The 115,343-nt window shown below is 67.7% G+C and carries 105 protein-coding genes and 2 pseudogenes (1 of these 107 only partly in view); 46 read left to right on the top strand and 61 right to left on the bottom strand.

What is annotated here, in order from left to right:
• The 3 genes in view from BN976_RS16325 to BN976_RS16315 are tightly spaced (at most 32 nt apart) and all read left to right on the top strand, a layout consistent with a single transcriptional unit that may run on beyond the window.
• Nucleotides 1-338: the 3' portion of a hypothetical protein gene (locus tag BN976_RS16325; RefSeq protein WP_011781074.1), read on the top strand. The gene continues 319 nt to the left of window position 1, outside the view; the window shows 338 of its 657 coding nt (coding positions 320-657); its start codon lies off the left edge, out of view; its stop codon occupies nt 336-338.
• On the top strand, nt 338-1,483 hold the full coding sequence (locus BN976_RS16320) for an acyl-CoA dehydrogenase family protein (RefSeq protein WP_011781075.1): 1,146 nt from the start codon (nt 338-340) through the stop codon (nt 1,481-1,483). The genes BN976_RS16325 and BN976_RS16320 overlap by 1 nt, the downstream gene beginning before the upstream one ends.
• 32 nt (nt 1,484-1,515) lie before the next feature.
• Complete coding sequence (locus tag BN976_RS16315) at nt 1,516-2,472, top strand: acyl-CoA dehydrogenase family protein (protein ID WP_049778246.1); 957 nt, start codon at nt 1,516-1,518, stop codon at nt 2,470-2,472.
• 4 nt (nt 2,473-2,476) lie between these two features.
• On the opposite strand, the gene BN976_RS16310 is transcribed toward BN976_RS16315, so the two are convergent.
• Entirely contained in the window at nt 2,477-3,283 is an 807-nt protein-coding gene (locus BN976_RS16310) for an SDR family NAD(P)-dependent oxidoreductase (protein WP_036371975.1), read from the bottom strand.
• Nucleotides 3,284-3,314: 31 nt separating this feature from the next.
• On the opposite strand from BN976_RS16310, the gene BN976_RS16305 reads away from it, so the two are divergent.
• Nucleotides 3,315-4,370: an NAD(P)H-dependent amine dehydrogenase family protein gene (locus BN976_RS16305; RefSeq protein WP_036371972.1), complete on the top strand. Its 1,056-nt coding sequence runs from the start codon at nt 3,315-3,317 to the stop codon at nt 4,368-4,370.
• A gap of 73 nt (nt 4,371-4,443) precedes the next feature.
• Here BN976_RS16305 and BN976_RS16300 read toward each other — a convergent pair whose 3' ends face one another.
• Genes BN976_RS16300 through BN976_RS16275 form a run of 6 tightly spaced genes read right to left on the bottom strand, consistent with a single transcriptional unit; the run spans nt 4,444 to nt 8,489 of the window.
• Complete coding sequence (locus BN976_RS16300; RefSeq protein ID WP_011781079.1) at nt 4,444-5,277, bottom strand: DegV family protein; 834 nt, start codon at nt 5,275-5,277, stop codon at nt 4,444-4,446.
• A 9-nt stretch (nt 5,278-5,286) separates the two neighbouring features.
• Nucleotides 5,287-6,036 (bottom strand): diglucosylglycerate octanoyltransferase, encoded by a 750-nt coding sequence (gene octT, locus BN976_RS16295; RefSeq protein ID WP_011781080.1) that lies wholly within the window; start codon nt 6,034-6,036, stop codon nt 5,287-5,289.
• Nucleotides 6,026-6,703 (bottom strand): glucosyl-3-phosphoglycerate phosphatase, encoded by a 678-nt coding sequence (gpgP, locus tag BN976_RS16290; RefSeq protein ID WP_011781081.1) that lies wholly within the window; start codon nt 6,701-6,703, stop codon nt 6,026-6,028. The genes octT and gpgP overlap by 11 nt, the downstream gene beginning before the upstream one ends.
• Nucleotides 6,700-7,092, bottom strand: coding sequence for a ribosome silencing factor (gene rsfS, locus BN976_RS16285; RefSeq protein WP_036371967.1), 393 nt, complete (start codon nt 7,090-7,092; stop codon nt 6,700-6,702). Before rsfS ends, gpgP begins: the two co-directional genes overlap by 4 nt.
• On the bottom strand, nt 7,089-7,703 hold the full coding sequence (gene nadD, locus BN976_RS16280) for a nicotinate-nucleotide adenylyltransferase (protein WP_268748851.1): 615 nt from the start codon (nt 7,701-7,703) through the stop codon (nt 7,089-7,091). Before nadD ends, rsfS begins: the two co-directional genes overlap by 4 nt.
• Before the next feature lie 57 nt (nt 7,704-7,760).
• Entirely contained in the window at nt 7,761-8,489 is a 729-nt protein-coding gene (locus BN976_RS16275) for a GntR family transcriptional regulator (RefSeq protein ID WP_051558441.1), read from the bottom strand.
• A gap of 144 nt (nt 8,490-8,633) precedes the next feature.
• On the opposite strand from BN976_RS16275, the gene BN976_RS16270 reads away from it, so the two are divergent.
• The 4 genes from BN976_RS16270 to BN976_RS16255 are packed head-to-tail and all read left to right on the top strand — an operon-like array spanning nt 8,634 to nt 14,195.
• Nucleotides 8,634-10,112, top strand: coding sequence for an amino acid permease (locus BN976_RS16270; RefSeq protein ID WP_011781085.1), 1,479 nt, complete (start codon nt 8,634-8,636; stop codon nt 10,110-10,112).
• A gap of 11 nt (nt 10,113-10,123) precedes the next feature.
• Complete coding sequence (locus BN976_RS16265) at nt 10,124-11,572, top strand: FGGY family carbohydrate kinase (protein ID WP_011781086.1); 1,449 nt, start codon at nt 10,124-10,126, stop codon at nt 11,570-11,572.
• Complete coding sequence (locus BN976_RS16260) at nt 11,569-12,954, top strand: NAD(P)/FAD-dependent oxidoreductase (protein ID WP_011781087.1); 1,386 nt, start codon at nt 11,569-11,571, stop codon at nt 12,952-12,954. The genes BN976_RS16265 and BN976_RS16260 overlap by 4 nt, the downstream gene beginning before the upstream one ends.
• A complete protein-coding gene (locus BN976_RS16255) occupies nt 12,951-14,195 on the top strand; it encodes an NAD(P)/FAD-dependent oxidoreductase (RefSeq protein ID WP_011781088.1) in 1,245 nt (414 codons plus the stop codon). The genes BN976_RS16260 and BN976_RS16255 overlap by 4 nt, the downstream gene beginning before the upstream one ends.
• Before the next feature lie 74 nt (nt 14,196-14,269).
• Here BN976_RS16255 and BN976_RS16250 read toward each other — a convergent pair whose 3' ends face one another.
• Genes BN976_RS16250 through BN976_RS16240 form a run of 3 tightly spaced genes read right to left on the bottom strand, consistent with a single transcriptional unit; the run spans nt 14,270 to nt 17,856 of the window.
• Nucleotides 14,270-15,706, bottom strand: coding sequence for a vWA domain-containing protein (locus BN976_RS16250; RefSeq protein ID WP_011781089.1), 1,437 nt, complete (start codon nt 15,704-15,706; stop codon nt 14,270-14,272).
• On the bottom strand, nt 15,706-16,590 hold the full coding sequence (locus BN976_RS16245; protein ID WP_011781090.1) for an AAA family ATPase: 885 nt from the start codon (nt 16,588-16,590) through the stop codon (nt 15,706-15,708). The genes BN976_RS16250 and BN976_RS16245 overlap by 1 nt, the downstream gene beginning before the upstream one ends.
• An 18-nt stretch (nt 16,591-16,608) precedes the next feature.
• A complete protein-coding gene (locus BN976_RS16240) occupies nt 16,609-17,856 on the bottom strand; it encodes a glutamate-5-semialdehyde dehydrogenase (RefSeq protein ID WP_011781091.1) in 1,248 nt (415 codons plus the stop codon).
• Nucleotides 17,857-17,940: 84 nt separating this feature from the next.
• On the opposite strand from BN976_RS16240, the gene BN976_RS16235 reads away from it, so the two are divergent.
• The 5 genes from BN976_RS16235 to BN976_RS16215 are packed head-to-tail and all read left to right on the top strand — an operon-like array spanning nt 17,941 to nt 21,249.
• On the top strand, nt 17,941-18,801 hold the full coding sequence (locus tag BN976_RS16235) for a PfkB family carbohydrate kinase (protein ID WP_011781092.1): 861 nt from the start codon (nt 17,941-17,943) through the stop codon (nt 18,799-18,801).
• A 22-nt stretch (nt 18,802-18,823) separates the two neighbouring features.
• Nucleotides 18,824-19,639, top strand: coding sequence for an enoyl-CoA hydratase/isomerase family protein (locus BN976_RS16230; protein ID WP_011781093.1), 816 nt, complete (start codon nt 18,824-18,826; stop codon nt 19,637-19,639).
• A gap of 47 nt (nt 19,640-19,686) precedes the next feature.
• The gene (locus tag BN976_RS16225) at nt 19,687-20,016 is read left to right on the top strand and encodes an ArsR/SmtB family transcription factor (RefSeq protein ID WP_036371956.1); all 330 of its coding nucleotides are present in this window, start codon (nt 19,687-19,689) and stop codon (nt 20,014-20,016) included.
• Entirely contained in the window at nt 20,016-20,624 is a 609-nt protein-coding gene (locus tag BN976_RS16220; RefSeq protein WP_011781095.1) for a cation efflux transmembrane domain-containing protein, read from the top strand. Before BN976_RS16225 ends, BN976_RS16220 begins: the two co-directional genes overlap by 1 nt.
• Before the next feature lie 22 nt (nt 20,625-20,646).
• Nucleotides 20,647-21,249: a methyltransferase family protein gene (locus BN976_RS16215; protein WP_011781096.1), complete on the top strand. Its 603-nt coding sequence runs from the start codon at nt 20,647-20,649 to the stop codon at nt 21,247-21,249.
• Here the strand turns inward: BN976_RS16215 and BN976_RS16210 are convergent.
• Nucleotides 21,239-23,281, bottom strand: coding sequence for an NAD(+) synthase (locus tag BN976_RS16210; protein ID WP_011781097.1), 2,043 nt, complete (start codon nt 23,279-23,281; stop codon nt 21,239-21,241). The genes BN976_RS16215 and BN976_RS16210 overlap by 11 nt on opposite strands.
• 221 nt (nt 23,282-23,502) lie before the next feature.
• Here BN976_RS16210 and BN976_RS16205 point away from each other — a divergent pair, with 221 nt between their 5' ends.
• The gene (locus tag BN976_RS16205) at nt 23,503-24,063 is read left to right on the top strand and encodes an Hsp20/alpha crystallin family protein (protein WP_011781098.1); all 561 of its coding nucleotides are present in this window, start codon (nt 23,503-23,505) and stop codon (nt 24,061-24,063) included.
• A gap of 18 nt (nt 24,064-24,081) precedes the next feature.
• Nucleotides 24,082-24,960, top strand: coding sequence for an NAD-dependent protein deacetylase (locus BN976_RS16200; protein WP_036371953.1), 879 nt, complete (start codon nt 24,082-24,084; stop codon nt 24,958-24,960).
• Here the strand turns inward: BN976_RS16200 and proB are convergent.
• From proB to BN976_RS16140, 12 genes are all read right to left on the bottom strand, one after another.
• On the bottom strand, nt 24,904-26,004 hold the full coding sequence (proB, locus tag BN976_RS16195; protein WP_011781100.1) for a glutamate 5-kinase: 1,101 nt from the start codon (nt 26,002-26,004) through the stop codon (nt 24,904-24,906). The two genes, BN976_RS16200 and proB, sit on opposite strands and share 57 nt — an antisense overlap.
• The gene (gene obgE / locus BN976_RS16190; protein ID WP_036371951.1) at nt 26,001-27,443 is read right to left on the bottom strand and encodes a GTPase ObgE; all 1,443 of its coding nucleotides are present in this window, start codon (nt 27,441-27,443) and stop codon (nt 26,001-26,003) included. The genes proB and obgE overlap by 4 nt, the downstream gene beginning before the upstream one ends.
• A gap of 89 nt (nt 27,444-27,532) precedes the next feature.
• Complete coding sequence (gene rpmA, locus BN976_RS16185; protein ID WP_011781102.1) at nt 27,533-27,799, bottom strand: 50S ribosomal protein L27; 267 nt, start codon at nt 27,797-27,799, stop codon at nt 27,533-27,535.
• Between the two features lie 18 nt (nt 27,800-27,817).
• On the bottom strand, nt 27,818-28,141 hold the full coding sequence (gene rplU / locus BN976_RS16180; protein ID WP_011781103.1) for a 50S ribosomal protein L21: 324 nt from the start codon (nt 28,139-28,141) through the stop codon (nt 27,818-27,820).
• A gap of 156 nt (nt 28,142-28,297) precedes the next feature.
• Nucleotides 28,298-31,183, bottom strand: a complete 2,886-nt coding sequence (locus tag BN976_RS16175; RefSeq protein ID WP_036371948.1) for a ribonuclease E — start codon at nt 31,181-31,183, stop codon at nt 28,298-28,300.
• A 310-nt stretch (nt 31,184-31,493) separates the two neighbouring features.
• Nucleotides 31,494-31,904, bottom strand: a complete 411-nt coding sequence (gene ndk / locus BN976_RS16170; protein ID WP_011781105.1) for a nucleoside-diphosphate kinase — start codon at nt 31,902-31,904, stop codon at nt 31,494-31,496.
• A gap of 10 nt (nt 31,905-31,914) precedes the next feature.
• Nucleotides 31,915-32,253, bottom strand: a complete 339-nt coding sequence (locus BN976_RS16165) for a DUF4233 domain-containing protein (RefSeq protein ID WP_083767363.1) — start codon at nt 32,251-32,253, stop codon at nt 31,915-31,917.
• 44 nt (nt 32,254-32,297) lie between these two features.
• On the bottom strand, nt 32,298-33,713 hold the full coding sequence (gene folC, locus BN976_RS16160; protein ID WP_036371946.1) for a bifunctional tetrahydrofolate synthase/dihydrofolate synthase: 1,416 nt from the start codon (nt 33,711-33,713) through the stop codon (nt 32,298-32,300).
• Nucleotides 33,714-33,728: 15 nt separating this feature from the next.
• The gene (locus BN976_RS16155; RefSeq protein ID WP_036371943.1) at nt 33,729-36,422 is read right to left on the bottom strand and encodes a valine--tRNA ligase; all 2,694 of its coding nucleotides are present in this window, start codon (nt 36,420-36,422) and stop codon (nt 33,729-33,731) included.
• A gap of 54 nt (nt 36,423-36,476) precedes the next feature.
• Nucleotides 36,477-37,064, bottom strand: coding sequence for a DUF937 domain-containing protein (locus tag BN976_RS16150; protein ID WP_011781109.1), 588 nt, complete (start codon nt 37,062-37,064; stop codon nt 36,477-36,479).
• Nucleotides 37,065-37,108: 44 nt separating this feature from the next.
• Entirely contained in the window at nt 37,109-38,374 is a 1,266-nt protein-coding gene (locus BN976_RS16145) for a saccharopine dehydrogenase family protein (RefSeq protein WP_036371940.1), read from the bottom strand.
• 11 nt (nt 38,375-38,385) lie between these two features.
• Entirely contained in the window at nt 38,386-40,524 is a 2,139-nt protein-coding gene (locus BN976_RS16140; protein ID WP_036372334.1) for a S9 family peptidase, read from the bottom strand.
• Nucleotides 40,525-40,699: 175 nt separating this feature from the next.
• On the opposite strand from BN976_RS16140, the gene BN976_RS16135 reads away from it, so the two are divergent.
• Together BN976_RS16135 and BN976_RS16130 are read left to right on the top strand one after the other, a co-directional pair.
• Nucleotides 40,700-42,031 (top strand): ammonium transporter, encoded by a 1,332-nt coding sequence (locus BN976_RS16135; RefSeq protein ID WP_011781112.1) that lies wholly within the window; start codon nt 40,700-40,702, stop codon nt 42,029-42,031.
• Complete coding sequence (locus BN976_RS16130) at nt 42,032-42,250, top strand: hypothetical protein (protein ID WP_011781113.1); 219 nt, start codon at nt 42,032-42,034, stop codon at nt 42,248-42,250.
• Nucleotides 42,251-42,340: 90 nt separating this feature from the next.
• Here BN976_RS16130 and BN976_RS16125 read toward each other — a convergent pair whose 3' ends face one another.
• From BN976_RS16125 to BN976_RS16115, 3 genes are read right to left on the bottom strand one after another with little or no spacing between them, the layout of a single operon-like run.
• Nucleotides 42,341-43,318, bottom strand: coding sequence for a heme-dependent oxidative N-demethylase family protein (locus BN976_RS16125; protein WP_011781114.1), 978 nt, complete (start codon nt 43,316-43,318; stop codon nt 42,341-42,343).
• A complete protein-coding gene (locus BN976_RS16120) occupies nt 43,315-44,268 on the bottom strand; it encodes a PDR/VanB family oxidoreductase (protein ID WP_011781115.1) in 954 nt (317 codons plus the stop codon). Before BN976_RS16120 ends, BN976_RS16125 begins: the two co-directional genes overlap by 4 nt.
• Nucleotides 44,265-44,810, bottom strand: coding sequence for a dimethylamine monooxygenase subunit DmmA family protein (locus tag BN976_RS16115; RefSeq protein ID WP_011781116.1), 546 nt, complete (start codon nt 44,808-44,810; stop codon nt 44,265-44,267). Before BN976_RS16115 ends, BN976_RS16120 begins: the two co-directional genes overlap by 4 nt.
• Nucleotides 44,811-44,927: 117 nt before the next feature.
• On the opposite strand from BN976_RS16115, the gene BN976_RS16110 reads away from it, so the two are divergent.
• On the top strand, nt 44,928-46,094 hold the full coding sequence (locus tag BN976_RS16110; protein ID WP_011781117.1) for an FAD-dependent oxidoreductase: 1,167 nt from the start codon (nt 44,928-44,930) through the stop codon (nt 46,092-46,094).
• A 61-nt stretch (nt 46,095-46,155) separates the two neighbouring features.
• Here the strand turns inward: BN976_RS16110 and BN976_RS16105 are convergent, their stop codons facing one another.
• The 6 genes from BN976_RS16105 to BN976_RS16080 all read right to left on the bottom strand — a co-directional run bounded on the left by BN976_RS16105 (nt 46,156) and on the right by BN976_RS16080 (nt 53,317).
• A complete protein-coding gene (locus tag BN976_RS16105) occupies nt 46,156-46,668 on the bottom strand; it encodes a transglycosylase family protein (RefSeq protein WP_011781118.1) in 513 nt (170 codons plus the stop codon).
• Between the two features lie 230 nt (nt 46,669-46,898).
• Nucleotides 46,899-47,234, bottom strand: a complete 336-nt coding sequence (locus BN976_RS16100; RefSeq protein WP_011781119.1) for a transglycosylase family protein — start codon at nt 47,232-47,234, stop codon at nt 46,899-46,901.
• 970 nt (nt 47,235-48,204) lie between these two features.
• Nucleotides 48,205-48,858 (bottom strand): molybdenum cofactor guanylyltransferase, encoded by a 654-nt coding sequence (mobA, locus tag BN976_RS16095; protein ID WP_011781120.1) that lies wholly within the window; start codon nt 48,856-48,858, stop codon nt 48,205-48,207.
• Nucleotides 48,859-48,890: 32 nt separating this feature from the next.
• The gene (locus tag BN976_RS16090) at nt 48,891-49,973 is read right to left on the bottom strand and encodes a 2-oxoacid:ferredoxin oxidoreductase subunit beta (protein ID WP_011781121.1); all 1,083 of its coding nucleotides are present in this window, start codon (nt 49,971-49,973) and stop codon (nt 48,891-48,893) included.
• Between the two features lie 28 nt (nt 49,974-50,001).
• Nucleotides 50,002-51,966 (bottom strand): 2-oxoacid:acceptor oxidoreductase subunit alpha, encoded by a 1,965-nt coding sequence (locus BN976_RS16085; protein ID WP_036371937.1) that lies wholly within the window; start codon nt 51,964-51,966, stop codon nt 50,002-50,004.
• A 340-nt stretch (nt 51,967-52,306) separates the two neighbouring features.
• Nucleotides 52,307-53,317, bottom strand: a complete 1,011-nt coding sequence (locus BN976_RS16080; RefSeq protein ID WP_011781123.1) for a LacI family DNA-binding transcriptional regulator — start codon at nt 53,315-53,317, stop codon at nt 52,307-52,309.
• A 91-nt stretch (nt 53,318-53,408) separates the two neighbouring features.
• Here BN976_RS16080 and BN976_RS16075 point away from each other — a divergent pair, with 91 nt between their 5' ends.
• The 4 genes from BN976_RS16075 to BN976_RS16060 are packed head-to-tail and all read left to right on the top strand — an operon-like array spanning nt 53,409 to nt 57,428.
• Nucleotides 53,409-54,575 carry a phytanoyl-CoA dioxygenase family protein gene (locus BN976_RS16075; protein ID WP_199558958.1) on the top strand — a complete coding sequence of 389 codons (1,167 nt, stop codon included), beginning with the start codon at nt 53,409-53,411 and terminating at the stop codon, nt 54,573-54,575.
• Entirely contained in the window at nt 54,572-55,600 is a 1,029-nt protein-coding gene (locus BN976_RS16070; protein ID WP_011781125.1) for a Gfo/Idh/MocA family protein, read from the top strand. Before BN976_RS16075 ends, BN976_RS16070 begins: the two co-directional genes overlap by 4 nt.
• Entirely contained in the window at nt 55,597-56,469 is an 873-nt protein-coding gene (locus tag BN976_RS16065) for a sugar phosphate isomerase/epimerase family protein (RefSeq protein ID WP_011781126.1), read from the top strand. Before BN976_RS16070 ends, BN976_RS16065 begins: the two co-directional genes overlap by 4 nt.
• Nucleotides 56,466-57,428 carry a Gfo/Idh/MocA family protein gene (locus BN976_RS16060; RefSeq protein WP_036371935.1) on the top strand — a complete coding sequence of 321 codons (963 nt, stop codon included), beginning with the start codon at nt 56,466-56,468 and terminating at the stop codon, nt 57,426-57,428. Before BN976_RS16065 ends, BN976_RS16060 begins: the two co-directional genes overlap by 4 nt.
• 53 nt (nt 57,429-57,481) lie before the next feature.
• Here the strand turns inward: BN976_RS16060 and BN976_RS16055 are convergent, their stop codons facing one another.
• Nucleotides 57,482-58,747, bottom strand: coding sequence for a hypothetical protein (locus tag BN976_RS16055; protein ID WP_036371933.1), 1,266 nt, complete (start codon nt 58,745-58,747; stop codon nt 57,482-57,484).
• Between the two features lie 534 nt (nt 58,748-59,281).
• Nucleotides 59,282-60,481 carry a LuxR C-terminal-related transcriptional regulator gene (locus BN976_RS16050; protein WP_011781130.1) on the bottom strand — a complete coding sequence of 400 codons (1,200 nt, stop codon included), beginning with the start codon at nt 60,479-60,481 and terminating at the stop codon, nt 59,282-59,284.
• A 135-nt stretch (nt 60,482-60,616) separates the two neighbouring features.
• Here BN976_RS16050 and BN976_RS16045 point away from each other — a divergent pair, with 135 nt between their 5' ends.
• From BN976_RS16045 to BN976_RS16035, 3 genes are read left to right on the top strand one after another with little or no spacing between them, the layout of a single operon-like run.
• Nucleotides 60,617-61,852, top strand: coding sequence for a cytochrome P450 (locus tag BN976_RS16045; RefSeq protein ID WP_036372331.1), 1,236 nt, complete (start codon nt 60,617-60,619; stop codon nt 61,850-61,852).
• Entirely contained in the window at nt 61,849-62,262 is a 414-nt protein-coding gene (locus BN976_RS16040; protein WP_011781132.1) for a nuclear transport factor 2 family protein, read from the top strand. The genes BN976_RS16045 and BN976_RS16040 overlap by 4 nt, the downstream gene beginning before the upstream one ends.
• Nucleotides 62,259-62,453 carry a ferredoxin gene (locus BN976_RS16035; protein ID WP_011781133.1) on the top strand — a complete coding sequence of 65 codons (195 nt, stop codon included), beginning with the start codon at nt 62,259-62,261 and terminating at the stop codon, nt 62,451-62,453. The genes BN976_RS16040 and BN976_RS16035 overlap by 4 nt, the downstream gene beginning before the upstream one ends.
• A 10-nt stretch (nt 62,454-62,463) precedes the next feature.
• Here BN976_RS16035 and BN976_RS16030 read toward each other — a convergent pair whose 3' ends face one another.
• From BN976_RS16030 to BN976_RS15990, 9 genes are all read right to left on the bottom strand, one after another.
• Nucleotides 62,464-63,903 (bottom strand): MCE family protein, encoded by a 1,440-nt coding sequence (locus BN976_RS16030; RefSeq protein ID WP_036371929.1) that lies wholly within the window; start codon nt 63,901-63,903, stop codon nt 62,464-62,466.
• Nucleotides 63,904-65,046, bottom strand: coding sequence for an MCE family protein (locus tag BN976_RS16025; protein ID WP_036371927.1), 1,143 nt, complete (start codon nt 65,044-65,046; stop codon nt 63,904-63,906).
• A complete protein-coding gene (locus BN976_RS16020; protein ID WP_036371924.1) occupies nt 65,043-66,308 on the bottom strand; it encodes an MCE family protein in 1,266 nt (421 codons plus the stop codon). The genes BN976_RS16025 and BN976_RS16020 overlap by 4 nt, the downstream gene beginning before the upstream one ends.
• Complete coding sequence (locus BN976_RS16015) at nt 66,305-67,537, bottom strand: MCE family protein (RefSeq protein WP_011781137.1); 1,233 nt, start codon at nt 67,535-67,537, stop codon at nt 66,305-66,307. Before BN976_RS16015 ends, BN976_RS16020 begins: the two co-directional genes overlap by 4 nt.
• Nucleotides 67,534-68,562 carry an MCE family protein gene (locus BN976_RS16010; RefSeq protein WP_011781138.1) on the bottom strand — a complete coding sequence of 343 codons (1,029 nt, stop codon included), beginning with the start codon at nt 68,560-68,562 and terminating at the stop codon, nt 67,534-67,536. The genes BN976_RS16015 and BN976_RS16010 overlap by 4 nt, the downstream gene beginning before the upstream one ends.
• A 31-nt stretch (nt 68,563-68,593) precedes the next feature.
• Nucleotides 68,594-69,988, bottom strand: a complete 1,395-nt coding sequence (locus BN976_RS16005; RefSeq protein ID WP_036371922.1) for an MCE family protein — start codon at nt 69,986-69,988, stop codon at nt 68,594-68,596.
• Between the two features lie 2 nt (nt 69,989-69,990).
• Nucleotides 69,991-70,845, bottom strand: coding sequence for an ABC transporter permease (locus BN976_RS16000; RefSeq protein WP_011781140.1), 855 nt, complete (start codon nt 70,843-70,845; stop codon nt 69,991-69,993).
• Nucleotides 70,846-70,854: 9 nt separating this feature from the next.
• On the bottom strand, nt 70,855-71,628 hold the full coding sequence (locus BN976_RS15995) for an MlaE family ABC transporter permease (protein ID WP_011781141.1): 774 nt from the start codon (nt 71,626-71,628) through the stop codon (nt 70,855-70,857).
• 477 nt (nt 71,629-72,105) lie between these two features.
• Nucleotides 72,106-73,299 carry a TetR/AcrR family transcriptional regulator gene (locus BN976_RS15990; protein ID WP_051558440.1) on the bottom strand — a complete coding sequence of 398 codons (1,194 nt, stop codon included), beginning with the start codon at nt 73,297-73,299 and terminating at the stop codon, nt 72,106-72,108.
• A gap of 138 nt (nt 73,300-73,437) precedes the next feature.
• On the opposite strand from BN976_RS15990, the gene BN976_RS15985 reads away from it, so the two are divergent.
• The 4 genes from BN976_RS15985 to BN976_RS15970 are packed head-to-tail and all read left to right on the top strand — an operon-like array spanning nt 73,438 to nt 76,339.
• Nucleotides 73,438-74,622, top strand: coding sequence for a lipid-transfer protein (locus BN976_RS15985; RefSeq protein WP_036371921.1), 1,185 nt, complete (start codon nt 73,438-73,440; stop codon nt 74,620-74,622).
• Between the two features lie 2 nt (nt 74,623-74,624).
• Entirely contained in the window at nt 74,625-75,083 is a 459-nt protein-coding gene (locus BN976_RS15980) for a MaoC family dehydratase N-terminal domain-containing protein (protein ID WP_036371918.1), read from the top strand.
• Nucleotides 75,080-75,490 (top strand): MaoC family dehydratase, encoded by a 411-nt coding sequence (locus BN976_RS15975; protein WP_036371916.1) that lies wholly within the window; start codon nt 75,080-75,082, stop codon nt 75,488-75,490. The genes BN976_RS15980 and BN976_RS15975 overlap by 4 nt, the downstream gene beginning before the upstream one ends.
• A gap of 18 nt (nt 75,491-75,508) precedes the next feature.
• The gene (locus tag BN976_RS15970; RefSeq protein WP_036371914.1) at nt 75,509-76,339 is read left to right on the top strand and encodes an SDR family NAD(P)-dependent oxidoreductase; all 831 of its coding nucleotides are present in this window, start codon (nt 75,509-75,511) and stop codon (nt 76,337-76,339) included.
• Here BN976_RS15970 and BN976_RS15965 read toward each other — a convergent pair.
• On the bottom strand, nt 76,336-77,139 hold the full coding sequence (locus tag BN976_RS15965; protein WP_051558439.1) for an enoyl-CoA hydratase/isomerase family protein: 804 nt from the start codon (nt 77,137-77,139) through the stop codon (nt 76,336-76,338). The two genes, BN976_RS15970 and BN976_RS15965, sit on opposite strands and share 4 nt — an antisense overlap.
• 182 nt (nt 77,140-77,321) lie before the next feature.
• Here BN976_RS15965 and BN976_RS15960 point away from each other — a divergent pair, with 182 nt between their 5' ends.
• The 4 genes from BN976_RS15960 (at nt 77,322) to BN976_RS15945 (ending at nt 82,531) form a co-directional block, all read left to right on the top strand.
• On the top strand, nt 77,322-78,227 hold the full coding sequence (locus tag BN976_RS15960; RefSeq protein WP_036371911.1) for a LuxR C-terminal-related transcriptional regulator: 906 nt from the start codon (nt 77,322-77,324) through the stop codon (nt 78,225-78,227).
• 87 nt (nt 78,228-78,314) lie between these two features.
• Nucleotides 78,315-79,604 (top strand): cytochrome P450, encoded by a 1,290-nt coding sequence (locus BN976_RS15955; RefSeq protein ID WP_036371909.1) that lies wholly within the window; start codon nt 78,315-78,317, stop codon nt 79,602-79,604.
• A complete protein-coding gene (locus BN976_RS15950; protein WP_011781150.1) occupies nt 79,601-81,175 on the top strand; it encodes an acyl-CoA synthetase in 1,575 nt (524 codons plus the stop codon). The genes BN976_RS15955 and BN976_RS15950 overlap by 4 nt, the downstream gene beginning before the upstream one ends.
• A gap of 180 nt (nt 81,176-81,355) precedes the next feature.
• Nucleotides 81,356-82,531, top strand: coding sequence for a TetR/AcrR family transcriptional regulator (locus tag BN976_RS15945; RefSeq protein WP_036371905.1), 1,176 nt, complete (start codon nt 81,356-81,358; stop codon nt 82,529-82,531).
• Nucleotides 82,532-82,555: 24 nt separating this feature from the next.
• Here the strand turns inward: BN976_RS15945 and BN976_RS15940 are convergent, their stop codons facing one another.
• Nucleotides 82,556-83,938 (bottom strand): NAD(P)/FAD-dependent oxidoreductase, encoded by a 1,383-nt coding sequence (locus BN976_RS15940; RefSeq protein ID WP_036372320.1) that lies wholly within the window; start codon nt 83,936-83,938, stop codon nt 82,556-82,558.
• Nucleotides 83,939-84,039: 101 nt separating this feature from the next.
• The gene (locus BN976_RS15935; protein WP_049778136.1) at nt 84,040-84,933 is read right to left on the bottom strand and encodes a helix-turn-helix domain-containing protein; all 894 of its coding nucleotides are present in this window, start codon (nt 84,931-84,933) and stop codon (nt 84,040-84,042) included.
• A gap of 179 nt (nt 84,934-85,112) precedes the next feature.
• Here BN976_RS15935 and BN976_RS15930 point away from each other — a divergent pair, with 179 nt between their 5' ends.
• Together BN976_RS15930 and BN976_RS15925 are read left to right on the top strand one after the other, a co-directional pair.
• The gene (locus tag BN976_RS15930; protein WP_036371904.1) at nt 85,113-85,874 is read left to right on the top strand and encodes an SDR family NAD(P)-dependent oxidoreductase; all 762 of its coding nucleotides are present in this window, start codon (nt 85,113-85,115) and stop codon (nt 85,872-85,874) included.
• Between the two features lie 106 nt (nt 85,875-85,980).
• The gene (locus BN976_RS15925) at nt 85,981-87,015 is read left to right on the top strand and encodes an alpha/beta fold hydrolase (protein WP_036371901.1); all 1,035 of its coding nucleotides are present in this window, start codon (nt 85,981-85,983) and stop codon (nt 87,013-87,015) included.
• Nucleotides 87,016-87,039: 24 nt separating this feature from the next.
• On the opposite strand, the gene BN976_RS15920 is transcribed toward BN976_RS15925, so the two are convergent.
• Genes BN976_RS15920 through BN976_RS15895 form a run of 6 tightly spaced genes read right to left on the bottom strand, consistent with a single transcriptional unit; the run spans nt 87,040 to nt 94,192 of the window.
• Entirely contained in the window at nt 87,040-87,810 is a 771-nt protein-coding gene (locus BN976_RS15920) for an SDR family oxidoreductase (RefSeq protein WP_036371899.1), read from the bottom strand.
• Nucleotides 87,811-87,847: 37 nt separating this feature from the next.
• On the bottom strand, nt 87,848-88,927 hold the full coding sequence (locus tag BN976_RS15915) for a 3,4-dihydroxy-2-butanone-4-phosphate synthase (protein WP_036371897.1): 1,080 nt from the start codon (nt 88,925-88,927) through the stop codon (nt 87,848-87,850).
• On the bottom strand, nt 88,914-89,432 hold the full coding sequence (locus BN976_RS15910) for a flavin reductase family protein (RefSeq protein ID WP_036372316.1): 519 nt from the start codon (nt 89,430-89,432) through the stop codon (nt 88,914-88,916). The genes BN976_RS15915 and BN976_RS15910 overlap by 14 nt, the downstream gene beginning before the upstream one ends.
• Nucleotides 89,433-89,448: 16 nt before the next feature.
• Nucleotides 89,449-90,504 carry an alpha/beta fold hydrolase gene (locus BN976_RS15905; RefSeq protein ID WP_036371895.1) on the bottom strand — a complete coding sequence of 352 codons (1,056 nt, stop codon included), beginning with the start codon at nt 90,502-90,504 and terminating at the stop codon, nt 89,449-89,451.
• 13 nt (nt 90,505-90,517) lie between these two features.
• Nucleotides 90,518-93,052: an FAD-binding oxidoreductase gene (locus tag BN976_RS15900; RefSeq protein WP_011781160.1), complete on the bottom strand. Its 2,535-nt coding sequence runs from the start codon at nt 93,050-93,052 to the stop codon at nt 90,518-90,520.
• A gap of 30 nt (nt 93,053-93,082) precedes the next feature.
• Nucleotides 93,083-94,192 (bottom strand): LLM class flavin-dependent oxidoreductase, encoded by a 1,110-nt coding sequence (locus BN976_RS15895; protein WP_011781161.1) that lies wholly within the window; start codon nt 94,190-94,192, stop codon nt 93,083-93,085.
• A gap of 288 nt (nt 94,193-94,480) precedes the next feature.
• Between BN976_RS15895 and BN976_RS15890 the strand changes: the two genes are divergently transcribed.
• The 5 genes and pseudogenes from BN976_RS15890 to BN976_RS34775 all read left to right on the top strand — a co-directional run bounded on the left by BN976_RS15890 (nt 94,481) and on the right by BN976_RS34775 (nt 100,955).
• The gene (locus BN976_RS15890; RefSeq protein ID WP_086008439.1) at nt 94,481-95,422 is read left to right on the top strand and encodes an enoyl-CoA hydratase; all 942 of its coding nucleotides are present in this window, start codon (nt 94,481-94,483) and stop codon (nt 95,420-95,422) included.
• Nucleotides 95,423-95,441: 19 nt separating this feature from the next.
• Complete coding sequence (locus BN976_RS15885) at nt 95,442-96,701, top strand: acyl-CoA dehydrogenase (RefSeq protein ID WP_036371892.1); 1,260 nt, start codon at nt 95,442-95,444, stop codon at nt 96,699-96,701.
• A gap of 1 nt (nt 96,702) precedes the next feature.
• Nucleotides 96,703-97,800 carry an acyl-CoA dehydrogenase family protein gene (locus BN976_RS15880; protein WP_036371890.1) on the top strand — a complete coding sequence of 366 codons (1,098 nt, stop codon included), beginning with the start codon at nt 96,703-96,705 and terminating at the stop codon, nt 97,798-97,800.
• Nucleotides 97,692-99,326 (top strand): annotated as a pseudogene (locus BN976_RS34780) (long-chain-fatty-acid--CoA ligase); the annotation flags it as partial. The gene BN976_RS15880 and the pseudogene BN976_RS34780, both read left to right, overlap by 109 nt.
• 15 nt (nt 99,327-99,341) lie before the next feature.
• On the top strand, nt 99,342-100,955 hold the full coding sequence (locus BN976_RS34775) for an AMP-binding protein (protein WP_036372314.1): 1,614 nt from the start codon (nt 99,342-99,344) through the stop codon (nt 100,953-100,955).
• A 24-nt stretch (nt 100,956-100,979) separates the two neighbouring features.
• Here the strand turns inward: BN976_RS34775 and BN976_RS33800 are convergent, their stop codons facing one another.
• From BN976_RS33800 to BN976_RS15860, 4 genes are all read right to left on the bottom strand, one after another.
• Nucleotides 100,980-101,123: a hypothetical protein gene (locus BN976_RS33800; RefSeq protein ID WP_158013709.1), complete on the bottom strand. Its 144-nt coding sequence runs from the start codon at nt 101,121-101,123 to the stop codon at nt 100,980-100,982.
• Nucleotides 101,124-101,227: 104 nt separating this feature from the next.
• Entirely contained in the window at nt 101,228-102,052 is an 825-nt protein-coding gene (locus BN976_RS15870) for an ATP-binding cassette domain-containing protein (RefSeq protein WP_011781166.1), read from the bottom strand.
• Between the two features lie 4 nt (nt 102,053-102,056).
• Entirely contained in the window at nt 102,057-103,115 is a 1,059-nt protein-coding gene (locus BN976_RS15865; RefSeq protein WP_011781167.1) for an ABC transporter permease, read from the bottom strand.
• Nucleotides 103,115-104,101, bottom strand: a complete 987-nt coding sequence (locus tag BN976_RS15860) for a substrate-binding domain-containing protein (protein ID WP_036371888.1) — start codon at nt 104,099-104,101, stop codon at nt 103,115-103,117. The genes BN976_RS15865 and BN976_RS15860 overlap by 1 nt, the downstream gene beginning before the upstream one ends.
• 327 nt (nt 104,102-104,428) lie before the next feature.
• Here BN976_RS15860 and BN976_RS15855 point away from each other — a divergent pair, with 327 nt between their 5' ends.
• Entirely contained in the window at nt 104,429-105,211 is a 783-nt protein-coding gene (locus BN976_RS15855) for a TIM barrel protein (RefSeq protein ID WP_011781169.1), read from the top strand.
• Between the two features lie 77 nt (nt 105,212-105,288).
• On the opposite strand, the gene BN976_RS15850 is transcribed toward BN976_RS15855, so the two are convergent.
• From BN976_RS15850 to BN976_RS15840, 3 genes are all read right to left on the bottom strand, one after another.
• Nucleotides 105,289-106,044 (bottom strand): dihydrofolate reductase family protein, encoded by a 756-nt coding sequence (locus BN976_RS15850; RefSeq protein ID WP_011781170.1) that lies wholly within the window; start codon nt 106,042-106,044, stop codon nt 105,289-105,291.
• Nucleotides 106,041-107,555 (bottom strand): DHA2 family efflux MFS transporter permease subunit, encoded by a 1,515-nt coding sequence (locus BN976_RS15845; protein ID WP_011781171.1) that lies wholly within the window; start codon nt 107,553-107,555, stop codon nt 106,041-106,043. The genes BN976_RS15850 and BN976_RS15845 overlap by 4 nt, the downstream gene beginning before the upstream one ends.
• A 149-nt stretch (nt 107,556-107,704) precedes the next feature.
• On the bottom strand, nt 107,705-108,436 hold the full coding sequence (locus BN976_RS15840; protein ID WP_036371885.1) for a GntR family transcriptional regulator: 732 nt from the start codon (nt 108,434-108,436) through the stop codon (nt 107,705-107,707).
• 160 nt (nt 108,437-108,596) lie between these two features.
• Between BN976_RS15840 and iolC the strand changes: the two genes are divergently transcribed.
• Genes iolC through BN976_RS15815 form a run of 5 tightly spaced genes read left to right on the top strand, consistent with a single transcriptional unit; the run spans nt 108,597 to nt 114,306 of the window.
• Nucleotides 108,597-109,565: a 5-dehydro-2-deoxygluconokinase gene (gene iolC, locus BN976_RS15835; protein WP_036371882.1), complete on the top strand. Its 969-nt coding sequence runs from the start codon at nt 108,597-108,599 to the stop codon at nt 109,563-109,565.
• Nucleotides 109,558-110,442, top strand: coding sequence for a Cgl0159 family (beta/alpha)8-fold protein (locus tag BN976_RS15830; RefSeq protein WP_036371880.1), 885 nt, complete (start codon nt 109,558-109,560; stop codon nt 110,440-110,442). Before iolC ends, BN976_RS15830 begins: the two co-directional genes overlap by 8 nt.
• Nucleotides 110,439-111,317, top strand: coding sequence for a 5-deoxy-glucuronate isomerase (gene iolB, locus BN976_RS15825; RefSeq protein ID WP_011781175.1), 879 nt, complete (start codon nt 110,439-110,441; stop codon nt 111,315-111,317). Before BN976_RS15830 ends, iolB begins: the two co-directional genes overlap by 4 nt.
• Nucleotides 111,318-111,319: 2 nt before the next feature.
• Nucleotides 111,320-113,269, top strand: coding sequence for a 3D-(3,5/4)-trihydroxycyclohexane-1,2-dione acylhydrolase (decyclizing) (iolD, locus tag BN976_RS15820; protein ID WP_036372308.1), 1,950 nt, complete (start codon nt 111,320-111,322; stop codon nt 113,267-113,269).
• An 8-nt stretch (nt 113,270-113,277) separates the two neighbouring features.
• Nucleotides 113,278-114,306: a Gfo/Idh/MocA family protein gene (locus BN976_RS15815; RefSeq protein ID WP_011781177.1), complete on the top strand. Its 1,029-nt coding sequence runs from the start codon at nt 113,278-113,280 to the stop codon at nt 114,304-114,306.
• A 57-nt stretch (nt 114,307-114,363) separates the two neighbouring features.
• Here the strand turns inward: BN976_RS15815 and trxA are convergent, their stop codons facing one another.
• The gene (gene trxA, locus BN976_RS15810) at nt 114,364-114,741 is read right to left on the bottom strand and encodes a thioredoxin (RefSeq protein WP_036371877.1); all 378 of its coding nucleotides are present in this window, start codon (nt 114,739-114,741) and stop codon (nt 114,364-114,366) included.
• Between the two features lie 34 nt (nt 114,742-114,775).
• Nucleotides 114,776-115,343, bottom strand: a pseudogene (locus BN976_RS15805) (pyridine nucleotide-disulfide oxidoreductase); the annotation flags it as partial.

The following is a 115,343-nucleotide window of genomic DNA, read 5'->3' as shown; positions in this document are numbered from 1 at the left end:
TCGCCGCGATGTGGCTGCCGGTCGCCACGGTCGCCAACATCCTGGTGGCCGTCCCGATCCTGTTGACCGCCAACGAGGATCGCCTGCCTCGATGGCTGGGCACCGCAGCCGCGGTGTTCACGGTGGAGCAGCTGATCGAGACGATCACGATCATCGGCCCGCCCGGCAGCTTCATCTCCCCCGGCGGGCCGATGAACCACTACCTCGGAGGAACCCTGACCGCCGCCTTCTTCCTCGCGCTCGGCATCGCGCTGGTGCTGCCCGAGAACCCCCCGCTGCCCTCCGACGAGGCGCCCGCCGCGGGCGGCCCCGCCGTCGAAGAAAGCCCGGTGGACTGATGGCCGCGGCCCGCCTGGTGCCGCCGTGCACGGCAGAGACCTCCGAGGCGCACGAGCTGCGTGCAGAGGTCCGCAGATTCCTCGCCGAACAGCTCGCCGCGGGCGCGTTCACCCCGACGGCCGACGCCTGGCTGTGCGGGTGGGACGAGGACTTCACCGCCGCGCTGGCCGAGCGGGGCTGGCTCGGCATGACGGTGCCGGTCGCCTACGGCGGGCACGGGCGCTCCTTCCTCGAGCGGTTCGTCGTCACCGAGGAGTTGCTGGCCGCGGGTGCACCCGTGGCGGCGCACTGGATCGCCGACCGGCAGATCGTCCCGTCGCTGCTCAAGTACGGCACCGAGTTCCAGAAGACCGAGTTCCTGCCGAAGATCGCCGGCGGCACGTGCTTCTTCGGCATCGGGATGAGCGAACCGGATTCGGGATCCGACCTCGCCAGCGTCCGAACCCGCGCCGAACGCGTCGACGGCGGCTGGAGGTTGACCGGCACCAAGGTCTGGACCTCCGGCGCGCACCTCGCGCACGCGTTCATCGCTCTGGCCCGCACCGCGCCGGTCGACCCCGCGCACCGACACGCCGGGCTCAGCCAGTTCATCGTCGACCTGCGCGGGCCGGGGGTGGAGATCCGGCCGATCGTGTCGATGAACGGGGCCCACCATTTCAACGAGGTGCTGCTGGACGGAGCCTTCGTGCCCGACGAGATGGTGTTCGGCAGCATCGGCGCCGGCTGGGAGCAGGTCACGTCGGAACTGGCCTTCGAGCGCAGCGGACCCGAGCGGTTCCTTTCCACGTTTGTATTGCTCGACGCCTGCGCGGAAACCATTGCATCGCAGCGTGTTCCCCGCAGCGACGACCTCGGCCGGCTGGTGGCGCGGGTCGCCGGGCTGCATCAGATGTCGTCCGCGGTGGCGGGTGCGTTGCAGCGCCACGAGCCGGCGGATGTGCCTGCCGCCGTGGTCAAGGTGCTGGGCACCACGACGGAGGGCGACATCGCCGAGTACGCCCACCTGATGATGGACGACGATGCAGGACAGCAGTTTTCCGATATGGCGAACGCGGCGGTGGATCAGCGGCCCGGCTTCACGCTGCGCGGCGGCACCAACGAGGTGCTTCGCGGGGTCATCGCACGCGGGCTGGGGATCCGGTGACCGCGCCGCAGGTCGACCCGGCGCTGGCCGAGATGATGGACGCGGTGTTCGCCGAACACGGGCGCGACGGCGACCTGTGGAGCCGCCTCGACGGGCTGGGCCTGGTGCGCCTCACCGGCGCCGAGGAGTCCGGCGGAAGCGGGGCGGGCTGGCACGAGGCGGCCGAGCTGCTGTCCGCGGCGGTGCGCCACGGGGTGCGAATGCCGTTGGCCGAAAACGACTTACTGGCTTCCTGGGTTCTCGACGCGGCCGGCATCGGATATGACGCCGCACTGCGCACCGTCTGCCTGCTCGACGAGCGAGGCAACGCGGACGCGGTGCCGTGGGCCTCGCACGCCGACCGGATCGTCGTGGTGTGGCCGCGCGGCGGCGGGTATCTGGCAGCCGACGTCGTCGCCGACTCGGTGACGATCGCGCCCGGTGTGAACATGATCGGTGAGCCGAGGGACGACGTCACGGCCGACGTCGGTGCTCTGCGGGGTATCGACATCGGGACCGAGCTCGTCGCGCAGCTGGCGCTGAAATCCGCACTCACCCGGGCCATCCAGGTGTGTGCGGCGCTGGACAGGGCACTGGAACTGTCGATCGAGCACACGACGTCGCGGGAACAGTTCGGGCGGCCACTGGCGAAGTTCCAGGCCGTGCAACATCTGATCTCCGACATCGCGGCCGAAGCAGCGCTGGCCCGCTCGGCCACCGAGGCGGCACTGGCGGCGGCGGTGGCGAGCGACTGGTCGTCACCTCAGCTGGAATTCCTGGTGGCGGCGGCCCGCTCGTGCGCCGGTCACGCGGCGTCGGTCGTCGTGCGCAACGCACACCAGGTGCACGGCGCCATCGGGACCACCAGCGAGCACCGCCTGCACGAGTACACCCGCGCCGCGCTGGCGTGGCGCTCGGAGTTCGGGTCGGTGCGGCACTGGGACGCCCGGCTCACCGACATGGCGATGCAGGCGGGACCGCACCGGTTGTGGGAGCTGATCTGTCCGTGACGCTTCAGCGGATGATCACCGGGCTCGGTTCCCGCGGCGCCCCCAGCATCTGCCGGTGTGACGGCGGAGTGCGTCCACCCTCGTCGGTGACGCCGTAGCGGGTCGCCAGTTCCGCCGCGATCAGGGTGTGTCCGCTGACGTCGTCGAGTTCGGGATCGCGGAACAGCGCATCGATCACGTGGCCGGTGAACTCCGGCGTCTCGGCCTGCTCGGTGAAGGCCGCGAGCGCTTCGGGACTGCCGTCGAACGCCGACCGCAACTTGTCGGTCAGCAGGATGCCCATCCAGATCGACACCGCGCTCACCCCGGTCCCGCGGAAGTCGACCGCCATGTCGGCGGCCATCTTGTCGACACCGGCCTTCTGGGCGCCGTAGGCGGGGCCGTGCATGTAACAGACCGACCCGGGCGAGGACGTGAAGACGACGAGCCCGCGCTGCTGCGCGGTCAGCAGCGGTGCGGCGTGCCATGACGCGATGTAGGCCGAACGCAGGCCGACGTCGAGGACGTCGGCCAGAGCGCGCGGTTTCTCCCAGAAGGGCTTCGGGCTCACCAGATCGTCGGAGATCACCGCGGCGTTGTTGACCAGCAGGTCGAGACGGCCGGCCTCGGCCCCGACGCGCTCGAACAGTGCGCCGACGGCGTCGTCGTCGCGGTGGTCCACCCGCACCCCGGTCCCCCACGCCGGCGCGTCGGCCACGGTGCGCCCCGTGCCGTACACCCGCCACCCACGGCCGGCCAGTGCGGTCGCGATGCCCTGTCCGGCGCCGCGGCTGGCGCCCGTCACCACGGCCACCGGTGCGATGTCACCCATGCCGTCACCTTAGAGGCAGTAACTTGAGGCCATGGCCACCCCCAACGAGCGACCTCTTCGCGTGATCCAGTGGACCACCGGCAACATCGGGCGACGATCGCTGCACGCCATCATCGGCCGCGACGACATGGAACTCGTCGGGGTCTTCGCGCACGGCCCCGACAAGGTCGGTGTCGACGCCGCCGAACTCGCCGGCTGGCCGGAGCCCACCGGGGTGACGGCCACCGATGACATCGAGGAGCTGGTGGCACTCAAGCCGGACGCCTGCTGCTACAACCCGCTGTGGCCCAGCGTCGACGAACTGGTGCGGCTGCTGGAATCCGGTGTCAACGTGTGCTCGAGTGCCGCGTGGATCACCGGGGCCAAGCAGTCACCCGAGGATCTCGACCGCATCCGGAAAGCCTGCGCGACAGGCAATTCGACGATCTTCGGCAGCGGCGCGCACCCCGGCATGAGCAACCTCGTCGGAATGGTCCTCTCAGGCGCCTGCGAGCGCGTCGACGAGATCCGCATCACCGAGTCGGTGGACTGCTCCACCTACGAATCCGCGGGCACCCAGACCGCGATGGGGTTCTCCCAGGACCCCGACACCCCGGGCCTGGCCGAGAATGTCCGCCGGGAGAGCGAGGTGTTCGCCGAATCCGCGGCGATGATGGCCGACGCGATCGGCGCGCGCCTGGACCGGATCACCTTCGACGTCACGTTCACCGCCGCGACCGGTGACAGCGACCTCGGCTTCATGCAGATCCCTGCGGGCACGGTCGCCGGTGTGCACGGCTATCACCGCGGCTGGGTCGGCGACCACAACATCGTCAGCGTCGGATTCAACTGGACCATGGGTGAGCACGTCACACCGCCCAAGCCGCTCGAACACGGCCATGTGGTGCAGGTGTTCGGGCTCCCGAATATGCGCACCGTGCTGCACTGTCTGCCGCCGAAGGACTGGACCGAGCCGGGTTTCATGGGCCTTGGCATGATCTACACCGCGATGCCGGTGACCAACGCGGTGCCCGCGGTGGTGGCCGCCCCACCCGGAATCGTCACGTTGGCCGACCTTCCCCCGATCACCGGCCGGTCCGCGGTCTGACCTCGCCGAAATTGCATTCCAGCAGGACTTCACTCGAAAATCCGCTGCTGGAATGCAATTTCGACGGAAGAGGTCAATGCACCTGCACGGCCACGCCCACCGCTCCGCCGCCGACGTGGATCGACAGCAGCGGCCCCATGTCGGCGACGGTCAGTGACGAGATCTGAGGCAGCCGCCGGGTCAGCGCCGCACCGAGCTCGTCGGCGGCGTCATGGTTGTCCACGTGGTGGACCACGACGTCGGCGCCCCGGTCGCCCACCACCTGGGCGACGCGTTCCACCATCGCGGCATGGGCCTTGCCGACCGTGCGGATGCGCTGGTCGAGCACCAGCCGGCCGTCGACGTCCAGGCGCAGCAGCGGCTTGAGCGCCAGCGCGGTACCCAGCCACGATGCGGCCGTGCGGATCCGTCCGCTGCGGCGCAGGTTGTCCAGCCGATGCACGACGAGGAACACGTGCGAGCGGGTCAGCGCGGACCGGGCCGCCGCCTCGACGGCGTCGATGTCCCCTCCCGAGCGTGCGCAGTCCGCCGCGGCCAGCGCGATGAAACCGACGCCCATCGCCGCGGACCGCGAGTTCACCACCCGCACCGACGGGCCGAACTCGCGGGCCGCCATCGTGGCCGCGCTGTAGGTGCTCGACAGTGCGGCCGACAGGTGCACCGCGACCACACCGGCACCGTCGCTGTCGGCGAGGGCCTGACGGTAGGTCTCGACGAGTTCGGCGGGTGTCGCTCCCGCCGTCGTCACCTTGGGCCGGTCGTGGATGTCGTAGGGAATGTCGTCGATGCCGTCGCGCAGGTCGACACCGTCGACGAGGACGTGCAGCGGCACTTCGCGGATGTCCCACTGCGCACGCACCTCGGGCTGCAGGCGCGACGACGAGTCGCTCACCACCACGACCGGCATGGTCGGCCGCTAGCCGTCCGAGGCGGGTACCTCGACGCCCGCCTCGGACAGTCCTTTGATCATCAGCTCGGCGACCGCCCGGTGGGCCTCGAAGTTCCAGTGGATGCCGTCGGGATTGCCGCGGCCGCTCATCACTTCCTCGCCCACCGCGGCTTTGAGGTCGACCAGCGGCACCTCGCGTTCGGCGGCCCATTCGGTGATGGCCGCGACGGTGCCCGCCCTGCCGTGGTGGGCCATGCCGTAGGTCGGGGCGATGTGCACCGACGGCAGGGCCGCCACCACCGGAATCCCGGGACGGTTGAAGTCGATTGCCGCCCTGGTCATTTCGAGATATTCGGCGGTCAGCTGCGGCGGCAACGCCGACCGTGATACCGGCGACAGCTTCGGCTGCACCCACCCGTAGCCGTCGCGCACCCAGCGTCGCACCCGCGGAGGACGCACGTAACGGATCAACTCACGCAACGCGGTCGGCAGCGGGGAGGGCAGCGAATCCATGCCCGACGTCGCGAAGATCACCGCACCCGCCCGCGGCAGCGCGGCCCACGACCGCGGATCCTGGGTGGCCGCCCACCACACGTCCCGACTCGTCCAACCGATCCGGCCGATCAGCTCGACGTCCCAACCTAGTTCGGCGGCAACGATGTTCGGCCAGATTCGGGGATCGTCGGACGGCAGCCCGCCGGTCGGCCCGTAGTAGGACAGCGAGTCGCAGAAGACCAGCAGGGTGCGGGCGCCGCCCCTGGCCGCCTCAGAGGACATCGTTGGCAACCTGCGCCGAGGCGTTCCACACGTCGAGGCGCCACCGGATGTCGGCGAACGCGCCCGGGTCACCGTCGGCCCGGGTGTGTCCGGCCAGCTGCACCCAGCTGGCGTTGCCCATGCCGCCGAGCACCGGCCAGTTGTCGACCGGCAGTCCGAGCAGCGCCGCGGTCAGCGCAGCGATCAGGCCGCCGTGGGCCACCAGCACCACCGGGCGATCCGAACCGGCTGCGCCCCAATCGGTCTGCTGGGTCACCAGTTCATGCACCAGTGGCAGGCTGCGATCGGCGACATCGACCCGACTCTCGCCGCCGTGCGGGGCCCAGCGGGCGTCGTCGCGCCAGGCCAGCCGGGCGCCCGGCGCCGCCGCGTCGACCTCGAGGTGGGTCATGCCCTGCCAGTCACCGAGGTGTGTCTCACGTAGCCGGGTGTCGATGCTGACCGGTTGGCCGCTGCGGTCACCGAGGGCGACGGCGGTGTCCAGCGCCCGGCGCAGATCCGATGAGACGATCAGCAGCGGTTGACGTTTGGCGAGCACTTCGGCGGCGGCCACGGCCTGTTCGCGGCCCAGGTCACTCAGATCGGTGTCCAGCTGGCCCTGCATCCGGCTGCCCGCGTTGTACTCGGTCTGCCCGTGGCGCAGCATGACGAGGCGACGCACCCTCATTCGGCGTCTCCCGGCACGTCCTCCGGTCGTGCGTCGAGGTCCACTGGCACTGTGGGGCAGTCCCGCCAGAGCCGGTCCAGCGCATAGAAGTTGCGCTCGTCCTTGTGCTGGATGTGCACCACGATGTCGACGTAGTCGAGCAGCGTCCAGCGGCCTTCGCGGGTGCCCTCCCGGCGTGCCGGCTTGTAGCCGGCCAGTCGCATCTTCTCCTCGACCTCGTCGACGATCGCGTTGACCTGTCGCTCGTTGGAACCGGAGGCGATGACGAAGCAGTCGGTGATGACGAGTTGGCCGGACACGTCGATGACGACGACGTCCTCGGCGAGTTTGGCCGCCGCCGCCCTGGCGGCGACGGTGGCCATGGCGATGGCTTCGGCTGAGGCGGTCAGGGACGGACTCCTTCACCTTCACGGCGGTAGAGGTTCCGTTTGGCGACGTACTGCACGACGCCGTCGGGGACCAGATACCAGATGGGTCGCGACTGCTCGGCGCGCATCCGGCAGTCGGTGGACGAGATGGCCAGCGCGGGGACCTCGATCAGATGCAACGCGTCGTCGGGCAGTTCGGCCATGGCGGCCGAGATGTGCTTGCCGTCGAGCTCGTATCCCGGTCTGCTGACGCCGATGAACCGGGCGATCGAGAACATCTCCTCCCAGTTCTGCCACGACAGGATCGAGGCCAGCGCGTCGGCACCGGTGATGAAGAACAGATCCGCGTCGGGGTTCTGCGCGCGCAGATCCCGCAGGGTGTCCTTGGTGTAGGTGGCACCGCCGCGGTCGATGTCCACCCGACTGACCGTGAACCTCGGGTTGGATGCCGTCGCGATCACCGTCATCAGGTAGCGGTCCTCCGCCGCGGTGACGGCGCGGGCCCGCTTCTGCCATGGCTGGCCCGTCGGGACGAACACCACCTCGTCGAGATCGAATCGGTCGGCGACCTCGCTGGCCGCGACGAGGTGGCCGTTGTGGATGGGATCGAACGTCCCACCCATCACGCCCAGCCTTCTCTGCCGTCGGCCGCCTGCTTGCACGAATAGCGAGCTTACGGGAGCGCCGACTCAGACAGCCGACAGGCGAGGGGTCCTGAGCTCCTCGGACACCTCGAACGAGGCGCGGTCGGCTCGGTAGACGTCCCTGGCGTACTCCACGCAGCGCCCCGCGGTGTCCTCGGTGGTGCGGGTCAGCAGGGTGCCCGCCGATCCGGCCCGCACACCCAACTGCATGCTCGAGGCGTCGTCGAGCACGATCGATTCCAGCACCGCGGTCGAGCGTGCCAGCTCGACCCCGTACCGCGACCGCAGCACGGCCCACAACGAACCCTCATCGGTGATCTCGAGGATGCCGGGGGTCAGGTCGGCGGGCAGGTACGTCGTCTCCAGCGCGAACGGCACGTCGTCGACACTGCGCAACCGGTGGAACACATGGACCGCGGCACCCTCGGCAAGGCCGAGCGCGCGCCGCACCGCGGGGCTGGCGAGCTGGTGTTCGGCCCACAGCTGCCGCGCGGCCGGACGCCGGCCCATCCGCGCCACCTCCTCGGAGAAACTGCCGACGTGGAATCGGACCCGGGGCTCGGCGACGAACGTGCCGCGGGGCGGCTTCCGGTAGACCATACCCTCGCTCTCCAGCAGGGACAGCGCCTGACGGGCGGTCATGCGGCTGACGCCGTGCTGCTCGGCGAGCTCGCGCTCGGACGGCAGCAGGGTGTGGGGCCCGAGCTGCTCGGTGGCGATGCGGTCGCGGACGTCGGCGGCGATCGTCATGTACAGGGGCGTGCCAGCGGGCATCCCTGCAGCGTAGCGACGTAAGTCGACTTCGGTCGCCACACCTGCCGGGTAAACAAGCTGTTACATCGTTGACCGGAAGGCCCCTCCATCCGTTACTTTGGTTCAACCACATGGTCTATACCACCAACTCGAACGGAGTAAGCGGTGTCAGAACTCGATCGGAGCGACTCCGAAGATCTCGCCCAGTTCGGCTACAAGCAGTCGCTGGAGCGGCGGACCGGCAAGTTCGCGTCCTTCGCCGTCGCGTTCGCGTTCGTCTCGATCGCCACCGGCATCTTCACGACCTATGGATCGGTGCTCAACAGCTCGGGACCCGTCGGCATCTGGACCTGGCCGATCGCGGTGATCGGACAGCTCGCGGTCGCCTTCGTTCTCGGCGCGCTGGCCTCCCGGATTCCGGTGACCGGCTACCACTACCAGTGGATGTCGCGGCTGGCGAACCCGATCCTGGGCTGGATCATCGGCTGGATCTCGTTCACCTTCCTGGCCGTCGTCGTCTGCGCGGTCGACTACACGATCGCCTCGACGATCCTGCCGGTGCTGCTGAACTACGAGAGCACGGCGACCATCGCGTGGGTGATGACGGCCGCGGTGCTGCTGCTCCAGGCCCTGCTGGTGGCGTTCTCGACACCGTGGGCCGAGCGGGTCAACAACGGCCTGGTCACCCTCGAACTGATCGGCATGGTCGCGTTGACCGTGCTGCTGCTGGTCGTCGCGGCGGTTCGGGGTGACATGGACTTCGCCAACCTGTTCAGCAAGGGCGCCGTGCCGGCCGACGGGTTCTGGAGCTTCGGTGACTGGACGTCGGCAGGCCCGTGGATGCTGGGGTTCCTGCTGGGCGCGTTCACGATCGTCGGCTTCGAGTCCGCGGCCAACCTGGCCGAGGAGACCCACGACCCCGAACGCGTGGTGCCGCGGGCGATGTGGCAGGCCGTGCTGGCCTCCGGCGTGCTCGGGTTCGTGTTCCTGATCGCGGTCACGCTGGCCGCGGGTGACCCGGTGGCGCTGGCCGAATCCGGCACGCCGATCGCCGACGTCATCGACAAGACGCTCGGATCCGCCGTCGCCACCCTGCTGCTGCTGATGGTCGTGCTGGCCATCTTCGCGTGCGGTCTGGTCATCATGATCACCGGAGTGCGCCTGACCTGGGCGATGTCACGCGACGAGCGCTTCCCGGGCTGGCAGCAGTGGCACCAGATCTCCCCGCGGTTCCACACTCCGCTCAAGGCCACGCTGCTCTACTTCTGCCTGGCGCAGCTGATCCTGGCGATCTTCGCGCGCAGCGAGACAGCGTTGTTCACTCTCTTCGGTGCCGCAACCCTGCTGCCTGCAGTCATGTACGCCTCCACCGTGGTGCTCTACCTGGTGAAGCGCAAATCCCTGCCGAGTAACGGCAAATTCGACCTCGGCCGGTGGGAAGCGCCCATCCTGGTGGTGGCGGTGGTATGGCTGGCGTTCGAGCTGGCGCTGTTCCGCGACGCGTCTTTCAAGGAGGCGTGGTCCTACGTCATTGTGATGGTGGCGGTCGGCGCGGCCTACCTGGCATACCTGCTGATCCGTCACGGCAAGGAGAGCCTGTCGATGCCCGACATGCATTCGATCGACGCTGAACTGCGGGAGTGACGGACGAACCGATGCACCACATCCTGGCCATCGACCAAGGCACCTCGGGTACCAAGGCTGTCGTCGTCGACGGGGCGGGTCGGGTTCTTGCCACCGCCGAGGTGTCGCTGCGCCCGGCCTACCTCGCCGGCGGAGGCGTCGAACAGGACCCCGAGGCGCTGTTCGACTCCGTCGTCACCGCAGGCCGCCGCGCGCTGGCACAGGCGGACGTCCCGGTCGCCGCGGTCGCGCTGGCGAACCAGGGCGAGACGGTGCTCGCCTGGGACCGCGCCACCGGCCGAGCGCTCACCCCGGCGGTGGTGTGGCAGGACCGGCGCGCCGAATCCCTGTGCGCCGCGGTGGCCGACCGCGCCGAGGAGGTGGCTCGCCGCACCGGTCTGGTGCTCGATCCGTACTTCTCGGCACCGAAGATGGCGTGGATCCGCTCCCACCTGACCCGGGCCGGCGTCGTGACGACGACCGATACCTGGCTGGTGCACCGGTTGTGCGGCGCGTTCGTCACCGACGCGTCCACCGCCAGCCGGTCACTGCTCATCTCGCTGGACAGCGCGCAGTGGGACCAGGACCTGCTGACCCTGTTCGGACTCGACGACGAGGCGATGCCCGAGATCGTCGGCAGCGACGAGATCGTGGGTACCACCGACGTCTTCGGGCCCACACTGCCGGTGGCAGGCCTGATCGTCGACCAGCAGGCCGCGCTGCTGGCCGAGAGCTGCCTGGAGGCGGGCTCGGCGAAATGCACCTACGGCACCGGCGCGTTCCTGCTGGCACAGCTGGGGTCCGAACCCGTGCGGTCGACCTCGGGGCTGACGACGTCGGTGGCGTGGCGGTTGCGCGGCGCGACGTCGTATTGCATCGACGGCCAGGTCTACACCGCGGCGTCGGCGGTCAGGTGGGCCGTCGAGCTGGGGCTCGTGCCAGCCGCCGATCAAATCGATTCCGCGGCAGCCGAATCCAGCGACGGCGTGTTGTGCGTGCCTGCGCTGGCCGGACTGGCGGCGCCGTGGTGGGATTCGGCCGCGACCGCCTCGTTCTCGGGCATGACGCTGTCCAGCGGCCGCGGGCAGCTGGTGCGCGCACTGGTGGAAGGTATCGCCGCCCAGGTGACGGCGCTGACCGACCTGGTGTCCGCCGACCTGGGCCGGCCGCTCACGCGGCTGCGGGTGGACGGCGGCCTGACGCGGTCCACGGCGTTGATGCAGGCCCAGGCCGATCTGGCCCGGATGCCGGTCGACGTGTACCCGTCGCTGCACGCCACCGCACTGGGTGCCGCCGCCTGCGCGCGGCTCGCGCTCGAACCCGGGACCTCCGCCGCAGATGCGGTGGGGACATGGTTCCCGCACCACACCTACGAACCGCGCTGGTCGGCCGACCGCGCCGCAGACTTTCTGGACCGTTGGCGTCGTGCCGCCGAAATGACGCTGGCTCAACATGATTCACACAAGGAGAGCACATCATGAGTCGGCAGGACATCTCGGACGTCGTCGTGATCGGCGCCGGGATCGTGGGTTGTGCGATCGCCCGTGCCCTGTCGGGCACCGGGCTGTCGGTGACGCTGCTGGAGGCGCGCGGCGACGTCGGCGACGGCACCAGCAAGGCCAACACCGCGCTGTTGCACACCGGATTCGACGCCACCCCCGGCACGCTGGAGTCACGCCTGGTCGCCCGCGGTTACCAGCTGCTCGGTGAGTACGCCGGGCAGACCGGCATCCCGGTGGAACGCACCGGGGCCATGCTGGTCGCCTGGACCGAGGAAGAGGCGGGCGCGCTTCCCGGGCTGATGGTCAAGGCCGAACGCAACGGCTATCGCGCGTGCGGCATCGTGGGGGCCGACGAGGTGTACCGGCGGGTGCCCGACCTGGGCCCGGGCGCGCTGGCAGGACTCGACGTCCCCGGCGAGGCGATCATCTGCACGTGGACCACGAACCTGGCGCTGGCCACCGATGCGGTGGCCCGCGGCGCACGGCTGCTGCGTGGGGCGCGCGTCACCGCGGTGGAAACCGGTCCCGAGCACACCACGTTGCGCACCACCTCCGGTGAGGTGCGTGCGCGCTGGGTCATCAACGCCGCCGGACTGGGCGCCGACCACCTCGACGCCGAATTCGGCTACCGCCGTTTCACCGTGACTCCGCGCCGGGGCGAGCTTCTGGTGTTCGACAAGCTGACCCGGCCGATGGTGCCGCTGATCGTGCTGGCCGTGCCGTCGTCGCGAGGCAAGGGTGTGCTGGTCAGCCCGACCATCTACGGCAATGTAATGGTCGGCCCGACGTCGGAGAACCTCGAAGACCGCACTGCCACGGGCACCTCCGAGAAGGGCTTCGAGTTCCTGGTGTCGAAGGGCCGCGCTCTGATGCCGTCGCTGTTCGACGAGGAGATCACCGCCGGCTACGCGGGCCTGCGCGCCGCGACCGACCATGACGACTACCTCATCGACGTCGACGTCCAGCAGCGTTACCTCCTCGTCGGCGGAATCCGCTCCACCGGACTGACTTCGGGGATGGCGATCGCCGAGTACGTGAGCGGGTTGCTGGGCGAGGCCGGTGTCGACGTCACCGAGCGCGACGACCTGCCACCGCCGCCGCGGATGCCCAACCTCGGGGAGGCCGGCGTGCGCCCGTACCAGGACACCGGACGCGTGGCCGCCGACCCCGAGTACGGCCGCATCGTCTGCTTCTGCGAGCGGGTCAGCGCCGGTGAGATCCGCGATGCGTTCGACTCCCCCATTCCGCCCGCCGACCTCGACGGGCTGCGCCGACGCACCCGGGTGATGAACGGGCGCTGCCAGGGGTTCTACTGTGGCGCGCACACCCAGGCGCTGCTCCGGGCGGGAGCGGACCGATGAACCATGTCGCAGTGGCCGTCATCGGCGGCGGCCCCTCGGGACTGACCGCGGCCGCGACGCTGGCACCGCTGGTGGACGGCGAGGTCCTGGTGATGGAGCGTGAGGCCCAGACCGGTGGGATACCGCGGCACAGCGACCACCCCGGATACGGCATACGGGATCTGCACCGCTTCATCTCGGGCCCCGAATACGCCCGGCGACTGTCGGCGATGGCAGCGGACGCGGGCGCCGTGCTGGAGACCGAGGCGATGGTCACCGGCTGGGCTGGCGAGCGCACCCTGCAGGTCACCTCCCCCCGAGGGGTGCGGACCGTCACCGCCGACGCGGTGATCCTCGCGACCGGCGCCCGTGAGCGCCCCCGCCCCGCGCGGCTGGTGCCCGGTGACCGGCCCGACGGCGTGTACACCACCGGTCAGCTGCAGAACCTGGTCCACCTGCATCATGCCCGCGTCGGCAGCCGCGCGGTGATCGTCGGCGCAGAACTGGTCAGTTGGTCGGCCGCGCTGACGCTTCGCGAATCAGGTTGCACCACTGCGGCGATGGTCAGCGCGTACCCGCGCGCCGAGGCGTACGCGGCGTTCCGGTCCGCGGGGCGGCTGCTGCTGGACGGACCGGTGCTGACCGGCAGCGCAGTGGTCGGCATCCATGGCAAGGACCGCGTCCGCTCGGTCACCGTCGAGCACACCGCCACCGGAGACCGCCGCGAGATCGCCTGTGACACCGTGGTGTTCACCGGCGACTGGATACCGGACCACGAGCTCGCCCGCACCGCCGGGCTGCAGATGGATCCGGCCACCCGCGGCCCCGTCGTCGACCCCGCGTTGCGGACCAGCCGGCCCGGCGTGTTCGCGGTCGGCAATCTGCTGCATCCGGTGGACACCGCCGACGGCGCCGCGCTCGACGGCCGTCATGTCGCGTCGGCGGTGCGGGCCTGGCTTACCAGTCGCGACGAGGCCGCCCCGACGCCCGCGGTCGCGCCGATCCGGGTCGAGACGCCGTTGCGGTGGGTTGCCCCGCAACTCGTCTCGGCGGACGGCGGAATTCCGGCCCGGGGTGATCTGCTGCTGTGGACCGACGAGTACCGACGGCTGCCGAAGCTGCGTGCGGTGCAGGACGGCCGGGTGCTGGCGACCAAACGCACGCCGTGGCCCGCCGCACCGGGCCGGATCTACCGGGCGCCGTGGTCGCTGGTGGCCGACGCCGACCCCAAGGGCGGCGCCGTCACGCTGTCGCTGACCTGACCCACCCCGCCGTACCTGCATTCCACGCGGTCTGCCGACGAAAAGCACCGCGTGGAATGCAATTTCGGCGGGAATCAGACGGGCAGCAGGGCGTCGATGACCGAGGCGAGCTGCTTGGCCGAACGGCACTCGTGCATCGTGATGACGTCCTGGTAGCGCGGCACGGCGGAGTCGCCACTGCCCCACAGGTGCCTGGGCTCGGGGTTGAGCCAGTGCGCGTGCCTGCTGGCGTTGACCATGTGCGCGAGCAGATGGGCCTCGGGATTGCGGTAGTTGTTTCGGCCGTCGCCGAGGACCAGCAGCGAACTGCGCGGCGAGAGCACATTCGGGAACTTGTCGAGGAACGACACGAACGCGTGCCCGTAGTCGGAGTGCCCGTCGCGGGTGTAGACGGCCGCCTCGCGGGTGATCCGCTGCACCGCCACGGCCAGATCCGCATCAGGACCGAACAACTCGGTGACCTCGTCGGTGGTGTCTATAAAGGCAAAGACGCGAACTCTACTGAACTGCTGACGCAGCGCGTGCACCAGAAGCAGCGTGAAGTGGCTGAAGCCGGCGACCGAGCCGGAGACGTCACACAGCACCACCAGCTCGGGTCGGGCCGGGTGCGGCTTCTTGAGCACCAAGTCGATCGGGACACCGCCGGTGGACATCGACTTGCGCAGGGTTTTGCGCAGATCGATCTCCCCCGCGCGGGAGCGGCGCCGCCGCGCCGCCAGCCGGGTGGCCAGTGTGCGCGCCAACGGGCCGACCACGCGCCGCATCTGGCGCAGCTGCTCCCCCGACGCCCGTAGGAACTCGACGTTCTCGGCGAGCTGCGGGACGCCGTACATCTGCACGTGATCGCGGCCGAGTTGCTCGGCGGTGCGCCGCTTGGTCTCGGATTCCACCATCTTGCGCAGCGCAGCGATGCGTTGCGCGGCAACGGCTTTGGCGATCTGCTCCTGAGTGGGCGTGGGCTCGTCGCCGTACGGTGCGAGCAGACCGGCCAGCAGCCGGCCCTCCAGGTCGTCCAGGCTCATCGCCTTGAGCGCCTGGTACGACGAGTACGACGGACCGCGGCTGGAGTTGTACCGGCCGTAGGCCTCCACGATCTGGGCGATCATCGCCGCCAGTCGCTCGTCGAGGTTGGCCAGCTCCTCGTTGTCGGTCAGCATGTCGAGCAGGGCCTGACGCATCGCCTCGATGTCCTCCGGCGGCAGACCGGACTCGCCGTCGGACTCGTCGTCGAGCACCGTCCTGGAGCCCAGCGCCGCGGGGAAGTACAGGTCGAACAGCGCGTCGTAGGTCTCCCTGTGATCGGAGCGGCGCAGCACCGCACACGCCAGACCCTCCCGCAGCACGTCCCGATCGGCCAGGCCCAGGGTGGCCATCACCTGGCCGGCATCCACCGTCTCCGACGGACCCACCGAAATACCCTGCCCCCGAAGGGCTTCCACGAACTCGACGAGGTGTCCGGGAATTCCGTGGGGAGCCAGGGGCTGCGGAGGGCGGGTGCGTCGCGGAGGCATCAGTTGAGCCTCAGCTCCCCGGAGGCCTTGATCTGGTCGGACTGGTGCTTGAGCACGACACCGAGCGTCGCGGCGATGACCTCGTCGTCGACGGTGTCCATGCCCAGCGCCAGCAGGGTCCGGCCCCAGTCGATGGTCTCGGCGACCGAGGGCAGCTTCTTGAGCGCCATTCCGCGCAGCACACCGATGATGCGCACCAGTTCCTCGGCGAGCCGTTCGGGCAGTTCCGGCACCCGGGACAGCAGGATGCGCCGCTCCAGATCAGGGTCGGGAAAATCGATGTGCAGGAACAGGCAGCGACGCTTGAGCGCCTCGGACAGCTCGCGGGTCGCGTTCGACGTCAGCACCACCAGCGGCCGGCGCTCAGCGGTGATGGTGCCGAGTTCGGGGACCGTCACCGCGAAGTCGCTGAGCACCTCCAGCAGCAGGCCTTCGATCTCGATGTCGGCCTTGTCGGTCTCGTCGATCAGCAGCACCGTCGGTTCGGTGCGCCGGATCGCGGTCAGCAGCGGCCGGGTCAGCAGGAACTCTTCGGAGAACACGTCGTCCTTGGTGCGGTCCCAGTCAGCGCCCTCTCCCTGCCCGGCCTGGATGCGCAGGATCTGCTTGGCGTGGTTCCACTCGTAGAGCGCGCGGGACTCGTCGACGCCCTCGTAGCACTGCAGGCGCACCAGTTCGGAGCCGGTGGACTGGGCGATGGCGCGGGCCAGTTCGGTCTTGCCGACACCGGCGGGCCCTTCCACCAGCAGCGGCTTGCCGAGCCGGTCGGCGAGGAACACCGCGGTGGCCGTCGCGGTGTCGGGCAGGTATCCGGTTTCGGCGAGCCGCCTCGCGACATCGTCGATGTCGGCGAACAGCGGCACGGTCTGTGCGGGAACGCTCACGGGTTTCTCTCCTCGGGCTCAGGCCGGACGGGTGTGGCCGTCACCCCACACGATCCATTTGGTCGACGTCAGTTCGGGCAGACCCATGGGCCCCCGGGCATGCAGCTTCTGGGTGGAGATTCCGATCTCGGCGCCGAAACCGAACTGCTCGCCGTCGGTGAACGCGGTCGATGCGTTCACCATCACCGCCGCCGCGTCCACCCGCTCGCTGAACCGTTGCGCGGCAGCGAGATCGGTGGTCACGATGGCTTCGGTGTGGCCGGTGCCGTACTCGTTGATGTGACTGATGGCCCCGTCCACTCCATCCACGATGGCCAAAGCGATGTCCATCGACAGGAATTCGGCGCGCAGTTCGTCCTCGGACGGGTCGGCGTGCACCGTGACGCCGGCCGCCGTCAGCGCCCCGGTCAGCCGGGGCACCGCGACATCGGCGATGGCCGCGTCGATCAGCAGCGACTCGGCGGCGTTGCAGACGCTGGGCCGGCGCGTCTTGGCGTTCAGGACGATCTCCTCCGCCATGTCCAGGTCGGCTGATTCATGAACGAAGACATGGCAATTGCCGACGCCGGTCTCGATCGTGGGAACCTGCGCATCGCGCACGACCGCGTCGATCAGGCCGGCCCCGCCGCGCGGAATCACCACGTCGACGAGCCCGCGGGCCTGGATCAGATGCGTGACGCTGGCGCGGTCCTCGCTGGGCAGCAGTTGCACGGCGTCGGTGTCGAGTCCCTCAGTGGCCAGCGCCGCCCGCAGCGCGTTCACCAGCGCGGCGTTGGACCGTGCCGCCGACGAACTTCCGCGCAGCAGAACGGCATTGCCGGACTTCAAGGTCAGGCCGAATGCGTCGACGGTGACGTTGGGGCGGCCCTCGTAGACGATTCCGACCACACCGAGGGGCACTCGCTGCTGACGTAGTTGCAGACCGTTGGGCAGCGTGCGGCCGCGGATCACCTCGCCGATCGGGTCGGGCAGGCCCGCCACCTGGCGCAGGCCGTCGGCGATGCCTTCGACGCGCGCCGGGTTCAACGCCAGCCGGTCGAGCATCGCCTCCGGGGTGCCCGCGGCCCGTGCCGCGTCGAGGTCGGCCGTGTTGGCGTCCAGGATCGTGCGGGTGTTCATCAGCACGTGGTCGGCGGCGGTGCACAGCGCGCGGTTCTTCGTCTCGGTGCTCAGCGAGGCCAGCGCTCTGGCCGCCCCGCGGGCCCGCCGGGCAGCGTCGTGAACCTGCTGCCGCAAGTCAGGGACAGAGGGGGCCTGCACGCTCATCAGGCCAGCGTATCGAACGCCACATCGGCGTTCGAGTCGGCATTCGACACGCGTCGAGCACGTCAGCGGCTACCTTGGACCGTTATGGCGACGCGGCTCAGCGTGGTGGGCAGTGCCAACGTCGACCTCACGTTCAGCGTGACCGCCCTGCCACGGCCCGGCGAGACTGTGCTGGCCTCCGCCCTGTCGTCGACGCCGGGCGGTAAAGGCGGAAACCAGGCGGTCGCGGCGGCGCGCGCCGGGGCGCAGGTCCAGCTCGTCGCGGCACTGGGCACCGACGCCGCCGCCGAGCAACTCAAGGCGCATCTGAAGGCCAACGCCGTCGGCCTGGACGGGGTCACCGCCGTGCCGGGCCCCAGCGGTTCCGCGGCGATCCTGGTCGACGCCGCGGGCGAGAACTGCATCGTGGTCGCGCCGGGGGCCAACGGCCATCTGAGTCTGAGCTCGCCTGCCGTCCGGGAGGTGGTCGCCGACAGCGACGTGGTGCTGCTGTCGTTGGAGATCCCGATCGACACCGCCGTCACGGCGGCCAGGATCGGGCGATCCGCCGGTGCGACGGTGGTGCTCAACGCCTCCCCCGCGTCGGCACAGGCGTCGGCACTGGCCGACCTCGCCGACGTGGTCGTCGTCAACGAGACCGAGTCCGACGGATGGCTCGACGGGGACCGGCCGCGGGTGCCGCACCTGGTCATCACCCGGGGCGCCCGCGGCGCCACATACGTCGGCGAAACCCGTTTGGAGTTCCCGGCTCCGGCCGTCGAGGCGGTGGACACCACGGGCGCGGGTGACGTGTTCGCCGGCGTGCTCGCCGCGAACTGGCCCCGAGGCGCCGACTACGCGTTGGCCAGGGCGTGCGCCGCCGGGGCATTGTCGACGCTGGTGCACGGTGCGGGTGACTGTGCCCCTTACAGTGAGGCGGTCGAGGACGTCCTGGAAGCGTCCTGACCGACGAAAGGACTTGCCCGGGATGACCACGGAACCCCGCCCACCTGAAGGCGACTGGCTCGGTACCCCGTACCTGCACTTCACCCGGGAAGGGCCGTTCGGGGTCTGCAGGCTCGACCGGCCGGAGGCGCGCAACGCGATGACCCCGGCGATGTACTTCGGGATCAAGTACGCGGTCAAGCATGTCGAGAGCGATCCCGACCTCGCCGGGTTGTTGATCACCGGTACCGGTGACCTCTTCGCGCCCGGCGGCGACATGGGGGGCGGCGGAGCCGACAACTGGATGACATTCGGGCCCGCGCTCGGGATGGACGCGTTGCCGTTCGACACCCTGCGTCAGTCCGCCAAGCCCGTGGTGGCCGCGGTCAACGGCCTGTGCCAGGGCGGCGGCCTGCAGATCGCGCTGTGCGCCGACATGGCGGTGGTCAGCGAGCGGGCCACGTTCCGCGTTCCCGAGTTGTACCGCGGCATCGCCGACACCTACTACAGCCACATGCTGGCCCGGCTGATCGGGCCGGTCCGCACCCGCGACCTGATGTTCACCGGACGGACGTTGTCGGCCCAGGAGGCGCACGACTGGGGCATGGTGGCCCGGGTGGTGCCGCACGACGACCTCGCCGATGCGGCCAGGGAGGTGCTGGCGCAGTGCTGCCGGACGGCGCCCGCGGCCAGGACGCTGGTCAAGTCCAGCCTGGACAACTACATCGGCCTCTACGACCGCATCGGCATGCAGGCCAGCCTCGGCGCACCCGAATCCATCGAGGGGTTCATGGCGTTCAAGGAGCGCCGGTCGCCGTCCTGGGTGCATCCCGACCTGCGCATCGACGGCAGGCTCTGAATAGTTCAGCCTTTCCTGAATTCAGGGACTGATGTACCGTCGGCGATATGCGGACGGTGTTCGACAGTGACGCGCTCTCCCGGTTCGGCTGCGCCCTTTCCGATCCGACCCGCGCCGAGATCCTGCTGATCCTCCGGGAGGGGCCCGGCTATCCGTCCGAGCTCGCCGACCGGATCGGCGTGACGCGCCAGGTCCTGTCCAACCACCTGGCCTGCCTGCGGGGCTGCGGGCTGGTCAGCGTCAGCCCCGAGGGTCGTCGCAGCCGCTACCGGCTCGCCGACCCGAGGATCGCCCACGCACTGACCGATCTCGTCGGCCTGGTGCTCGACGTGGATCCGGCGTGTTGTCCGGCCGCCGATGAGCAGGCCTGCTGCTGATGGCCCTGACCGCGGAGCGCCGCAGCGTTCTGACCCGGCGCATCCGGTTCCTGGTGGCGGCGACGATCACCTACAACGTCATCGAAGCGGTGGTCGCACTCGCCGAAGGCAGCCGGGTGTCGTCGGCGGCGCTGGTCGGGTTCGGGCTCGACTCCGTGGTCGAGGTGTCCTCCGCGGCGGCGGTGGCATGGCAGTTCTCCGCCGTGGATCCCGAGACCCGCGAGAAGGCCGCCCTGCGGTTCATCGCATTCTCGTTCTTCGCGTTGGCCTGCTATGTCGCCGTCGACGCCGCGCTCTCGCTGGTGGGGGTTCGCGAGCCGCGACCCACACCGATCGGCATCGTCCTCGCAGGACTGAGCCTGGCCGTGATGCCGACGCTGTCTCTGGCCCAGCGTCGGGCCGGCCGCGAGTTGGGATCGCGGTCGGCGGTGGCGGATTCGAAGCAGACGCTGCTGTGCGCCTATCTGTCCGCGGTGCTGCTCGTCGGCCTTGTGCTGCACGCGCTACTGGGTTGGACCTGGGCCGACCCCGTTGCGGCGCTGGGCATTGCGGCGCTGGCGGTGCGCGAAGGCCTCGAGGCCTGGCGCGGCGACCCGTGTTGCCGCTAGCGGTCCACAGAAGGGAGCCGTCATGTCCGTCGTCGCTCTGGCGTTGTTCGGTGTCTTCGCCGCCGTGGGATTCGGTTGGCGCAGTTGGGTTCAGCGGCGCCGCACCGGGTCCACCGGGTTCAAGGGCGTCAGCGGGCGGCCCGGCTCGCTCGATTGGTTCGCCGGGGTCGGGTTCCTCGTCGCCATCGCTGTGGCCGTGGCGGCGCCCGCTTTGCAGTGGGCCGGCCTGGTCGCGCCGCTGCTGACGGCCACCGGAATCCACGTGGCCGGCATCGTCATCGCCACTGCGGGCATTGCCGCAACCGTCTACGCCCAACTCGACATGGGTGACGCCTGGCGCATCGGCGTCGACGCGTCGGAGCGGACGCCGCTGGTCCGCACCGGGGTGTTCGCCCGGGTACGCAACCCGATCTTCTCCGCCATGATCGTGTTCGCGTTCGGCATCATGCTGGTCACGCCGAACGTGGTGGCCGTCGCGGGCTTCGCAATCCTGGTGTTCACGATCGAACTGCAGGTGCGGGCGGTCGAGGAGCCCTATCTGCGCGCGGTGCACGGCGCCGACTACCGCGACTATCTGGCCGGCGTCGGGCGCTTCGTTCCCGGGGTCGGTACCGCTACTCGCTAGGGATGGACCGCTCGATCTCGTCGAGCCAGGTGCGGGCCGACATGTCCGAAGGGGCGCGCCAATCCCCGCGCGGCGACAACGACCCCCCGGCGGACACCTTGGGACCGTTCGGCAGCGCCGAGCGTTTGAACTGCGAGAACGAATAGAACCGCTGCGCGAAGACCTGCAGCCAGTGCCGAATCTCCTTGAGCGGGTACGCCGGCCGCTTGCCCTCGGGGAAGCCCGGCGGCCAGTCGCCGTGTGACGCGTCGCTCCAGGCGTGGAACGCCAGGAAGGCCACCTTGGACGGCCGGAATCCGTAGCGCAGCACCTGGAACAGCGAGAAGTCCTGCAGCACATAGGGTCCGATCTTGTCCTGGGTGCTCTGGATCTCCTCGTCCTCTCCTGCGGGTACGAGTTCGGGGCTGATCTCGGTGTCGAGGACCGACTGGAGCACCTCGTTGACCGCCTTGTCGAACTGGTCCGACGAGATCACCCACCGGATCAGATGCTGAATCAGCGTCTTGGGCACCCCGGAATTGACGTTGTAATGCGACATCTGATCGCCGACGCCGTAGGTGGACCAGCCCAACGCCAGCTCGGACAGGTCGCCGGTGCCCAGCACGATGCCGCCGCGCTGGTTGGCCAGCCGGAACAGATAGTCGGTGCGCAACCCCGCCTGCACGTTCTCGAACGTGACGTCGTAGACCTTCTCACCGCGGGCGAACGGGTGCTCGATCTCGGTCAGCATCAACTCCGCCGTCTTGCGGATGTCGATCTCCGAGAACGTCACCCCCAGCGTCTCACCGAGACGGACCGCATTGCCCTTGGTCCGGTCGCCGGTCGCGAAACCGGGCAGTGTGAACGCCAGGATGTCGCTGCGCGGCCGGCCCAGCCGGTCCATCGCGCGGGCCGCGACGATGAGCGCATGCGTGGAGTCCAGACCGCCGGACACCCCGATGACCACTTTCGGCGAGCCGATGGCCCGCAACCGCTGTTCCAGCCCGGACACCTGGATGTTGTAGGCCTCGTAGCAGTCTTGTTGCAGCCGTGAGGGATCCGACGGGACGAACGGGAACCGCTCGACCTCCCGGCGCAACCCGATGTCACCGGGTGGCGGGTCGAGCCGGAACTCGACGCGGCGGTACCCGTCGGCGGTGATCCCGTGGTGCACGCGGTTGTCGTCGAAGGTGCCCATCCGCAGGCGTTCGGCGCGCAGCAGTTCGAGGTCGACGTCGGCGACCGAGCGCCGCACCCCTTCCGGGAAGCGTTCGGATTCGGCCAGGCAGACACCGTTCTCCCAGATCATCGTCTGACCGTCCCAGGCGAGGTCGGTGGTCGACTCCCCCTCCCCCGCCGCGGCGTACACGTAGGCCGCCAGGCAACGCGAGGACGCCGACCGGGCCAACAGCTTGCGGTCGTCGGCGCGCCCGATCGTGATCGGGCTGCCGGACAGGTTGGCCAGCACCGTCGCCCCGGCCAGCGCGGCCTCGGCACTCGGCGGGATCGGCACGAACATGTCCTCACAGATCTCGACATGCAGGACGAACCCGGGCACGTCGGTGGCGGTGAACAACAGATCGGGGCCGAACGGGGCGTCGACGTCACCGATGCGCACGGTGCCGCAGACGTCGTCACCGGCGGCCAGCTGGCGCCGCTCGTAGAACTCCCGGTAGGTCGGGAGGTAGGACTTCGGCACGACGCCCAGCACCCTGCCGCGGTGGATGACGACCGCGGTGTTGTAGATCCGGTGACCGAACCGCAGCGGCGCCCCGACCACCAGCACCGTCATCATGCCGGCGGAACCGGCCGCGACCTCCAGCACGGCTTCGTGCACCGCGTCCAGCAGCGCGTCCTGTAGCAGGATGTCCTCGATGGAATACCCCGACAGCGTCAGCTCCGGGAACACGGCCAGCGCCACGCTGTCCGCGTCGCACTCGCGCGCCACCTCGAGGACGGATTTCGCGTTCGCGGCCGGGTCCGCGATGGCCACGTGTTGGGTGCAGGCCGCGACGCGGACGAACCCCTGCCGGTACGCCGAATAGAAATCCATGCCTCATTGTTGCCCGCCACCGCCGCGGTCATGCATGACCCCACGGCGACACGGCGGTTTCGTCAGGAACTCGTCGAGCTCACCCAGCGCTGCCAACCGCAGTCGCCGCGGCGATGCGCCGGCCGTGGTCACCCGGCGACAACGTGCGTGTTGGTCTGTCGTTTCCCCGCGCGAACCGTGCCCGATCCCGGAATTTTGCATGCGGCGCGCATGGTGAAGCCATGAACAAGGTTGCCACCCAACGCCAATCGCGCCCGCTGCTGTCTGACCTCGCCGACCTGCTCGACAACCTTCCCGCTTTCGCCGCGCTGCGCCCGTTCTTCGAGACCCGCACGATCCGGGTGGAGGACGAACTGCACGACGACATGTACGAGATCCGCGCCGAACTGCCCGGTGTGGATCCCGAGGAGGACATCGAGGTGACGGTGCGCGACGGCCGCGTCACCATCACCGCGCAGCGGTCCCGCGCCGGCGACAACTGCGTCCGCTCGGAATTCGCCTACGGGTCGTTCAGCCGCAGCCTTCCGCTGCCCGACGGCGCCGACGAGGACGATGTCAACGCGGTCTACGACCGTGGCATCCTGACGGTGTCGGTGCCGCTGGCCGACGAGCACCGCGTCGAGAAGCACATCGAGGTGGTGGAGATCGTCAATTTCGAACACGACGACCTCGACGAAGACGACGAGGACGACGACGACGTTCACGAGGAGCAGGACGATCTCGACGGCGCCGACACCACCCACGACGGCGCTGACCAGCAGGAACACGTCCATCAGGGCTGATCGCCTACATTCGTCTTCGTGGAGGCACCCGAACTCGTCGCGCTGCTGCAGGGCAGACGTGTCGCGGTGCTCACCGGGGCGGGGATGTCGACGGACTCGGGGATCCCGGACTACCGGGGACCCGATTCCCCGCCGAGCAATCCGATGACGATCCGCCAGTTCACCTCCGACCCGGTGTTCCGGCAGCGCTACTGGGCACGCAACCACCTCGGGTGGCGGCACATGGACCAGACGCAGCCCAACGCCGGGCACCGGGCGCTGGCGGCACTCGAACACGCCGGGGTGGTCTCCGGGGTGATCACCCAGAACGTCGACCTGCTGCATTCGAAGGCCGGCAGCAAGGTGGTCATCGACCTGCACGGCACCTACGCGCGGGTGATCTGTCTGGAATGCGGGCACACCATGGCGAGGGCGACCCTGGCCGAGCTGCTCGAGCAGGCGAACCCCGGTTTCGCCGACGGCGCCACCCAGCTCGGTGGGATCGCGGTGGCCCCGGACGCCGACGCCGTGGTGGCCGACACCGCGTCATTCCAGGTCGTCGACTGTCCGCGGTGCGGCGGCATGCTGAAGCCGGACATCGTGTATTTCGGTGAGAACGTGCCGAAAGAGCGCGTGGCACAGGCCTTCTCACTTGTCGACGGTGCCGATGCGCTGCTGGTGGCGGGATCGTCGCTGACCGTCTACTCCGGTTACCGGTTCGTCCGCCACGCCGCCGCAACAGGGAAACCGGTCGCGATCATCAACCGGGGCCGCACCCGCGGCGACGACCTCGCCGACGTGAAGATCGACAACGGATGCTCGCCGATGCTGGCACTGCTCGCCGACGAACTGCCTGGACTCTCAGACCGCGACCAGATCGTCGGCGTGTACCGCAGGTCTGCGCATCTCAGCCGGTAGATCGGACGTGGACCGGCCCAGCATCGTCGCGAGTTCGGCGGCGTCGTAGGCAACCACACCGCGGGCGACCATGGTGGCATCCTGGTTGCGCAGCTCGACGACGTCACCACCGTAGAACCGCCCCGACAGCGCCGTGATACCGGCGGGAAGAAGCGAACGCCGCTGACGCACAACGGCTTTGACGGCTCCATCATCCAGCGTCAGCGCCCCGGAGGCCTCTGCGGCGTAGCGCACCCAGAACCGGCGCGCCGACATCCGTTCCTTTCGCGGCGCGAACACCGTGCCGACCGATGCGCCGTCGAGCGCCGCCGCCGCGTCCGACGCCGCCGCCAGCAGCACCGGCACCCCGGCATCGGCGGCCAGCAGCGCCGAGGACAGCTTGGAGACCATTCCGCCGGTGCCCAGATGGCTGCCCCGGCCCGCGGTCACCCCTTCGAGATCGTCCGGGCCGTCGACCTCGGGAATGAAGCGCGCGTTCCCCTTGCGTGGATCGCTGTCGTAGAGCCCGTCGACGTCGGACAGCAGAATCAGCGCATCGGCCCCGACCAGGTGCGCCACCAGCGCGGACAGCCGGTCGTTGTCCCCGAACCTGATCTCGTTGGTGGCGACGGTGTCGTTCTCGTTGACGATGGCCACCGCATGCAGGGCACGCAACCGGTCCAGCGTGCGCTGGGCGTTGGTGTGCTGCACCCGCATCGAGATGTCGTGCGCGGTGAGCAGCACCTGCCCGACGGTGCGGTGGTAACGGCCGAACGCCGAACTCCACGTATTGACCAGGGCGACCTGCCCGACGCTGGCCGCTGCCTGCTTGGTGGCCAGATCGGTCGGCCGCTTGGTGAGCCCGAGCGGTTCGATGCCCGCCGCGATCGCGCCCGAGGACACGATCACCACGTCCGAACCGGCCTTCATCCGTGCCTCGATGGCATCGGCCAGGTCCTGCAGCCGGCTGGTGTCGAACACGCCGGTGGGAGTGGTCAGCGCGGTGGTGCCGATCTTGACCACGACCGACCGCGCGGTGCGGATCGCGTCCCGGTGGGCGCTCATTCGTCGCCGCTCTGCCTGCGCGCCTTCCGTGCGGCCTTGCGCTCGTCGGCTCCGACCCGGTCGGTCTGTTCGAGACGGACGTCGGTGCCGCGTCCGGTCAGCGGTACGTCCACGCCCGCCGGGGTCTGCGGCTCCCAGTCGAATGTCATGTCACCGATGGTGACCGCGCAGCCGGGCCGCGCACCGAGCTTTAGCAGTGCGTCCTCGACACCGAGGCGCGCCAGGCGGTCGCCGAGATAGCCGACGGCCTCGTCGTTGTCGAAGTTGGTCTGCGCCACCCACCGTTGTGGCCGGGTGCCCTTGACGACGAACCCGCCCTGGCCGTCAGGTACGACGCTGAACGCCGTCTCATCCACCGGGATCGGCCGGATCACCGGGCGCCGCGACACCGCGGCGGGCTGGGCGGCCCGGTAGGCGGCCACCATGTCCCACAGTGCGAACGTCAACTGCCGCAGGCCCTCCCGGGCGACCGTCGAGATCTCGAACACCGGCCAGCCGAACTTGGCCTCGATCTCCTCGCGGACGAAGTCGGCCAGTTCACGGGCCTCGGGAACGTCGATCTTGTTGAGCACCACCGCCCGCGGGCGTTCCGCGAGATCACCGAGCGTCGAGTCACCCTGCAAGGTCGGCGTGTACGCCGCGAGTTCGGCTTCCAGCGCCTCGATGTCGGAAATCGGGTCGCGGCCCGGTTCCAGCGTCGCGCAGTCGATGACGTGCACCAGCACCGCGCAGCGCTCGATGTGACGCAGGAAGTCCAACCCGAGCCCGCGGCCCTGTGAGGCACCCGGGATCAGCCCGGGGACATCGGCGACGGTGTAGGTGTGCTCCCCGGCCGAGACGACGCCGAGGTTGGGCGCGAGCGTGGTGAACGGGTAGTCGGCGATCTTGGGCTTGGCGGCCGAGATCGTCGACACCAGCGACGATTTACCGGCGGACGGGAAGCCGACCAGACCGACATCGGCGACCGTCTTGAGCTCAAGGGTGAGATCGCGGGACTCGCCTTTCTCCCCGAGCAGTGCGAAGCCGGGCGCCTTTCGGGCCCGTGACGCGAGCGCGGCGTTGCCCAGTCCGCCCCGGCCTCCGGCGGCGGCTTCGAAGCGGGTGCCCTCGCCGACGAGGTCGGCCAGGATCTGGCCGTGTTCGTCGAGCACGACGGTCCCGTCGGGGACCTTGACCTCAAGGTCGGTGCCCGCGGCACCGTCACGGTTGCTGCCTGCACCCTGCTTGCCGGACGGCGCGACCACATGCGGATGGAAGTGGAAATCCAGCAGCGTGTGCACCTGGGGGTCGACGACGAAGACGACGCTTCCGCCGCGGCCACCGTTGCCGCCGTCGGGGCCACCGAGCGGCTTGAACTTCTCGCGGTGCACCGACGCGCAGCCGTTGCCGCCGTTACCCGCCCGCGCGTGAATGACAACGCGGTCGATGAAGCGGGTCATCGGACGTCCTTTCCATGACGAAATCTACGTTCTGCCGACGAAGCGCGGGGCCCTCCGGCAGAACGTCGATGTCGACGCTGGGAAGGGAATCAGGCTTCGGCGCGCGTGACGCGGACGATGTTGACGTACTTGCGGCCGCGCTTGGTGCCGAACTCGACGGCGCCGGGTGCGGTGGCGAACAGGGTGTCGTCACCGCCGCGGCCGACGTTGACGCCGGGGTGGAAGTGGGTTCCGCGCTGCCGGACCAGGATCTCGCCGGCCTTGACGACCTGTCCGCCGAATCGCTTGACGCCCAGCCGCTGGGCGGCGGAATCGCGACCGTTGCGCGAGCTGGAAGCGCCCTTCTTGTGTGCCATGTTCTGTCGCTCCCGTCGTTACTTGATGCCGGTGACCTTGAGCACCGTCAGCTGCTGACGGTGGCCCTGGCGCTTGTGATAGCCGGTCTTGTTCTTGAACTTGTGGATGCGGATCTTGGGGCCCTTGGTGTGCTCGAGGACCTCGCCGGTGACCGCGACCTTCTCCAAAGCCTTGGCGTCGGTGGTCACCTTCGCACCATCGACGACCAGCGCCACCGGCAGGGAGACCGAGGCGCCGGGCTCCACGTCGAGCTTCTCCACCTTGACGATGTCGCCGGCCGCGACCTTGTACTGCTTGCCACCGGTCTTGACGATCGCGTACGTGGCTGTTTTGGCTGCCATCGCTAGGTCTTCCTCTGCTCTGCGTGCGGGCGCGCATCACCGGGGTGAGCGTGCGGGTCTGGGTTCGGGATCTCGTCCCGTCTCCGGCCGGCTGTGGGCAGGCCCTGGAGACAACTGGTCAAGGGTACGTGACCAGCGGGTAGAGGGTCAAACCGCTCAGTCCTGACTGGGCGGACCAGCGGGTCGCGCTGCTGCGCGCCTGCGTTGCCGACCTGGCCGGACAGCTACGGCGACGGGTTCCTCCTCCTCGTCGGAGTCCTCCCCGTCGGTGTCCTCGTCATCGGAGTCCTCGTCGGTCTCCTCGTCATCGGAGTCCTCGTCATCGAGTTCTTCGATGTCGTCGTCGGCCTCGTCGTCATCGTCGTCGAGGTCGATCTCGTCCTCGTCGTCGGTGTCCTCGTCGTCGGCGTCCTCGTCATCGAAGTCGTCGTCGAGTTCGTCGTCGTCGCTGTCGGTCACCGCCCGGGTGGCATCGGCGTCGAGTTCGGCGACCTCTTCAGGCGGCACCGCGGTGCCGTCGTCCTCGTGTTCCGAATCGTCGTCCTCATGCTTGCCGTTGGCAGCGGCCATCGCCTTGAACATCGGGTGCTCACCCGGTGAGTGCGACGGCACCTTGACGACCGGCACCTCCTGCTCGGCCCGGGCACCACGTTTACCGCGCTTGCTGCGCCGCCCGGTCCCCGGCTCGGACTTGCGGCCGTTTGCGGGCGCCATCGAGTCGACGGGGTCCCCGTGCAACATGATTCCGCGGCCAGCGCAGTGGCTGCACGTGGTCGAGAACGCCTCGATCAGGCCGGTGCCGAGCTTCTTGCGAGTCAACTGCACCAGGCCGAGCGAGGTCACCTCCGACACCTGGTGACGGGTGCGGTCGCGGGCCAGGGCCTCGGTCAGTCGGCGCAGCACCAGATCGCGATTGGATTCCAGCACCATGTCGATGAAGTCGATGACCACGATGCCGCCGATGTCACGCAACCGGAGCTGACGCACGATCTCCTCGGCGGCCTCCAGGTTGTTGCGGGTCACCGTCTGTTCGAGGTTGCCGCCCGACCCGGTGAACTTGCCGGTGTTGACGTCCACCACCGTCATCGCCTCGGTGCGGTCGATGACCAGCGTGCCGCCCGACGGCAGCCACACCTTGCGGTCCATCGCCTTGGCGAGTTGTTCGTCGATGCGGTGCACGGCGAACACGTCGGGCGCGTCGGGCGACGCGGGCTCGTACTGGGTCATCCGCGGCAGCAGTTCGGGAGCCACCGCGGTCACGTAGTCGTTGATCGTCTTCCACGCGTGATCACCCGACACGGTCAGGCCGGTGAAGTCCTCGTTGAACAGGTCGCGGATCACCTTGACCAGCACGTCGGGCTCTTCGTACAGCGCGACCGCGGCCCCGGCCTTCTTCTCGGTGATCTCGGCGGCCTTGGCCTCGATCTCGGTCCACCGCTTCTGCAGGCGCTCCACGTCGGAGCGGATGTCCTCTTCCTTCACGCCCTCTGAGGCGGTCCGGATGATCACACCGGCGTCGGACGGGACGACCTCACGCAGGATCTCCTTGAGCCGCTGCCGCTCGGTGTCGGGCAGCTTGCGGCTGATCCCGGTCGACGACGCACCGGGCACGTACACCAGGTAGCGGCCGGCCAGCGACACCTGGGTGGTCAGCCGGGCGCCCTTGTGCCCGACCGGATCCTTGCTGACCTGGACGACGACGTAATCGCCCGGCTTGAGGGCCTGCTCGATCTTGCGTTGTGCGCCCCCGAGCCCGGCGGCCTCCCAGTTGACCTCTCCGGCGTACAGCACACCGTTGCGGCCGCGGCCGATGTCGACGAACGCCGCCTCCATCGAGGGCAGAACGTTCTGCACGATGCCGAGGTAGATGTTGCCCACCAAAGAAGCTGACGCCGCAGACGTCACGAAGTGTTCCACCACCACGCCGTCTTCGAGCACCGCGATCTGGGTGTAGCGGGCGCCTTCGTGCGGCGGCTCGGTGCGGACCTTGTCGCGGATCACCATCATCCGCTCGACGGCTTCGCGGCGGGCCAGGAACTCCGCCTCGCTGAGGATCGGGGGCCTGCGCCGGCCGGCGTCGCGGCCGTCCCTGCGGCGCTGCCTCTTGGCCTCCAGCCGGGTGGAGCCGCTGATCCCCTGGATCTCCGAATCCGACGACGTCTTGTCGCCGCGGTTCGCGGACTTCCGGGGTTCGCGTTCGTGGACGACGGTGTTGGGCGGATCGTCGGGTGAACCGTTTTCGCCGTCGTCATCCGATCCCGACTTGCGGCGACGGCGACGGCGACGCCTGCGGGTGGCGCCGTCGGCACCGGTGCCGTCGTCTTCACCGCTGTCGTCGTCGGAGTCGTCGGCGGACTCGCCGGACTGGGCCTTCTCGGTGTCGACGTCACCCTCGTCGGAGTCGGCGGAGGATTCGTCACCGTTCTGCTCGCCGCGCCCGCGCCCGCGTCCGCGCCTGCCGCGCCTGCGGCGCTTGGCGGCGGGGCGGCCCGGCTGGTCTTCGTCGGAGTCCGACTCGGAGTCCACGTCGTCGCCGTCGTCGTCCACGTCGTCGCCGTCATCGTCGTCGTGGTCGTGTTCGTCGAACCGCACGGGCTGCGGCGCGACGAACAGCGGCAGATAGTCGGCGGGCTCGCTGACCGGCGCGACGGGGGTCTCCAGGATCAACCGGGACTCCGGCTCGTCCTCGGTGACTGTTTCGGCGTCGGCATCGGGGGCCTGTAACTCCGGGGCGGCCGGCTCCGGGGTCGACGCCTCGGGATCCGGCTCGGGCGTGGCGACCTCGGGCTCGGCGAGCACCTCACGCACCCGGTCGGCTTCTTCCCGACCCACGGTCGAGTGCGCGCTGCGGGTGCGACCGTCGAGCTCGACCAGCGCATCGATGATCCGCCTGCTGGTGGTGCCGAGCACCCGGGCCAGGGAGTGAACCCTCAACCGTTCAGGCGCCGGTGCATCCTTCGCCGACCCGGACGAGTCAGCGGCAAGCTGTGGCTCATCCGTGAGGTCGTGGGTTGCTGCTTCAAAGTTCTCATTGTCGGCCACGTATTCTCCTCAAGCCCCCGGGCGCGTCATGTGCTGACGCGGCCACGCGAGGGCTTCCGATTGTGTCCCGGGCTACCTACTCCCGGATGTCTTATGGTCTCGCTCCGAGTGATCCCGAAGGAACGGTCTCGGTGCCGGTCTGAATGATGGCTGGACGGATCGCGCCGCACCGCGGGTAACGGTGGTCGCGCTCGTCTAAGTCTTCATTCGGATGGCCGACCCGGGTTGTAAGGCCGGACACCCTTCGACCATTATCCCACATCGCACGGAGTGGCCCGTGGAGGCCGGGTTAGCTCGGGCGAGGCGGCCTCTACCGGCCGGGGAACCAGAGCTCGATTTCCCGGGCCGCCGAGTCGGGCGAGTCCGAGCCGTGGACGAGGTTGAACTGGGTCTCCAACCCGAGGTCACCCCTGATGGTGCCGGGTGTGGCCTTCTCGACAGGGTCGGTTCCGCCCGCCAGCTGCCGGAACGCGGCGATGGCCCGCGGACCCTCCAGAATCGCCGCGACCACCGGTCCGGACGTGATGAACTCCAGCAGCGAGGCGAAGAACGGTTTGCCTTCGTGCTCGGCGTAGTGAGCGCGGGCGAGGGCGTCGTCGACGTTCTTGAGCTCCAACGCGGCGACGGTCAGGCCCTTGGCTTCAATCCGGCTGATGATCTCTCCGATGAGGCGGCGCTGCACACCGTCGGGCTTGATCAGTACGAGAGTTCGCTCAGTCACGGGACACAGACTAGTCGTCGGTGGGCTGCTGCCCCGGAAGGAGCCCACGCTTCTGCCTGCGCAGCACCTCGGCACGCAGATAGGCGATCAGCAGCCAGACCACGACGAACAGCAGGCCGATGAAACCGACGCCCGGATAGATGAACCAGCCGGCGACGAGCAGGAGCTGTACACCGAGGTTCGCCCAGATGGCCCAGGGCCGGCCCTGGACACCCGACATCAGCACCAGCAGCACGGCAACGCCGATGACGTAGCCGGTGGACCCGGCGGTGAGGCCGGGACCGACGGCACCGACCACCGGCAGGGCGAGCAGCACGACGATGGCTTCCAGGATCAGCGTCCCGGCCATCACCCCGCGGAAGCTCTTCCACGGATCCGGCGGCGGTTGCCCGTTCACGCGGGGTCCTTTCCGAACAGGGTCCGCGCCGCGCCCGCGGTCACCACCGAGCCGGTGATCACGATGCCAGCCCCACCCATGCCCGCCGCGTCGCCGGCGCTGCCGGACTCCTCGACCAGGGCGGTGGCCGTTTCGATCGCGTCGGGCAGCGTCGAGGCGGTGACCACGCGCTCGGGACCGAAAATCTCCTCGGCCTTGACGGCCAGCGCCGCCACCTCCAGCGCCCGCGGGGATCCGTTGTGGGTGACCACGATCTGGTCGAACGCCGTTTCGAGGGCGGCCAGGATGCCGTCGACGTCCTTGTCTCCCATCACCGAGACGACGCCGACGAGGTAGCGGAAGTCGAACTCGTCGCGCAACGCCTCCACCAACGCCGCCGCCCCGGCCGGGTTGTGCGCCGCGTCGATGAAAACCGTTGGCGCACTTCGTAACCGCTCCAACCGTCCCGGCGATGTGACGGCCGCGAAACCGGCCCGCACCGCGTCCACGTCGAGCTGGCGTTGCGCACCTGCGCCGAAGAACGCCTCGACCGCGGCCAGCGCGAGCACCGCGTTGTGCGCCTGGTGCTCGCCGTGCAGGGGCAGGAAGATGTCCGGGTAGACGCCGCCGAGGCCCTGCAGTTCCAGCAGCTGGCCCCCGATGGCGACCTGCCGGCCCAGCACCGTGAACTCGGAGTCCTCCCGGGCCACGGCAGCGTCGCAGCGCACCGCCTGCGCGAGCAGTACCTCCATCGCCTCGGGCACCTGACGCGCCAGCACGGCCACGGTGTCGGTCGGGACGAGATCGTCGTCCTGGCGGGTGATGATGCCGGCCTTCTCGCCGGCGATCTCGGCGATCGTGTCGCCGAGATAGTCCGCGTGGTCGATACCGATCGGGGTGACCACCGCGACGGGCGCGTTGATGACGTTGGTGGCGTCCCACCGGCCGCCGAGACCCACCTCGACGACCGCGACGTCGACGGGTGCATCGGCGAACGCGGCGAACGCCATCGCGGTGACGACTTCGAACTTGCTCATCCGGGGACCGCCGGCAGCCTGGGACTGCTGGTCGACGAGCTCGACGAACGGCTCGATCTCCCGGTAGGTGTCCACGTACGCGGCCGGGCTGATCGGCCTGCCGTCGATCGAGATGCGCTCCACCGCCGACTGCAGGTGCGGACTGATGGTGCGCCCGGTGCGCCGGTGCAGCGCGGTCAGCAGCGAATCGACCATCCTGGCCACCGACGTCTTGCCGTTGGTCCCGCCGATGTGGATCGACGGGTAGCCGAGCTGCGGCGACCCGAGCAGTTCCATCAGCGCCGAGATCCGCGCGGTGCTCGGCTCGATCTTCGTCTCCGGCCAGCGCTGGTCGAGCAGGTGCTCGACCTGCAGCAGCGCCGCGATCTCGTCGGGCTTCGGCTCGAATGATGACATCCGCGATCCGCTTCGCTACTCGCTCGCCGAGAGCGCGGCCAGGCGCGCCTGGATGCGCTCCACTTCCTCATTGGCCACCTGCTGACGGGCACGGATCTTGTCGACGACGTCGGCGGGCGCCTTGGCGAGGAACGCCTCGTTGCCGAGCTTGCCCGAGGTGCCCGACAGTTCCTTCTGCGCGGCGGCCAGATCCTTCTCCAGACGGCGGCGTTCGGCCGCCACGTCCACGGTGCCCGAGGTGTCGACCTCGACGACCACCGTCGCGGTGGACAACCGCACCTCCACCGCGGCCGACGGGGTGAACTCGTCCGCGGGCGGGGTCAGCCAGGCCAGCGCGGTGACGGCGGGGACGTGCTCCTCCAGGCCGGCGGCGGCGACGTCCGACAGCCGGGCGGGCACCTTCTGCCGGTCGGCCAGGCCCTGGTCGCTGCGGAACCGACGCACCTCGGTGATCAGCTTCTGCATGTCGGCGACCCGCTGCGTCGCCCCCTGATCCACGGCGTACCCGGTCGCGGTCGGCCAGTCCGCGATCACCAGCGACTCTCCGCCGGTCAACGCCTTCCACAACACCTCGGTGACGAACGGCATCACCGGGTGCAGCAACTTGAGCAGTACGTCGAGCGCGAAGGCCAGCACCGCAGTAGTGCGAGCCGTGTGCGCCTCTTCTTGTCCCAGTTGGACTTTGGCCAACTCGAGGTACCAGTCGCAGAACTCGTCCCACGCGAAGTGGTACAGCGATTCGCATGCGCGGCTGAATTCGTAGTTGTCCAACGCCGCATCGACCTCGATGCGGACCTCTTCGAGCCTGCCCAGGATCCAGCGGTCGGCGTCAGTGAGTTGGTCCGACGGCGGCAGCGGTGCCGGGCTGGCGCCGTTGAGCAGCGCGAAGCGGGTGGCGTTGAACAGCTTGGTCGCGAAGTTGCGGGACGCACGGGCGTGGTCCTCACCGATGGCCAGGTCACCGCCGGGACTGGCACCGCGGGCCAGCGTGAACCGCAGCGCGTCGGCGCCGAACATCTCCACCCAGTCCAGCGGATCGATGCCGTTGCCCCGGGACTTGCTCATCTTGCGGCCGTGCTCGTCGCGGATCAGGCCGTGCAGGAACACGTTTTCAAAGGGAACCTGCGGGCCCCTGGCGCCGCCTCCGGTGATGGCGGGGTCGTCGCCGACGAAGGTGCCGAACATCATCATCCGGGCCACCCAGAAGAACAGGATGTCGTAGCCGGTGACCAGCACGGTGGTCGGGTAGAACTTCGCCAGTTCGGCGGTGTGGTCCGGCCAACCCATCGTGGAGAACGGCCACAGCGCGGAGCTGAACCACGTGTCCAGCACGTCGGGGTCCTGCTCCCAGCCTTCCGGCGGTGTCTCGTCCGGCCCGACACACACGGTTTCGCCGTTGGGGCCGTGCCAGATCGGGATGCGATGCCCCCACCACAGCTGACGGGATATGCACCAGTCGTGCATGTTGTCGACCCAGCCGAACCACCGCGGTTCCAGGCTGGCCGGGTGAATCACGGTGCGGCCGTTGCGGACCGCGTCTCCGGCGGCCTTGGCCAGCGATTCCACCTTGACCCACCACTGCAGACTCAGCCGCGGTTCGATCGGCTCACCGCTGCGCTCGGAATGACCGACGCTGTGCAGATAGGGCCGCTTCTCCTCGACGATGCGGCCCTCGTCGGCCAGCGCCTGCCGGACGGCGAATCGCGCCTCGAAGCGGTCCAGGCCGTCGAACTGGGTGCGGGTGTCCGCGATCCGGCCCTTGGTGTCCATGATCGACGGCATCGGCAGCTGGTGCCGCAGCCCGATCTCGAAGTCGTTGGGATCGTGGGCGGGGGTCACTTTGACTGCGCCCGTGCCGAATTCGGGGTCGACATGATGGTCGGCAACAATGACGATCTGGCGGTCGATAAACGGGTGCGGCAACGTGGTGCCGACGAGATGCCGGTAGCGGTCGTCGTCGGGGTGCACGGCGATCGCGGTGTCGCCGAGCATGGTCTCCAGCCGGGTGGTGGCGACCACGATGTGCGGTTCGGAGTCGTCCATCGAGCCGTACCGGAAAGACACCAGTTCGCCCTCGACGTCCTCGTACTTGACCTCGAGGTCGGAGATGGCGGTCTCCAGCACCGGTGACCAGTTCACCAGCCGCTCGGCCTGGTAGATCAATCCGGCGTCGAAGAGCCGCTTGAAGATCGTGCGCACGGCGCGGGACAGGCCCTCGTCCATCGTGAACCGGTCACGGCTCCAGTCGACCCCGTCGCCGAGCCGGCGCATCTGGCCGCCGATGGTGCCGCCGGACTCGCGCTTCCAGTCCCACACCTTGTCGATGAACAGCTCGCGGCCGAAGTCCTCTTTGGTCTTGCCGTCGGCCGACAGCTGCTTTTCGACCACGGTCTGGGTGGCGATGCCCGCGTGGTCCATGCCCGGCAACCACAGCACCTCGTAACCCTGCATGCGCTTGCGCCGGGTGAGAGCGTCCATCAGCGTGTGATCGAGGGCGTGGCCCATGTGCAGGCTGCCGGTCACGTTGGGCGGTGGCAGCACGATCGAGTACGCGGGCTTGGCGCTGGTCGGGTCCGCGGTGAAGTAGCCGGCCTTCACCCAGCCGTCGTACAGGTCGCTCTCGACCGCTCCCGGGTCCCAGGACTTGGGCAGGGCGTCGAGCTCTGGGGCGCGCGGGGCGTCACCGTTGGCGGTGGGCTGGGAGGTCACCGCGCCATTCTAGGAAGAGCCGACGGACCACTTCTTCCCGCCCGACGGGCCGGCTTATTTCTTCCCACCCAGCAACCCGCCCAGGATGTCACCGAGCGGACCACCCTTGTCGCCGCCGAGCACGCTGCCCAGGATGCTGCCGAGCGGGTTGTCTGCACCGGCGCCGCGCTGACCGCCGCCGCCCAGGATCCCGCCGAGGATGTCGCCGAGGCCGCCGCCGCTCTGGCCCTGCGGCTGCGCCTGTCCGCCGGACAGTTTCCGGCCGATGTAGGCGAGCACGATCGGCGCGAGAATCGGCAGCAGCCTGTTGATCAGATCGCTGTTGCCTGCCCCACCGCCGGACAGTGCCGAGGCCACCTGGCCGGTGTCGTTGCCGCCGAAGATCTTCGCGACCGCCTTGGAGCCGTCGACCTCGTCGACCTGGTCGACGTCCACCCCGCCGTCCAGCAGGCCGGCGTGGCTGTTGGCCGCGGACGCGATGGTCGAGGCGGTTCCGGGGTCCAGCGCGTTCTGCTGCAGGCCGCCGACAAGCACGGGCAGCAGGGTCTTGACCGCGCTGCTCACCTCCGCCTCGTCGGCGCCCAACCGCGCCGCGATCTGCCGGGTGGGGATCTCACCGTAGAGTTCGTCGAGGTCAGCCATGACTGGACAGTAGTCCCAGGTGAACAGGCCGCGGACGGGTTCGGTCAGTTCAGCCTGGACACGTCCAGCGACACCCCCGCGGCCGGGAACCGGGCCAGCAGCGCATCCCCCATGGCGGCGGCCGGGGTCAGGATCCCGCGCAGGTCGGACAGCTTGTCGCGGTCCAGCGCAAGGGCCAGGCCGCTCTCGCCGAGCAGCACCGACGTGGCCTTGTAGCCGGGGTCGCCCTGCTGGGACATCCGGGCGAGGTAGCGGGCGCCGGTCGACGTCGTGGTGTAGGTCTCGACGGTGTAGTGCCCGCGTTCACGGGTCTGTTCGCTGGGCCCGGTACCGACCTTGGGGAGGATGCGCTCGAGCGCGCCCCGCGGCACCCGGTCCAGGAAGCGACTGCTGAGCTCCATCGTCGCGACGTTGCCCGCCGTGGCCATGGCGGCCACCAGCGGCGCGCCCACGGAACGGCCGGTGCTCATCTGTTCGGCGTATTCGAACCGCCTGCCGTACGCGTAGCCCAGAAGCGCGTTGCTGCGCCGGACGACGCGGGTGTTGGGCAGCGCCATCGCGAACGCGCCGACCCAGTAGCCGTCCAGTTCCGGGGCGATCTCGCGGCCCCGCCGCCACCGCGCGTCGGGCTGGGCTCCGAGTTCGGGCTCGGCCGCACGGTCGGGGGTGAGCGTGTACGGGTCGTTGAGCAGGCGCCGGGCCTCGGGGTCCTGCGATGCCTGGCGAGCCAGCTCGGTCATCGACGCCACCGTGCCGCCGGATACCCCGCCGGCGAAGGAGCGGACGACGAAATTCGTGTCGCCGAGCTCACCGGTGCGGTCGCGTTCGGCGGCCCGGTACAGCGCGAACACGGTCATATCCGACGGGATGGAGTCGAACCCGCACGCGTGCACGATGCGCGCTCCCGTGTCGGCGGCCTGCTTGTGGTGCAGGTCGATGCACTCGCGCACGAACAGCGTCTCCCCGGTGAGATCCGCGTAGTCGGTGCCCGCGGCCGCGCACGCCGCGACAAGCGGCAGTCCGTAGCGCAGGTAGGGACCGACCGTGGTGATCACCACGCGGGTGCTGGCCGCCATCGCATTGAGCGTCGAGGGCTGCGACGCGTCCGCGACGAGCAGCGGCCAGTCCTGCGCGGCCTCCCCCAGCGATTCCCGCACCGCCAGCAGGCGATCGGTGGAGCGGCCCGCCAGCGCGATACGGGCGCCGGCTCCCGCGGCGGCGAGATACTGCGCCGTCAGCTTCCCGACGAACCCGGTGGCGCCGTAGACAACGATGTCGTGCTCCCGGTCGTGTGCTTCGTTTGCGCTCATGCCAGCCGACGCTACCCGAGCATTTCCGGCAGCTCGGAGTCTTGACCGAGGACGTGATGGGCCAGAAATGCGAGAACCACCTGGTACCAGATCTTGGCGTGTTGCGGGCTGAGCACCCAGTGGTTCTCCGACGGAAAGTAGAGGAACCGGTGCTCGGTGCTGCCGTCGTCGGCGGCAGGCAGCGCCGAGCTGCTGAGCAGTTCGTACCAGAGCCGCAACGCCTCCCCGATCGGTACCCGATAGTCCTTGTCGCCGTGGATGACGAGCATCGGCGTGGCGATCTGGGAGACGAACAGGTGCGGGGAGTTCGCGGCGGCCATCTCGGGCGTCATCTCTCTTGCCCACCAGTAGCCACCGTCGGTGGTCGCCCCGAACTGGTCGAGCGCCCACAGGCTGGCGTGGGTGACGATCGCGGCGAAGCGGTCGGTGTGCCCGGCGATCCAGTTCGCCATGTAGCCGCCGAACGAGCCCCCCATCGCCGCGGTGCGTGTCTCGTCGACCCGGGGATGCGCACACGCCGCGTCGGTGGCCGCCATCAGATCCGTGTACGGCGCGAAACCCCATGAGCCCCAGCCTCGTTGGATGAACTCCTGGCCATACCCGGTGGACAGGGCCGGGTCCGGGAGCAGCACGGCGTAGCCGCGGGCGGCCATCACCCACGGATTCCAGCGCCAGTGCCAGGCGTTCCAGCTTGCCAGCGGCCCGCCGTGAATCCACAGCAGCAGCGGGGCCGACGAGCGCTCGCGCGAGGAGCATGACGCCGACGAGCGCTCGCGCGAGGAGCATGACGCCGACGAGCGCTCGCGCGAGGAGCATGACGCCGACGAGCGCTCGCGCGAGGAGTATGACCCCGCGGCCTCGCCGTGCGGCAGGACCATCCACGACCGGACGGTGCGCCCGTCCGCGGTGGTCGCCGTCACCTCGGTCAACGTTCCAGGAAGGTCGGGCAGCGCAACGCAATCCAGCACCGTGACCGTCCCGTCGGCGTCGATGCGAACCGGGTGTTGAGGTGCGGCGTAGGAGCTGCGCAGCGCGAACAACACCCCACCGGGTGCCGGTCGCACGTCGGAGTAGGTGAAGTCGTCGGCGACGAGGGTGCGCACCGCGCCGGTGTCCGGGTCGACCGCGAAGATCGGCCCACGGCCGTGGTCGTCAGCGGTGACGATCACCGAGGAACCGTCCGCCGACCACGTGACCGACGTCGGCCACCGGTCCCACCCGGTGGTCAGCTCGACCGGTTCTTCCCCGAAACGCAGGATGCACAGCGTGATCCGCGGCGCCTTCCGGGGAGTCGAGATGGTTTCGCGGGTGTAGGCCACCGACTGACCATCGGGTGAGACGGCTGGGTTGCCCAGGTCGGCGTCCCGGTCGTCCACGATCGTGGTCCGCCGACCGGTGGCCACGTCGACGTGCACCAGGGTGGTGCGCAACGCCGCCCCCGGCGCGGGCCCCTGCCACGTCGTCACGAGGAAGGCACCGTCGCGGCTCAGGTCGAAGTGCGCCTCCCGCAGGGCTTGTCCGGGCGTCGGGGTCAGATCGCGCGGCCGTTCCTCGGTGATGTCGAACAGGTGCGGCTGCTCCGGCCCGAGGTCGTGGTCCCAGTAGCGCACGGGGTAGCCAGCGTGCAGCACGGCCGAGACCTTGTTGTCCTTGCGTGCCGCCCGCAACCGCTTGTCGTCGTCGACATCGGTGGCCGACGCCAGCATCGCCGACGTGATGAGCGTGGTCGCGGCCTCTCGTGCAGACGTCACCCGGTCGACTCCGCCGGGCAGGGTCGCCACCTCGTGCGCCTCGCCGCCTGCCGCGGGTAGTCGCCACAGCGCTTTCCGGGTCGGTTCGTCGTCGTCACCGGTCGGCCGGGCGGCGAGGAAAAGGAGATCACCGTCGGCGGTGAACTCCGGCGCGGACTCGCCCTTGGCGCCGAAGGTCAGCCGCCGCGCGGGCTGCTGCCCGGACGGATCCAGTTCCCACAGGGCGCTGACGAATTCGGTGCGCTTGTCGTCGAGTCGCGACACCGTGGTCACCACCCTGGTGCCGTCGGGTGAGACCGCGAGACCCGCCACCCGGGGCAGCGCCAGAAACTCGTCGAGGTCGTGAAAGGCCGTCGTGCCGGGCGTGGCCGGGGTCGGTTGCTCAGGAGCGGAAGACATGCGGAATTCGTAACACATTGCCGGACACGACTTCACGCGGAATTAACACGCCTTGACAAGTGGGACACATGCCCACCGTTAGCGTCATGCCTCGTACACCATCAGTACCTCGAGAACACTACGGATAAACCCGTGTTCTCGGGAAGCCACCCCAACAGACCCGGCGGAGGTCCCTTTGACACCCGAAGTCGAGGACGCGATTGCGTCCATGACCGCAGTCAACAACGAGTTCTTCTATTGGATGTCCATCGCGCTGATGATGCTCATCCACGCGGGCTTCCTGGCGTACGAGATCGGCGCGTCCCGGTCCAAGAACGTGCTCGCCACCGCGATGAAGAACCTGCTGGCGTTCGCCACCATCGTGGCGTCGTTCTTCTTCGTCGGCTGGTTCCTCTACAACGCGATGCCCACCGGCTTCATCGAGTTCAGCGATGCGGCCAAGGCAGCATTGCCGTGGAGCGACAACATGGGCCCCAACACCGCCGATGCGGCCAGCGGCATCTTCTGGGGCGCGTTCGCGCTGTTTGCCGCCACCACCGGCTCCATCATGTCGGGTGCGGTGCTCGAGCGGATCCGCACCAGCGGCTTCCTGATCCTGACCGTGTTCGTCGGGTCTGTGCTCTGGATCATCGGCGCGTCCTGGGGCTGGCACGGTGCCGGCTGGATGCTGACCAAGCTCGGCTTCCACGACGTCGGCGCCGCCGGTTGCGTGCACATGATCGCCGGGTTCGCGACACTGGGCATCCTGATCAACCTCGGCCCGCGGATCGGGCGGTTCCTGCCCGACGGCACCGCCGTGACGATCCGTCCGCACAACCTGCCGCTGACCATGCTCGGCCTGTTCCTGATCTTCACCGGCTTCTTCGGCTTCCTGATGGGTTGTGTCATCTACGGCGCCACCGGCTACTCCACCATCTACGGCAGCCCGACGACGCTGTCGGCGTTCGCCTTCAACACCTTGATGGGCATGGTCGGCGGAATCATCGGCGCGTACGTGATGTCCCGCGGTGAGCCATTCTGGACCATCTCCGGCGGCCTGGCCGGCGTCATCGCCATCGCAGCCGGCATGGATCTCTACCACCCCGCCTTGACGTTCGTCATCGCGCTCGTCGGCGGCGGGTTGATCCCCTTCATCGGCAAGTTGCTCGACAAGATGAAGATCGACGACGTGGTGGGCGCGGTTGCCGTGCACGGCGGTATGGGCTTGTACTCGGTGATCGTGGCCGGCATCTTCCTGGCCGGCTACCCGAACATCGGTGGCAATCCGTCGATCTCGTTCTGGGGTCAACTGATCGGCGCGGTGGTGTTCGCAGCACTGGGCTTCATCCCGGCCTACCTGCTGTCGCTGTTGCTCAAGAAGGTGGGGCTGCTGAGGATTCCCGCCGAGGTCGAGGAGCAGGGACTGGACCTCTCCGAGGTTCCGGCGACACCGTACCCGGAGGGCATCCCAGTCACCGCGATGAAACTCAACGGCTCCGTCCTGGTCGTCACCGAGGAGGTCAACTAAATGTTCAGTCCGATCACCAGCTACGACGAACCCGGTGTGGTGTTCACGTTCGGCGGCAACAGCTTTGGCACGTGGCTGTTCTTCATCCTGGCAGTGGTCCTGTTCGTGGGGTTCTTCGTCCGGATGATCCAGCACGAGAATCACGCGTACAAGGCCATCATCGATCACGCCCCGGTCGAGAAAGGACCGGCGGCCGAAGGAGAACCAACCCCCTACTGAGTACCGCGAGCAGTCACGAAATCGCCCGAATCCGAGAGGATTCGGGCGATTTTGTGTCCCCCCGCAAGCGGGTGGTACCCAACTCGCGGTTCAGCCCGCGTTGCGCAGCCACGCCACCGCACGGTCGCGGTAGGCGATGATGCCTTTGTAGTCGGCCATGTCGTCGGGCAGCTCGGCCAGCACCGCCGCCGCACGCTGCCGCCACGGTTCGAAGGCGGCCAGATCGGCGAACGGCAGCATGTAGGTGCGGATCAGAAAACAGATCGAGCCCGACTCCGGCAGCCGGATCAGGTGCTGCACCTCGACCCGCAGATGTACGAGACGCCCGAACTCCTCGTCGGAGACCGTCTGGATGGCCGTCCGGTCAGGGCCCCATTCGTGGTACAGCTCGGTCGAAACATCAAGGCGGCGACCGATCGTCAGCGACCAGTTGGTGCGCCGGTACGTCTCTCCCGGCTGCAGCCGCATCAGGAACTCGCGGGCACGGGTGATGACACCCGTCTCCCGCAGCCGCGGCACCGGACCGTGGATCTCCAGGAATGTCATCCCGACGTCGAACCCGAACGACCAGTCGGCGGCGAACGTGACCACGCCGGCATCCCCGAACAGGTCGCCGTCGCGCTGGTCGAGCAGCACGATGTCCTCCTGCACCTGCCCGGCGATGTAGGCCAGCGGCTCGGCGGGCAGGCTCGCCTCGTCACCGATGACGAAGTCCTGGGCGAGACCCAGCCGGTCGTTGCGCCAGCGCCACCCCGTTCCGTGGCGCTGCAGGGACATGGTGTCGGGGTAGGCCGACGCCATCGCCCGCATCAGCGTCAGCATCGCGTCCCAGCATGCCGGTCGCATGTGCGGCAACACCGCGTACCGGGTCGGGTCGGCGGCGAGAATCGCTGCGCGCTCGGCGAGTTCGGTCTCGTACTCGCTGTCGAGGTCGACGACCCGTTCCCCCCAGCGGCCCGCGGGAGTCGGCACCGCCGCGCCGGCCGGCTCCACGTTGGTGCTGTAGCGGTACTCGTCGGCGGCGAACGGGAATGGGAACGTCTCGATCAGATCGGGTGCCGAGATCACAGCTTCAACTCCAGACTTTGGCTCGCGGCCCGGGACACACAGGCCATCATCGAATTGCCCGCACGCTTCTCGTCGTCGGACAGATAGAGGTCGCGGTGTGTGATGGCACCGCCTGACACGGGGACCCGGCATTCGCCGCACACCCCCCGGCGACACAGGTTGGGGATGGCGAAGCCGCGGCTCTCGAGCGCTTCCAACAGCGACACCCCGGCCTCGACGGTGAACTCGTCGGCGGTGGACGGCACTCGCACGGTGAAGGGCTCGCCCGGGTCGAGCGCCCCGGCTCCGAAGTGTTCGAAGTGGATCCGGCTGGCCGGCCATCCAAGTTCCGTTGCGGTCGCCGCGACGAAGTCGATGAACGAGGCAGGGCCGCAGACGTAGAGGTGAGTCCCCAACGGCTGATCGGCCAGGGCGGTCGACAGCTCGGCGACGAATTCCTCGCGAAGGGTGTGGATCGAGGCGTGGTCGGTGAGAGACCGCACCGTGTCGACGTAGGCGCCGCGTCCCGGCCGGTGGATGTAGAGCAGCCGCGCGTCGCGTCCCCACAGCCGGGCGCTGCGCAGATGCGAGACCATCGGCGTGATCCCGATACCCGCTGCCACCAACAGATGTCGGCGCGCACGCAGGATCGGGGCGAACGCGCTGCGCGGTGGGCGGGCGAGCACCGTGTCTCCGACCGCCAGCTCGTCGTGGATCCAGCGGGATCCGCTTGGCGCCTCCCCCGAGGTGCCGGCGCGCAGCACCGAGATCACGTATGCCGCGGGTGCGATTCCGTCACCGGTCAACGAGTACGCGTTGGCGGGCCCATTGCGCGCCCCACACTCGACCACGAGGTGACTACCGGGCGTGAAGGACGGCAGCGGTGCCTCGTCGACGTGGGTGAGCGTCAGCGTCCGGATTCCGGCGATGGTGTCGTCGATCGCAGCCACGGTCAGCTTCAGTGTGGTCATGACCGCACCTGCGCCTCGGCGTCCACCATGAAACCGAGGTGATCTCCCTGCCGTCGTGAAACATGGTAGTAGACAAGAAGATTGCGGGAGCACCCGCCGCACACCACAGTATCCTCGAGCTCGACGGCCGCGGTCGTGACGGCGCGGCAGTGCGCACACCGCACCGAGCGCATGCCTACGTCGGTGGTCGCCACCGCCATCTCGTCGTCGGCGACACCCGCCGCCGTGGCCTCGGCGCGGAGTTTCAGGCACCAGGCCGCCGGGCCGGCGATCATCAGCCGCCACCCGACCCGGGCGTCGGCCAGAGCCGTGCGCAACGCCGCAGACGCCGGGTCGACGGCATCGTCGTCGGGCACCGTATGCACACGCAGTCTGGATTCGCCTCCGGTGGCGGCGATCTCGGCAGTCCACAGGCGCGCCACCTGCGCGCCTGCGTCGCCGACGGCGATGACGGTCCAGAACCGTCCCGACAGGTCGGCGGCGGGCCGGGTCACGGTGGTCGCCCAGATGGGCACACTCGTCAGCTCGAGGGCAGGTCTCATGTCACCTTCCGGTACACCTACGGTTGACAGGGTTGCCCTTCAGGAAACCAGCGGTGCGTTTCGTGGATGTGACCTCGCTGTCTCGTCCACTTGACGGCGCCCCGATAGGGTCGCTGCATGCCGGCCCACACCATCGTGATCGGAGCCGGCATCGCCGGCCTCGCGACCGCCGTCGCGCTGCGGCGGGTCGGCCACGACGTGACCGTGATCGAACAACGCACCGACCTCACCTCGGGTGCGGGCATCAGCATCTGGCCGAACGCGCTGGCGGCGCTCGACCAGATCGGCTTGGGCGACAACGTCAGGCAGGCGGGCGGCCGGGTCACCGCCGGGGCGATCCGCTGGCGGGACGGCACGTGGCTGCGCCGACCCTCCGCCCAGCGCATCGTGCACGCCCTCGGCGAACCCCTGGTCGTCGTGCGCCGCTCGGCGTTGACGGAGATCCTGCTCGACGCGCTGCCGCCGGACACCGTGCAGACAGGGTTGTCGGCGACCGCGCTGTCGATCGCCGCCGCCACGGCCCGCGTCACACTGTCGGACGGCCGGACCCGCGAGGCCGACGCGGTGGTCGGCGCCGACGGCGTGAACTCGATGGTGGCGCGCGCCCTCAACGGGCCACTGCCGAGCCGTTACGTCGGATACACCGCGTGGCGCGGGGTGGCGGCCTACCGCTTGGATCCGGCGTTGGCCGGCGAGACGATGTCGGCAGGCACCGAGGTCGGCCACGTCCCGCTCGGGCCCGATCACACCTACTGGTTCGCCACCGAGCGCACCCGCGAAGGCAGCAGGTCCGCCGGCGGCGAGCACGCCTATCTGACGGCCAAGCTGGCCGGATGGGCCGACCCGATCCCGGCGCTGCTGGCGTCGACCGACCCGGCCGACGTGTTGCGCAACGACCTGTACGACCGCGCGCAACCCCGGGACTGGTCGCGCGGTCCCGCGGTGATCGTCGGGGACGCCGCGCACCCGATGCGTCCCCATCTGGGACAGGGCGGATGTCAGGGGCTTGAGGACGCGGCAATCCTCGCCCGGTTCGTCGGCCTGTCCCCCGACCTTCCGGCGGCATTCGACAGGTTCGGGGCGTTCCGGAGACGGCGGGTGCGTCCGCTGGTCCGGGAATCGGCGGCGATCGGCCGGATCGTCAACCTTCGGCCCGCCTTCCTCAGCGGCGTGGCCAGCCGCGCCAGCGCATTGATCCCGGAGTGGGCGGTGGCGTCACATCTGGCGTCGATCGCGGCCGGTTCGGCGTTCATCCTGCCCACGGCCGGAGACGTCGGCGGTTGACGCGGTGAACCGGCCTGCGAGGACGGTCAGCGCGCCGAGGTGAACCGGCCTGGCAGGACGGTCAGCGCGCCGAGCGCGGCGTGAAGAGGGCGGTGCACATCTTGCGCAGGTCCAGGACGCCACCGAAGACCGAGGTGGGCATCGTGGCGCAGCCGTTGGCCCGCCCCGGGGTCGCCGCAGGAACCGTGGCAGGCACCGGCGCGGTCGGTGCGGTGTTGCCCCACACCTGGGCAGCCATGCCCTTGGCGCCGCACTTCGGCCAGGCCTTCAGACCCTGGGTGCGCAGCACGTTCTCGGCGACGCGGATCTGCTCGTGACGCGGGGCGGCCGCAGGATTGCCGACACCGCCGTTGGCCGACCAGGTGGCCTGCTTGAACTGCAGTCCGCCGAAGTGGCCGTTGCCGGTGTTGATCGCCCAGTTGCCGCCGGACTCGCACTGCGCGATCGCGTCCCAGTTGACGGAATCGGCGTGGGCGGTGGCGGTGGTGCCGTCCATCGCCATCGGCACGACGGCGAGAGCACCGGAGATCGCGGCGGCCATGAGGCCCTTGCTGACAACCTTACGAACGTTCATCTCTGCGGTCCTTCCCCGACCGTTGTGACCCAAGGCCCGCAAGTGAAGTGGTGGAGCGTTCTCACGCTGCGGATATCAGGACTGTCGAGTGATGGACGTCACCTGTTACCGAAGTGGTGAAAGTTTTAGCAGTTACTTATCTGACGTAAGAGGCCTCTGAGAGGCTGGGCCTCAATGGGCAAGAGGCGGCGCCGACCAGGTCGGCACCGCCTCTTGTCAGGTATGGATTGTCAGCCGCGCGCGCCGCAGGACGGCCACGCGCCGATGCCCTGCGTCTGCAGGACGTTGTTGGCCACGCGGATCTGCTCCTCGCGGCTGGCGTGGTGCGGCGAGCCCGAGCCACCGTTGGACTGCCAGGTGCCCATGGTGAACTGCAGGCCGCCGTAGTAGCCGTTTCCGGTGTTGATCGACCAGTTACCGCCCGATTCGCAGGCGGCCACAGCATCCCAGTTGACGCTGTCCGCATTCGCGGTGCCGGCGGCCACGCCGGTGACAACAGCCATGGGCGCCACTGCGAGCGCTCCGGCGATGGTGGCCAGCCCGAACGTTTTGCGGATGTTTTTCAACTTCTGTCCTTTCGCCGAGCGCGCGCCGACCGCACCCGCAGCGACACGTCGGTGTCACGCGGGCGCGATGCCTGACATCAGGCGATGGATGGGTCGTGCCGTCTCGGTCGGGCACAACAGGGGAGGTCACCTCGTACCTCGCCGGGCTCGGAACCCGGCGGCCCGGCGGCTGAATCAGCCACCCTGGCCCCACTCACACGCTGGTTCGTGGTTTTTGAGTTATTTGCTCCGTTAGAAGCCGATTGGGACCGTACAAACCGAATCGCCGAAAGTCATGTCGGTCGAGATCGTGTCGCGAACAGATAACGGAATGATCACAGCGCCGGACAGTCACTGTCGTTGCAGGTCAACCGTTTGTTTGACGGAATCGACGATCCGCCGTCGGCCACGCGCAGACGTGAGCCATATCACCGTGATTTTGTGATCCAGACCACCGGCTCGAGGGAGTTTATCCGCGGCAGCGCCGCGTGAAAACCGCGTTCTGGAGCCACAACCCGCTCAGCAGGGCGGACAGTGCGTGCCACCGATTCGCTGTCGGCTCCGAGCGTCAACCACCTCCACCATCGTCAAAGACGTTGACATGAAGGAGTTTTGGTTTCAGCCCGAGAGGGCACCGGGGCGTCGAAGCACCCGCCCGGCCCGTGGTTACGACGTCTGAATCATCGAAACCACCTGCAATGAGCCGCCTTTCACCCATCGCTTGCCGGCCCCTACCCTCGAAGGCGCCTCCGACGGCAATCTCGCACGACTGCGGGAAAGATGCACGACGCAAGCCGGCCGTGCGCATTTCGGGTGGACGCCAGACCGGCCAACGGCGAAAGACTGGCCAATTGACCACAATGGACCGGCGCCACCCTGGAAAGAACTGGGGCACAGCATGGTTGACTCACGCGATCAGAATTGAGCACGTCCACATCACCCGGAACGGCCGTCATGTATCACGGTCGAACGCCGCCCGATTCGGTGACGTTCAATTCGGTATCGAATTACCGGTACCGGACGCGCCCGTCACAGCAGTTTGCTGGCCCAATCGCGGAGGGAGGATGGCGGCCAGATCGGCGGCCGTGTTCACGTTCGCGAGCGCGGGCTGCTCGGGCAGCACGATCCGCTGTGTGTCCACGGCGTCGACCAGCGCGCGCATACTGCGCTCCCCCGCGTCCAGAAGCGCGGCGACCACGGTGTGCAGCGCCGTGCGGTAGATGCCCGCCAGATAATGGTCACGACCGTCCCACGGCAGCACCACGTCGGCGTTCAGCCGCTCGGCAGGCCCGGCGAGCACGTCGATGATCTCAGGGGTCAGAGCCGGCATGTCCACCGCGCTCACGAAGGCGTGTGAGCGCCCGGCCTCGGCCGCGGCACGCAGCCCTCGGCCGGTCGCCAGCAGCGGGCCGAGGCCACGCACCTCGTCACGAAGCACGACGGCATCCAGCTCCGGCAGCGCCTGGCCGGGCGCGGCGATCACGAACACCGGCTCGCAGCGAGCGCTCACCACCGAGAGGACGCGTTCGACCATCGTGGTGGTCCCGGAGGGACCGTCGAACGGCAGGGTGGCCTTGTCCCGGCCCATCCGCCGCGATGCTCCACCGGCGAGTACGACAGCAGCCAACGGCAGCGATGACGTCACACGGTGACGTTAGCGCAGCTATCGACGCTCAGTCAGTCAACAGTCCAGGTGTCTTTGCCGCGCAACAGCGACTGCAGCGCAGCCGTGTCGTGGGCCTTGGCCTCACGAGCGGTGGCCAGCTGCTGGCGAGCGGCGTCGTCGTACGTGGGCTTGCTGACCTGACGGAAGATCCCCATCACCATGTGGTCGAGGTTCTGCTCGGACAGCCGGGACAGGGCGAACGCGTACGCCGGGTCCTGCAGGGTGGCGTCGTGGACCACGATCTCGTCGGCCGGCACGTCGGCGGTCTTGGCGACCTCCAGCCCGTAGCCGGACTTGACGACGCAGTACTCACCGTCGGCGCCGAAGGTGATCGGCTCGCCGTGCGTGACGTTGATCAGCCGCTCCTCGGCGCCTTCTTTGCGCAGCGCGTCGAACGAGCCGTCGTTGAAGATCGGGCAGTCCTGCATGATCTCCACCAGCGCGGCACCGCGGTGCTGCGCGGCGCCGCGAAGCACCTCGGACAGCCCTTTGCGGTCGGAGTCCAGCGCGCGGCCGACGAAGGTCGCCTCGGCGCCCAGCGCCAGCGAAACCGGGTTGAACGGGTAGTCCAGCGAGCCCATGGGCGTCGACTTGGTGACCTTGCCGGTCTCCGACGTCGGCGAGTACTGGCCCTTGGTCAGACCGTAGATCCGGTTGTTGAACAGCAGGATGGTGACGTTGATGTTGCGTCGCAGCGCGTGGATCAGGTGGTTGCCACCGATGGACAGCGCGTCGCCGTCACCGGTGACCACCCAGACCGACAGGTCCGGGCGTGCCAGCGCCAGGCCGGTCGCGATGGTCGGCGCACGGCCGTGGATCGAGTGGAAGCCGTAGGTCTCCAGGTAGTACGGGAACCGGCTGGAGCACCCGATGCCACTGACGAACGCGATGTTCTCGCGGCGCAACCCCAGCTCGGGCAGGAAGTTGCGGATCGTGTTGAGGATGACGTAGTCACCGCACCCGGGGCACCAACGAACCTCCTGGTCGGTGGTGAAATCCTTGGCCTTCTGCGGCTCGTCGGTCGTCGGGACCAGGCTGGTCTTCGTCAGTCCTGCCGGAGTCAGTCCCAGGTCGCTGCCGATCAGGTCAGTCATTTCGGCTCCTCACCCAAGCGCTCGTCGGTCATGCGTTCGCTCCCACACCAGTCGCCTCGCTCGCCGGGGCCTCGATGGTGGCCGCGGCCAGCCGGGCGAACTTGGCCTTCTCGATTTCCTTTTCGCCGAGCGTGCCCTCCAGCGCGGCGTCGATGATGCCCTCCACCTCGTCGGCGAGGAACGCCATGCCTTCCACCTTGGTCACCGACTGCACGTCGATGAGGTATTTACCACGCAGCAGCAGGGCGAGTTGTCCCAGGTTCATCTCCGGGACCACCACCTTGCGGTACCTGGCGAGCACTTCGCCGAGGTTGGCCGGGAACGGGTTGAGGTGACGCAGCTGTGCGTGCGCGACCTTGATGCCGTTGCGGCGCGCGCGCCTGCAGGCCTCACCGATCGGGCCGTAGCTGCTGCCCCATCCGAGCATCAGCAGCTCAGCCTCACCGCTGGGATCGTCGACCTCAAGATCGGGGACCGTGATCCCGGCGATCTTCTCGTTGCGCAGCCGCACCATCAGGTCATGGTTCTTGGGCTCGTAGGAGATGTTGCCCGAACCGTTGGCCGACTCCAGACCGCCGATCCGGTGCGCGAGGCCCGGGGTGCCCGGCACCGCGAACTGGCGGGCCAGCGTCTCCGGGTCGCGGGCGTAGGGCTGGAACGGCTCGCCTTCCTTGGCGAAGGTGTGCTCGATGGGTGCGTAGCCGCTCACGTCCGGGATCCGCCACGGCTCCGAGCCGTTGGCGATCGCGCCGTCGGACAGGATCATCACCGGCGTGTGGTAGTTGATCGCGATCCGGGCGGCCTCGACGGCGATGTCGAAGCAGTCCGACGGCGACCGCGGCGCCAGCACGGCCAGCGGGGACTCACCGTTGCGGCCGAACATCGCCTGCAGCAGGTCGGCCTGTTCGGTCTTGGTGGGCAGGCCCGTCGACGGCCCGCCGCGCTGGACGTCGATGACGATCAGCGGCAGCTCGGTCATCACCGCCAGGCCGATCGCCTCGGACTTGAGCGAGACACCGGGGCCGGACGTGCTCGTCACGCCCAGCGCACCGCCGTAGGACGCGCCGATGGCGGCGCCGATGCCGGCGATCTCGTCCTCGGCCTGGAAGGTCAGCACGTTGAAGTTCTTGTGTTTGGACAGCTCGTGCAGGATGTCCGACGCCGGGGTGATCGGGTAGGTGCCGAGCACCACCTGCAGGTCGGCGAGCTGACCGGCGGTGACGATGCCGTAGGCCAGCGCCGTGTTCCCCGAGATTTGGCGGTATTCGCCGGTCTGGAGCTTCGCCGGCGACACCTCGTACGTGGTGCCGAACGCCTCGGTGGTCTCGCCGTAGTTCCAGCCGGCCTTGAGCGCCAGCACGTTGGCCTCGGCGACGTCGGGCTTCCGGGCGAACTTCTCCCGGATGAAGGACTCGCTGTGCTCGAGCTCGCGCCCGTACATCCAGGACAGCAGGCCCAGCGCGAACATGTTCTTGGCGCGCTGACCGTCCTTCTTCGTCGCGCCGATGGACTCGACCGCCCCCAGCGTGAGCGTGGTCATCGGGACGGCCTGCACGACGTAATCCGAGAGCTCTTCACTCTCCAGCGGATTGGCGTCGTACCCGACCTTGGCGAGGTTGCGCTTGGTGAACTCGTCGGAGTTCGCGATGATCAGGCCACCGCGGGGCAGATCGGAGACGTTGGCCTTGAGCGCGGCCGGGTTCATCGCGACGAGGACGTCGGGGCGGTCGCCCGCGGTGAGGATGTCGTAGTCGGCGATCTGGATCTGGAACGACGACACACCGGGCAGGGTGCCCTGGGGCGCACGGATCTCTGCCGGGTAGTTCGGTTGGGTGGCAAGGTCATTGCCGAACAGAGCGGCTTCGGAGGTGAACCGGTCGCCGGTGAGCTGCATACCGTCGCCGGAGTCGCCGGCGAATCGGATGACGACCTTCTCAAGCTTCTGCCGAGGCGCTCCGGTGACGTTGCCGGCCGCGTTGCCGTTCTCTCCCACTCGCCTGCCTTCCGTGTTCTCCCCGGGGTGCTGTCGGGGCCGCATCCGGCGAATTTTCGCCGAGCCGCAGGCGACGCAACGCGCCGCCAGCGGTTGTTCACCAAAAGTTTGGTGTCACTGTCAGTACCGATTATTGCACTTCTCTTAGGCGCACCTATACCGGGCGCGCGCGTGGCGTTTCGGCGACGTTCGACAGAATGCACTGTTCAGCGCTGCGTGGGCCGCTACAGTGAGACAAAAGTGTGTTATTCGTCACTTTCCCGGAGGCAACACCCGGCGGTTGAATTCTTAGAAAAAGTTACCAATCAGTAGCTACCAGCTAGCACTGGACGCTATCGCGCTATGGGTGCACGGGCAGGTTGTACGGCGTCACGACCTGGATCGGCACCGGCCGCACCGGTTCCACCGGCAAAGCTCCGCGCTCCTGGAGGATGAGCCGCAGCGCCAGCCGGGCGTCGGCGCGCAGATCGTTGTGCAGCACGGCCGAGATCCGGCCGTCCCTCAGCAACCGCCGGTTGTCGGCGTCCAGGTCGTGGGCGATGAACACCTTGCAGTCGCGGCCGATCTTCTCGAACGCCGCGACGGTCGCGACGTTCCCGCCGCCCACCGAGTACACCGCCTGGACACCGGGGTTGGCGGCCAGCGCGTCGAGCACCAGCCGTTCGTTGGTGGCGTCGATACCGTCGCTGTCGCTGACCTCCACAATCGTGCGCCCGCAGTTGCGCAGTGCCGACCGGAATCCGACCTCACGCTCACCTTCACCACGGAACACCGTGCGGCTCAATGTGATCAGCACATCCGCCGGCGCCTCGCCCAGCCACTGCTGCACGAGGTAGGCCGCCGTCACACCGGCCCCGTGGTTGTCGATACCCACGTAGCCACAGCGAGCGCTCGACGGCACGTCGGTCGTGTAGGTGACCACCGGTACCCCCGAGTCGACCAGTCGGTCGACGGCCTCGGCGACCGCGGGATCGTCCTGTGCCTTGAGCACGACGCCGTGACTGCCGCGGATCCTGCCGAGGGCCTCCACCATCTGCGCCGTCGACCCCGATTCCCACAGGTGGAAGCGGGCGCGCAGCATCGCGGGGGCGAAAGCGGGCAGTTCGGCCTCGACGGCGGCGCGGAACGCGTCGGAGAATCGCCGCGGTGTCTGCATGACCACGTCGATCAGGTAGCGCCGCCCGTTGAGTCGCAGCTGTGCCCGTTGCTTGTCGAGATCGGCGATCGCCTGGTTCACCTCGGCGACGGTGTTCTCGCGGACACCGGGGCGGTTGTGCAGGACGCGGTCCACGGTCGCCTCACTCAATCCGGACTGCTGGGCGATCTCACGGACCTTGTACCGGTGCGCCACTCATCGTCCTTCCACGAGTCCGCCTCTGTGAGGTGTTTTTGAGGGATTTCTGCCGTTGATTGCGGTGCCGATCACAGCAAGACTAAGCGGCGTGGCTGCACCCATCAACACCGAATCAGCGGCGTGGCTCGCAGATTCGGACTTCGATCTCGACGAGTTCCGCGCCCAGGTCGAGTGCGACACCGATCCGGCCGACTACCCGTTCGCCGATGACGTGCGCAGCAATGTTCTCGTCTACTCCGCGACGACGTTGGCGCGCGGGTCCGACCGCCGCGGGCTGCAGGCGGAGTTGATCCGCGCGCTGGACCGCGGACCCGGCGTTGTGGTGTTCACCGGGGCGTTCGACGCCGACGTGGTGGACCGCGCCAGTGAGGCGTTCTTCGCCATCATCGAGGCGCAGCGCAAGGCCGGGGAAGCCGGCGGCGACCATTTCGGCGCGCCGGGCGCCAACGACCGCATCTGGAACGCGGCGCAGAAACTGGCGCTGCACGACCCGCGGGTTTTCGCCGACTACTACGCCAACGACGCCCTCGCGATCATCTGCCAGGCCTGGCTGGGTCCGCGCTACCAGGTCACCTCACAGGTCAACGTCGTCAATCCCGGCGGCAAGGCTCAGGTCCCGCACCGCGACTATCACCTCGGCTTCGTCCCCGAGGAGCACCTGGCCGAATACCCGGCGCACATCCACCGCACGTCGCCGACGCTGACGTTGCAGGGCGCGGTGGCGCACTGCGACATGCCCGTCGACAGTGGACCGACCATGCTGCTGCCCCACTCGCAGCGGTTCACCGGCGGGTACGTCGCGTTCCACCGGCCCGGGTTCCTCGACTACTTCGCCTCCCACCACGTGCAGCTGCCGTTACGCAAGGGCGATGCCGTGTTCTTCAACCCGGCGCTGTATCACGCAGCGGGAGCGAATGTTTCCACCGACATACGGCGGATGGCGAACCTGATGCAGATCAGCTCGCCGTTCGGCCGGGCGATGGAGGCGATGGACCGCACCGCGATGGTGCGCGCCGTCTACCCAGTCCTGCGGGCGATGCAGGCCGCGGGCCGGCCACCGCGCGAGGTGGAGAACGTCGTCGTCGCCACCGCCGAGGGCTATGCCTTCCCCACCAATCTCGACAGCGATCAACCGGTCGGCAGCCTCGCTCCGCCCAGCCAGGTCGACACCGTACTCGACGCACTGGCCCGACACCTCACCGAGGAAGAACTCGACATCGCGCTTCGCGCGCAGAACGAACGGAGAATCCCATGACCACCCTCGGCCTGATCGGACTCGGCCGGATCGGCGCGTTCCACGCCGAAACGCTGACCAACCTTCCGGAAGTCTCCGGCCTGGTCGTCACCGACGAGCGACCGGAAGTGGTCAGTCAGCTCGCGACGAAATACGGTGCCACTCCGGCGAACTCGGTGCAGGAGCTGTTGGCCTCCGGTGTCGACGGGGTGATCGTCGCGGCGGCCACGCCGGCCCACGCCGAGCTGACGCTGGCCGCGGTGGAACGCGGTCTGCCCACGTTCTGCGAGAAGCCGATCGCGGCCACCGCCGCCGAGAGCGCCCGGGTGGGCGAGGTCATCACGCGCTCGGGGGTGCCGGTGCAGGTGGGCTACCAGCGCCGCTTCGACGCGGCGTTCGCCGCGGTCAAACATGCCGTGGACGACGGTTCGCTGGGCGCGTTGCACACCGTCCGCAGCACCACGATGGATCCCGCTCCCCCGCCGATGGATTACATCAAGGGCTCCGGCGGCATCTTCCGCGACTGCGCGGTGCATGACTTCGACGTGATCCGCTGGGTCACCGGGCAGAACGTCGTCGACGTGTACGCCACCGGCAGCGTGCAGGGCGACCCCCGGTTCGCCGAGTACGGCGACGTCGACACCGCGGCCGTCGTGGTGCGCTTCGACGGTGGCGCGTTGGGTGTGGTCTCGGCGGCGCGGTACAACGGGCGCGGCTACGACTGCCGGCTGGAGGTCCACGGTTTCGACGACACCGTGGTCGCGGGATGGGATCAGGGCGCTCCCGTACGCAATGCCGACCCCGATTTCTCCTCTCCCGGCGCATTCCCCGCCGGGCCGCCGCACCACTTCTTCATGGACAGATTCACCGAGGCGTTCCGCGCCGAGCTCAGGGCGTTCGTCGACGTCGTCGAGGGTGGGCCGATTCGCGGCGCCACGGTCGCCGACGCGGTGGAGGTCGCGTGGATCGCGGAGGCCGCCACGGAATCCCTGCGCCGGGGCGTCCCGGTAACGATCGAGTCGGTTCGAAAGGAGACACAGCAGTGAAGATCGCGGGTGCGCCGATTTCGTGGGGGGTGTGCGAGGTACCCGGCTGGGGTTACCAGCTCGACTCGGACCGCGTACTGGCGGAGATGCGGCAGGCCGGGTTGACCGCGACCGAGCTGGGACCGGAGGGCTTCCTGCCCACCGACACCGGGGAACTCGTGAAGCTGCTCGACGGGTTCGGGCTCGCGTGCGTCGGTGGATTCGTGCCGGTGGTGCTGTACAAGGACGACCATGACCCGGCCGACGACCTCGCCGGACCGCTGGAGTCGCTGGTCGCGGCCGGAGCCGGGATTGTGGTGCTGGCGGCGGCGACCGGCCTTGACGGCTACGACGAACGGCCCGATCTCGACGAAAACCATTGGGCCACACTGCTGTCCAACCTGGACCGACTGGCCGGTATCGTCGCCGCACGCGGTTTGACGGCGGTGCTGCATCCGCACGTCGGCACCATGGTGGAGACCCGCGCCGAGGTGGACCGCGTGCTGTCGGGATCCCACATCCCCCTGTGCCTGGACACCGGTCACCTGTTGATCGGCGGGACGGATCCGCTGGCGCTGACACGAGAGGTGCCCGGACGCATCAAGCACGCCCATCTCAAGGATGTCGACGCCGCACTGGCCGCGAAGGTGCAGTCGGGTGAGCTCAGCTACACACAGGCCGTGGCCGCGGGGATGTACGTGCCGCTGGGGTCCGGCGATGTCGACATCGCGGGCATCGTCAAGACGTTGGAGGACAACGGCTTCGACGGATGGTACGTGATGGAGCAGGACACCATCCTCGACGGTGAGCCCCGCGGCGCGGGTCCGCTCGCAGATGTCGTCGCCAGCGTCGCGTTCCTTCAGGGCGCTGCGTCCGGCGTGTCCGCGTGAGCCTGCGGATCGGGATCCTCGGTGCGTCCCGGATCGCCGCGTCGGCGATCGTCGAGCCGGCGCGGGAGCTCGGGCACCGGCTGATCGCCGTCGCAGCGCGTGATCCGTTGCGCGCCCAGGCTTTCGCCGACAAGTACGGTGTGGAGCGGGTGCTGGCCTCCTATCAGGACGTGGTGACCGACCCGCAGGTCGACATCGTCTACAACCCGCTTGCCAACGCGTTGCACGCACCGTGGAACCTGGCCGCGGTGGCGGCGGGAAAACCGGTACTGACCGAGAAGCCGTTCGCACGTGACCGGGGCGAAGCAGCGCGCGTCGCCGCCGCGGCCGATGCCGCGGGCGTCACCGTGATGGAGGGATTCCACTACCTCTTCCACCCCGTCACGCAGCGGGCCCTTTCACTGGCCGGCGACGGCACGCTCGGTGAACTCACCCGCATCGAGGTCCGGATGGGCATGCCCGCACCACAATCCGACGATCCGCGGTGGTCACTGGAGCTCGCCGGCGGGGCGCTGATGGATCTCGGCTGCTACGGGTTGCACGTCATGCGCAGGTTCGGCACGCCCTCGGTGCTCGCGGCGACGGCCGTGCAACGCATCCCGGGAGTGGACGAGCGCTTCGACGCGGAGCTGGTGTTCCCCTCGGGCCTGACCGGTCTGACGACGAACTCGATGGTGGACGACGAGTATTCGTTCACGCTGCGGCTGATCGGTACCCGCGGAGAAGCGTTCGTGCACGACTTCATCAAGCCGCACGACGACGACAGGCTGACCCTGCACACGGAGGACGGCACCACCGTCGAGCGCCACGGCACGAGAACGTCTTACACCTATCAGCTGGAGGCGTTCACCGACCATGTCGAGCGCGGCACGCCGATTCCGCTCGACACCGCCGACGCGGTGGCCAACATGGCCCTGATCGACGAGGCCTACCGCGCGGCGGGCATGTCACCGCGTTGACGCGCAGACGCAGGCCCCCGCACCACACGCGCGGGGGCCTGCGCTGACCTGTACTACGCGGCGGATGAATCCGTCGAGTCGGCGTCACCGGCCGAGGTGTCGCTCGGCGTGCCCTCGTCCGCACCGGCATCGTCGGCCTCGGTGTCATCCGATGTCGGCGCGTCGTCTCCGTCGGCCGCCTCGTCAACCACCGGCTCGCCGTCGGTGACTTCGGCGTCGCCCTGAACCGCACCGTCTTCCGCAGAAGTGTCAGCACGCTCTTCGGCCGGCGCTTCCTCAACCGGCGCTTCCTCAGCCGGCGCCGTCGGCGTCTCTTCCGGCTCCGCCGCAGGGACCTCCGTGGCCGAGTCGACTTCGGTTGTCGCCGAATCCGTTTCGGTGACCGAAACCGTGACGGCCGCTGCGGGCTCGCTGATGGGCGAAGACACCTCGCCGAGAGCACCTGCCACCCTCGCCGGGGCGTCCTCGGCGCCGAGCGCCGCCGCGACCGCGCGCGGGACCGTCACCAGAAGCGTCTGGAGCAGGCCTGCACTGAACGGATCGTCGCTGACGGTCAGAATCCCGGCGAAGAAGTTCCCTCCCTCGTCGGTGAATCCGTTGAGGGCCGCTCCGACGAGCTTGGCGGGGACGTTGATCACCGTCGTGATCGCATCGAGGACGTCGCCGGAGCCGAGAGCCTCGACGAAGTCCTGCACCGACGCGCCCAGAGCGCTGAAAGGGCCGAGGATGGGGCCCAACGCGGCCGTGATCAGCGGTACCGCTGTCGTCGGATTGAGCAGCGCGGCGACCGCGTCGGTGAAGTTCTGCGCCATCTTCACCGGGACCTCCAGGAGGCCGGACATCAGCAGGGGCAATCCGGCACCGACGATGATGGGTCCGGTGATCACCGTGGAGGCAAGGGTGGTGAAGGCCGCGCCGATGTCGCCCGCCTTGAACTGTGCGACCGCATCTCGGATGCCGGCCTGCAGACCGAAAGGATTGTCTGGCGAGGCGTACTCCACCAGGCCGTCGATGATCCCCTTGCCGGCCTCGCCGATGGTCTGGAGATAGCCGAACTGGTTCCGCAGGATCTGGTTCAGGACGGGAAACGGGTCCGAGAGGAGGTCCTCGCCCAGACCACCGATGTTGTTGATCGCTCCGGCGAACACTTCCGTCCACAGAGCAATCGGATTCGGCTGTGCGGTGAGCTGGACCGCCATCGACGAGACGGCCGGAACCGAGATGTCCGGTAACGACGGATGGACAGGAGTGAGTGCGATAGCACCCGCCCCCACCAAAGCGACACCGGTTGCCAGGGGCGATCTGACTGCAACGTGCATCAATGCTCCTTCGTTGTGACACGACTAACTGAACGGCGAGTAATTTACTCACGAGTAACTTGACATGTTTGCGGTTTTCGTAAAGAAATTTCACGCAGCACGCGTAGGCGTCCAGCGCAGCAAAGTGTTTGCGAGCCAGCGTCTCGATCCGCTTACCCGCAGGTCACACTCCGGTAGTTCACAACGGCAAAGATTTGCGGACCGGAGATGCGGCGCCGTTCTGGCACAAACGTCTCACCGGCCGTTCCACCGCAGACTCCTGGTCATATCGACGTTGCCGCAGGTGGTATAGACCATTGCCCTCTTCCGTGGACAGGCGCTCAGAGCGCTTTGCTGGACGGGAGGCCACACACCGGAGCCGGTTCGGCAACGATTTCTGATCTTGATGCCGGCGGTGTCGGCCTACCGCTCCGCTGTAGTCGGCAAATCTGATGGCGGCGACCATCGATTCGGGACACGCCGATCGACGTGGCGACGCGGCGGCTCCGCGCCGCGGACCTCTGCCAGGCCTGCCGCGCGGCGGGGTGTCACCGTCTAACCGTCGACGGCGGGTGCGATGGCCAGTCGCACGTAGGCCGACGCCGCCTCGGCGCGGTTGGTGGCGTGCAGTTTCCGCAGAACCCGCTTGACATGGGACTTGACCGTGCCCGCCGAGATCACGAGTTCGTCGGCGATCTGCTGGTTGGTGCGCCCGGCGGCCATCAGGCGCAGCACCTCGACCTCACGGCGCGTCAGCATGCCCAGAACCCGAGTGTGGACCTCGGCCAGCGACTGCGCGGCAGCGCTGCGTTCGACTGGTTCGATCTTGCGCAGATCCAGATCGGCGTCCTGCAACGCGCGCGCCGCCTCGTCGGCCGATGCCAGGGCGCGCCGCACCTCGGCGTGCTGGCGCCGCATCCGCTCGAGAAGAACGGTGCGCTCGTAGGCGTAGCCGAAACCCTCGGCGAATGCCCACACGGTGTCGCGGTCGATCTCGTCGACCCTGCGCCCCGAGTAGAGCCGGTCGGCGTGCAGGAAGCCGATCACCTTGCCGGTCGGCATCACCGGTGCCGCAACATACGAGTGAGTCATCGAGAAGTCGACAATCGGCCTGTTGACGCGCGGATCGTTACGGGCGTCGTGCACGATCGCGGGCGAGCGACGGCGGATCATCTGGGTTTCAAGAAGCATGTGGTCCAACGGCGGAGCCACCGACTGCGCGAACGCGACCATCTTCTCTGCGCCCGCCCGGTCGTCGCCGAAGTACGCCGACTCCATGACCATCCGCCCTTCGTGGACACGAAAGAGCACCGCGCGGTCGAAGCCACACGATTCGACCAGTTCCCGCGGGGCGCGGTCGACGATCATCGCGACATCGTCGACCGCCCGCAGCTTGCTGAGCCCCTCCTGCACCTGCAAAAGCGCGAAGGTGCGTCTGCGCGCACCGTCCTCGATCAGGTCGCGTTCCAGCGATGCAAGGTCGAGCGCCGCGTCGAGTGCGTTGAGTGCCTCGTCGTCGCCGAGCGCCTCGAGCGCGTTGCGGACAATGCTCACCTTCGCGTCGACCGCTTCGCCCACGACCGCCATCGGGTCGTCGGTCGGGTCGACGTCGCAATCCCGGAACGTCTCGTGGTACCGGCGCGCCGCGTCGGACTCCACGGCTGGCCGCGACGACCACCCCGGGTGGTCTCCGTCGGCGAGGGCACCGATCTCCGGAATGCCGGGGCTGTCCGCGATGTCACCGATAGCAGTCACGGTGACAACTGTCCTCCCGCCGGAGGCCCGCCGCGGTGGATTACGTCAACAGAACGCAATTCACCTCGTACGGGGGCATGAGTCCTCTCCAACGGGGGATCGATTTGCTGCGCGGGCTGAAACAGGCTGATGACCATGTCATCGACCACTGCTTCGGCTCTCGAACTCCTGACCACGGCGTCCGGCATCGCCGATCCGTACCCGTTGTACAACCAACTCCGGCGCCTGTCCCCCGTTGCGGGCTACCGTGACTGGCCGCCGGGAACCATTCCCGGTGCCGACGAACCCGTGACCGCATGGGCGCTGTTCCGATACGACCAGGTCTTCGAAGCCGCCCGGGACAGCGCGACGTTCTCCTCCCGAGATCCATTGCAGGAAGCGTCGTCGGCGCCGAGCCTGATGCTCGTCAACACCGATCCGCCCAAGCACGAGATCGAACGCAAACTCGTCAGCCAGGCGTTCTCCCCGCGGCGGGTCAAACGCCTCGAGGGTTGGCTCGGCGAACTGGTGCCTCGCCTACTCGAGGATCTCGGCAGTGGCGAGGTCGACGTGATGGAATTCGCCGCCGAGGTCCCGACCCGCGCGATGGTGCGACTTCTCGGGTTGCCCGACGGTGACCACGTCCGGTTCAAGCGGTGGGCCAACGCGTTCATGCTGTCGTCGTCGCTGACACCGGACGAACGCATCGCGAGCAACGACGAGATGGTGGCAGCATTCGCGGGCCGGCTCACCGAGCACACAGCCCGGTTGGCCGAACAGGCGCCGACCGACGACGTCGAAGACGCCGAGGATCTCATCTCGGCGCTGCTGCGTGCCGAGGTCGGTGGCCAGCGACTCACTCCGGAGGAGATCGTGCGGTTCTGCGTCACGTTGGTGGTGGCAGGCAGTGAGACTACGACGTTCCTGATCGGGAACTTGTTGCACGCCATGGCACGCGACCCGGAGACCACCGCGCGGATGCGCGCTGATCGCGCGCTGCTCAACGTCTTCGTCGAGGAGACCATGCGACTCGACGGACCGCCGCAGCGACTCTTCCGCATTGCGACCCGCGATGTCGAGGTCGGGGGCAAGCTGATTCGCAAGGGCGAGTGGGTGGCGCTGTTCTTCGGTTCGGCCAATCGCGACCCCGACGTGTTCGCCGACCCCAACGTGCTGGATCTCGACCGGCCCAATATCCGCCAGCAGCTGTCGATGGGGCACGGTCTGCATTTCTGCCTCGGCGCCTCACTGGCCCGCCTTGAGGTGATGGCCGTGCTGAATGCGGTGCTCGACCGGTATCGCACGATCGCACTGACCGACGACCCCGGCACCAAACAGACCGCGAGCCTGCTGACCCACGCCTACGTCCGCCTCCCGCTGCATCTGTCATGACCGCCGCCACCAACGAGTTGCGCAATATCGAAGCGACGAAAGCCATTTACGCCGCGGTACCGGCGGGCGACCTCCAGACCGCCCTGGATCTGCTCGATCCGGACATCCGGATCACCTACTACGGCGTCGACGAGATCCCCTATGCCGGTGACTACCGCGGCATCGACGAAGCCGTGACGTTCTTCACCAGAGTCGGGCAGGCGATCGCCATCACCGAGATGGAGGCGTGGCAGTTCATCGCGCAGGGCGACGAGCTGGCGACGTGGGGCCGTCAGCGGTTCCGGCGGCTCGAGACGGGCCATGAATGGGAATCGGAGTTCGCGCACATCATCACGATGCGCGACGGGCGTTGGCTGCATTTCCGGGACTTCATGAATTCGGCTCTCACGCTGCAGGCGTTCACCCGTTGAGGGTCGCAGGCGACCGCGAGATCTGCATGGCCGCCGGGGTCTGCGTGATGACCGCCGACGCCGTCTTCGACCAGGACGACGACGGCATCGTGGTGCTTATCGCCGAACAGGTGCCCGCCGGCAGCGAGAGCGTCGCCCGCAACGCGGTGCGGATGTGCCCGTCGGGCGCGCTTCGCATCATTGCGGATTGACACGCAGCGGTCAGCTCCCCGGCGGCAGCAGCATCGTCTGCCAGGTCTGGCCCGCCGGCGCGCCCTGGGCCAGGTCTGCCTGGGTGTACGAGCGACCGTCGGGCCCGATGTAACTACCGGTCGCCGGGTCGTATTCGGCGGCGGCCAGCGCCGGCGGGGCAACTTGCGGTCCGGCTGCCGGCGGCAACTGCGGGACGGGCTGACCCGACGACGTGGCGTTCGGATCGCCCTTCCAGTTGAATCCGTCGTTGAGCGGTACGTAGATTTCGTCGCTCTCGCAGATGGCGACCGTGGGAGCACGTTTCCCCGGTCTGGTCGCACACGGGATGTTGTGTGCCCCGCGGACATTGAGCGGTGAATCCTGCGGAACCCGGCAATACAGGTCGCCGGGCGGACGCTCGGGCGCATCCTCGAAGACCGGCGAGCGTTGCTGCTGTGCCGGCAGGAACCCGGTGGTGCAGGGCGGGGGCAGGTTGATGTTCAGGTTGAAGCTCAGATACTGACCCTTGTAGTCCTGTTTGGTGTGCAGGTTCGCCACCAGGCCGGCCTGCTCCGCCGACACGACGGCGGGGAACAGCACAAGGAGCTGTTCGATGTTGTCGTGGTAGGTCACCGCAACCTGACCCACGCTCACCAGGTTGGCCAGCACGATGGGCAGGGTTGGTTTCACCCGGTCGACCAGTTGCCGCACGGCATCGGCCGACTCGCCCCCGTCGTCGATGACGCGGGCGAGGGTCTGGTCCTGCGTCTGCAGCTGCGTGGTCACCGTCGCCACCTGTGCCGCCCAGGCTTGAATCGCCTCCGAGGTGCGCGTCTGCGAATCCAGGACGGGCTGCGACTGGTCGATCAGCGTGATCAGGGGATCGAGGTGTCTGCGCGCCTCGATCGCGAGTTTCGTTGAGCTGTCGACGATCCGAGACAGCTCAGGGCCGAGACCACCCACGGCCGCATAGGACTCCTCGACTACCGTCTGGAGGTTGTCGCGCGGTATCGCCTGCAGGCCCACGTTCGCATCGGCCAGCAGGGTGTTGACGTTCGGCGGCACCGATGTGTCGGCCGGCGTGATGACGTCACCGTCCCGCAGCGGCCGGGCATCGCCGCTGCGCGGCAACAGCGCAACGTACTGCTCGCCGATCGCCGACTGGCTGTGTACCTCGGCCCGCAGATCGGACGGAACGTCGATGCCCGACTTCAGCGAAAGCACCGCGTCCACACCCCCCGGGGTCAGCCGCACGGCTTCGACGCGGCCCACCTCGGTGCCCCGGTAGGTGACGTTCCCTCCGCTGTAGAGGCCACCGGCCTGCGGCAGCTGCACGGTCACCGTGTAGCGCCCGACGCCGAAGAGCTTGGCCGGGAGCTTCATGAAGTGCACGCCCATGACGCCCATCGCCATCAGGGCGATCACTGCGAAGAGCGCGAGCTGGATCTTCATCCGCCTGTCGAGTCGCATCTACGGCCCCTGATCCCAGCGGTAGGGCACCGTCAAGGGGTTGGCCCGGGTGTAGGGGCTGGGGAACTGGCCGATCGTGCGCCCCCACTGCAGTTCCAGCTCGGTCAGGTCGCCCTCCCAACGGGTTCCGGTGAACATGCCCGCATCGATGCGGCTGAGCGTGAGGTCGGCGATCGCCGTCAGGTTCGCGTAATCACCGCGCTGCCATTTCTCGATCGTTTCGTTCGGGAACGGGAAGGTCGGGATGAGAGAGAGCGCCCGGGTCATACTCGGACCTGCATCGGCAAGCGACGCCAGCACGGGTCCGACATCGTTGAGCTCCTTGACCAGGTTGTCCTTCGTCTTGTTGACCGTGTCGACCGTGAGCGCGCTGAACTTGCCGAACTGGTCGGCGGTCTCGATGAGGTTCTGTCGCTCCCCGTCGAGCACGGCCAGGGCGTCGGGAATGGTCTGCAGGGCGTGGTCGAGCACCGGCCGTTGGGCGGCGAATTGTCCCACCAGATTGTTGAGGCTCTCGGTGGCGGCGATGATGTCACCGGTCTGGTCGTTGACGTTGCGCGCGAAGGTCTCCAACTGACCGATCAAGCTGCGCACGTCATGTTCCCGGCCGTCGAAGGCGGTGGAGAACGCCTCGGTGATGTCCTGCACCTGACCGAGCCCGCCCCCGTTGAGGACCATCGACAGCGCCGCCAGGGTCTGCTCTGTGCTCGGGAACGCACCTCCACTCGACAGCGGGATGAGCGAGCCGTCGTGTAGTCGCCCCACCGGCGCGGCCCCGGCGGGCGGCGACAACTCGATGTGTAATGACCCCAGGATGCTGGTCAGACCGATTGTGACCGTCGAGTTTTCGGGCAGGTTCACATCGGCGTTGAGGCGCATCGTCAGCAATGCGTGCCAGCCCTGGCGCTCGACCTTGGTCACCGTGCCGACGTTGACATCGCCGACACGGACCCGGGAATTCGGCTGGATGTTGTTGACGTCGGGCAGTTGCGCCTGTATCACGAACGAGCCGGGGCCGCCGCCCTCGGTGCCCGGCATCGGCAGCGAGTTCAAACCTTGCCAGTCGGCGCAACCGGACATCCCCATCACGACGGCAATCGTCGCGGCGCTCAACATGATCCGGCGCCGCCACGTTCGACTCATGACACACCTCCGCCCGCGGGCACCATCATTCCCTGCAGGCCGGCGTCCGGGTCGACCGCGACTGCTTGCGGTTGATCGGCGGGCGGGACGAAGTCGGGCCGTAGCCAGTCCTCGCTGTAGGTGACCTCGTTGGGCCTGGCTTGTGTTCCCACCAGGAGGTTCTCGCCGATCGGGGGGAAGTTGTACTGCCGGTTCTTGACGATGGGCGCAAGGTACTGCGCACACAGCTTCGCCGACTGCTCGGCGCCGTGCCGGGAGGCGGCCTGGATCGCACCGCAGATGAAGCTGATGGGGTTGGCGAAGTTGTTCACGGCGAGCGCGCCCGTCAGTGAGCCGTTGGCCGGCTCGAAGATGTTGTGGAAGTTCGCCACCGTCCCCGGGGCGATATGCAGCGTCTGTTTGAGATCGTCGAGGCTGTCGACCAGCGCGGTGCTGACGGAGGCAAGCGTGTCCGTGGCGGTGCCGATCGCTTCTCTGTTGTCGTCCGCGAACTCCTTGACGTCACCGATGACCCCGCCCAGATCCTGCACTGTGCGCGCGACCTTCTGTGGATCGTCGGCAATCAGCGACGTCACCGCCGCCATGTTCTGGTTGAGCTGCTCCAGGAGGTCGGCGCTGTCGTGCAGCGCCGACACCAGTGTCGACAGATTGGTGAAGGTGGTGAAGATGTCGTCGCTGTGATCCCCCAGTATCGCGAGGGCCTGGGACAGTTTGACGACGGTCTGGCGGATGTTCGCCCCCTGCCCTCGCAGGTTGTCGGCGGTGGTGTTGATGAACGCGCCAAGGGTGCTGACGCCCCCTGGCTCGGTCGGCCGAAGGAGTTTCGTCAAGCGCTGCAGTTGAACTCGCACGTCGTCCCATTCCACCGGAACGGCGGTGCGCTCCTGCCCGACGACCGTGCCGGTCGGCATCACCGGTCCCCCGGTGTAGGCGGGTGTCAGCTGGATCGCCCGACCCGTCACCAGCTGGGGGGACAAGATCACTGCCTTGGCATCGGCCGGGACGGGGTATCTGCGGTCCACCCAGAACGTGATCCTGGCCCGCGTGGGTTCCGGACGGATACTGTCGACCCGGCCCACGGGCACGCCGAGGATGCGTACGTCGTCGCCGGCGAAAAGCCCGTTGCTGTTCTCGAAATATGCTGTCACCCAGATTCTTTCGACATGGTCTGCGGCCCGGGCCGCGACCAGGAACCCGGCTGCCAGGGTGAGCACCAGCACAGCGGCCAGCGCGCCACGTGCTCGGCGCAGTCTCGCGCTCATCGTGGTCCCACCGGTTGGAGCGCCGGTGGTCCCGGCGGAGGACCGCCAGGCGCAGGCGCGGGCAACGGCTCGCGATACGGATAGCGCGGGTCGCCCGGCTTGCCGGTGATGGCGTCCGGCAGGTTCAGGTGCGGCTCGCCGCCCTGTCCGGTGCGGGGGTAGGGCACCGGCAGAGCGGGCGTGCCCGGCTGACCGGTCTGCGGGTCGGTCAGCTGCGACGGCGGCAACACATTCGGGTCCAGCCCCAGGTCGGAGAAGGCGGCATCCACGAACGGTTGGACGAACTGACCGGGCAGCAGGTTGGCCACGTACGCCTTGAAGAACGGCCCGGACGACAGCGACTCCCCCAGCGACATCGCGTACTTGTTGAGCAGTTTGACCGCCTCCTGGAGTCGCTCCTTGCGGTTGTCGACGATCGCCAGCACCCCGTTGAGCTTGTCCAGCGCCGGCCGCAGCTGTTGGCGGTTCTCGGCGATGAAACCCTTCAGCTGTTGTGCCGCAGCGGAAATGTTCACCCAGATCTGGTTGACCGCGTCGCTCTGCGTCCGCAACTGTGCAAGCAACGCGTTGGTGTCGGAGATGAGGCGGGCGACCTGATCGCTGCGGTGGGCCAGGACGCCGGTCGCCTTGGCCGCGTCGTCGAGTAGTTTGCGAAGCTGGGCATCGCGTTCGTTGAGGGTCTGGGCGAATCGCGCCACGCCCTGCACGGCGTCTCTCAGTTCCTCGGGAGTGTGGGCGAAGGCCTCCGAAACCGTGGACAGCGAGTCCGACAGTTGATCGGTGTCCAGCCCGCTGATGGTGTCCGCGAGATCGCCAAGCGCGTCGGGCAGTTGATAGGGCGACACCGTCCGGCTCATCGGGATCGGACCGTCGAGCCGCCCGCCGCCATGCGGTATCACCGCGAGCATCTTGGTTCCCAGCAGGCTCTTCGTCTTGATCCCGGCCTCTGTCAGCTCGCCCATCGTGATGTTCTTGTCGACGGTGAAGCGCACAAGCACCGCAGCACCGTCGAGTTCGATGTCCGACACCCTGCCCGCTGGGTAGCCGGATACCTCCACGGTGGCGCCGGTGAAGAGCCCACCCGCGTCGGCGAAGTAGGCAGAGTAGGAGTTGACCTGGTTGACCAGCGGGAGGTTCTGGTACTGCAGCGCGCCGACGACGACGGCGGAGACGGCGGCAGCGCCGACGATCCCGATCGCCAACGGGCTGCGCTCAGCGAACGATTTCATTTCGGTGCACACCTGCCCGAGTCCTGCCCGGCGATCTTCACGTACACCGGTTGACCACCTTTGCCGTTGAGCTTGAGCACGAGCTCGCAGAGGTAGAAGCTGAAGAAGTCGCCGTACATCCCCTGGCGTCCCAGCGCGCGGTACTTGTCCGGCAGTGTGTTGAGCAGGTTGTCGAGATAGACGTGGTCGGCCACGGCGATCCCGGCACTGCGGTCCGTCTCGTGCACCACTGTGGAGAACGGCTCGCGGGACTGGGCCAGAAGGTCTGCGACCGATCCCGCGGCAGCGTCGATGTAGGCCAGGCTGTTCGAGATGTCGACGCGGCGCTCGGCGAGCCCGTGCACCAGTTCCGACAGTGACGTCACCGCGAGGTCGAGGCGATCGGTCTGACCGCCCAGCGAGCCGAGCACCACATTGAGGTTGTCGACGACCTGACCGATCAGCATGTCCCGGTCGGCCAGAGTGTTGGTCACCGCCGCCGCCTGCTCGAGGAAGGAGCCGATGGTGGCGCCTTGGCCTTGAAGTGCCGAAATCAACTGGCCGCTCAGTGCATTCACCTGGTCCGCGTCGAGGGCCCGGAACAACGGCCGGAAGCCGCCGATAACCGAATCCAGGTCGAGAGCGGGCTGCGTTCGCGTCACCGGGATCGTCCCGCCGGCCGGCAGTGCGCGAAGCCCCCCGGCCCCTTCCTCCAGCGCCAGGTACCGCCCACCGATGACGTTGTCGTAGCGGATCGCCGCGCGGGTCCCATCGGTGACGACGACTGATTCGTCGGCGGAGAACTCGACGCGGACCGTGGAGTCGGCCTTGAACGAGATGTCCTCGATGTTGCCCACCTCGACCCCGGCGATCCGCACGAGGTCGTCACTCTTGAGTCCGGACACGTTGTCGAACTCGGCGAAATAGGTTCTGCCGTCGCCGAATCGGAACTGAGCGAACACCGTCAACAGCGCGAACGTCGCCAACGCACACACCGACAGGAAAACCAGCAGGCGCCACGCCGCGCCCTTGAAGTCGTCCTTCACGGTGCTGTCTCCTGTGGTCGGTGTGGTCGTGTCACGGGGCGGGTGCTGTGGGTGGCGCGGGTGGCGCGGGTGGCGCGAGCGCGGCGGGTGGCGCGGGTGGGGCGGGGGCCACTCCTGGGAACAGCGGTACACCGCCCGGGCCGTAGAGAGGTGCTCCGTAGGGCGGCGCCCCCGGGTATGGGATGGGCCCCGGCGCAGGACCGGGCAGGCACTGCCTGATACTCGGTGGCTCCGGATTCGCACGAGTCACCGGGAAGTAGTTCGCCCAACAGGGATGGCCGATACCGGGATTCGGCCGGATGTCCACCCCCCTGCCCCATCCGGTGTTCGTGATGAGCTGGCGGACCGGGAAGTTCTTGGTGGCGTCGGGCAGCGATCCGCACCCGGGCCGGCCGCCGGGACCGCCCTTTGCGGCGATGACGGGCAGGTTTTCGGGATACTTGTAGGGGTCGTTGCCGAACAGAAGGCCGACGTCGAGTTCGATCGAGCGTCCGTTGCGCCCACCCCAGACATCGAAACCCCCGTTGTCGAGGAACCAGGTCGTCCCCTGCAGCCAGCAGGTGTACACCGGGCTGTACTTGTGCAGCAGGCCGGTCGTCGGTTCGAGCGTGCTGACCAGTCCGACTAGGCTGTCTTTGCTGGACCCAAGCAGCTCGGTTCCTGACCGCGTCAGACCAATTGTGTTGAGCAGCAGCGCATCCAATTCGTCGGCGTGGTCGACCACGGTGGCGCTGGTCGTGCTCGCACCGTCCAGGATCGTGATGATGTCGGAGGCGACGGTGGCGTAGGTGTCGTTGAAGTCCTTGAACGAGCGCCAGTCCTGCCGGATCGTCTCGTTGCGTTCGTTGAGCGCGGTGAGGACCACGTTCAGGTCGGTGGCAGCCTGTCCCATCCGCTCGCCTTTGCCCCGAACCCCGTCTGCCACAGCGGTCAGCACCGCGTTGAGCTTCGCCGGGTCGATCATCTGCAGGAGCTCGGACAGGTTCTCGAAGATGGTGTTGACCTCGGTGCTGACGTTGGTGGACCGCAACACCGCACCGGCGGCAAGCCGGTCCGGGCTCGGGTCGGCCGGATACACGAGGTCGACGAACTTCGCACCGAAGGCGGTGGTGGCCTGGATCTGTGCCTGCACATTGGCCGGAATGAACTGGATCTGGTCGGGGTAGATGGCCAGTTCCAGTCTGGCTGGGCCGTCGCCGCCGCTGATGTTCTTGACCCGTCCGACCTCGACGCCGCGCAGTTTGACCTTGGCGCCGGTCTCCATCACCAGCCCGGACCGGTCCGACGTCAAAGAGACCGGCACATAGGCGCGGAACCTACCGTTGTAGACCCCGGCCGTGACCACGAGGAAGACAGCGACCATCACCAGAAGGATCGCGGTCCACCAGGCGTTGTGGATACGGGGTCCACCCGGGCGCGGCTGCACGGTCAACCCGCGAGGTTGAAGTTGCCGGACTGGCCGTAGACGGCCAGCGAGATCATCACGATCTCCACCGACGCGACGACCATCGAGGTACGAACTGCCCGTCCCACCGCCTCGCCGACGCCGGCGGGGCCACCCGAGGCCGTGAAGCCGTAGTAGGTGTGCACGAGCATGATGACCACCGTCATGGCCACGCACTGAAAGAACGACCAGATGAGGTCGGTGGGGCTCAGGAACGTGCCGAAGTAGTGGTCGTAAACGCCCGACCCCTGTCCGTAGATCACCGTCGTACCGAAACGGGCGGCCAGGAAGGCCATCATCACCGCTACGCAGTAGAGCGGGATCACCACGATCACGCCGGCCAGAACGCGGGTGGCGGCAAGGTAGGTGACGCTGCGGATGCCGATCACCTCCAAGGCGTCGATCTCCTCGTTGATCCGCATCGCACCCAGCTGGGCAGTCGCCGCGGCGCCGATCGTGGCGGACAATGCCACCGAGGTGGTCCCCGGTACGATCAACCGCACGTTGAAGAACGCCGAGGCGAACCCGGTGAGGGCCTCGAATCCCACCGACGCCAACTGGTTGTATCCCTGCACCGCAACCAGGGCGCCCGTCGTCATGGTCAGGAAGCCCACGATCGCAACGGTGCCGCCGACCACGACCAGCGCTCCGCTGCCGAGACCCATCTGGGCGATCAACCGCAACAACTCGGTCCGATAGTGCACGACCGCGTCCGGAACCGCGGCCAGTGTCTCGGCGTAGAAGCGCATCTGGGCGCCGATGCGGTTCCACCCCGCGGCGAAGTCGTCGACAAGAATGTGCAGCCGTCCCAACGGCTTGCTCGGCGCGCTGGCGCTCATCCGGTCACCTCACGACACCGTGAACTGAATACCGACCGCGGTCACGATCACGTTGATCGCGAAGAGCACCATGAAGGTGAAGACCACTGTCTCGTTGACGGCGTTGCCCACCCCGGCGGGACCGCCTCCGACGTAGACGCCCTTGTAACAGGCGATCAGGCCGGCTGCCGCCCCGAAAAGGGTTGCCTTGATCAGTGATACGACGACATCGCCTGCGCCGGTGAGCAGCGTCAAGCCCGAGATGAACGCTCCCGCGGAAACGTGCTGGACGTAGACGCAGAACAAGAATGCGCCGGCCAGTCCGACGATGATCACCGACGCGGACAGGGCCAGGGCGACGGTGGTGGCCGCAAGCACCCGGGGCACCACCAACGCCTGCACAGGGTTGATGCCCATCACCCGCAGTGCGTCGAGTTCGTCACGGATCGTGCGCGCTCCCAGGTCGGCGCACATTGCCGTCGCACCGGCACCGGAGACGACGAGCACCGTCACAATCGGCCCGATCTGATTGACCGTGCCGATCGCCGCACCCGTTCCCGAGAAGTCCGACGCGCCAAACTCATTGAGCAGGATGTTGAACGTGAAGACCAGGAGCACCGAGTAGGGCATGGTCAGCATCAGCGCCGGGAGGACGGAAACGCGCGCAACGAACCAGGTCTGAATGACGTATTCGCGAAAGGCGAATGGCCGTTGGAACATCAATATGAAGGTGTCCAGCGACATTGCGAAGAAGCCGCCGAGTGCGCGGACGGGCTTGGTCGCGGGGTGCGATGCGATCAGCATGCCGCAACCCACACGACACCGAGGCGATCTCGCCGGGCGGAATCGTTCACGCTGGCCCTCCCGACAGTCGAAGTGGACGGTTGACGTTGGGTAGAGTACGCGGCGCATTGCGCTGATGTCTATAACCAATAACTGGCTTTCTGTGCATCTGAACCGTAAACACCGATTACATCCATGCTTTACGCTTATTCAAGTATCTAGCTGATACCACCACTCGGACATCCACTGGCGTCAGGAGGGCCGACGGTGCCGCACGCCGTCAACTCACCGGAGTGCAGGGCCAGACGCTTCGCGGCGAAGGTGCTCGTCATGCTCACTAGCCTCTGCCAGCCGTCACAGCAAAGCGACCCCCCGTTTGGGAGGACTACTGCCCCCTTAAGAGGGGAATTGCCGATCTGCGATGCCGGTACCGGCCGGGCGCAGGAATCGTGGCCGTCGCCGGGGCCGCTGCCCGCAACCCCGCCCTCTCCGCCCCCGCTATGCCGAACTGGCCGGTGGGACGGCGAGAAGGTGCCGGCCCATCTCCGCCACCGCGCCGGCCGTCGCACGAGTCGCCTGCAAATGCGGCACCCGCGCAACGAGATTGACGAGGCTCAGCACGGCCTGGACCTGAAGTCGCGCGGCAGAGCGCGCACGGTCCGGGTGGCACTGCCTCAACAGGTGAACCCACTCTTCGACGTAATCGCGTTGCGCGGTCAGCGCGGCGTCACGATGCGGCTCGGGCAGATTGCGCACCTCGGTCACCAGCAGATCCACCAGGGCCGGATGCGTGAGTGCGAATTCCACATACGAGGCGACCAGCCCCGACAACGCGTCCTGCGCTGAGTCCGAGGCGGCCAAGCCGTCCGATGCCTGCATGTACAGGTATGCCGCGCCCCGGTTCAGCGCGGTGACGAGCAGATCCATCTTGGTGTCGAAGTGGTTGTAGACACTCGGCCCCGCCATTCCCAGAGATGCTGCAACGTCTTCGATCCCCACGCTGGCGTAGCGGCGCTCGGCGAATAGCCGGATAGCCTCTTGCAGCAATGCTTCTCGGCGTGACCGCGGAAGCAGCCCGGTCCGCTCCCGCCGACGGCGTTCGATGGTGTAACCGACCGGCGCCTCAGCGGTGAGGATCCCGCCGATCAGCTGGGCCAGCAGCCGCGCCTGCTCTCTGTCGGACAGGTCCGACTGCGAGAAGGCCGGACTGAGGACGATGCCCACGACCGACCACGCCATCAGGTCTGCGGCATCCTTGTCGAGATCCGGCCGCAGGACCGCGAGGAGTGCGGCGATCCGGCCGATGAGATGCCGGACCGCGACCCGCAACCGCGCCTGGGCACCCGCTGCCAGATGCCGCGCCTCCCGCCCCAGCAGGATCCCCGTGTAGCGGTTCGATACGGCCACCTCCGCTGCCCGCAGCAGCGAAAGATCGAAGTCCTCGAGGTCGACCGAGTCCACCAGCGCCGTCGCCGAGCCCAGGCAACCGGCGACCACGAAGTCCAGCAACTCCTGCTTGCCCGCGAAGTGGCGGTACAGCGCGGAGGGACCTACGGCCACGGCCTCGGCGATGTCCCCCATGCCGACGTGTTCGTATCCGCGTGTGCAGAACAACTCGGTGGCGGCGGCGCCGATCAGTTCCCGGCGATTGGACGGCCTGGTGCCCCGTTCCGGGCGGGCAACGCTCGTCACGCCTTCAGCCCCTTCCTCCGCCGCGCCGTGCGACCGCGATACCCGACAGCCTATCGCCCGGTCACCCCGGATCCGTGTTGCCACCGCCAGCACCCAGCGTCTAGCCTAAGTGAATAGTCAATAGCATTGGAGGGCTCTATGACACGTCGTACGATAGTCGCAGGCGTCGGGATGATTCCCTTCACCACACCCAGCAGGACCGAGCCATATACCGTTATGGCACCCGCTTCCGTGCGCGAGGCCCTGCGCGACGCGGGCATCGATTACACGGCCGTGCAGCAGGCTTATGTCGGGTATGTGTACGGCGACTCGACTTCTGGCCAGGCCGCACTGTACGACGTCGGGCTCACCGCCATCCCGATCGTCAACGTCAACAACAACTGCTCGACGGGTTCCAGCGCGCTGTGGCTGGCGCGTCAGGCAATCGAGTCCGGCGCAGCCGACTGCGTGCTGGCACTGGGTTTCGAGCAGATGCAGCGTGGCGCGCTCGGGTCGAAGTGGCCGGACCGGCCCAGCCCGTTCGAGCGCTTCGACGAAGCCACCCGAGCCCTGCAGGGGTGGGACGACATCGCGCCGATGGCGGCCCAGTACTTCGGTGGTGCCGGTCGGCAGTACGCCGAAACCTACGGCACCCAGCCCGAGACGTTCGCCCGGATCTCGGTCAAGGCGCGAGCGCACGCGAAGAACAATCCCTATGCGGTCTTCCGCGATGAGGTGACCCTCGATGAGGTTCTCGGCTCCCCAGCGGTCTACGGCCCGCTCACCCGGCTCCAGTGCTGCCCGCCGACCTGTGGGGCTGCAGCGGCGGTGTTGGTCAGCGAGGAGTTCGCACGCAGGCACGGACTGCGTGTCGAGGTGGCGATCAAGGCTCAGGCCATGACCACCGATGGCCCGACGACCTTCTCCGGCGACATGATCAAGGTCGTCGGCTATGACATGGCCAAAGCGGCCGCAGACCGGGTGTATGAGGACTCGGGCGTGGCACCCGAGGATATTCGCGTCGTCGAACTGCACGACTGCTTCACCGCCAACGAGTTGATCACCTACGAAGGACTGGGGCTGACCCCGGCCGGCACCGCCGAGAAGTTCATCCTCGACGGCGACAACACCTACGGCGGACGGGTGGTCACCAACCCGTCGGGCGGGCTGCTGTCCAAGGGGCATCCGCTGGGCGCCACGGGACTCGCCCAGTGCGCCGAGTTGGTGTGGCAGCTGCGAGGTCATGCCCAGGCACGCCAGGTCGAGGGCGTCACCGTTGCGCTGCAACACAACATCGGACTCGGCGGCGCGGCCGTGGTCACTCTCTACGAGAAGGTGAGCTGAACATGCCGCTGGACCCGACGGTGGTCGGCACCGAACTGCCGACTGCAACGATGACCGTCGACCGGGGCCGACTGCGCTTCTTCGCCAAGGCGATCGGCGAGACCGACCCGAAATACACCGACGTGGCGGCAGCCCGCGCCGCCGGCCATCCGGATCTGCCGGTTCCCCCGACGTTCCTGTTCTCCATCGAGCTCGAGGCGCCCGACCCGTTCTCCTACCTGTCGGCGCTGGGTGTCGATCTGCGCCGCGTGTTGCACGGTGAGCAGAGCTTCGTCTACCACGCGATGGCCTATCCGGGTGACGAATTGCTCGCCACTCCTCGCATCTCCGACGTCTACACCAAGAAGGCCGGCGCGCTGGACTTCATCGCCAAGGACACCAGGATCACCCGCGCGGACGGGACGGTGATCGCGGACCTGCAGTCGCTGATCGTCATTCAGAACCCAGGTGGCACAGCATGATCGGCATCGACTCCGTCGCAGTGGGCGACGAGCTGCCCCCGCTGCAGGCGCCCGACGTCTCGCGGCTGACCTTGGCGCTGTTCGCCGGTGCGTCCGGCGATCACAATCCGATGCACGTCGACCTCGACGAAGCCAGATCAGCAGGTCTGCCCGACGTGTTCGCGCACGGGATGCTGTCCATGGCCTACCTCGGGCGGCTGATCACCGACTGGGTGCCGCAGGAGAGGCTCCGGACGTTCCGGGTGCGATTCGCCGCCATCACACCGGTGCACGCCCGGCCCACCTGCACCGGCCGGGTCACCGATATCGGCGTCGTCGACGGCGAGCGGCGCGCCACCGTCGAGATCGTCGTCACCCTGGCCGACGGCACGATCACACTGTCCGGCGATGCCGTCGTCGGCCTGTAGCGAAAGGTACTGTGGAATATGAAAACTCTGATTGGCAAGTGCGCCGTCGTCTCCGGCTCGGGACGCGGCATCGGCCGAGAGATCGCCCTCAAACTCGCCGCCGAGGGCGCGTCGGTGGTGGTCAACGACCTCGACGCCGAACCCGCCCGTGAGACCGTCGCGGCCATCGAAGCCGCCGGCGGCAAAGCGGTTGCCTGCGTCGGCAGCGTCACCGATTCCGACTTCGGTGAGCGGTTCGTCCAGACCGCGATGGACTCGTTCGGCGGCCTCGACATCATCGTCAACAACGCCGGCTACACCTGGGATTCGGTGATCCAGAAGATGACCGACGAGCAGTGGGACGCGATCCTCGACGTCCACCTCAAGGCGCCCTTTCACATCTTGCGCGCCGCGCAGCCGGTGATCAGCGGACTTGTCAAGCGCGCCCAGGAATCCGGCGATCCGGTCGGGTGCCGCAAGGTGGTCAACATCTCCTCGCTCGCCGGGGTGGGCGGCAACGCCGGGCAGGCGAACTATGCCGCGGCCAAGGCCGGTGTCATCGGGCTCACCAAGGCGCTGGCCAAGGAGTGGGGTCGCTACAACGTCACCGTCAACAGCGTGGCCTTCGGGTTGATCAAGACCAGACTGACCGAGACGCCGGCCGACCGTCAGGGGACCATCGACGTGGCAGGCCGGGAGATCAAGGTCGGGGTCAACCCAGGACTGCTCTCAGCCATGGAGCAGATGATCCCCCTCGGCCGTTCCGGCACGCCCGCCGAGGCGGCCGGCGCGGTGTATCTGCTGTGCACCCCGGAGTCGGACTACATCAGCGCCCAAACAGTGGTCTGCGGTGGCGGATTCAACTTCTAAGGACTGACGGGCGGCCGATGACCGGGCCCGGCCTTGCCGGCGACCTGGGCGACCCATCCCGCGGCGACGTCCATGAAGTCGGGGTGATTGAACAGCTCGGCCTGGGCGCGCGCCTCGATCACCCCGACGGCGGTGTCGAAATCGGCGGCTGCGGCGCTGCGCATGGTCCGTTTCACCGATCGGACCGTCCGGCCCGGCGCCCTCGCGACCTCGGTCGCCAGCCGCACGGTGTGGGCCAACACATCGTCGACCACCGCCGAGACCGCGCCGATCGCCGAAGCCTCGTCCGCATCGATGATCCTGGCAGTCGTCAACAGCTCCAGCGCGCGGTCACGGCCGATAGCCTGTGGCAAGGTCTTGGAGAGGCCGTAATCGGGCCCGAGGCCCATCCGGGCGAATGTGGCACCGAACCGCGCCGACGCCGCGGCGACGCGGATGTCGCAGGCCATCGCCAGACCCCAACCCGCCCCGGCCGCGGGACCGTTCACCGCCGCGATGGTCAGCTGCGGAAGGTGGTACAGCGTCTGGACCGGTCGGCTGACATGCTTCATCAACTCGAACGTCGAATCCGACTCGGCCAGCACAGACAAGATGCCGAAATCGGCCCCCGAGCAGAACCCGCGACCGGCGCCGGTCAGGACCACCACATGGACGTCATCCTGACCGGCGAGGGCCTGCAGGCTGACCTGCAGTTCGTCCATCAACCCGCGGTCGAGGGCGTTGAGCGTCTCCGGGCGATTGAGCATGACGACCGCCACGTGGTCGACGGGTCGGGTGGTGACAACCAGTGCATCGGACACGCCGTCACAGTAATGGACGCTGAGCCATTGAACTACTTGCTTTTCACTTATAACCGCTTAAGCTGTTGTAAGCAGGCTTTTTGTAACGGTCATATTATTGATCATTAATTCACTTACTATGGATGGGCAGTCAGCCGTCCCCCACTCTGCGGCACTGATACGAGGTACCGGAGGAGGACTCCATGGCCAGTGCGCCCCGGCAGGCCGGACGGATGGACACCGCGCTCGCAACCCTGAGGGACGCGATCGCCGAACTCGAGGAGATCGACGACACCGCCCACCTGCTGGCGCGGGCCGCGGTCGCGACAACGACCCTGGGCTTCGACCGCGCGATGATCTCGTCGGTGTCCGGCGGGACATGGGTGCCGGTCGCGGGCCACATCGAGCGGGACCCGGCGTGGGCATCTCAGATCGTCGCGGCCGGGCAGGCCCGTCCCGAGGTCATCGATACCTCGCTGCCCGAGGCCGAGGTGATCCGTAGACGGAAGGCGATCTTGGTCGACGACGTCAGCAAGCTGCCCCGCTGTTACGCCGCGATCATCGAAATCTCAAAGGGAAGGCGCTATGTCGCCGCACCCATCCTCGCCAATCGGACCGTGATCGGATTCATCCATGCCGACGCGTTCTACCGGTCCCGCACGTTCACCGACACCGACATGCAGCTGATGGGTCTGTTCGGTGAGTTCCTGGGCGCCGCCATGTCCCGGGTGAGGATGCTGGACGACCTGCGCGTGCTGCGCGGCGAGCTCGACGGAATCTCCACACGAATCGCCGACCTGGAGCGCAGCTGGTGCGGTCAGCCGCATCCGTCCGGCCGACCCGGCTGGAACGTCACCACGGAACGGGCCCAGCCACCCGGTGCACGGGCTCCCTCGGGGCGGGCCCACTCGCTCACCCGCAGAGAGCTCGAGGTGCTGGAGTTCGTCGCAGAAGGTGCCACCAACGCACGGATCGCACGTGCCTTGACCATCTCGGAGGGAACGGTCAAAGGGCACATGAAGCACATCCTCCGCAAGCTGGGTGCGGCGAATCGCGCCGAAGCGGTCTCGCACTGGCTTCGCCTGAACTCACCGTCCGGCCGTCCGTAGGGGATGCAAACAGACCCTGTTGGAGAGATGTCAGCAGACCGCACGTCTTCGACACTGAATACACACCGAGCGTGCACTGGAGGCGCAATGCAGATCGACGAGTATCTGGCCGCAACATCCGACAACAAGCCCGACCACTGCGATATCGACATATCGCGCAAGGCGTTCTGGGCCCGCCCTGCCGACGAGAAGATGGAGATCTTCGCAGCGCTGCGCGCCGAGCATCCGGTGTCGTGGCAGCGTCCGATCGAAGGCGCCGTGGTACCTGACCCTGACGACCCCGGGTTCTGGGCGGTCGTCCGCCATGCGGACATCAGACAGGTCAGCCACGACAATCGGACCTTCATCTCGGGGCAGGGCGTCATGTTCGACCGCCTCCCCCCGCTGTTCCTTGAGATGGCGCTGTCGTTTCTGGCGATGGACCCGCCCCGCCACGACAAGCTGCGCCGGCTGGTCAACAAGGCGTTCACGCCCCGGCAGATCACCCGCATCGAGGACAAGATCGACCTCGTCGCCAAGGAGGTCGTCGACGGGTTCATCGCCGATCCCACCGGCGAGATCGAGTTCATGGATCGCTGTGCGAGTCGGCTCCCCCTGCGGATGTTCTGTGAGATGTTCGGCGTGCCCGATCATCTCGAGGAGCGGACCGTCGAGCACGTCATCGGCTCGGTGTCCTGGTCGGACGAGGAGATCCTGGCTGGGCGCAGCGCCGCCGACATGCAACTCGAATCGATCGGCGGGCTGCACCAGGTGGCGCAGGAGATCATCGAAATGCGCCGGCAACAGCCGGGGGACGACATCATTTCCTCACTGGTGCACGCTGAGATCGACGGACAGATGCTCACCGACTTCGAGATCTCGTCGTTCTTCTGCCTGTTGTCCGGCGCGGCCACCGACACCACCAAGACGACGCTGGGTCACGCTGTGCGTGCGCTGTCGCTGTTCCCCGAGCAGCACGCGTGGCTGCTCGAGGACTTTGACAATCGCATCGGCACCGCGGTAGAGGAGTTCATCCGTTGGGCCACACCACTGTTGACGTTCACCCGCACAGCCGCCGTGGAAACCGAGCTGGGCGGCCGGCGAATCATGCCGGGTGACAGGGTGGTGATGATCTACCAGGCAGGCAATTTCGACGAAGACGTATTCGACCGCCCGCGCGAGCTCGATCTGTCGCGGTCCCCCAATCCGCATGTGAGTTTCGGTGGGGGCGGCGTGCACTATTGCCTCGGAGCCAATCTGGCCCGGTCGATGCTGCGCGCCGAACTGCGCGAGTTGCTGCTTCGGATAACCGAATTCGAGACTGACGCGCCGGACATGCTGGCCACCAATTTCATTCACGGCCTGAAGCGACTGCCCTTCCGGTTCACGCCGCAATGAGCGACGGGATGTATCTGACCCAGGGGCTGCATCGATCCCTGCGCGCCACCCCGGATGCCACGATGACGATCTGCGGCGAGCGGGTGCGCACGTTTGCCGACGTCGGTGACCGGGTCAGTCGGCTGGCCGGGGGCTTTCGGTCATTGGGCGCGAGCCCGGGTGACCGGATCGCCATCCTGTCGTTGAACTCCGACCGCTATCAGGAGTCACTGCTGGCCACGGTGTGGTCCGGATGCGTGACGAACCCCGTCAACATCCGGTGGAGTGCAGCCGAGATAGCCTACGCCCTACGCGACTCGGACTCACGAATCCTGCTCATCGACGATGCGTTCCTGCCGATGCTCCCTGAACTGCGCCGCGAGTTCCCCGGTTTGGGCGACGTCATTCACTGCGGCGACGGTGTGGCACCCCCGGAATGCCTTGCCTTCGAAGACCTGTTGGGTGTCAGTGATCCGGTAACCGACGCGCACCGCAGCGGCTCCGATCTGGCCGGGGTCTTCTACACCGGCGGCACCAGCGGCCACCCGAAGGGTGTGATGCTGACCCACGACAACCTGATGACGTCAGCCATGGGCGCGCTTGCATCGGGGTTCTTTCTGACCTCGGGCGGGCCGCTGCTGCATGCCGCACCGATGTTCCATCTCGCCGATCTCGCCATTTGGCTGGAGCAGGTGATCCGCGGTGGGACACACGTGTTCATCCCGTCGTTCAAACCCGAGGGTGTGCTCGACGCGCTGCAGCGGCATCGAGTGAGCGATCTGTTGCTGGTTCCGACGATGGTTCAGATGCTTGTCGACCATCCGGCGTTGCCCGTTTACGACACCAGCGCTCTTCAGATGGTCATGTACGGCGGGTCACCGATCGCAGCGGCTCTGCTCGAGCGGGCTTCGAAGCGGTTGCCGACTGCGTCCTTTGTTCAGGCCTACGGGATGACCGAGGTGTCGCCGATCGCCACGCTGCTCTCACCGCGGGACCACGACGATCCGGTTTTGCGCCGGTCGGGCGGCGTCGCGGCGCCGCACTCCGAGGTGCGGATCGTCGACGAGGACGACGTCGAAGTTCCCCGCGGCGACGTCGGGGAGATCACGGTCCGCGGCGGGCATGTGATGGCGGGGTATTGGGGCCGGCCGGAGGACACCGCGACCGCGCTGCGCGGGGGGTGGATGCACACCGGGGACGCCGGCTACATGGATGAGCGTGGCTATGTGTTCGTCGTGGATCGCATCAAGGACATGATCGTTTCCGGCGGGGAGAACGTGTACTCGGTCGAGGTGGAGAACGCGTTGGCGCGCCATCCCGCGGTGGCCGCGTGCGCGGTGATCGGGGTGCCCGACGAGCGATGGGGTGAGCGGGTGCACGCCGTCGTGGTGCCGTCGGCGGAGGGAGGCGCCGACGCCCGGAATCTGGATCCCGAGGAACTGCGGGAATTCTGCAGATCGCTCATCGGCGGCTACAAGGTTCCACGGACCGTCGAGGTCGTCGCGGCGCTGCCCCTGTCGGCCGCCGGTAAGGTGCTCAAACGCGAGCTCCGGGCCAGGTACTGGGAAGGCTCGGACCGCTCCGTCGGCTGAACCGGCAGGCCGGATGCCCCCCAATTATGTCACTTGACAATACGCCCGCTACATTAGCGGCTCGGAATTAAAGAGCCGGTCAGCGTGGATGCAACACACGCCGATGTATTTGGGTAGTATCGCCATTGCATCAGTCGGGGAGGAAGGGGGTCAGCACGCGTGGCGGAGCCCGTCGTTCCCATGGTCCGGCGCAGACCGAAGGACCGCAAGCAGCAGATCCTCGACCAGGCCGTCCGGCTGTTCATCGACCGGGGCTTTCACTCGGTGAAACTCGAGGACATCGCCGAGGCATCCGGAGTCACCGCGCGGGCACTGTATCGCCACTACGACAATAAGCAGGCCTTGTTGGCCGCGGCCATCCGCGCCGGCCAGGAGCAGTACCAGAGCGCCCGACCGCCCGCCGGCGGTGAGGCGGAATCTCCTCACAAAGCCCTGAGCGCCGAGCTACCGGATCTCGTCACCGCGGCCGTCGCATCCCGATCGCTGACGGTGCTCTGGCAACGCGAAGCCCGCTACCTCGACGCTGCAGAGCGGGCCGAGGTGCGACGGCGCATCCACGCGATCGTCACCGGCATCGAGCAGAGTCTCCGCGTCGAGGTGCCGGACCTGAGCCCGAGACACGCGGAGCTACGCGCGTGGGCGGTGTCGAGCGTGATCACCAGCCTGGGCCGGCACAGTCTCACCCTGGCGAAGGACGAGCTCCACCGACTCCTGTTCGGAGCGTGTATGGCGGTCGCACGGACTCCCCCCGTAGGCCCCCTGGAGCCTGACGTTGCGCCGCCGAACGACGAGCGCGCTCTGTTCTCCCGACACGAAACCCTGCTGGCGGCCGGGGCGCGACTGTTCCGCGCACAGGGTTACCCGGCCGTGAGTACCAGTGAGATCGGGAAAGGGGTGGGAATCGCCGGTCCGGGCCTGTACCGCTCGTTCTCCTCCAAACAGGCGATCCTCGACGCCCTCATCACCCGCCTCGACGAGTGGTGGAGCCTCGCCTGCATTCGGGTTCTACGCACGGATACCGAAGCGGCGGAATGCCTTCGCGCACTGGTCGCTGGACGCGTCCAGATCAGCCTGGACGATCCCGATCTGGTCGCCATGTCGGTCACCGAGCTCTCCTTCGCGTCCGAGGAGGTCCGGGACCGGTACATGAGAAATCAAGCCGACCGTGAGGCGGTGTGGATCGAACTCATCGGCAAGCTCGTCCCCCAGACCGCCCCTGCCGAGGCCCGACTGCTGGTGGGCGCTGCGAACAGTTTCATCGATGACGCCGTCCGGACCTGGCACCTCACCCGCTACGCCGGGATAGCCGATGAGATCACCGCCATCACACTGTCGATTCTCACCAGCAGACAGTGAATCCCCTCGGACCAGGTGGCCGGCTTACGCACGAACCGGTCGGACCTGGTGTGCTGCTGGTGAACTCGGCAACAGCGCCTTGACCGCGACGGCCGGCCGCATCAGGGTCTTCGGCGCCCGCTGCAGGTGCATCACATCGATGAACTCGCGCGCGATCTCAGCGTCCCGCCAGGTCATCTCCGTCACCTTTCCGAGGTACCAGCTCGCCAGCCTGGACACCAACCGGCCACCCCCGCCGGCGGAGACCGCGCCGTAGTCCTCCACCGTCGAGGTGAACCAGCACTCGTCGAGGAATCGGCCGTAGGCGCGGTGGAAGCGCTTGGCGAAGCCGTCTATCCGCCCGGCGCCTGAGGCTGCCCGCTGCTCGGTCAGGCACCGGTCCAGGATGCTCGCGCCGATGGCCCCGTGCGACATCCCCTGCGCGTACAACGGATTCAAGGAGGTGTTGGCATCTCCGATGACCACCAAACCGTCTGGCGCGGAAGCCAACCGGTCGTAGTGGCGGCGCAGATTCGCCGGGAAGCGCCAGCGATGCACGTCGTCGACACAGGTCGCCTCGCTCAGCGCCTCGTAGAGGTCGGGAACCGGCAGACCCTTTGTCCATTCCAGGAAACCGGCGATGTCTCCCCCGGCGAAATCGCCCTGCCAGCCGAGCAGGGTCACGATCCAGCGACCGCCCTCGGTGGGCAACAGCGCCGCGGTCCGGGTGGCCGGCGGCCTCGAATGGATCAGCATCGCCTTCCAGTCGCGACCGTCGGCCGGCGGAGTGAACAGCGTCGTCGAATAGCCGATATCGACATGGAGCTCACTGACTTCGGGCTCCCCGAAGCCCAGGGCACAGAGGCGCTTCGGGGTTTCGGAGTTTCTTCCGCTGGCGTCGATCACCAGATCGGCCGCCAGGAACGTGTCGTCATCGAGCTCGACACCGATTATCCGGTTGCCCTCGGCCCGGTACCCCGTGGCTTTGACATTCTGTAGCACCGACACATTCGGCACCTGCGACAGTCGTTGCCGGAGGTTCAGTTCGAGGAAGCCTCTGGTCTGGCACAGCATCGTCAGCCCACTCTCGAACCGCTTCTTCCAGCCTCCCGAGTGATACCAGCAGATGTCGTTGGCCATGTCCACCTCCACCGAACCCTTGGCCAACAGATCGGCCGTCAGCCCGGGGAAGTAATGGTTGAACACATTTTGCCCACCGCGCAGCAGGATATGGCCGTGGTGCGACTGCGGTGCACCCTTGCGCCACACCGGATCGCCGGGCAAGCTGTCCCGTTCGATGGTCGTCACCGTGTCGAAATGCCTTGCCGCTACTGCTGATGCGACCAGGCCAGTGGTGCTCGCACCGATCACGATCGCGTGCCGTCCCGCGAATCCGCCGAACCGGACGTCGTCCTTGCCAGTGATCACCACAAACCTCCGAGCCTCGATGCACACGTCGCCTGAAGTCTGCGCGACGCGGCCATGCGCGGTCTTGGACGGCCTTGCGAGGTTCTCGGTTCCGGCTTGCGCTAGTCGGAAGATCTCCGTAACTCGGCCGGGGTGATGTCGAACGCGCGCCGAAAGGCCCTCGTCAGATGGCTCTGGTCACAGAAACCGGTCACGCCCACGACCTCTTTGAGCGGCATGTCGCTGTGCAGGACGAGGTGACGCGCACGCTCGATGCGTCGCCGTTGAACGTATGCATGTGGCGGAGCGCCGAACCGCTTCTTGAACAGGCGCGCGAAATGGTACTGGCTCAGCCCGGCCACGCGGGCGAGCGAGCTGAGGCAAAGGTCGGAGTCAAGATTGTGCTCGATGTAGTCGGTAACCTGCTGTGCCTGAGCGGCATTCAGGGCACCTGGGTGACGGTGCGCCCGAAGACGGGACTCGGCATGGTGGCGCAGCAAATGCACACAGAGTTGAGTGACCAGCGCGTCACGGTAGAGCGCCGCTCCGAATTCATCACGCCGCAGTTCCGTTGCCAACAGGAACAATCCGTGATGAATCACGGAATCCTGCACCTGGAAGGATTCGCGGATCGTCACGCTGTCGACGTGGTGGTCGAAGACCTCGGAGGCGAAATCGGCGAACCGCCGCTCATTCAGATACAACACCGTGGCCTGGAAACCTCTACTCCATTGCCATGTCGACTCGTAGCCGGGCCGCAGGATGGAGAAATCGCCGGGGCTCATCTGGGCGCGGCTGCGAATCGCACCGCAGCGCAGCGCGATCTGTGCACGGGACTGCCATCCGATGACGGCGATGTCGCGAAGCGGTGGGACCTGCGTCTGGTGCGAATGGAACTGGTAGACGCGCAGGTCAGCGCCAGGCAACTGGCCGTCGCGGGTGGCCAGCACCAACCTGGCGGGAACCCGGCGATCAACTCCCGTGGCATCCACGTCGTTCACACCTTGGGCGGCCATCGCACCTCCGACACAGCTTCACATCCCCCGGACAGTGTAGTTGCGCAGGACACGGTCGGGCCGCGAATTGGACCCTCTTGCCTTCGCTTTGTACGCCGTTGCGCCCGACCACATCGCAACGCGCAACGCCACTAATGTCAGTGCCGCTCAACGGTGAATCGGCTGTCAGGAGAAGCTCGGTGGATGATCGCTATATCGACACCACGGTGCTGGTGACCGGTGCGGCCTCCGGTATCGGCCGTGCGATCGCGTTCGCAGCGGCGCGCGAGGGCGCCAGACTCATCCTCGGCGACGTCACCGTCGACAGATTGGCCGACGCCGCCGAGGAACTGAGGGCGCGCGGCGCTCAAGTCGTGCATGCCCGATGCGACATCACGAGCACCGCGGACCTCGAGAGCCTCGTTCAGCGGGGATCACACGAGCTCGGGCCGGTCGATGTCGCGTTCGCCAACGCCGGCGTCCTCGGCTCACCGGGGGATGTCTGGTCCTACTCCGAGGACGAGTTCACCCGGATTCTCGACATCAATGTCACCGGCACCTGGAGGACCGTCCGCGCGGTATTGCCCACCATGATCGAGAGACGCCGGGGAATCATCGTCGCCACCGCGTCTGCGGCCGGGCTGATCGGGCCGGCCGGTCTTCCTGCCTACGTCGCGAGCAAGCACGCCGTCGTCGGGCTGGTGAAGTCGACGGCCATGAATGTCGCGGCGCACGGTATCCGGGTGAACGCGCTGTGCCCCCACATGGTCGACACGCCGATGCTCGACAAGGTGAGTCACGAGATCCCCGGCCTTCGAGAGTCGTTGGACCAGCAGACACCGCTCGGACGGGTGGCCACCTCTGAGGAGGTCGCGCGCTCCGCGCTCTGGCTCGGATCGGATGAGTCCAGTTTCGTGACCGGGCACGCGCTGCTCGTAGACGGCGGTCTGGTGGCGCAGTAGCCGTGTCCGAATCGCCGGAAACACAAGCCCGCCTGGCACTTCTGGCAGCGGCCGAATGGGCTGACGATGACCTATCCAGCAATCACCACGGAGAAATGAGCACGAATTGATCCACAGGAACATCGACTGCAACGGCACCCGCATCCACGCCGTCGAGCAGGGGTCCGGTCCACTGGTCATCCTCCTGCACGGCTTCCCGGAATCGTGGTACTCCTGGCGGCATCAGATTCCTGCACTGGCGAATGCCGGCTACCGGGTGGTCGCCATCGATCAGCGCGGCTTCGGACGGTCGTCGAAATTCCGGGTCAACGATGCCTACCGCATCGACCGGGTCGTCGCCGACGTAGAGGCGCTGATCGACGCCTTCGGGGAGGAGCAGGCCGTGGTGATCGGCCACGACTGGGGCGCCCCGGTCGCGTGGACCTTCGCCTGGCTGCACCCTCAGCGATGCAGAGGCGTTGTCGGCGTGAGTGTTCCGTTCGCGGGACGGGGCCTGATCGGACTGCCCGGATGTCCCTTCGGGGAGACCCGCCCACGCGATTACCACATCGAACTCGCGGGACCCGGCCGCACCTTCTATCAGGATTACTTCTCCGCGCAGGACGGAATCCTCTACGAGATCGAAGAAGACCTCCGCAAGTGGTTCCTCGGACTCACCTACACGGTGTCCGGCGATGCCGTGGCGGCGGCCATCGCCGACGGACACGTGCCTCCCGCGGATCCGGTAGAGGCGCTGCGCTACGGCCCGCTGTGCATGGTCGAGGGCGCGCGACTCGACGACGCGTTCGTATGGCCGGAGTCGATGCCGCAGTGGTTCACCGAAGACGACCTGAACTTCTACGTCAACGAATTCGAGTGTTCCGGGTTCGCCGGGGGCCTGGCGTTCTACCACAATGTCGACGCCGGCTGGGAGGTACTCGACGGCGTCGAGAACCAGCCGTTGACGCCGCCGGCCATGTTCATCGGCGGCGAGTACGACATCGCCACCACCTGGGGCGCCGAGGCGATCGCCCGCGCCGACGAGAAGATGCCCGACTACCGCGGAAGTCACCTCATCGCGGGCGCCGGGCACTGGATCCAGCAGGAGAGGCCTGCCGAGACGAACCAGTTGCTGCTGGAGTTCCTCGGGCAACTGCAGTAGCCCAGGCCACGGCGCCGGGTGCCGTCACCACAGCGCGGCGAGGGTCCCGCCGTCGGCGAGCTGAGCCGTCCCGTTGACCATCGAGGCCGCGTCGGACAGCAGGAACGCGACAACACCTGCCATCTCCGCCGGGCCGGCCATCCTCCCCTGCAGGCGTCCGATCATCGTCGCGGCACCTCCGTCACCGAGGGCCTCGTCGAACATCGTCATCGCGGTCTGCTGCATCGGGGTGTCGACGAACGCCGGAAGCAGCGCATTGGACCGTATGTTGGCAGCACGCATTTCGGCGGCGGTGATCCGGCTGAGATGGATGATCCCGGCCTTGGACATGCCGTATGCGGCGGTCCCGGCAGCAGCGACAAGGCCACCGAGCGAAGACATGTTGACGATGGCGCCGCCACCGCGCTCGGCCATCCTCGGCGCCGCGTGCTTGGTGCACAGCCACGCGCCCCGCAGGTTGATCCCGATGATCCGGTCGAAGTCGTCGACCGTCGTCTCGGTGAGCGGCGCGAAATGCACCACACCGGCATTGGCCACGAGTTTGTCGACCCCACCGAAGGCCGCGACGCAGGCCTCGACCATACCCACCACTTGCGGCTCGTCGCTCACGTCGACGGCGTAACCGACAGCGCCATTACCGATGGCCGCTGCTGCGGCATCGGCTGCGGCGCCGTCGATGTCCGCACACACCACCCGGCAACGCTCGGCGGCCAGACGCTCGGCGATCGCCAGCCCGATTCCGGCGCCCGCCCCCGTCACGATCACGGCCTTGTCGGCCAGGTCTGGATACGTCATCGCCTCATCCTCGTATCACGTTGCACCCTGGAGCTTCTCACGCTGCGGTGCGGTTCTGGCGGAGGGCGCCGAACATCACGAGCCCGTATCCCGGCGCATCGTCGGCGAGCCTGAGGGAGTACACGCCGAGATCCCGGAGGATCCATGCGACGGTGTCCGAAAGCAGATCCGGGCTGGGCGAGTGATCGGGCCGGGGTAGGCCGCAGGCGCGCAGCGACCCGGGGGGACGTAGGTAGACGATCACCCCGCCGCCCTGGGCGCTCATCGTGGCGACGGCGCTGTCGAGCTCGGCTCCGCAGTGGCAGACCGTCGAGCCGAACACGTCGCCGGTGAGACATTCGACGTGCACGTGCAACGGAACCGGCTCCCCGGAACCGACCGAGCCGATGACGAGGACGAGATGCTCGGCGCCCCCGTGAACATCTCGGAACCCGATGACCCGGTGCGTGCCGCCGCCGGTCGGCAGGACGGTTTCGGCGAGCCGGACGACCTGGCGCTCGGTGCGACGGCGGTAGGCCACCAGCTCGCCGATCGAGACGGTCGCCAAGCCGTGCTCGAGTGCGAACTCCACCGGTTCGGTACCGCACGCGATCGTGGCAGGGTGATTCCTCGACACGATCTCGCACAGCCCGGCCGCCTGGCGTCGCCCCGAAAGACGTGCCAGGTCCACCGCTGCCTCGACCGCTCCGGGGCTGCCCAACACCCCATCGGCGTTGGCCTGCACCGGGATCACGTGGCCGGGGCGACGGAAGTCACCCGGTTGGGCATGCTCGGATGCCAGCGCCGCGATCGTCCGGGCGCGGTCGGTCGCCGAGATCCCGGTGCCGTTGCCGCCGGCATCCACCGCGACCCGCTGGGCCGCAGCGTGCGAGCCATCGGGATCGGCTGAGCACATCGGCGGCAGGTCGAGCCGCGCACATTCGGAAAGTGGGAGCGCGACGCGGACCAGCCCCGAGGTGTGTCGCACGGTGAACGCGAGGATGTTCGGGGTTGCGGCGTCGGCGGCGAAGACCAGATAGCCGGCGCCGTCGCGCTCGGTATCGGCGGTCACCACGACCGGCCTGCCTTCCGCGACTGCATGGATCGCCCGCCGCACCCGCAGGTCAGTGGTCCTCATTCCGCTCCTCCATGACCATCGCCAGACGACGGAACCGGCTGCCGTGGAACACCAGCGGCGGCGTGCTCGGCGCGGCACCCAGTGCGCAGATCTCCAGCAGCACGATGGTGTGATCGCCTGCCCCCACCTCGGCGTACACCCGGCAGTCCCACCACGCGCTCGCGCCGTCGACGAACACTCCCCCGCTGGGCAACTCGGCCCATGACACCCCGGCGAACCGGTCACCGACCTTGCGCGACAAGCTGATCGCAGCCTCGGTGTGGTCCTCGGCCAGCACGCTCAGACCGAGGCGAGGCTGGTTGCGCAACCGCGGCCACGTCGTCGAGGTGTTCTGCACGCAGATCGATGCGAGCGGAGGGTCGATCGAGACCGGGGTGAACGAACTCGCCGCCATCCCCACCGGCTCACCGTCGATGATCGCGCAGACGGCGGTAACCCCGGACGGGAAACAGCCGAACGCCCGCCGCAGTTCCGTCCCGTCGGCGGGGCAGTCTCTGAGTTCCATCGACACAACCGCCCTCCTATCCCAGCCCACGCAGGAAGTCGAGAAGCAGCCGGTTGGTCTCCTCGGGGGCCTCCTGCTGAATCCAGTGCCCCACGTCGGGCACCATGTGCGTCCCGCAGTAGTTCGGCATCACCTCGGGTGCGCGTTCGAGGGCCTCGGCTCCCCATGTGGTACCGACGTCGTACTGTCCGCCGATGAACACCGCCGGCGGGGTCAGCGGGGTGCCTGCCTGCTCGGCGAGGTCGTGCCAGTCGTTGTCGATGTTGTGGTAGAAGCTCAGCGGACCGCCGAACCCGGAACGCTCGAATTCGCCTGTGTAGAAATCGAGATCGTCCTCGGTGAACCAGTCCGGCATCGTCTCGGGATAGCTGAAGGCGTCCTTGAGCCTGGCGCCCTCGGCCATGCACAGCGGGCCGGCCCGGATCACGTCGATCGGGTCCATCGATTCCAGGTCGACCCCGACGTCGACGGCGGCCTTGGTCGCCGCGATCATCCCGTCACCCGACACCGTGTAGGTCAGGCCCCACAACCATCCGCGCAGATCCTCCTCGATCTCGGCGATGATGCCGTCCTGCGCCGAGAAGTAGTCCTGGTACCAGACGCGCCCCGGACCGGCCAGCTCCAGGTGGTAGTCGTCAGGGCGGTGCTCCCCGAACGGACTGCCCGGCAGCCCGATCACGCCACGGCCGGCGAAGGGCACACTGATGCCGGCGACTCCCGCGCAGCGTTGCGGGTGCAGCCAGGCGAAGGTCCAGGCCACCGGAGCGCCCCAGTCGTGGCCGACCACGACCGCCCGCTCGACGCCGTAGGCATCGATGACGCCGACGATGTCGCCCACCAATTCCTTGATGCGATAGGCCTTCTGCACGCGGTACTTCGAGGAACGCCCGTAACCGCGCTGGTCGATCGCGACCACGCGGTAGCCCGCCGCGGCGAGTGCCGGAATCTGGTGACGCCAGGAGTACCAGGACTCCGGGAACCCGTGGATCAGCACCACGAGCGGCCCCTCCCCCTCCTCGACGGCGTGGATCCGGGTGCCACGGCAGTTCAGCATCCGATGGATCTGCGACATCTGCGCCTCTTCTCTAGTGGGTGCGGGTTCCGACGAGACCGACGGACAGTTCCTCGGTTCGCACCAGGTGGTCGACGGGTGGAACGGTGCGGTTCTCGTAGTTGCGGGCGATCAGCGTCTTCTGGCCCGACAGCCTGGTTCTGGCCCATTTGCCCAGTACCTTCCCGGCGACCTTGGGGGTCATCAACGCAGCCGGTGGCCTGACCAGGTGAACGACGGCGAGGAACTCGCCGTAGGTGTCGGGGTCGTCGTGAACCAGCTCCATGACGCGGTCCATGTACCAGGTGAGCGCCCGGAAGTAGAAGGGCCGCTTCTTGTCCACGTCCTTGAGCCAGTCGAAGCGCAGGTTCTGCTCTCGGATCACGAACCACGCCGTGTCGGCCATCTTGGCGATCCGACGGAAATAGCGGCGCGGTAGTTCCGGGTGGCCGGGGCCGTACTTGGCGAGCAGGAGCGCCATCTCGCGGACTTCCTTGAGTGCCAGGGTCATTCCCAGCCCCGACACCGGGTCGGCGCTGGTGTAGGCGTCGCCGACGACCAGCAGTGCGCGCGGCAGGTTCCGCTTCTTCTCGTAGTGCAGACGCAACATGTTCGGGTAGCGGAAGTTGTAGATCGGCGAGGCCGGCTCCAGCCCGTCGATGTTCTCCCCGACCACGGGCGAGGGCATCAGGTCGGCGAACTCGCGGAACTCGCGTGCGGTCCGCGGGGGCGAATAGCAGTTGTAGGCAACCAGGGTGGTGGACAGGATGGTGCGTGAGCTGTCCGTATAGTACTGCGCGGCGTAGGTGTCCTCGTACGGGCGGTACGCGTAACAGATCATCATCACCTTGTCGTCCCACTGCCGTTCCGGTGGCACGCGGTGGTACATGGTGGAGTAGAAGCAGTTGATGATGTCCTGCTCGACCTCGGGCGCCCCGACCCCGACGCGGTCGAGGAATTCCGGGACGTGAGTGTTCTTGCCCGAAGCGTCCACCACGAATTCAGCTGGTATGACCTCGAGTTCAGGTCCACCGCGGTCGACCGCGACACCGACGACGGTGTTGTTGTCGCGGTCGTAGACCAGGTCGGCCACCTCGGATTCGTAAAGGAAGCTGATGCGGGGTTCATCGTCCAGACGCCGGCGCACGCACCACTCGAGCAGGGGACGACCGGCACAGACGATCTGGATGTCACCCGTACCGGGCTTCTTCCAGCTGCCGCCGAGTCGGATCCGGTACTGGGCTGCCATGTCGACGTCGAAGGCACCCTCGCGCACCATGTCGTCGATGATGCCGGGAAACAGACGCTCCAACTCGATGCGGCCCGCGGTGAGAAGGTGGTGCAGATGCCAGCCCTGCGCGGCGCCCGACCTACCTTCACGACGACGGTGCGGTTCGTCCTTCTCAAGGACGACGACCCGCTCGAAGGACTCGCTGAGCACCTTGGCCGCGGCGATGCCCGCGATGCTGCCGCCGACGACGACCGCGGTCCCGTGGCCGCACCGGCGCACGTCGGCCAGGTCGAGCGTCGCGTAGTCGAGGTGTGGCCGACTGCGCCGGGGGCCGCTCCCGCTCGCGACGAACTTCTCGTAATACAGCCCGACACCGTGGATTCCGTGCTCGTCCAGCCAGTTCCGGGTGGCCTCGATCATGGGTCCCGGCCCGCACAGGTAGACATCGGCGTCCCCGCCGAGCATGCCGGTGTCGAGCAGGTCGGTCACCAGCCCCACCGCGCCGTCCCATGTCGGATCGGGGCGGGCGACGACGACGTGCACTTGAAGGCCGGGGATGCGGCGCTCGAGTTCCGCGAGTTCGTGCTGCTTGCAGAGGTCCTCGACACCGGTCACCCCGTAGAGCAGGTGGATCGGCTGTCCGATGGCTGCATCCAGGCTCTGAGCCATCGCCAGGATCGCCGAGAGGCCGGTGCCGCCTGCCACCAGGACCACCGGCCGCACCACCGGGCGCAGATGGAAGCCGCCCTTGCTGCACCGCAGCGCGATGCGGTCACCCGGTTTCGCCCTGTCCCGCAGATAGTTCGACATCACCCCGTCGGGAAGCAACCGGATGATGAACTCGAGTTCGGTGCGTCCGTCGGCGGGATGGGCGTAGGAGTAGTTGCGCCAGACGTCGGTACCGGGAACCTGCAGCTGTGCGAACTGGCCCGGCATGAAGTCGATCGCACCCATCTCGGAGATGTCGATGCGCAGCAGCGCGGTCGACGACGACACCCGATCGATCCCGGTCACAGTTCCGTGCCCGGTGACCAGCCGTGCTGCATTGTCGTCGGCCGGATACTGCAACTCGATACGACAGTCGGTTCGCGCAAACGTCTGGCACGTCAGTACCTTGCGCGCGTCCCGCTCGACATCGGAGAGCCCTTCCGTGCGTCCCATCTCGTAATCACCCGACGAGCACGTGGCCACACAGGTGCCACAGATCCCGCTCTGGCATTCGTTGACGATCGCGATGCCGTGTTCCTCGGCTGCCTCCAGAATCGTCTGCTCCGGTTTCACCGGCATCGCCGCGTGCGTGCCGTCGGAGTATCCGACGGTGACCTGACGAACCACCACAGGCTCAGCTCCTTCGTGTGGGTGTGGGGGCTAGACGAGCGCGATGCGCGGCTTCTTGGCGATACGCGCGTTGAGTCGGGGCATGACCTCCTCGGCCAGCAGCCGCATCGACTCCTTCCACGGACCCGGGTCATCGCGGTAGTCGAAGCCCAGGATCAGCAGGTGACCGAACCCACCGACCTGGTCGTAGGTCGCTTCCAGTTTGTCCACCACGGTCTCGACCGAACCGACCACGAACGTGTTCTCGGCGAGATACTCCGGGGTCACGTCGTCGTCGGGCACCGAGGGGTTGTGCTTGTAGAACTTCGTCATGCCGAACATCCGGAACGTCGGGAGCACGTACTCACGCATGTTTCGCCCCATCATGCCGTCGACCGCGTAACGGAACGCCTGTTCGTCGGTTTCGGCGACGACGACCTCGCGTACGAGGCGCCAATCGCGGCGATCCGGCGTCCGTCCGCTGCGGGCGGCGCCTTCGAGTACGGCATCCCAGTGGGTCGCGACGTAGTCCGTGTTGAGGTCGAGGCTCATCGGCAGGTAGCCCCGTTCCCCGGCGAGTTTGAGTGTTTCCGAGCCCGCACTGAATCCGGTGACCCCGATCGGCGGGTGCGGCGCCTGGAACGGCTTGATGTGCCGTCTCATCAGGCCCTCGAACATCGGCGCAATACCGTTGGCGTTCCAGTACTTTCCGCGAAACTCCCACGGATCGTCCTCGGTCCAGACCTTGAGCATGATCTCGAGTGCTTCTCGGGTCATCTCGCGGTGCTCGCCGTTCTGCCCGTCGACATCGAACAGGGCCCAGTCACCCGGGATGCCACTGGCACCCACACCCAGCATGAACCTGCCCTGCGCGAGGTGATCGAGATAGGCGACCCGGTGGGCCAACTCCACCGGGTGGTGGTAGGGCAGCAGATGAGCGCCCGGGGCGAGCTTGATCGACTTGGTGCGCAGCAGTGCCTGCGCCAGCAACAGGTCGGGAGCGCAGATCGGCTCCCACGGAACGGTGAAGTGCTCACCGACCCACGCCTCCACGTAGCCCAATTCATCGGCGAGCTCGATGATTTCGAGGTCCCATTGCGTCGCGTCGTAGAGGCTCCGCTCCGGCGGGTGCGCCGGCATGAGAAATATCCCGATCTCCATCTTCAACCTTTCTCAGTCTTGACCTAGAGCCGAACACCGCGGTGACGATCCGGCATCTTCGGCGTCCCTCATTGCGACGTACAACACAGTACTAACAAGATACATCGCCGAGCGCAAGAGGCGGTTGTCTTGGCGATTTATCTAGCAAGAAGATCCTAATTTGCGTATCGGTTATGGACATTTGCCGTTTGAACCACGTAGCCTCCTGAAGGTCGGACGCACCGTGAGCAGCACGGGGCGGTCACGACCAGCCGGATCGCCCGAGGACACCGCGTCCGTGACGGCCGGATCGCTTTCTCATCCCATGAAGGGAGTACTGCAGTGCAGGACTTCGACACCCTGTTCACGTACCTGCGCTACGAGCTCGTCGAGCAGGGCCGGGTCGCGGTCATCACGCTCGATCGCCCGAAACAACGCAATGCGCAGAACCGCGGGATTCTCGTCGAGCTGGGTTCGGCGTTCGAGCTCGCCGAGGCCGACGACACAGTCCGCGTGGTGATCCTGCGGGGCGCGGGTCCGTCATTCTCCGCAGGACACGACCTCGGCTCCTCCGACGACGTCCGCGAGCGTGCACCGGGCCCGGGCCAACACCCCACGTATCAGTGCAACGGTGGGACGTTGGGCGGCGTGGAGTCTCGGCACCGGCAGGAATGGCACTACTTCTTCGAGAACACCAGGCGATGGCGCAATCTGCGCAAGATCACCATCGCCGAGGTCCATGGAATGGTGCTTTCGGCCGGCCTGATGCTGGCGTGGTGTTGCGATCTCATCGTCGCGGCCGAAGACACCGTGTTCGCCGACGTGGTGGGAACCCGGCTCGGCATGTGCGGTGTGGAGTTCTTCGGGCATCCGTGGGAGTTCGGACCCCGCAAAGCCAAAGAGTTGCTGCTCACCGGGGACGCACTCGGCGCAGACGACGCCCATGCCATCGGGATGGTGAGCAAGGTTTTCGGCAACGACGAGTTATCGGACCGTGCAGTCGAATTCGCCGGCCGAATCGCCAAACTGCCGACAGCCACCGCCCTGTTCATCAAGGAGTCGGTGAACCAGTCCGTCGATGCCATGGGCTTCTCCAGCGCACTCGACGCCTGCTTCTCGATCCATCAGCTCAACCACGCGTACTGGGCCGAGATCACCGGCAACCCGCTGGGCATCGGAACCGTCGAAGACGGCCTGGAGGACTGGCAGATCGCGCCGGAGATACTGCCCGCCACCAAGAACCGCCCCTGACCCGAAGGGAGACACAGAAGTGGACGTCGACTACCCGCCGCAAGCCGAGGCGTTCCGCGACCGGATCCGCGCGTTCCTCGCCGAACACCTGCCACCGGACTGGTCCGGCGGCGGCGCGCTTGCACCCGAGGAGCGCGCGGCGGTGGCGCGACGCTGGCGCCAGTCGCTTGCCGCGGCGGGCCTCGTCGCGGTCTCCTGGCCCAAAGCCTATGGTGGAGCCGGTCTTTCGGTGATCGAGCAGGTGGTGCTGGACGAGGAGTTCGCCCGGGCCGGCGCACCCGAGCGCGCCGAGAACGACCTGCTGGGAATCCAACTGCTCGGCAACACATTGATCGCCCTGGGCACAGAGGAGCAGAAGAGGCACTTCCTGCCACGCATCCTGTCCGCCGAGGACCGCTGGTGCCAGGGCTTCTCCGAGCCCGAAGCGGGCTCGGACCTGGCGTCCGTGCGAACCAGGGCTGTGCTCGACGATGACGAATGGGTGATCAACGGCCAGAAGATCTGGACCTCGGCCGGACCCACCGCGAACTGGATCTTCGTGCTGGCCCGCACCGACACCGAGGCCCCCAAGCACAAGGGACTCTCCCTGTTGCTGGTGCCGATCGACCAGCCGGGCGTCGTCGTCCGTCCCATCGTCAACGCGGCCGGGCATGCGTCGTTCAGCGAGGTGTTCTTCACCGACGCGCGCACCCCGGCGGTGAACGTGGTCGGCCGGGTCGGCGACGGATGGCCTGCCGCGATGACGGTGCTCGGCTTCGAGCGCGGCTCCCAGGTCACCACGGCGGCGATCAACTTCGGTCGCGAGATGGACCGGCTGCGCGAGTTGGCCCGCGACCGGGGACTGCACACCGATGCGCGCATCCGCGACGGGTTGGCATGGTGCTATTCGCGGGTCCAGATCATGCGCTTCCAGGGGTACCGAGGACTGACGTCGTTGTTGGCCGGGCAGCGGCCCGGGCGGGAGGCGGCGATCAGCAAGGTCATCTGGAGCGAGTTCTTCCGCCGCTACACCGAGCTCGCAGTCGAGATCCTCGGTCTGGAGGCGCTCAGCCCCGCCGGTCCGGGCAACGGCGAGGCGCTGATCGTCCCGGAGCCGGGTACCCCGAACTCGGCAGCCTGCTGGATGGACGAGCTGCTCTACGCGCGAGCCTCGACCATCTACGCGGGCAGTTCGCAGATCCAGCGCAACGTGATCGGCGAACAACTGCTCGGGCTACCCAGAGAACCCCGGGTACCCGCCGGGCGCGTCCCCGAGCCGGCCGGGCGCGGGAGCAACTGACATGGATTTCCGCTATCACACCGAGCACGACGACCTGCGCGCCGCGCTGCGCGGGTTTCTGCACCAGACCGCTCCGGCCGCTCGGGTGCGCGAGGTGGCCGCCGGCGACGGCTGCGACATCAGTCTCTGGCGCCGGCTGTGCACCGAGTTGGAGCTGCCCGGGCTGCACCTGTCGCAGGAGCGCGGCGGGGCCGGGGGCAGCTTGGTCGAGGCGGCGATCGTCTTCGAAGAACTCGGGCGGGCGCTGACCCCGGTGCCGATGGCGGCCACGGTCTTCGCGATCGAGGCCGTGCTCCGGTTGGGTGACGATCGACAACGTTCCAGGCTGTTGCCGGCCCTGCTGTCCGGCGAGCGGATCGCGACGCTCGCCGCGGCCCGGCCCGACGCCCTGGACCCCGCACGGGTGACCGTGCGGGCCGACCGGCACGCCGGCCGGACCGAGCTCAGCGGGGAGTCCTCACCCGTGTTGCACGGTCATGTCGCCGACCTGTTCGTGGTGCCGGCCGTGGCCGACGGCGGGGTCGCGCTGTACGTCGTGGCCGCCGACGCCCCAGGCGTCACGGTGGACCGCCTGCCCTCCTTCGACACCACCCGGCCCGTCGCCAGGTTGCGGTTGCAGCAGGCGCCCGCCGAGCCACTTGTCGCAGGCCCGCACGACGGGATCGAGCGGGTGCTGGACACCGCGCGGGTACTCCTGTCGGCCGAGATGCTCGGGGGCGCCGAGGCATGTCTGGCAATGGCGGTCGAATACTCCTGCACCCGAGAACAATTCGACCGGCCGATCGGCTCGTTCCAGGCCGTCAAACACAGCTGCGCCGACATGATGATCGAGATCGACGCCACCCGCGCCGCGGTGATGTTCGCCGCCATGAGCGCGGCGGACCCCGACGAACTGCGGATCACCGCCCCGTTGGTCAAGGCGCAGGCCGCCGACACGTTCACACTGTGCGCGGGTGCGGCGTTCCAGGTCCACGGTGGCATCGCCTTCACATGGGAACACGACATGCACCTGTACTTCCGCAGGGCCAAGACGACCGAGGCATTGTTCGGCGGCAGCGCACACCACCGCAGCCTGCTCGCCGACCGCGTGGGCCTCTGACCCTCACCCGAGAGGAGCCGACGATGATCACCGGGATCACACTCAGCGATGCCCTTGCCCGCCATGCCGCGGTCAGGCCACACGCATGCGCTCTCGCCGACCCGAGGCGACACACGACGTTCGGTGAGCTCGACGAACGCGTGACCCGACTGGCGAGCGCGCTTGCGGCGCGCGGGGTTCGGTCCGGCGACCGGGTCGCCGTGCTCGGGCTCAACAGCATCGAGCTCGTCGAATCCTGGCTGGCCGCGCATCGACTGGGCGCCATCGCGGTGCCGGTGAACTTCCGGCTGGCCGCCGTCGAAATCGGCTACGTGCTCTCCGACAGTGCAGCCACCGCCATCGTCGTGGATGTGGCGCTGGAATCCATGGTGGTACAAGTCCGTCAGCAGGTACCGGCACTGCACACCGTCGTGACCATCGGCGGGAACCTGGAGCAGACCATCGCCGCGGCAGACCCCGATCTGCCGCAGTGCGCCGTCGCAGACGACGCACCGGCCTTCATCATGTACACCTCGGGCACAACCGGATTCCCGAAGGGCGCCGTGCTCACCCACCGCAACCTCTACCTGCACGCGTTCAGTTCGATCGCCACCCTCGGGCACCGCTCCGACGACGACTGCTGGATGGCGGTGGCACCGCTGTTCCACACCGCCGGGGTCTCCGGCATGTTGCCGATGTTCCTGACCGGCGGCAAAACCGTCATCCCACCGTCCGGCGGGTTCGACCCAGACGCCACGATCGCCACCGTCGTCGACGAGCAGGTCACGTCGTGCTGGATGACCCCGGCCCAGTGGCAGGCCGTCTGTGCGTTACCCGGCCTCGCCGCACACGACCTGTCCCGGCTACGCCGGGTGTGGTGGGGCGCCGCCCCGGCATCGACGACGTTGCTGCGCAACATGATCGACACGTTCACCGGCGCCGAGATCATCGCCGCATTCGGCCAGACCGAGTGCAGCCCGATCACTTGCCTGCTGCGCGGCGAGGATGCGATCGCCAAGATCGGTTCGGTGGGCACCCCGATGCTCAACGTCGAGGTGCGCGTGGTGGACGACGAGATGAACGACGTCGACCGGGGCGAGGTGGGCGAGATCGTGTATCTGGGGCCGCTGGTCATGAAGGAGTACTGGAACAAGGCCGCCGAGACCGCAGAGGCGTTCCGCGGCGGATGGTTCCATTCCGGTGATCTCGTCCGACAGGACGCCGATGGGTACTTCTACGTCGTCGATCGGAAGAAGGACATGATCATCTCGGGCGGCGAGAACATCTACAGCGCCGAGGTGGAGAACGTCGTCGCGACGCATCCGTTGGTCGCCGAGGTCGCGGTCATCGGTGTGCCGCACCCGAAATGGGGTGAGACCCCGGTCGCGGTGATCGTGCCGCGCGAGCCCACCGATCCTCCGACCGACGCCGAGATCGAGGCGCACTGCCGTGCGCAGCTCGCGTCGTACAAGCGACCGAAGTACGTCACGCTGGTCGACGTGTTGCCACGCAACGCCGCCGGCAAGGTCCTCAAGGGTCGACTGCGGGACGAGCACGCCACGCTGATCTCCTACAGTGCGGGCCCCACCGACGCCGCGCTGCTGGACGAGACGATCGGCACGAACTTCGAACGCACCGTGTCGCGGTATCCCGACAACGAGGCGCTCGTCGACGTCCCGAGTGGACGCCGGTGGACATACGCCGAACTCAATGCCGAAATCGACTCATTGGCGCGCGCTTTGATGGCCATCGGTATCGAGAAGGGTGATCGCGTCGGGATCTGGGCGCCCAACTGCCCGGAGTGGACGATGCTCCAGTACGCCACCGCAAAGATCGGCGCGATACTGGTCACGATCAACCCCGCCTACCGCACCCACGAGCTGGCCTACGTGCTGCGGCATTCCGCCGTCCGGCTGCTGGTGTCGGCGACCGAGTTCAAGACCTCCGACTACCGCGCCATGGTCGCAGAGGTGCGGCCGGAGCTACCCGGCCTGGCTGAAGTGCTGTTCCTGGCCACCGAGGACTGGGCACGGCTCGGCGAGAGGGCCGATCTGGTGTCCGAGGACGAACTGCGATGCCGGGTCCGGAGTTTGACCCCCGGCGACGCCATCAACATCCAATACACCTCAGGCACAACGGGTTCACCCAAGGGCGCGACACTGTCACACCGCAACATCCTCAACAACGGCTACTTCGTCACCGATCTGATCGACTTCGGCCCCGGTGACCGGCTCTGCATACCGGTGCCGTTCTACCACTGCTTCGGCATGGTCATGGGCAACCTCGGCTGCACGACGCACGGCGCCACCATGGTGATTCCGGCGGCGGGTTTCGATCCTGCGGCGACGTTGGCCGCCATCGAGAAGGAGCACTGCACAGCGGTTTACGGCGTGCCGACGATGTTCATCGCGATGCTGGGGCAGCCCGACCTCGCCGACTGCGACGTGACGTCGCTGCGCACCGGGATCATGGCCGGCTCGCCGTGTCCGGTGGAGGTGATGAAACGCTGCGTCAACGAATTGAACATGTCGGAGGTCGGCATCGCTTACGGCATGACGGAGACATCGCCGGTATCCTGCCAGACCCGGATCGAGGACGACCTCGATCGGCGTACCGCGACAGTCGGCCGCGCGCACCCACACGTGGAGATCAAGATCGTCGACCCCGACACCGGCGAGATCGTCAAACGCGGCACGGCCGGCGAATTCTGCACCCGGGGTTACTCGGTGATGCTCGGCTACTGGGGTGACGAAGACAGGACCAGGGAGGCTGTCGATGCCGACGGATGGATGCACACCGGCGATCTGGCCGTGATGCGCGACGACGGGTACTGCATGATCGTCGGCCGCATCAAAGACATGGTGATCCGCGGTGGCGAAAACGTCTACCCACGCGAAATCGAGGAGTTCCTGCACACCCATCCCGACATCGACGATGTCCAGGTGATCGGTGTGCCCGACGAGCGTTACGGCGAGGAGATCTGCGCCTGGATCAAGGTGCGAGCGGGCGCGGCACCGTTGGATGCCCGTGCCGTGCGAGACTTCGCTGTCGGGAAACTCGCGCACTACAAGATCCCCCGCTACGTGCACGTCACCGACGACTTCCCGATGACCGTCACCGGGAAGGTTCGCAAGATCGACATGCGCGCCGAGACGGTGCGGATCCTCGGGCTGTGACCGACAGCTGAGGTGGACCACCCGTCAGTCGCGGCGTTCGACGTCCACATCCCGCCGCTCGTGCCAACGAAGACGCAGCAACAGAAGCCCGCGGTGCGCCCGCCATCCCGCCGACAGCGGGTCACGCCAGGCCGGCGCGTGCACCCGGGGTTCGCGATCACTGTCCATGACCCCATTGTGCCGCCCGTGTTCGCCCTGGGCCCGTCGACGTGAACAGCGACACCATGTCGAGACCATGAACGTTGCGTAAGCGCCGGTCCGCGCCGCCCTGGTCAGCTCTTGGCCGCGCGCAACTCGTGCGTCAGCGCCTCGAGTTCGTCGCCGCCGGCCATCTCCTGGGTGAGGTGCTCCAGCGTGATGTCGTCGTAGGTGCAGTCGAGCTTCTGCCTGCCGCGGTTGAGCAGGACGAAGTGGTCGCCGACCAGATGCGCGTGGTGCGGGTTGTGGGTGATGAACACGACTCCGAAGCCGGCCTCCTTGGCCGCGGTGATGTACTTGAGCACCACCCCGGACTGTTTGACGCCCAGCGCCGCCGTCGGTTCGTCGAGGATCAGCACCCGCGCCCCGAAGAACACCGCCCGCGCGATCGCCACACACTGCTTCTGACCGCCCGACAGCGAGCCGATCGGAACGTCGACATCGGGCAGGTCGATGCCCATCTTGGACAGTTCGGTCAACGTGGTGGCCCGCATCGCGTCGGCGTCCAACGAGAACGGAAACGACTTCTTGCGCAGCTCCTGACCGAGGAAGAAATTGCGCCACACCGGCATCAGCGGCACGACCGCCAGGTTCTGGTACACCGTCGCGATGCCCTTGCCCAACGCCTCCGCCGGGGAGGCGAACTTGGTCGGTTCGCCGTCGACGAGCAGCTGCCCCTCGGTCTGCTGATGCAGCCCGGCGATGATCTTGATCAGAGTGGACTTGCCCGCACCGTTGTCGCCGAGGATGCCGGTGACCTCGCCGGCGTGCACCCGCAGGCAGATGTCCTTGAGCGCCGTGATGTTGCCGTAGGACTTGCCGACGTTCTTCAACTCGACCAGAGGCACCTTGCCTCCGGCTTGCGCGTCGCTGCTGGGCTTTTCGACAGAGATTGTCATCGGATCACTTCTTTGCTGCATAGGAGCGGAAGGCGTTGTTGGCGATCACCGCGAACAGCAGCATCGCGCCCAGGAAGAACTTGAACCAGTCGGGGTCCCAGCCTGCGTACACGATGCCCTGGTTGGTCATGCCGAAGATGAAGGCACCGATGGCCGCCCCGACCGCGGTGCCGTAGCCACCGGTCAGCAGGCACCCGCCGATGACCGCGGCGATGATGTAGAAGAACTCGTTGCCGATGCCCTGACCGGACTGCACGGTGTTGAACGCGAACAGCAGATGCATGCCGACGAACCAGGCGCAGAAGCCGACGAACATGAATAGGCCGATCTTGACCTTGGTCACCGGAACACCTACGGCGCGAGCACTGTCGGCGTCGCCGCCCACGGCGAAGATCCAGTTGCCGATCTTGGTCTTGAACAGCACCCACGTCGCGATCGCGGTGAACACCAGCCACCACACCACGGTGATGCGGATGCTGACCCCGAACAGGGTGAATGACGAGGCGAACACCTTCTGGGCCGAGTCCCACCCCTGCATGTCGCTGACGCTCTGGGTGGCCACCTGGCCGGCGACCAGCTTGGTGACGGCCAGGTTGATGCCCGCGAGCATGAAGAACGTGCTCAACGTGATCAAGAAGCTGGGGATCTTGGTCCTCATCACGAGAAAGCCGTTGAAGAAGCCGACCGTCAGCGACAGGATCAGCGCCAGCAGCGCGCCCACCCACAGGTTGAGGTGCAGGTTGTAGGCGAGCATCGAGGCGGCCAGCGAGCTGAAGGTCACCGCAACACCGGCCGACAGGTCGAACTCGCCGCCGATCATCAGCACCGCGACTCCACACGCCATGATGCCGATCGTCGAGCTGGCGTACAGCACGGTGGCCAGCGACGAGGCCTCCCGGAACGGGGCCGCTACGACCAGAAAGAAGACGAAGATTCCGATCGCGCCGATGCCTGCGCCCATCTCGGGCCGGATCAGCAGGCGCTGCAGCCGGTTTCGTTCCTTGACGCGTTCGTCCCGCACCACCTTGTGGGCGGCGACGTCCAGATCTGCGTGGGTGGACACTAGCGGGTGCCGCCCTTGGCGTACTCGGCCACTGCGTCGATGTTCGACTTGTCGATGAACGCCGGGCCGGTGAGCGTCGGCTGTCCACCACCGATCACGTTGCCGTTGCTCAGGTACAGCCACAACGAGTCGACCGCGAGGTAGCCCTGCAGATAGGGCTGCTGGTCCACCGCCCACTGCACGTCACCATTCTGGATCGCCTCGACCAGTGCGGCATTGGTGTCGAAGGTGCCGATCTTGGCGCTGCTTCCGGCGTTCTTGGCCGATTGCACGGCGGTCAGTGCGAACGGAGCACCGAGCGTGACGACGTAGTCGATGCTCGGGTCCTGCTGCAACTTGGCGGTGATCGTCGATTCCACCGACGGCATGTCCTTGCCGTTGACGTTGAGGATCTCGGTCGCCGGGAACGCCTCCTTGACTCCGGCGCAGCGCGCCTCAAGATCGACGTGGCCCTGCTCCTGGATGACGCAGATGGATTTCGTGGCGCCTTCGGCGCGCAGCCGGTCGCCCACGCCCTGGCCGGCGATGCGCCCGTCCTGGCCGAAGTACTCCTTGACGCCCATCGCCTTCCAGGAATCCATGCCCGCGTTGAAGGCCACCACCGGAATGCCTTTGGACTCAGCGGATTTCACTGCGGCCTGCATGGCGTCCGGCTTGGCCAGCGTGACGGCGATGCCGTCGACGTTGCTGTCGATCGCGGACTGCACCAGGTTCGCCTGGTTGGGCGCCTCCGGGTCGTTCGAGTAGCGCAGCTCGATGTTGTCCTTCTTCGCCGCCGCTTCAGCGCCCTTGCGGACAAGGTCCCAGAACGAATCGCCGGGCACCTCGTGAGTGATCATCGCGATCGTCATGCGGGGCGTGTCGACGGTCCCCCCGCCTCCACCATCGCCGGACTGCTCAGGCGCGCCCCCGGTGGACGAGCACGACACGATCCCCATGGCCAGAACGCCCGCCCCGGCGAAGGCCGCGAGTCGCTTGAACGTCATTGCATCTCCTTGTCCTCGGGACTGTCGCGCCGCCCGCACTGACCGCTGCTCGGTGTGTGCCGGGCGGCACGCCTCACAGGTGATGTAATACGCCTCACATCGGAAAGTCAAGACTTTGTCCTGACATTAGGACCGCATGTCATATACTGCGTTTCGTCCTTGCAGGTCAGGGCGCCGAGGTGCGTCGTGGCGACAACGTTCCAGTTTCCTACGCACAGATGCGGAGCCCGACATGCTTTCAGCGTCGCCTTCCGGACTCGTCGAAAACGGCCGGTTCTCAGCGCCGCTCGGATTTTCGGCACCGGCGACCACGGACAGGGCTGTGCGGTGAGCTTCCAGCTGGCGGTCTGCGCGGAGATGGTGTTCACCGATCTGCCGATCCTCGACCGGGTCCGCCGGATCGACGAGCTCGGCTTCGCCGCCGAGATCTGGAGCTGGCACGACAAGGACCTGGCCGCGCTGGCCACGACGGGCGCCACCTTCACGTCGATGACCGGCTACCTGCACGGCGACCTGATCGACCCCGCGACCTGCGACGAGGTCGTGCGGACCGCGGAGCGCAGCATCAGAGCGGCCGAGACGCTCGGTGTCACACGACTGAATCTGCACACCGCCGAGCTGGTCGACGGCCGGGCCGCCCGACCCCGACAGCGCAGCACCGGCCAGATGTGGTTGACGGCGGCACGCACGTTGGAGCGCGTCGGTGAGCTCGGCGCCGCGTCCGGCGTGACGTTCTGCGTCGAGAACCTCAACACGATCGTCGACCATCCAGGGGTGCCGCTGGCCCGCGCCAAGGACACGCTGGCCCTTGTGGAAGGCGTCGGCCACCCGAACGTCAAGATGATGCTCGACCTCTATCACGCCCAGATCGGCGAGGGGAACCTGATCGAACTGATCCACCGCTGCAAAGACGCGATCGGTGAGATCCAGGTGGCCGATGTGCCCGGCCGCTGCGAGCCGGGCACAGGTGAGATCAACTATCAGGCGATCGCAAACGCTCTGCGCGACATCGGATTCGACGGCACCATCGGAATGGAGGCGTGGGCATCCAACGCCGGGGTGGCGGGAAGTGAGGCCGCACTGGCGGCGTTCCGGACCGCGTTCGCATAACCCGCCGAAATTGCATTCCGGCAGCGTTTTTGCGAGTGGCGGCCTGCTGGAATGCAATTTCGGCGGATCAGATGACGTCAGGTTCGGGCCCACCGAACGATGACGGTTCCGTCACCGCCGACCAGGATGCCTCTGCGCTCCATGCTGATCTCGACGTGGCTGGCGGAGTCGACGATTCGGCGCGCGGGCCCGGCGACCATCTTCGGACTTGTCGTCAGACACAATTCGTCGATCTCGTTGTCCGATACCAGCTGTGAGAACAACGTGGGACCGCCTTCGACGAGCACCCGGTGCAAGCCCAATCCCCCGAGCGCGTCCCGTATCGCAGCAGAGGTCACCAGCCTCCCGTCGAATTCCTTCACCCTGGCCCCCGACTGGTCGACCGCGCGCCGCGCCGCAGCGGACGCGCCCGCCGACATCAGCACCACCGGAGGCACCGTCGCGTTGTTCAGCAGATGCGGCGGCACGACGCCGCGACTGGACACCACTGCCACCGGCAGCTCCGGCGCAAGACCATGCGACATTCGCCAAACTCGCGCGTCCTCGCTCATTTGGATGTCCACATAGGGTTTGGCGGTCGCCGTCGCGGCACCGACAAGGACCACGTCGGCGACTTCACGCAACCGGGCGAACACCCGACGGTCGGTGTCTGTTCCCAGCCTCCGCCCGGAACCCTCCAGCGTCACTGCCCCGTCGATGCTCGCGATGAAGTTTGCTCGAAGCCACGGACGCTGCAGACCGTCGGGGTAGGCGAACAGGTCGCGCAGCGATTCGTCGCTGAGCGCCGACGCCTCCTGCACGGCCGAATGTGGGGTCCCGGCAACGGCGGTCACGACGACACGCTCGCGTCTCCCCACGGCCGCAGGCTCAGCGGAGCGGCGCGGGCCGTAGCGTCACCGCCGACCAGGAACAGCGCGGTCAGCACGCCCATCGCGGCGGCAGCCGCAGGCAACAGCATCGACTGCGCCATCGCGCCGGCGAACGGGTCTTTGAGGGAGTCAACCAGCGGCGCCAGCGTCTCATGGCGCGCGCCGGCCTCTTCGGCGTGCTCGTCGCCGAGCAGCACCGCCATCAGCGCGGCGATGCCGGCGCTGCTGAGCGCCGCCCCGACATGCCGGGCGGTGTTGCAGACGGCCGAGCCGGCACCGGCCAGCTCCGAGGTCAGACCGCGGGTGGCGATGGCCGACAACGGTTCCCATGTGAACGCTCCGGCGGCTCCCACCATCGTCAGCGGTAACGCCAGCCGCCACGCGGGCGTGTCCGGCGTCATCTCCACAGCCAGCCAGATCAACCCGGCGGTGAGAAGGCCGAAGCCGAAACCGACGACGGGCCGTGGGTGGGCGCGGTCGACGATCCTGCCGACGACCGGCGCCAGAACCGCGGTGGCGACGGCCATCGGCGCGGTCAGCAGCGCCGCATGAACCGGCGACAGCCCGCACACTTCCTGCAGGTAGATCATCAGGGGGACGCCGAATGAGACGAATACGAAACTGACCAGAGCGATCCCTGCGGTGGACAGGACGAAGTTGCGGTGCGACATCAGGCTCATCGGAATGAGGGGCTCATCCGCATGCACGGTCTGCCATCGCAGAAACGCGGTAATGGAGACGAGTCCGCCGGCGATCGCGACCCAGATCCACCAAGACCACCGTTCGTGCTGACCCTCCTGCAGTCCGAGCACGATCAGGCAGATGCCCGCCCCGGAGAGCAGCGCACCGACCACGTCGATGCGAACAGGCCGGCCCGGGAGGTTTGGAACCAGCCGCACGGCCAGCGCAATTCCGATGGCGCCGATGGGAGCGTTGACGAAGAAGATCCACTGCCAACCCAGGCCGGCCAGGAGCACACCCCCGATCAGCGGGCCGGCGAGCATACCCACCCCGGCGGTGGCGCCCCAGACGCTCATCGCCATGCCGTGTCGCTGGGGCGGGAAGGTACGGGTGATCGTGGACATGATCTGCGGAGTCAGCAGAGCGGCCCCGACGCCCTGGGCGACACGTGCGGCGATCAGCATGCCCACGGAGGTCGACAGGCCGCACCACACCGACGCCGCGGCGAAGAGTGTCAGCCCGACCAGATAGACGGGCTTGGACCCGAACCGGTCGCCGAGCCGTCCGCCGATCAACAGGAATGCGGCGAAGGCGAGCAGGTAGCCGCTGGTCACCCAGATGACGGAGTGGTATTCGACGTCGAAGTCGTTCTTCAACACCGGGTTGGCCACCGCGATGACGGTCGAGTCGACCACGATGAGGAAGAAGCCGACCATCATCACCCACAGCGCCCGGAAGGGGTGATCATCCGTCGGTTCGGCGGCGATCGCGTCATGAGGCCGGTGTTGCGACATCACGCCCCCTCGACATACCACGTAAAGCAGCCGGAGAAAAGGTTGTCACATATACCGTGCGCTGGTGGTGCAATCGGCGCCGAAATCGCATTCCGGCAGCACTTTTGCGAGTAGCTGCCTGCTGGAATGCAATTTCGGCGGTGGGTGGGTCAGCGGTCGACGAGCGTGGTGTCGAAGTAGTAGCGCGACGCGCGGTAGCAGTGATTGCCGAATTCCACGGCGGCACCGGAGTCGTCGAAAGCGGTGCGCGCCATGGTCAGCAACGGCGCGTTGGGTTTCTCGTCGAGCAGTGAGGCCTCGGCGCGTGTCGCGCTGCGGGCGCCGATGCGCTGGCGGGCCAGTCGGATGTGCACTCCGCGGGCGCGCAGCGACTGGTAGAGGCCGTTGCTCTCCAACTCCTCGGCGTCGGGCGCGATCTCGGCAGGCAGGTAGTTGGTCATCAGGGCCAGCGGTTCGCCGTTGGCGCAACGTAATCGCCGGATGGAGGCCACGTCGCGCCCTTCTGCGAGGTTGAGCTCGCGGGCCACCTCCTCGTCGGGAGGGCCGACGTGATACTCGAGCAACCGGGTGGTGGGCTCCTGGCCGGCGCGGGCCAGATCGTCGAAGAGGCTGGTCAGCTCCACGCGTCGGTGCACCGGATTCTGCACCACCTGCGTGCCGACCCCCCGCTTACGCACCAGCAGGCCCTTGTCGACGAGTTCCTGGATGGCACGCCGCGTGGTCGGCCGAGACAGCGTCAACCGCTTTGCCAGAGCGAGTTCGTTCTCGAACCGATCACCGGGTGCGAGTTCACCATCCCTGATCGCGGCCTCGATCGCCTGTGCCAGCTGGTAGTACAGGGGAACCGGGCTTGACCTGTCGAGCTCCACTGTCAGAGGCACATCGGCTCCGTTCTCGCGTTGGGCCTGTCGAAAATTAGCCGAATCCTAACATCGGATTGAGATAAAGATAGAATGTCAGGACAAAGTCTTGACATGGCGCCGTGACCAGGGGCACAGTCTTACTCAGCCACCCACACCTATTTCGTCGGAGTGACTCGTGATGACCAATCAGCCATACGACGTGCTCGCCATCGGGCGCAGCGGCGTCGACGTCTACCCACTTCAGATCGGTGTCGGCCTGGAGGACGTCGAGACGTTCGGAAAGTTCCTGGGCGGCAGCGCCGCCAACGTCGCGGTCGCCGCCGCGCGTCTCGGGCACCGCTCGGCACTGATCTCCGGGGTCGGCGACGATCCGTTCGGCCGGTACGTCCACGCCGAACTCGCCCGCCTCGACGTCGACAACCGCTTCGTCGCCACCCACCCCGAGTTCCCGACGCCGGTGACGTTCTGCGAGATCTTCCCTCCGGACGATTTCCCGCTGTACTTCTACCGCAAGCCCAGCGCACCGGATCTGCAGATCAAGCCCGAGGAGATCGACGCCGAGGCGGTGCACTCCGCACGGCTGTTCTGGGCGACGGTCACCGGGCTGTCCGAAGAGCCCAGCCGCAGTGCACATTTCGCAGCGTGGGGGGCGCGCGAGCGTAAGCCGTTGACCGTGCTGGATCTGGACTACCGGCCGATGTTCTGGGACTCCCCCGCCGCCGCGACCGAGCAGGTGCAGAAGGCACTGGCACACGTCACGGTCGCGGTCGGCAACCGCGAGGAGTGCGAGATCGCCGTCGGCCAGTCCAACCCGCACAAAGCGGCCGACGCGCTGCTCGACCTCGGGGTGGAGCTCGCGATCGTCAAGCAGGGGCCGCGGGGCGTGCTGGGCAAGACCCGTCACTCGTCGGTCACCGTGCCGCCCAACGAGGTTGACGTCGTCAACGGCCTGGGAGCCGGTGATGCGTTCGGGGGCAGCCTGTGTCACGGCCTGCTCCAAGGATGGCCGCTGGAGAAGACGCTGCGCTACGCCAACGCCGCCGGCGCGATCGTGGCCGGCCGGCTGGAGTGCTCGACCGCTATGCCGACCGCCGCGGAGGTCGCCGCACTGGCCGAGCAGACCGCCGCGGAGGCCGTCAATGTCTGACACCGCCGTGTGCGCGGACTACGCCTCGCTCACCGAGGTCCGGGCGACGGACCCGGGCGCCGTCGCCCGCGCGTGGGCGCAACGCACCACCCGGCCGACGTTGCGCGGCAACGGAAGACTGATGATCGTCGCCGCCGACCACCCGGCGCGCGGAGCCCTCGCCGTCGGCGGGCGGCCCACCGCGATGAACAGCCGCACCGATCTGCTGGACCGGCTGCAGGCAGCCCTGGCCGATCCCGGTGTGGACGGGGTGCTGGCCACCTCCGACATTCTCGACGACCTGCTGCTGCTGGGCGCTCTCGAGGACAAGGTGGTGTTCTCGTCGTTCAACCGCGGCGGCCTGGCCGGTTCGTCGTTCGAACTCGACGACCGCATGACCGGTGCCACCGCGGCATCGACCGCCGCGGCCAGGATGAACGGCGGAAAGATGCTGTGCCGCATCGACCTCGACGATCCCGGCACGGTGTCCACACTGGCCGCGTGCGCCCAGGCTGTCGATGAGCTCGCCGCGCACGGGTTGATCGCGATGCTGGAGCCGTTCATGTCCATGCGGGTCGACGGCAAGGTCCGCAACGACCTGACCCCCGACGCGGTGATCAAGTCGGTGCACATCGGGCAGGGCCTCGGCTCCACGTCGGCGTACACCTGGATGAAGCTGCCCGTCGTCGACGAGATGGAACGCGTGATGGAGTCCACCACCATGCCGACCCTGCTGCTCGGTGGTGACCCCACCGACCCCGAGGAAGCGTTCTCCAGTTGGGAGAAGGCCCTGTCGCTGCCGTCGGTACGCGGCCTGATCGTCGGCCGCACCCTGCTCTACCCGCCCGACGACGACGTCAGCTCGGCCGTCGCGACCGCCGTGGCGATGGTCCGATGAGGTCGAAGCTGTACATCCCCGCAGGGAGCGCGGCCGCCCCGTTCACGGTGGCGATCACCCCCGAGGACGCCGGTTGGGCCGAATCCTCGCTACACGTCCTCGATCTCGGTACCGAAGGTTCGGTCGCGCTGGAGACCGGCGACACCGAGGTGATGATTCTGCCGCTGGCCGGCGGGGGAACCGTGGAATGCCACGGGGAGGTCTTCGAATTGTCGCCCCGCGCTTCGGTTTTCGATGGCCCCGCGGACATGGTGTACGTGGGTATCGACCAGGACTACACGGTGTCGGGCCGGGGCCGGATCGCGATCTGCGGAGCCCGGGCGACGACGTCGTTCCCGAACCGCCGGGTGGCCGCCGCCGACGTGGCGGTCGAACTGCGCGGGGCGGGCAACTGCAGCCGTCAGGTGCACAACTTCGGCACGGCCACCGCGTTCGAGGCGGACTCGCTGATCGCGTGCGAGGTGATCACCCCCGGCGGCAACTGGTCGAGCTACCCCGCGCACAAGCACGACGAGAACACCGAGGTCGAGACCCAACTCGAAGAGATCTACTACTTCGAGATCGACGACAGTCCAGCGGGCACACCAGGATTCGGCTACCACCGGGTGTACGGAACGCCCGAGCGTCCGATCGAGGTGCTCGAAGAGGTCCGTTCGGGCGATGTCGTGCTGGTCCCCCATGGATATCACGGACCGTCCATCGCGGCGCCAGGCCACCACATGTACTACCTGAACGTGATGGCCGGGTCCGGTCCGACCCGCGCCTGGTTGATCTGTGACGACCCCAATCACACCTGGCTGCGCGGCAGCTGGGAGCACCAGGAGATCGACCCCCGCCTCCCGTTCAGCCCATCCTCTGCCACCAAAGGAGAGTGACCGTGGTTTCCACCGCGCCGAAGTCGGCCGAGAAGTTCGCCGACAACGAGCCGACCGTCCGGCTCACCGTCGCCCAGGCGACCGTGCGGTTCCTGGCCAACCAGTACGTCGAACACGACGGCGAGCGCCACAAGTTCTTCGCCGGATGTCTGGGCATCTTCGGCCACGGCAACGTCGCGGGCATCGGCCAGGCGCTGCTGCAGGACGACCTGGAGGCCTATGAGGCCGGCACGGAACCCGGCCTGCGGTACGTGCTGGGCCGCAACGAACAGGCCATGGTGCACACCGCGGTCGCCTACGCCCGGCAGAAGGACCGCACCCAGGCGTGGGCGGTGACCGCCAGCGTCGGACCCGGCGCGACGAACATGCTGACCGGCGCGGCGCTGGCGACCATCAACCGGCTGCCGGTGTTGCTGCTTCCCTCAGACACATTCGCGACCCGGGTGAGTTCACCGGTGCTGCAGGAGCTGGAGTTGCCGTCGTCCGGCGACGTCACCGTCAATGATGCGTTCAAACCGCTGTCGCGGTACTTCGACCGGGTGTGGCGACCCGAGCAGCTGCCGGCAGCCCTGCTCGGGGCCATGCGGGTGCTGACCGATCCCGTCGAGACCGGCGCAGCGACGGTGGCGCTCCCCCAGGACGTGCAGGCCGAGGCATTCGACTGGCCGGTCTCGTTGTTCGCCGAGCGGACCTGGCACATCGCCCGGCCGCTGCCCGAGCGGGCGGTGATCGCCAAGGCCGCCGAGGTCATCCGGTCGGCGGCCAAGCCGCTGATCGTGGCCGGCGGTGGTGTCATCTACTCCGGCGCCAGTGAGGCTCTGGCCGCGCTGGCCTCGAGCACCGGAATCCCGGTGTGCGAGAGCCAGGCCGGGAAGGGTTCGCTGCTGCACGACGACCCGCGCTCGGTCGGGGCGGTCGGTTCGACCGGAACGACGGCCGCCAACGCGCTGGCCGCCGAGGCCGATGTCGTGATCGGGATCGGCACCCGCTACAGCGATTTCACGTCGGCCTCGCGTACCGCGTTCAACAACCCGGACGTCCGGTTCGTCAACATCAATGTGGCATCCCTGGATTCGGTGAAGCACGGCGGCATCAGCGTCGTCTCCGACGCCAGGGAGGCGCTGGAGGTGCTCACCGGACTGCTCGACGACTACTCGGTCAGCGACGACTACGCCACGCGCGTAAACGAACTGATGTCCGAGTGGAACGACACCGTGTCGGAGTCCTACCGCACCCAGGACGGCGCCGCATTGAACCAGAACCAGGTCATCGGCCTGGTCAACACACTGTCGGACCCCCGCGACGTCGTGGTGTGCGCGGCCGGCTCGATGCCGGGAGACCTGCACAAGCTGTGGCGGATGCGCGACCGCAAGGGCTACCACGTCGAGTACGGGTTCTCCTGCATGGGCTACGAGATCGCCGGCGGCATCGGCGTGCGGATGGCCGCCCCGGACCGCGACGTGTTCGTCATGGTCGGCGACGGCTCCTACCTGATGATGGCCACCGAACTCGTCACCGCCGTCCAGGAAGGCGTCAAGATCATCCCGGTGCTGGTGCAGAACCACGGCTTCGCTTCGATCGGAGGGCTGTCGGATTCCGTGGGCTCCCAACGGTTCGGCACCAGCTACCGGTACCGCAGCGACGACGGTCGGCTCGACGGCGACAAGCTGCCCGTCGATCTCGCGGCCAATGCGGCCAGCCTGGGCGCCGACGTTATTCGCGTCACGACCGCGGCCGAGTTCACCGACGCCGTCAAGGTCGCCAAGGCCAGTGACCGTACCACGGTCATCCACGTCGAGACCGACCCGATGATCTTCGCGCCGGACAGCCACTCCTGGTGGGACGTCCCGGTCAGCCAGGTATCCGCACTGGAGTCCACCCGGCAGGCCTATCAGCGGTACGCGGACTGGAAGAAAGTCCAACGGCCGCTGATCAATCCGTCCGACCGCTGAGGACCGGAATGTCTGAGCTTCGTGTGGCCGTGTTGGGTGTGGGCGTGATGGGCGCCGACCACGTCGCCCGGATCACCTCCCGGATCTCCGGGGCCCGGGTGTCGGTCGTCAACGACTACGTCACCGAGAAGGCCGAGCAGATCGCCTCGGAGGTCGACGGCTGTCGCGCGGTGGTCGATCCGCTGGATGCGATCGCCGATCCCGAGGTGGACGCGGTGGTGCTGGCCACTCCCGGCAGCACCCACGAGAAGCAGCTGCTGGCCTGCCTGGATCACAGAAAACCGGTGATGTGCGAGAAGCCGCTCACCACCGATGTTTTCACCTCACTGGAGATCGCCCGGAGGGAGGCGGAGCTCGAGTGCCCGCTGATCCAGGTCGGGTTCATGCGCCGGTTCGACGACGAGTACATGCGTCTCAAGGCACTGCTCGACGGCGGCGAACTCGGACAGCCCCTGGTGATGCACTGCGTGCACCGCAACCCGGGCGTGCCGTCGTACTTCGACAGTTCGCTGATCGTCAAGGACTCCCTGGTTCACGAGGTCGACGTGACGCGGTACCTGTTCGGCGAAGAGATCGCCAGCGTGCAGATCGTCAGACCCGTCTCGAATCCCGCTGCGCCAGAAGGGGTCATCGACCCGCAGATCGCGATCCTGCGCACCGTCTCCGGGCGGCACGTGGACGTGGAACTGTTCGTGACCACCGGTGTCGCCTATGAGGTCCGCACCGAGGTGGTCGGCGAACGCGGCAGCGCGATGATCGGCTTGGACGTCGGGCTCATCCGCAAGAGTGCACCCGGCACGTGGGGCGGTCTGATCGCCCCCGGCTTCCGGGAGCGCTTCGGCCGCGCGTACGACACCGAAATCCAGCGCTGGGTCGACGCGGTGCGGGCCGGCACCAACATCGACGGTCCGACCGCCTGGGACGGTTACGCCGCCGCGGCGGTGTGCGCCGCGGGCGTCGAATCACTCGAGTCGGGATTGCCCGTCCCGGTGCACCTTGCTGAACGACCTGACCGATCCACGATCAGGCCCCGTTGACCGAGACGGCTTCCAAGGATGGACGATGACGTTCGGCGAGCAGGCGTAAGGCGGTGTTTATCCGGTGTGTGCTTCTGATTTGCGTGCGGTGATTTTGGCGTGGACGTCGTTCATGTCGAGTGCTTTGACGCGGGTGATGAGGTCTTCGAGTGCGGCTGGGTGCATGGCGCCGGGTTGGCGGTAGACGAGTACGCCGTCGCGGAAGGCCATCACGGTGGGGATCGAGGTGATCTCCAGGGTGGCGGCCAGGTCGCGTTCGTGTTGGGTGTCGACTTTGGCGTGCACGACGTCGGGATGGGTTTGCGAGGACCGGTCGAAGACGGGGGCGAAGGCGCGGCACGGGCCGCACCAGGACGCCCAGAAGTCGACCAACACAATCGGATTGGTCCGGATGGTGGATTCGAAATCGTCGTAGGTCAGGCTGGTCGTGGCCATCGCTGTTGTCCTTTCGTGAGTGTGAGAGTTGCTGTCAGGCGAGGCCTTTGAGCATGAGGTTCCAGTACATGAACGGCAGCCCGTACTTTTTGAGGTACCAGTAGGCCCGGTGCGGCTTGGTCGGGTCCAGCAGCGGGAACGACGGTTCCAGGTTGAGGTCGTAGTCGAACTCGGCCAGCAGCATGTCGTGTGAGGACGTCACCAGCGGGCAGGACCCGTACCCGTTGTAGGACGCGGTCAGCGGCCGCCCGGCCAGATAGGCGTCGATGTTGTCGACGACCACCGGGGCTTGTTTGCGGATCGCGGCCCCGGTTTTGGAGTTCGGCGACGATCCGGCATCACCGAGGCTGAACACGTTGCGGTGACGTACGTGTTGCAGGGTGTGCTTGTCGATCTCGACGTAGCCGTTGGCGTCCCCGGTCGAGAGCGGGCTGGCCTTGATCCAGTCCGGCGCCGACTGCCGGGGTACGGCGTGCAACACGTCGTAGGGCAACACCGTCTCGGAGCCGCCGGCCTCGCCTACCGGGGTGAGGGCGACCTTGTGCGCGGCGGCGTCGATGCCGGTCACCTCGGCTCCTGTGTGCACGGTGATGCCGTAGCCG

It is taken from the genome of Mycolicibacterium austroafricanum (assembly GCF_000612725.1).
Lineage (GTDB): Bacteria > Actinomycetota > Actinomycetes > Mycobacteriales > Mycobacteriaceae > Mycobacterium > Mycobacterium austroafricanum.
This window is presented reverse-complemented; position numbering and strand designations above follow the sequence as displayed.

Bases quoted from the DNA above. Each gene is read 5' to 3' on its own strand.
- BN976_RS16320 (WP_011781075.1), top strand. From the start codon at position 338: ATGGCCGCGGCCCGCCTGGTGCCGCCGTGCACGGCAGAGACCTCCGAG.
- BN976_RS16315 (WP_049778246.1), top strand. From the start codon at position 1,516: ATGATGGACGCGGTGTTCGCCGAACACGGGCGCGACGGCGACCTGTGG.
- BN976_RS16310 (WP_036371975.1), bottom strand. From the start codon at position 3,283: ATGGGTGACATCGCACCGGTGGCCGTGGTGACGGGCGCCAGCCGCGGC.
- BN976_RS16305 (WP_036371972.1), top strand. From the start codon at position 3,315: ATGGCCACCCCCAACGAGCGACCTCTTCGCGTGATCCAGTGGACCACC.
- BN976_RS16300 (WP_011781079.1), bottom strand. From the start codon at position 5,277: ATGCCGGTCGTGGTGGTGAGCGACTCGTCGTCGCGCCTGCAGCCCGAG.
- octT (WP_011781080.1), bottom strand. From the start codon at position 6,036: ATGTCCTCTGAGGCGGCCAGGGGCGGCGCCCGCACCCTGCTGGTCTTC.
- gpgP (WP_011781081.1), bottom strand. From the start codon at position 6,703: ATGAGGGTGCGTCGCCTCGTCATGCTGCGCCACGGGCAGACCGAGTAC.
- BN976_RS16275 (WP_051558441.1), bottom strand. From the start codon at position 8,489: ATGCCCGCTGGCACGCCCCTGTACATGACGATCGCCGCCGACGTCCGC.
- BN976_RS16265 (WP_011781086.1), top strand. From the start codon at position 10,124: ATGCACCACATCCTGGCCATCGACCAAGGCACCTCGGGTACCAAGGCT.
- BN976_RS16260 (WP_011781087.1), top strand. From the start codon at position 11,569: ATGAGTCGGCAGGACATCTCGGACGTCGTCGTGATCGGCGCCGGGATC.
- BN976_RS16255 (WP_011781088.1), top strand. From the start codon at position 12,951: ATGAACCATGTCGCAGTGGCCGTCATCGGCGGCGGCCCCTCGGGACTG.
- BN976_RS16250 (WP_011781089.1), bottom strand. From the start codon at position 15,706: ATGCCTCCGCGACGCACCCGCCCTCCGCAGCCCCTGGCTCCCCACGGA.
- BN976_RS16240 (WP_011781091.1), bottom strand. From the start codon at position 17,856: ATGAGCGTGCAGGCCCCCTCTGTCCCTGACTTGCGGCAGCAGGTTCAC.
- BN976_RS16235 (WP_011781092.1), top strand. From the start codon at position 17,941: ATGGCGACGCGGCTCAGCGTGGTGGGCAGTGCCAACGTCGACCTCACG.
- BN976_RS16230 (WP_011781093.1), top strand. From the start codon at position 18,824: ATGACCACGGAACCCCGCCCACCTGAAGGCGACTGGCTCGGTACCCCG.
- BN976_RS16225 (WP_036371956.1), top strand. From the start codon at position 19,687: ATGCGGACGGTGTTCGACAGTGACGCGCTCTCCCGGTTCGGCTGCGCC.
- BN976_RS16220 (WP_011781095.1), top strand. From the start codon at position 20,016: ATGGCCCTGACCGCGGAGCGCCGCAGCGTTCTGACCCGGCGCATCCGG.
- BN976_RS16215 (WP_011781096.1), top strand. From the start codon at position 20,647: ATGTCCGTCGTCGCTCTGGCGTTGTTCGGTGTCTTCGCCGCCGTGGGA.
- BN976_RS16210 (WP_011781097.1), bottom strand. From the start codon at position 23,281: ATGGATTTCTATTCGGCGTACCGGCAGGGGTTCGTCCGCGTCGCGGCC.
- BN976_RS16205 (WP_011781098.1), top strand. From the start codon at position 23,503: ATGAACAAGGTTGCCACCCAACGCCAATCGCGCCCGCTGCTGTCTGAC.
- proB (WP_011781100.1), bottom strand. From the start codon at position 26,004: ATGAGCGCCCACCGGGACGCGATCCGCACCGCGCGGTCGGTCGTGGTC.
- obgE (WP_036371951.1), bottom strand. From the start codon at position 27,443: ATGACCCGCTTCATCGACCGCGTTGTCATTCACGCGCGGGCGGGTAAC.
- rpmA (WP_011781102.1), bottom strand. From the start codon at position 27,799: ATGGCACACAAGAAGGGCGCTTCCAGCTCGCGCAACGGTCGCGATTCC.
- rplU (WP_011781103.1), bottom strand. From the start codon at position 28,141: ATGGCAGCCAAAACAGCCACGTACGCGATCGTCAAGACCGGTGGCAAG.
- BN976_RS16165 (WP_083767363.1), bottom strand. From the start codon at position 32,253: ATGGCCGGGACGCTGATCCTGGAAGCCATCGTCGTGCTGCTCGCCCTG.
- folC (WP_036371946.1), bottom strand. From the start codon at position 33,713: ATGTCATCATTCGAGCCGAAGCCCGACGAGATCGCGGCGCTGCTGCAG.
- BN976_RS16150 (WP_011781109.1), bottom strand. From the start codon at position 37,064: ATGGCTGACCTCGACGAACTCTACGGTGAGATCCCCACCCGGCAGATC.
- BN976_RS16145 (WP_036371940.1), bottom strand. From the start codon at position 38,374: ATGAGCGCAAACGAAGCACACGACCGGGAGCACGACATCGTTGTCTAC.
- BN976_RS16140 (WP_036372334.1), bottom strand. From the start codon at position 40,524: ATGTCTTCCGCTCCTGAGCAACCGACCCCGGCCACGCCCGGCACGACG.
- BN976_RS16130 (WP_011781113.1), top strand. From the start codon at position 42,032: ATGTTCAGTCCGATCACCAGCTACGACGAACCCGGTGTGGTGTTCACG.
- BN976_RS16120 (WP_011781115.1), bottom strand. From the start codon at position 44,268: ATGACCACACTGAAGCTGACCGTGGCTGCGATCGACGACACCATCGCC.
- BN976_RS16115 (WP_011781116.1), bottom strand. From the start codon at position 44,810: ATGAGACCTGCCCTCGAGCTGACGAGTGTGCCCATCTGGGCGACCACC.
- BN976_RS16110 (WP_011781117.1), top strand. From the start codon at position 44,928: ATGCCGGCCCACACCATCGTGATCGGAGCCGGCATCGCCGGCCTCGCG.
- BN976_RS16105 (WP_011781118.1), bottom strand. From the start codon at position 46,668: ATGAACGTTCGTAAGGTTGTCAGCAAGGGCCTCATGGCCGCCGCGATC.
- BN976_RS16090 (WP_011781121.1), bottom strand. From the start codon at position 49,973: ATGACTGACCTGATCGGCAGCGACCTGGGACTGACTCCGGCAGGACTG.
- BN976_RS16070 (WP_011781125.1), top strand. From the start codon at position 54,572: ATGACCACCCTCGGCCTGATCGGACTCGGCCGGATCGGCGCGTTCCAC.
- BN976_RS16055 (WP_036371933.1), bottom strand. From the start codon at position 58,747: ATGCACGTTGCAGTCAGATCGCCCCTGGCAACCGGTGTCGCTTTGGTG.
- BN976_RS16045 (WP_036372331.1), top strand. From the start codon at position 60,617: ATGTCATCGACCACTGCTTCGGCTCTCGAACTCCTGACCACGGCGTCC.
- BN976_RS16040 (WP_011781132.1), top strand. From the start codon at position 61,849: ATGACCGCCGCCACCAACGAGTTGCGCAATATCGAAGCGACGAAAGCC.
- BN976_RS16030 (WP_036371929.1), bottom strand. From the start codon at position 63,903: ATGCGACTCGACAGGCGGATGAAGATCCAGCTCGCGCTCTTCGCAGTG.
- BN976_RS16025 (WP_036371927.1), bottom strand. From the start codon at position 65,046: ATGAGTCGAACGTGGCGGCGCCGGATCATGTTGAGCGCCGCGACGATT.
- BN976_RS16020 (WP_036371924.1), bottom strand. From the start codon at position 66,308: ATGAGCGCGAGACTGCGCCGAGCACGTGGCGCGCTGGCCGCTGTGCTG.
- BN976_RS16015 (WP_011781137.1), bottom strand. From the start codon at position 67,537: ATGAAATCGTTCGCTGAGCGCAGCCCGTTGGCGATCGGGATCGTCGGC.
- BN976_RS16000 (WP_011781140.1), bottom strand. From the start codon at position 70,845: ATGAGCGCCAGCGCGCCGAGCAAGCCGTTGGGACGGCTGCACATTCTT.
- BN976_RS15995 (WP_011781141.1), bottom strand. From the start codon at position 71,628: ATGCTGATCGCATCGCACCCCGCGACCAAGCCCGTCCGCGCACTCGGC.
- BN976_RS15985 (WP_036371921.1), top strand. From the start codon at position 73,438: ATGACACGTCGTACGATAGTCGCAGGCGTCGGGATGATTCCCTTCACC.
- BN976_RS15980 (WP_036371918.1), top strand. From the start codon at position 74,625: ATGCCGCTGGACCCGACGGTGGTCGGCACCGAACTGCCGACTGCAACG.
- BN976_RS15975 (WP_036371916.1), top strand. From the start codon at position 75,080: ATGATCGGCATCGACTCCGTCGCAGTGGGCGACGAGCTGCCCCCGCTG.
- BN976_RS15970 (WP_036371914.1), top strand. From the start codon at position 75,509: ATGAAAACTCTGATTGGCAAGTGCGCCGTCGTCTCCGGCTCGGGACGC.
- BN976_RS15960 (WP_036371911.1), top strand. From the start codon at position 77,322: ATGGCCAGTGCGCCCCGGCAGGCCGGACGGATGGACACCGCGCTCGCA.
- BN976_RS15955 (WP_036371909.1), top strand. From the start codon at position 78,315: ATGCAGATCGACGAGTATCTGGCCGCAACATCCGACAACAAGCCCGAC.
- BN976_RS15950 (WP_011781150.1), top strand. From the start codon at position 79,601: ATGAGCGACGGGATGTATCTGACCCAGGGGCTGCATCGATCCCTGCGC.
- BN976_RS15945 (WP_036371905.1), top strand. From the start codon at position 81,356: ATGGTCCGGCGCAGACCGAAGGACCGCAAGCAGCAGATCCTCGACCAG.
- BN976_RS15935 (WP_049778136.1), bottom strand. From the start codon at position 84,933: ATGGCCGCCCAAGGTGTGAACGACGTGGATGCCACGGGAGTTGATCGC.
- BN976_RS15920 (WP_036371899.1), bottom strand. From the start codon at position 87,810: ATGACGTATCCAGACCTGGCCGACAAGGCCGTGATCGTGACGGGGGCG.
- BN976_RS15915 (WP_036371897.1), bottom strand. From the start codon at position 88,927: ATGAGGACCACTGACCTGCGGGTGCGGCGGGCGATCCATGCAGTCGCG.
- BN976_RS15910 (WP_036372316.1), bottom strand. From the start codon at position 89,432: ATGGAACTCAGAGACTGCCCCGCCGACGGGACGGAACTGCGGCGGGCG.
- BN976_RS15905 (WP_036371895.1), bottom strand. From the start codon at position 90,504: ATGTCGCAGATCCATCGGATGCTGAACTGCCGTGGCACCCGGATCCAC.
- BN976_RS15895 (WP_011781161.1), bottom strand. From the start codon at position 94,192: ATGGAGATCGGGATATTTCTCATGCCGGCGCACCCGCCGGAGCGGAGC.
- BN976_RS15880 (WP_036371890.1), top strand. From the start codon at position 96,703: ATGGATTTCCGCTATCACACCGAGCACGACGACCTGCGCGCCGCGCTG.
- BN976_RS33800 (WP_158013709.1), bottom strand. From the start codon at position 101,123: ATGGACAGTGATCGCGAACCCCGGGTGCACGCGCCGGCCTGGCGTGAC.
- BN976_RS15870 (WP_011781166.1), bottom strand. From the start codon at position 102,052: ATGACAATCTCTGTCGAAAAGCCCAGCAGCGACGCGCAAGCCGGAGGC.
- BN976_RS15860 (WP_036371888.1), bottom strand. From the start codon at position 104,101: ATGACGTTCAAGCGACTCGCGGCCTTCGCCGGGGCGGGCGTTCTGGCC.
- BN976_RS15845 (WP_011781171.1), bottom strand. From the start codon at position 107,555: ATGTCGCAACACCGGCCTCATGACGCGATCGCCGCCGAACCGACGGAT.
- iolC (WP_036371882.1), top strand. From the start codon at position 108,597: ATGACCAATCAGCCATACGACGTGCTCGCCATCGGGCGCAGCGGCGTC.
- BN976_RS15830 (WP_036371880.1), top strand. From the start codon at position 109,558: ATGTCTGACACCGCCGTGTGCGCGGACTACGCCTCGCTCACCGAGGTC.
- iolB (WP_011781175.1), top strand. From the start codon at position 110,439: ATGAGGTCGAAGCTGTACATCCCCGCAGGGAGCGCGGCCGCCCCGTTC.
- BN976_RS15815 (WP_011781177.1), top strand. From the start codon at position 113,278: ATGTCTGAGCTTCGTGTGGCCGTGTTGGGTGTGGGCGTGATGGGCGCC.
- trxA (WP_036371877.1), bottom strand. From the start codon at position 114,741: ATGGCCACGACCAGCCTGACCTACGACGATTTCGAATCCACCATCCGG.